General features: G+C 72.2%; 105 protein-coding genes and 1 pseudogene (2 of these 106 cut by a window edge). 49 read left to right on the top strand and 57 right to left on the bottom strand.

The window, feature by feature from the left end; genetic code table 11:
• Nucleotides 1-400 carry the 5' portion of a hypothetical protein gene (locus IEX69_RS16225; RefSeq protein WP_085018633.1) on the bottom strand. It extends 71 nt beyond the left edge of the window, so 400 of the gene's 471 nt are visible here — the first part of the coding sequence; the start codon lies at nt 398-400; its stop codon lies beyond the left edge, outside the window.
• 279 nt (nt 401-679) lie between these two features.
• On the opposite strand from IEX69_RS16225, the gene kdpF reads away from it, so the two are divergent.
• The 6 genes from kdpF to IEX69_RS16195 are packed head-to-tail and all read left to right on the top strand — an operon-like array spanning nt 680 to nt 8,497.
• Entirely contained in the window at nt 680-769 is a 90-nt protein-coding gene (gene kdpF, locus IEX69_RS16220; protein ID WP_115364668.1) for a K(+)-transporting ATPase subunit F, read from the top strand.
• Between the two features lie 3 nt (nt 770-772).
• Nucleotides 773-2,446, top strand: a complete 1,674-nt coding sequence (gene kdpA / locus IEX69_RS16215) for a potassium-transporting ATPase subunit KdpA (protein WP_085018631.1) — start codon at nt 773-775, stop codon at nt 2,444-2,446.
• 2 nt (nt 2,447-2,448) lie between these two features.
• Complete coding sequence (gene kdpB / locus IEX69_RS16210; protein ID WP_085018630.1) at nt 2,449-4,590, top strand: potassium-transporting ATPase subunit KdpB; 2,142 nt, start codon at nt 2,449-2,451, stop codon at nt 4,588-4,590.
• 23 nt (nt 4,591-4,613) lie between these two features.
• A complete protein-coding gene (gene kdpC, locus IEX69_RS16205; RefSeq protein ID WP_085018629.1) occupies nt 4,614-5,219 on the top strand; it encodes a potassium-transporting ATPase subunit KdpC in 606 nt (201 codons plus the stop codon).
• A 42-nt stretch (nt 5,220-5,261) separates the two neighbouring features.
• Nucleotides 5,262-7,814, top strand: a complete 2,553-nt coding sequence (locus IEX69_RS16200; protein ID WP_085018628.1) for a DUF4118 domain-containing protein — start codon at nt 5,262-5,264, stop codon at nt 7,812-7,814.
• A complete protein-coding gene (locus tag IEX69_RS16195) occupies nt 7,811-8,497 on the top strand; it encodes a response regulator (protein ID WP_085018627.1) in 687 nt (228 codons plus the stop codon). Before IEX69_RS16200 ends, IEX69_RS16195 begins: the two co-directional genes overlap by 4 nt.
• A gap of 70 nt (nt 8,498-8,567) precedes the next feature.
• Here the strand turns inward: IEX69_RS16195 and IEX69_RS16190 are convergent, their stop codons facing one another.
• Nucleotides 8,568-8,933 (bottom strand): hypothetical protein, encoded by a 366-nt coding sequence (locus tag IEX69_RS16190; RefSeq protein WP_085018626.1) that lies wholly within the window; start codon nt 8,931-8,933, stop codon nt 8,568-8,570.
• A 128-nt stretch (nt 8,934-9,061) separates the two neighbouring features.
• Between IEX69_RS16190 and IEX69_RS16185 the strand changes: the two genes are divergently transcribed.
• The 4 genes from IEX69_RS16185 (at nt 9,062) to IEX69_RS16170 (ending at nt 13,175) form a co-directional block, all read left to right on the top strand.
• Nucleotides 9,062-9,589 carry a hypothetical protein gene (locus tag IEX69_RS16185; protein WP_085018625.1) on the top strand — a complete coding sequence of 176 codons (528 nt, stop codon included), beginning with the start codon at nt 9,062-9,064 and terminating at the stop codon, nt 9,587-9,589.
• Between the two features lie 50 nt (nt 9,590-9,639).
• Complete coding sequence (locus IEX69_RS16180; RefSeq protein ID WP_085018624.1) at nt 9,640-10,482, top strand: TspO-related membrane protein; 843 nt, start codon at nt 9,640-9,642, stop codon at nt 10,480-10,482.
• A 127-nt stretch (nt 10,483-10,609) separates the two neighbouring features.
• Nucleotides 10,610-12,523 carry an alkaline phosphatase gene (gene phoA / locus IEX69_RS16175; RefSeq protein WP_085018623.1) on the top strand — a complete coding sequence of 638 codons (1,914 nt, stop codon included), beginning with the start codon at nt 10,610-10,612 and terminating at the stop codon, nt 12,521-12,523.
• 124 nt (nt 12,524-12,647) lie between these two features.
• On the top strand, nt 12,648-13,175 hold the full coding sequence (locus IEX69_RS16170) for a DUF1697 domain-containing protein (protein WP_085018622.1): 528 nt from the start codon (nt 12,648-12,650) through the stop codon (nt 13,173-13,175).
• A gap of 19 nt (nt 13,176-13,194) precedes the next feature.
• Here IEX69_RS16170 and IEX69_RS16165 read toward each other — a convergent pair whose 3' ends face one another.
• On the bottom strand, nt 13,195-13,743 hold the full coding sequence (locus IEX69_RS16165) for a CGNR zinc finger domain-containing protein (RefSeq protein WP_174604395.1): 549 nt from the start codon (nt 13,741-13,743) through the stop codon (nt 13,195-13,197).
• An 87-nt stretch (nt 13,744-13,830) separates the two neighbouring features.
• On the opposite strand from IEX69_RS16165, the gene IEX69_RS16160 reads away from it, so the two are divergent.
• The 3 genes from IEX69_RS16160 to IEX69_RS16150 all read left to right on the top strand — a co-directional run bounded on the left by IEX69_RS16160 (nt 13,831) and on the right by IEX69_RS16150 (nt 15,948).
• Entirely contained in the window at nt 13,831-14,979 is a 1,149-nt protein-coding gene (locus IEX69_RS16160; RefSeq protein WP_085018621.1) for an EamA family transporter, read from the top strand.
• A gap of 152 nt (nt 14,980-15,131) precedes the next feature.
• Entirely contained in the window at nt 15,132-15,356 is a 225-nt protein-coding gene (locus IEX69_RS16155) for a hypervirulence associated TUDOR domain-containing protein (protein WP_085018620.1), read from the top strand.
• A gap of 1 nt (nt 15,357) precedes the next feature.
• Nucleotides 15,358-15,948: a hypothetical protein gene (locus IEX69_RS16150; RefSeq protein WP_085018619.1), complete on the top strand. Its 591-nt coding sequence runs from the start codon at nt 15,358-15,360 to the stop codon at nt 15,946-15,948.
• On the opposite strand, the gene IEX69_RS16145 is transcribed toward IEX69_RS16150, so the two are convergent.
• Both IEX69_RS16145 and IEX69_RS16140 read right to left on the bottom strand, forming a co-directional pair.
• Nucleotides 15,926-16,549, bottom strand: a complete 624-nt coding sequence (locus tag IEX69_RS16145; RefSeq protein ID WP_085018618.1) for a hypothetical protein — start codon at nt 16,547-16,549, stop codon at nt 15,926-15,928. The two genes, IEX69_RS16150 and IEX69_RS16145, sit on opposite strands and share 23 nt — an antisense overlap.
• 29 nt (nt 16,550-16,578) lie before the next feature.
• The gene (locus IEX69_RS16140) at nt 16,579-17,427 is read right to left on the bottom strand and encodes an SDR family oxidoreductase (RefSeq protein ID WP_085018617.1); all 849 of its coding nucleotides are present in this window, start codon (nt 17,425-17,427) and stop codon (nt 16,579-16,581) included.
• Between the two features lie 146 nt (nt 17,428-17,573).
• On the opposite strand from IEX69_RS16140, the gene IEX69_RS16135 reads away from it, so the two are divergent.
• On the top strand, nt 17,574-18,788 hold the full coding sequence (locus IEX69_RS16135; protein ID WP_085018616.1) for a multidrug effflux MFS transporter: 1,215 nt from the start codon (nt 17,574-17,576) through the stop codon (nt 18,786-18,788).
• A 48-nt stretch (nt 18,789-18,836) separates the two neighbouring features.
• Complete coding sequence (locus tag IEX69_RS16130) at nt 18,837-19,301, top strand: MarR family winged helix-turn-helix transcriptional regulator (RefSeq protein WP_085018614.1); 465 nt, start codon at nt 18,837-18,839, stop codon at nt 19,299-19,301.
• Between the two features lie 3 nt (nt 19,302-19,304).
• On the opposite strand, the gene IEX69_RS16125 is transcribed toward IEX69_RS16130, so the two are convergent.
• Nucleotides 19,305-20,528, bottom strand: coding sequence for a pyridoxal phosphate-dependent aminotransferase (locus IEX69_RS16125; protein ID WP_085018612.1), 1,224 nt, complete (start codon nt 20,526-20,528; stop codon nt 19,305-19,307).
• A 146-nt stretch (nt 20,529-20,674) separates the two neighbouring features.
• On the opposite strand from IEX69_RS16125, the gene IEX69_RS16120 reads away from it, so the two are divergent.
• A complete protein-coding gene (locus IEX69_RS16120; protein ID WP_085018610.1) occupies nt 20,675-20,932 on the top strand; it encodes a hypothetical protein in 258 nt (85 codons plus the stop codon).
• A gap of 60 nt (nt 20,933-20,992) precedes the next feature.
• Entirely contained in the window at nt 20,993-21,505 is a 513-nt protein-coding gene (locus IEX69_RS16115; RefSeq protein ID WP_085018608.1) for a MarR family winged helix-turn-helix transcriptional regulator, read from the top strand.
• 29 nt (nt 21,506-21,534) lie between these two features.
• On the opposite strand, the gene IEX69_RS16110 is transcribed toward IEX69_RS16115, so the two are convergent.
• From IEX69_RS16110 to IEX69_RS16095, 4 genes are all read right to left on the bottom strand, one after another.
• Nucleotides 21,535-22,365 (bottom strand): PPK2 family polyphosphate kinase, encoded by an 831-nt coding sequence (locus tag IEX69_RS16110; protein WP_085018607.1) that lies wholly within the window; start codon nt 22,363-22,365, stop codon nt 21,535-21,537.
• Nucleotides 22,362-22,844, bottom strand: a complete 483-nt coding sequence (locus IEX69_RS16105) for a GNAT family N-acetyltransferase (protein ID WP_085018604.1) — start codon at nt 22,842-22,844, stop codon at nt 22,362-22,364. Before IEX69_RS16105 ends, IEX69_RS16110 begins: the two co-directional genes overlap by 4 nt.
• Nucleotides 22,845-22,887: 43 nt before the next feature.
• A complete protein-coding gene (locus IEX69_RS16100; protein ID WP_085018603.1) occupies nt 22,888-24,297 on the bottom strand; it encodes an amidohydrolase family protein in 1,410 nt (469 codons plus the stop codon).
• Between the two features lie 124 nt (nt 24,298-24,421).
• Nucleotides 24,422-25,954: a helix-turn-helix transcriptional regulator gene (locus IEX69_RS16095; RefSeq protein ID WP_085018601.1), complete on the bottom strand. Its 1,533-nt coding sequence runs from the start codon at nt 25,952-25,954 to the stop codon at nt 24,422-24,424.
• Between the two features lie 119 nt (nt 25,955-26,073).
• Between IEX69_RS16095 and IEX69_RS16090 the strand changes: the two genes are divergently transcribed.
• Complete coding sequence (locus IEX69_RS16090) at nt 26,074-26,478, top strand: hypothetical protein (RefSeq protein WP_085018599.1); 405 nt, start codon at nt 26,074-26,076, stop codon at nt 26,476-26,478.
• Nucleotides 26,479-26,587: 109 nt separating this feature from the next.
• Nucleotides 26,588-28,456, top strand: coding sequence for a sigma-70 family RNA polymerase sigma factor (locus IEX69_RS21120; protein WP_085018597.1), 1,869 nt, complete (start codon nt 26,588-26,590; stop codon nt 28,454-28,456).
• A gap of 54 nt (nt 28,457-28,510) precedes the next feature.
• Here the strand turns inward: IEX69_RS21120 and IEX69_RS16080 are convergent, their stop codons facing one another.
• Entirely contained in the window at nt 28,511-28,726 is a 216-nt protein-coding gene (locus IEX69_RS16080; RefSeq protein WP_085018595.1) for a hypothetical protein, read from the bottom strand.
• A gap of 47 nt (nt 28,727-28,773) precedes the next feature.
• Nucleotides 28,774-29,145 carry a hypothetical protein gene (locus IEX69_RS16075; RefSeq protein WP_157127086.1) on the bottom strand — a complete coding sequence of 124 codons (372 nt, stop codon included), beginning with the start codon at nt 29,143-29,145 and terminating at the stop codon, nt 28,774-28,776.
• A gap of 110 nt (nt 29,146-29,255) precedes the next feature.
• Here IEX69_RS16075 and IEX69_RS16070 point away from each other — a divergent pair, with 110 nt between their 5' ends.
• From IEX69_RS16070 to IEX69_RS16035, 8 genes are all read left to right on the top strand, one after another.
• The gene (locus tag IEX69_RS16070) at nt 29,256-29,849 is read left to right on the top strand and encodes a helix-turn-helix domain-containing protein (RefSeq protein WP_085018591.1); all 594 of its coding nucleotides are present in this window, start codon (nt 29,256-29,258) and stop codon (nt 29,847-29,849) included.
• Nucleotides 29,846-30,361 carry a GNAT family N-acetyltransferase gene (locus tag IEX69_RS16065; RefSeq protein WP_085018589.1) on the top strand — a complete coding sequence of 172 codons (516 nt, stop codon included), beginning with the start codon at nt 29,846-29,848 and terminating at the stop codon, nt 30,359-30,361. Before IEX69_RS16070 ends, IEX69_RS16065 begins: the two co-directional genes overlap by 4 nt.
• A 210-nt stretch (nt 30,362-30,571) precedes the next feature.
• Nucleotides 30,572-31,573, top strand: a complete 1,002-nt coding sequence (locus IEX69_RS16060; RefSeq protein WP_085018587.1) for a TerC family protein — start codon at nt 30,572-30,574, stop codon at nt 31,571-31,573.
• A complete protein-coding gene (locus IEX69_RS16055) occupies nt 31,570-32,505 on the top strand; it encodes a hypothetical protein (RefSeq protein WP_085018585.1) in 936 nt (311 codons plus the stop codon). Before IEX69_RS16060 ends, IEX69_RS16055 begins: the two co-directional genes overlap by 4 nt.
• Nucleotides 32,506-33,307: 802 nt before the next feature.
• Nucleotides 33,308-33,943, top strand: a complete 636-nt coding sequence (locus IEX69_RS16050) for a histidine phosphatase family protein (RefSeq protein WP_229756391.1) — start codon at nt 33,308-33,310, stop codon at nt 33,941-33,943.
• A 5-nt stretch (nt 33,944-33,948) separates the two neighbouring features.
• Entirely contained in the window at nt 33,949-34,989 is a 1,041-nt protein-coding gene (locus tag IEX69_RS16045) for a PHP domain-containing protein (RefSeq protein WP_085018583.1), read from the top strand.
• Nucleotides 34,990-35,311: 322 nt separating this feature from the next.
• Nucleotides 35,312-36,520, top strand: a complete 1,209-nt coding sequence (locus tag IEX69_RS16040) for an acyl-CoA dehydrogenase family protein (protein WP_174604394.1) — start codon at nt 35,312-35,314, stop codon at nt 36,518-36,520.
• 85 nt (nt 36,521-36,605) lie between these two features.
• On the top strand, nt 36,606-36,935 hold the full coding sequence (locus IEX69_RS16035; RefSeq protein WP_157127084.1) for a hypothetical protein: 330 nt from the start codon (nt 36,606-36,608) through the stop codon (nt 36,933-36,935).
• Between the two features lie 186 nt (nt 36,936-37,121).
• Here the strand turns inward: IEX69_RS16035 and IEX69_RS16030 are convergent, their stop codons facing one another.
• Nucleotides 37,122-38,258: a VIT1/CCC1 transporter family protein gene (locus IEX69_RS16030; RefSeq protein ID WP_229756390.1), complete on the bottom strand. Its 1,137-nt coding sequence runs from the start codon at nt 38,256-38,258 to the stop codon at nt 37,122-37,124.
• A 197-nt stretch (nt 38,259-38,455) separates the two neighbouring features.
• Between IEX69_RS16030 and IEX69_RS16025 the strand changes: the two genes are divergently transcribed.
• Entirely contained in the window at nt 38,456-40,513 is a 2,058-nt protein-coding gene (locus IEX69_RS16025; RefSeq protein WP_085018580.1) for an FUSC family protein, read from the top strand.
• 81 nt (nt 40,514-40,594) lie between these two features.
• Here IEX69_RS16025 and IEX69_RS16020 read toward each other — a convergent pair whose 3' ends face one another.
• Nucleotides 40,595-41,170: a 1,2-dihydroxy-3-keto-5-methylthiopentene dioxygenase gene (locus tag IEX69_RS16020; protein WP_085018578.1), complete on the bottom strand. Its 576-nt coding sequence runs from the start codon at nt 41,168-41,170 to the stop codon at nt 40,595-40,597.
• Nucleotides 41,171-41,340: 170 nt separating this feature from the next.
• Here IEX69_RS16020 and IEX69_RS16015 point away from each other — a divergent pair, with 170 nt between their 5' ends.
• The 5 genes from IEX69_RS16015 to IEX69_RS15995 all read left to right on the top strand — a co-directional run bounded on the left by IEX69_RS16015 (nt 41,341) and on the right by IEX69_RS15995 (nt 47,418).
• A complete protein-coding gene (locus IEX69_RS16015; protein ID WP_085018576.1) occupies nt 41,341-42,456 on the top strand; it encodes a substrate-binding domain-containing protein in 1,116 nt (371 codons plus the stop codon).
• Nucleotides 42,453-44,177: a sugar ABC transporter ATP-binding protein gene (locus IEX69_RS16010; RefSeq protein WP_085018573.1), complete on the top strand. Its 1,725-nt coding sequence runs from the start codon at nt 42,453-42,455 to the stop codon at nt 44,175-44,177. Before IEX69_RS16015 ends, IEX69_RS16010 begins: the two co-directional genes overlap by 4 nt.
• Nucleotides 44,174-45,223 (top strand): ABC transporter permease, encoded by a 1,050-nt coding sequence (locus tag IEX69_RS16005; RefSeq protein WP_085018571.1) that lies wholly within the window; start codon nt 44,174-44,176, stop codon nt 45,221-45,223. The genes IEX69_RS16010 and IEX69_RS16005 overlap by 4 nt, the downstream gene beginning before the upstream one ends.
• 128 nt (nt 45,224-45,351) lie before the next feature.
• Nucleotides 45,352-46,755, top strand: coding sequence for an Nramp family divalent metal transporter (locus tag IEX69_RS16000; RefSeq protein ID WP_085018569.1), 1,404 nt, complete (start codon nt 45,352-45,354; stop codon nt 46,753-46,755).
• 153 nt (nt 46,756-46,908) lie between these two features.
• Entirely contained in the window at nt 46,909-47,418 is a 510-nt protein-coding gene (locus IEX69_RS15995; protein ID WP_085018567.1) for a hypothetical protein, read from the top strand.
• A 384-nt stretch (nt 47,419-47,802) separates the two neighbouring features.
• On the opposite strand, the gene IEX69_RS15990 is transcribed toward IEX69_RS15995, so the two are convergent.
• A complete protein-coding gene (locus IEX69_RS15990) occupies nt 47,803-48,912 on the bottom strand; it encodes a hypothetical protein (protein ID WP_085018565.1) in 1,110 nt (369 codons plus the stop codon).
• Between the two features lie 154 nt (nt 48,913-49,066).
• On the opposite strand from IEX69_RS15990, the gene IEX69_RS15985 reads away from it, so the two are divergent.
• The 4 genes from IEX69_RS15985 to IEX69_RS15970 all read left to right on the top strand — a co-directional run bounded on the left by IEX69_RS15985 (nt 49,067) and on the right by IEX69_RS15970 (nt 53,764).
• On the top strand, nt 49,067-49,651 hold the full coding sequence (locus IEX69_RS15985; RefSeq protein ID WP_085018563.1) for a PadR family transcriptional regulator: 585 nt from the start codon (nt 49,067-49,069) through the stop codon (nt 49,649-49,651).
• Nucleotides 49,652-49,709: 58 nt separating this feature from the next.
• Complete coding sequence (locus IEX69_RS15980) at nt 49,710-51,419, top strand: ABC1 kinase family protein (RefSeq protein ID WP_229756389.1); 1,710 nt, start codon at nt 49,710-49,712, stop codon at nt 51,417-51,419.
• Nucleotides 51,420-51,566: 147 nt separating this feature from the next.
• A complete protein-coding gene (locus tag IEX69_RS15975; protein WP_085018559.1) occupies nt 51,567-52,349 on the top strand; it encodes a FadR/GntR family transcriptional regulator in 783 nt (260 codons plus the stop codon).
• A 29-nt stretch (nt 52,350-52,378) separates the two neighbouring features.
• Entirely contained in the window at nt 52,379-53,764 is a 1,386-nt protein-coding gene (locus IEX69_RS15970) for an alpha-hydroxy acid oxidase (RefSeq protein WP_085018557.1), read from the top strand.
• Nucleotides 53,765-53,884: 120 nt separating this feature from the next.
• Here the strand turns inward: IEX69_RS15970 and mtnB are convergent, their stop codons facing one another.
• Genes mtnB through IEX69_RS15955 form a run of 4 tightly spaced genes read right to left on the bottom strand, consistent with a single transcriptional unit; the run spans nt 53,885 to nt 57,594 of the window.
• Entirely contained in the window at nt 53,885-54,526 is a 642-nt protein-coding gene (gene mtnB / locus IEX69_RS15965; protein WP_229756388.1) for a methylthioribulose 1-phosphate dehydratase, read from the bottom strand.
• Complete coding sequence (mtnC, locus tag IEX69_RS15960; protein ID WP_229756387.1) at nt 54,523-55,254, bottom strand: acireductone synthase; 732 nt, start codon at nt 55,252-55,254, stop codon at nt 54,523-54,525. Before mtnC ends, mtnB begins: the two co-directional genes overlap by 4 nt.
• A gap of 31 nt (nt 55,255-55,285) precedes the next feature.
• Entirely contained in the window at nt 55,286-56,527 is a 1,242-nt protein-coding gene (locus IEX69_RS20975) for a phosphotransferase (RefSeq protein WP_229756386.1), read from the bottom strand.
• Nucleotides 56,524-57,594, bottom strand: a complete 1,071-nt coding sequence (locus IEX69_RS15955; RefSeq protein ID WP_217348668.1) for a translation initiation factor eIF-2B alpha/beta/delta subunit family protein — start codon at nt 57,592-57,594, stop codon at nt 56,524-56,526. The genes IEX69_RS20975 and IEX69_RS15955 overlap by 4 nt, the downstream gene beginning before the upstream one ends.
• Nucleotides 57,595-57,731: 137 nt before the next feature.
• On the opposite strand from IEX69_RS15955, the gene IEX69_RS15950 reads away from it, so the two are divergent.
• Together IEX69_RS15950 and IEX69_RS15945 are read left to right on the top strand one after the other, a co-directional pair.
• Nucleotides 57,732-58,472 carry a DUF2510 domain-containing protein gene (locus IEX69_RS15950; RefSeq protein ID WP_085018554.1) on the top strand — a complete coding sequence of 247 codons (741 nt, stop codon included), beginning with the start codon at nt 57,732-57,734 and terminating at the stop codon, nt 58,470-58,472.
• Between the two features lie 65 nt (nt 58,473-58,537).
• A complete protein-coding gene (locus IEX69_RS15945) occupies nt 58,538-59,209 on the top strand; it encodes a DUF2510 domain-containing protein (RefSeq protein WP_085018552.1) in 672 nt (223 codons plus the stop codon).
• Between the two features lie 13 nt (nt 59,210-59,222).
• On the opposite strand, the gene IEX69_RS15940 is transcribed toward IEX69_RS15945, so the two are convergent.
• The 14 genes from IEX69_RS15940 to IEX69_RS15875 all read right to left on the bottom strand — a co-directional run bounded on the left by IEX69_RS15940 (nt 59,223) and on the right by IEX69_RS15875 (nt 73,949).
• The gene (locus IEX69_RS15940) at nt 59,223-60,401 is read right to left on the bottom strand and encodes an acyl-CoA dehydrogenase family protein (RefSeq protein WP_085018549.1); all 1,179 of its coding nucleotides are present in this window, start codon (nt 60,399-60,401) and stop codon (nt 59,223-59,225) included.
• Nucleotides 60,398-61,525: a CaiB/BaiF CoA transferase family protein gene (locus tag IEX69_RS15935; RefSeq protein ID WP_085018547.1), complete on the bottom strand. Its 1,128-nt coding sequence runs from the start codon at nt 61,523-61,525 to the stop codon at nt 60,398-60,400. The genes IEX69_RS15940 and IEX69_RS15935 overlap by 4 nt, the downstream gene beginning before the upstream one ends.
• The gene (locus IEX69_RS15930) at nt 61,522-62,976 is read right to left on the bottom strand and encodes an aldehyde dehydrogenase family protein (RefSeq protein ID WP_085018545.1); all 1,455 of its coding nucleotides are present in this window, start codon (nt 62,974-62,976) and stop codon (nt 61,522-61,524) included. The genes IEX69_RS15935 and IEX69_RS15930 overlap by 4 nt, the downstream gene beginning before the upstream one ends.
• A gap of 85 nt (nt 62,977-63,061) precedes the next feature.
• Nucleotides 63,062-64,513: an aldehyde dehydrogenase family protein gene (locus IEX69_RS15925; RefSeq protein ID WP_085018543.1), complete on the bottom strand. Its 1,452-nt coding sequence runs from the start codon at nt 64,511-64,513 to the stop codon at nt 63,062-63,064.
• Nucleotides 64,510-65,298 carry a sugar isomerase domain-containing protein gene (locus IEX69_RS15920; protein WP_085018541.1) on the bottom strand — a complete coding sequence of 263 codons (789 nt, stop codon included), beginning with the start codon at nt 65,296-65,298 and terminating at the stop codon, nt 64,510-64,512. The genes IEX69_RS15925 and IEX69_RS15920 overlap by 4 nt, the downstream gene beginning before the upstream one ends.
• Nucleotides 65,299-65,320: 22 nt before the next feature.
• Nucleotides 65,321-66,073 (bottom strand): nucleoside phosphorylase, encoded by a 753-nt coding sequence (locus tag IEX69_RS15915; protein WP_085018539.1) that lies wholly within the window; start codon nt 66,071-66,073, stop codon nt 65,321-65,323.
• Nucleotides 66,060-67,019: a carbohydrate kinase family protein gene (locus IEX69_RS15910; protein WP_085018537.1), complete on the bottom strand. Its 960-nt coding sequence runs from the start codon at nt 67,017-67,019 to the stop codon at nt 66,060-66,062. Before IEX69_RS15910 ends, IEX69_RS15915 begins: the two co-directional genes overlap by 14 nt.
• Entirely contained in the window at nt 67,016-67,612 is a 597-nt protein-coding gene (locus IEX69_RS15905) for a cysteine hydrolase family protein (protein ID WP_085018535.1), read from the bottom strand. The genes IEX69_RS15910 and IEX69_RS15905 overlap by 4 nt, the downstream gene beginning before the upstream one ends.
• A gap of 5 nt (nt 67,613-67,617) precedes the next feature.
• Complete coding sequence (locus IEX69_RS15900) at nt 67,618-68,520, bottom strand: ABC transporter permease (RefSeq protein WP_085018533.1); 903 nt, start codon at nt 68,518-68,520, stop codon at nt 67,618-67,620.
• The gene (locus IEX69_RS15895; RefSeq protein WP_229756385.1) at nt 68,517-69,644 is read right to left on the bottom strand and encodes an ABC transporter permease; all 1,128 of its coding nucleotides are present in this window, start codon (nt 69,642-69,644) and stop codon (nt 68,517-68,519) included. Before IEX69_RS15895 ends, IEX69_RS15900 begins: the two co-directional genes overlap by 4 nt.
• Nucleotides 69,641-71,218 (bottom strand): ABC transporter ATP-binding protein, encoded by a 1,578-nt coding sequence (locus IEX69_RS15890; RefSeq protein ID WP_085018531.1) that lies wholly within the window; start codon nt 71,216-71,218, stop codon nt 69,641-69,643. Before IEX69_RS15890 ends, IEX69_RS15895 begins: the two co-directional genes overlap by 4 nt.
• A 21-nt stretch (nt 71,219-71,239) precedes the next feature.
• Complete coding sequence (locus IEX69_RS15885; RefSeq protein ID WP_085018529.1) at nt 71,240-72,307, bottom strand: BMP family lipoprotein; 1,068 nt, start codon at nt 72,305-72,307, stop codon at nt 71,240-71,242.
• On the bottom strand, nt 72,237-73,091 hold the full coding sequence (locus IEX69_RS15880; protein WP_229756384.1) for a GntR family transcriptional regulator: 855 nt from the start codon (nt 73,089-73,091) through the stop codon (nt 72,237-72,239). Before IEX69_RS15880 ends, IEX69_RS15885 begins: the two co-directional genes overlap by 71 nt.
• 171 nt (nt 73,092-73,262) lie before the next feature.
• The gene (locus IEX69_RS15875) at nt 73,263-73,949 is read right to left on the bottom strand and encodes a TetR/AcrR family transcriptional regulator (RefSeq protein ID WP_085018526.1); all 687 of its coding nucleotides are present in this window, start codon (nt 73,947-73,949) and stop codon (nt 73,263-73,265) included.
• A gap of 95 nt (nt 73,950-74,044) precedes the next feature.
• Here IEX69_RS15875 and IEX69_RS15870 point away from each other — a divergent pair, with 95 nt between their 5' ends.
• Complete coding sequence (locus IEX69_RS15870; protein WP_085018523.1) at nt 74,045-74,851, top strand: SDR family oxidoreductase; 807 nt, start codon at nt 74,045-74,047, stop codon at nt 74,849-74,851.
• A 115-nt stretch (nt 74,852-74,966) separates the two neighbouring features.
• On the opposite strand, the gene IEX69_RS15865 is transcribed toward IEX69_RS15870, so the two are convergent.
• From IEX69_RS15865 to IEX69_RS15840, 6 genes are all read right to left on the bottom strand, one after another.
• Nucleotides 74,967-75,620 (bottom strand): HAD family hydrolase, encoded by a 654-nt coding sequence (locus IEX69_RS15865; RefSeq protein WP_085018521.1) that lies wholly within the window; start codon nt 75,618-75,620, stop codon nt 74,967-74,969.
• A gap of 91 nt (nt 75,621-75,711) precedes the next feature.
• On the bottom strand, nt 75,712-76,008 hold the full coding sequence (locus IEX69_RS15860; RefSeq protein ID WP_085018519.1) for a putative quinol monooxygenase: 297 nt from the start codon (nt 76,006-76,008) through the stop codon (nt 75,712-75,714).
• A 55-nt stretch (nt 76,009-76,063) separates the two neighbouring features.
• A complete protein-coding gene (locus IEX69_RS15855) occupies nt 76,064-76,579 on the bottom strand; it encodes a flavin reductase family protein (RefSeq protein ID WP_085018517.1) in 516 nt (171 codons plus the stop codon).
• A 19-nt stretch (nt 76,580-76,598) separates the two neighbouring features.
• Nucleotides 76,599-77,150: an NADPH-dependent FMN reductase gene (locus tag IEX69_RS15850; RefSeq protein ID WP_157127083.1), complete on the bottom strand. Its 552-nt coding sequence runs from the start codon at nt 77,148-77,150 to the stop codon at nt 76,599-76,601.
• Nucleotides 77,151-77,406: 256 nt separating this feature from the next.
• Nucleotides 77,407-77,814 carry a hypothetical protein gene (locus IEX69_RS15845; RefSeq protein ID WP_085018516.1) on the bottom strand — a complete coding sequence of 136 codons (408 nt, stop codon included), beginning with the start codon at nt 77,812-77,814 and terminating at the stop codon, nt 77,407-77,409.
• Between the two features lie 117 nt (nt 77,815-77,931).
• Complete coding sequence (locus IEX69_RS15840) at nt 77,932-78,297, bottom strand: DUF952 domain-containing protein (protein WP_085018514.1); 366 nt, start codon at nt 78,295-78,297, stop codon at nt 77,932-77,934.
• A gap of 115 nt (nt 78,298-78,412) precedes the next feature.
• On the opposite strand from IEX69_RS15840, the gene IEX69_RS15835 reads away from it, so the two are divergent.
• Complete coding sequence (locus IEX69_RS15835) at nt 78,413-79,564, top strand: AAA family ATPase (protein ID WP_085018512.1); 1,152 nt, start codon at nt 78,413-78,415, stop codon at nt 79,562-79,564.
• 45 nt (nt 79,565-79,609) lie between these two features.
• On the opposite strand, the gene ypfJ is transcribed toward IEX69_RS15835, so the two are convergent.
• A complete protein-coding gene (ypfJ, locus tag IEX69_RS15830) occupies nt 79,610-80,500 on the bottom strand; it encodes a KPN_02809 family neutral zinc metallopeptidase (RefSeq protein WP_085018510.1) in 891 nt (296 codons plus the stop codon).
• Nucleotides 80,501-80,564: 64 nt separating this feature from the next.
• Between ypfJ and IEX69_RS15825 the strand changes: the two genes are divergently transcribed.
• The gene (locus tag IEX69_RS15825; protein WP_085018508.1) at nt 80,565-81,008 is read left to right on the top strand and encodes a YdeI/OmpD-associated family protein; all 444 of its coding nucleotides are present in this window, start codon (nt 80,565-80,567) and stop codon (nt 81,006-81,008) included.
• A 57-nt stretch (nt 81,009-81,065) separates the two neighbouring features.
• Here IEX69_RS15825 and pip read toward each other — a convergent pair whose 3' ends face one another.
• Nucleotides 81,066-82,043: a prolyl aminopeptidase gene (gene pip, locus IEX69_RS15820; protein ID WP_085018507.1), complete on the bottom strand. Its 978-nt coding sequence runs from the start codon at nt 82,041-82,043 to the stop codon at nt 81,066-81,068.
• A gap of 83 nt (nt 82,044-82,126) precedes the next feature.
• On the opposite strand from pip, the gene IEX69_RS15815 reads away from it, so the two are divergent.
• The gene (locus tag IEX69_RS15815) at nt 82,127-83,005 is read left to right on the top strand and encodes a zinc-binding metallopeptidase (protein WP_085018505.1); all 879 of its coding nucleotides are present in this window, start codon (nt 82,127-82,129) and stop codon (nt 83,003-83,005) included.
• Nucleotides 83,006-83,071: 66 nt separating this feature from the next.
• Here the strand turns inward: IEX69_RS15815 and IEX69_RS15810 are convergent, their stop codons facing one another.
• A complete protein-coding gene (locus IEX69_RS15810; protein WP_157127082.1) occupies nt 83,072-83,575 on the bottom strand; it encodes a MarR family winged helix-turn-helix transcriptional regulator in 504 nt (167 codons plus the stop codon).
• 39 nt (nt 83,576-83,614) lie between these two features.
• On the opposite strand from IEX69_RS15810, the gene IEX69_RS15805 reads away from it, so the two are divergent.
• The 5 genes and pseudogenes from IEX69_RS15805 (at nt 83,615) to IEX69_RS15785 (ending at nt 91,516) form a co-directional block, all read left to right on the top strand.
• Nucleotides 83,615-84,538, top strand: coding sequence for an EamA family transporter (locus IEX69_RS15805; protein WP_157127081.1), 924 nt, complete (start codon nt 83,615-83,617; stop codon nt 84,536-84,538).
• A 198-nt stretch (nt 84,539-84,736) separates the two neighbouring features.
• Nucleotides 84,737-88,051 carry a S8 family serine peptidase gene (locus IEX69_RS15800; protein WP_174604393.1) on the top strand — a complete coding sequence of 1,105 codons (3,315 nt, stop codon included), beginning with the start codon at nt 84,737-84,739 and terminating at the stop codon, nt 88,049-88,051.
• A gap of 261 nt (nt 88,052-88,312) precedes the next feature.
• On the top strand, nt 88,313-88,738 hold the full coding sequence (locus IEX69_RS15795) for a helix-turn-helix transcriptional regulator (RefSeq protein ID WP_085018500.1): 426 nt from the start codon (nt 88,313-88,315) through the stop codon (nt 88,736-88,738).
• A 5-nt stretch (nt 88,739-88,743) separates the two neighbouring features.
• Entirely contained in the window at nt 88,744-89,157 is a 414-nt protein-coding gene (locus tag IEX69_RS15790) for a VOC family protein (RefSeq protein WP_085021323.1), read from the top strand.
• 2 nt (nt 89,158-89,159) lie between these two features.
• Nucleotides 89,160-91,516, top strand: a pseudogene (locus IEX69_RS15785) (ATP-binding cassette domain-containing protein).
• Between the two features lie 27 nt (nt 91,517-91,543).
• Here IEX69_RS15785 and IEX69_RS15780 read toward each other — a convergent pair.
• From IEX69_RS15780 to IEX69_RS15745, 8 genes are all read right to left on the bottom strand, one after another.
• Complete coding sequence (locus IEX69_RS15780) at nt 91,544-91,960, bottom strand: type II toxin-antitoxin system VapC family toxin (protein ID WP_085018498.1); 417 nt, start codon at nt 91,958-91,960, stop codon at nt 91,544-91,546.
• A complete protein-coding gene (locus tag IEX69_RS15775; RefSeq protein WP_085018496.1) occupies nt 91,957-92,244 on the bottom strand; it encodes a FitA-like ribbon-helix-helix domain-containing protein in 288 nt (95 codons plus the stop codon). Before IEX69_RS15775 ends, IEX69_RS15780 begins: the two co-directional genes overlap by 4 nt.
• A gap of 60 nt (nt 92,245-92,304) precedes the next feature.
• Nucleotides 92,305-93,021 carry a response regulator gene (locus tag IEX69_RS15770; protein ID WP_085018494.1) on the bottom strand — a complete coding sequence of 239 codons (717 nt, stop codon included), beginning with the start codon at nt 93,019-93,021 and terminating at the stop codon, nt 92,305-92,307.
• Nucleotides 93,018-94,325 carry a sensor histidine kinase gene (locus IEX69_RS15765; protein WP_115364744.1) on the bottom strand — a complete coding sequence of 436 codons (1,308 nt, stop codon included), beginning with the start codon at nt 94,323-94,325 and terminating at the stop codon, nt 93,018-93,020. Before IEX69_RS15765 ends, IEX69_RS15770 begins: the two co-directional genes overlap by 4 nt.
• Entirely contained in the window at nt 94,268-95,098 is an 831-nt protein-coding gene (locus IEX69_RS15760) for an ABC-2 transporter permease (protein ID WP_085018492.1), read from the bottom strand. The genes IEX69_RS15765 and IEX69_RS15760 overlap by 58 nt, the downstream gene beginning before the upstream one ends.
• The gene (locus tag IEX69_RS15755) at nt 95,095-96,075 is read right to left on the bottom strand and encodes an ABC transporter ATP-binding protein (RefSeq protein ID WP_085018490.1); all 981 of its coding nucleotides are present in this window, start codon (nt 96,073-96,075) and stop codon (nt 95,095-95,097) included. Before IEX69_RS15755 ends, IEX69_RS15760 begins: the two co-directional genes overlap by 4 nt.
• 150 nt (nt 96,076-96,225) lie before the next feature.
• A complete protein-coding gene (locus IEX69_RS15750) occupies nt 96,226-98,391 on the bottom strand; it encodes an acyl-CoA dehydrogenase family protein (protein ID WP_085018488.1) in 2,166 nt (721 codons plus the stop codon).
• 146 nt (nt 98,392-98,537) lie between these two features.
• A complete protein-coding gene (locus IEX69_RS15745) occupies nt 98,538-99,764 on the bottom strand; it encodes an MFS transporter (protein WP_085018486.1) in 1,227 nt (408 codons plus the stop codon).
• A 53-nt stretch (nt 99,765-99,817) separates the two neighbouring features.
• Between IEX69_RS15745 and IEX69_RS15740 the strand changes: the two genes are divergently transcribed.
• On the top strand, nt 99,818-100,267 hold the full coding sequence (locus IEX69_RS15740) for a winged helix-turn-helix transcriptional regulator (RefSeq protein WP_085018484.1): 450 nt from the start codon (nt 99,818-99,820) through the stop codon (nt 100,265-100,267).
• Between the two features lie 44 nt (nt 100,268-100,311).
• On the opposite strand, the gene IEX69_RS15735 is transcribed toward IEX69_RS15740, so the two are convergent.
• From IEX69_RS15735 to IEX69_RS15705, 7 genes are all read right to left on the bottom strand, one after another.
• Nucleotides 100,312-101,034 (bottom strand): lysophospholipid acyltransferase family protein, encoded by a 723-nt coding sequence (locus tag IEX69_RS15735; protein ID WP_085021321.1) that lies wholly within the window; start codon nt 101,032-101,034, stop codon nt 100,312-100,314.
• 77 nt (nt 101,035-101,111) lie between these two features.
• The gene (locus IEX69_RS15730; RefSeq protein ID WP_085018482.1) at nt 101,112-103,073 is read right to left on the bottom strand and encodes a S9 family peptidase; all 1,962 of its coding nucleotides are present in this window, start codon (nt 103,071-103,073) and stop codon (nt 101,112-101,114) included.
• Entirely contained in the window at nt 103,070-104,860 is a 1,791-nt protein-coding gene (locus tag IEX69_RS15725; protein ID WP_085018480.1) for an N-acetylglutaminylglutamine amidotransferase, read from the bottom strand. Before IEX69_RS15725 ends, IEX69_RS15730 begins: the two co-directional genes overlap by 4 nt.
• Nucleotides 104,860-107,433 (bottom strand): carboxylate--amine ligase/circularly permuted type 2 ATP-grasp protein, encoded by a 2,574-nt coding sequence (locus IEX69_RS15720; RefSeq protein ID WP_085021320.1) that lies wholly within the window; start codon nt 107,431-107,433, stop codon nt 104,860-104,862. The genes IEX69_RS15725 and IEX69_RS15720 overlap by 1 nt, the downstream gene beginning before the upstream one ends.
• A gap of 612 nt (nt 107,434-108,045) precedes the next feature.
• The gene (gene recQ / locus IEX69_RS15715; RefSeq protein WP_085018478.1) at nt 108,046-110,139 is read right to left on the bottom strand and encodes a DNA helicase RecQ; all 2,094 of its coding nucleotides are present in this window, start codon (nt 110,137-110,139) and stop codon (nt 108,046-108,048) included.
• Between the two features lie 378 nt (nt 110,140-110,517).
• Nucleotides 110,518-112,263: a 2-succinyl-5-enolpyruvyl-6-hydroxy-3-cyclohexene-1-carboxylic-acid synthase gene (menD, locus tag IEX69_RS15710; RefSeq protein ID WP_085018476.1), complete on the bottom strand. Its 1,746-nt coding sequence runs from the start codon at nt 112,261-112,263 to the stop codon at nt 110,518-110,520.
• Nucleotides 112,260-112,335 carry the end of a PLD nuclease N-terminal domain-containing protein gene (locus IEX69_RS15705; RefSeq protein ID WP_085018474.1) on the bottom strand. The gene runs 281 nt beyond the window's last position, so only the last 76 of its 357 coding nucleotides appear in the window; its start codon lies beyond the right edge, outside the window — the gene reads right to left on this strand; its stop codon occupies nt 112,260-112,262. Before IEX69_RS15705 ends, menD begins: the two co-directional genes overlap by 4 nt.

Below are 112,335 nucleotides of genomic sequence, written 5' to 3'. Positions count from 1 at the left end.
CCTCGGCAGGCGGTCGCGGAGCGACGACCTCGGGCTCGACAGCGGGTTCGTCCATCGTCACCGCCTCGGAGAGGGCAGCGGCCGAGACGGCCGCGGCCGGCATCGCGGGCGCGGTCATGGTGAACTGCGCGAACGTGGCGTCGAGCATGGCCGTCAGCATCTCGACGGCGTCGGTGAAGTCGGGCTCGACGCCCTCGTGCTCGGAGGGCAGCGAGAGCACGTCGTTGCCGAGCCCCACCACGAGCTCCGCGGTGTCGCGGCCGCCGCCCGTGGTGACGATCGGGATCTCCACGGCCTCCGCCCGACCGGCCTTGGCGAGCTCGGCGGAGAGCTCCACGAGGAGCGCCGCCACCTCGTCGCTGGTCTGCACTGCTTCCCCGGCGTACGTGATCGACCTCATCCCTCCAGCTTCCCCCGATCGGTCCCGATCCGCCCCGGTCCCTGGGGTCTCGCAGCGCTGTGAGGGACGCGTGAGGATCGGCGGGGCACCGGGAGCACCGCCGTCAGGAAAGCGTTAGGACGGACGGACGCGGACGGGCCGGACGACAGGATCGGACACCGGATGCACACCAGAGCGGTGTGCGGATGGAGTCGTAGACGTGTTGGACCTGGTGTCTGTGCTGGCGATCGCCGGCCTCTTCGCCGTCGTCGCCCTGGTGGCCTGGGGGGTCGAGAAGCTGTGATCGTCCTCGAGACAATCGCCGCCGTGCTCGGCGTCGCCGCAGTGGCCTATCTCGTGGTGGCCCTCGTGAAGCCCGAGAGGTTCTAGCCCGTGGAGATCTGGCTCGCCGTCGCGCAGTTCGCGACGCTCGCACTCGTCCTGGCCGTGCTGTACCGCCCCCTCGGCGACTACATGGCCCACACCTTCACCTCGCCCAAGCACCTCCGTGCCGAACGCGGCCTCTACCGGGTCATCGGCGTCGCCGGCGACTCCGAGCAGACCTGGGGCGCCTACCTCCGCGGTGTGCTCGCGTTCTCCTTCGTCGGGGTGATCCTCGTCTACGGGCTCCAGCGCCTGCAGGCGGTGCTGCCCTACTCGCTGGGGATGCCCGCCATCCCCGAGGGTCTGTCGTTCAACACGGCCATCTCGTTCGTGACCAACACGAACTGGCAGTCGTACTCGCCCGACGTGACGATGGGCTACGCCGTGCAGATGGCCGGCCTCGCCGTGCAGAACTTCGTCTCGGCGGCGGTCGGCATCGCCGTGGCGGTCGCCCTCATCCGCGGCCTCGCCCGGCGCTCGACCGGGACCATCGGGAACTTCTGGGTCGACCTCACCCGGGCCGTCGTCCGCATCCTGCTCCCGCTCTCGATCATCGCGGCGATCGCCCTCGTCATCGGCGGCGTCGTGCAGAACCTCAACGGCTTCACCGACGTGACGACCCTCACCGGGGGCACGCAGGCCATCCCCGGCGGACCGGTCGCCAGCCAGGAGGCCATCAAGGAGCTGGGCACGAACGGCGGCGGGTTCTTCAACGCCAACTCGTCGCATCCGTTCGAGAACCCGAGCGGGTGGACGAACCTCTTCGAGATCGTGCTCATGCTCGCGATCCCGTTCGCCCTGCCCCGCACGTTCGGCACCATGGTGGGCGACAAGCGCCAGGGATACGCCATCCTCGCCGCGATGGGGGCGATCTTCGTGATCTCGTTCGCCGCCCTCACGACGTTCGAGCTCGTCGGGGCCGGTTCCGCGCCGATGGCCGCCGGAGGTGCGATGGAGGGCAAGGAGCAGCGCTTCGGGATCGTCGGGTCGACGCTCTTCGCCACCACCTCGACGATCACGTCGACCGGCGCCGTGAACTCGATGCACGACAGCTTCACCTCGCTCGGCGGCATGATGACGATGTTCAACATGATGCTCGGCGAGATCGCGCCGGGAGGCGTGGGATCGGGTCTGTACGGGATGCTGATCCTCGCGATCATCACGGTGTTCATCGCCGGACTCCTCGTGGGCCGCACGCCCGAGTACCTCGGGAAGAAGATCGGCCCGCGCGAGATCAAGCTCGCGAGCCTCTATATCCTCACCACGCCCACGCTCGTGCTGGTGGGCACCGCCCTCAGCTTCGCCATCCCGGCGATCCGCGAGGACGTGGAGAGCACGTCGATCTGGAACCCCGGCCTCCACGGGTTCTCCGAGGTGCTCTACGCCTTCACCTCCGCGTCGAACAACAACGGATCGGCGTTCGCCGGCCTCACCGCGAACACCCCGTGGCTGAACGCCGCACTGGGCTGCTGCATGCTGCTCGGCCGGTTCATCCCGATCGTGTTCGTGCTCGCCCTCGCCGGATCGTTCGCGGCACAGGGCAAGGTCCCGGCCACCGCGGGAACGCTGCCGACCCACCGCCCGCAGTTCGTGGGCCTCCTCGTGGGCGTCGTCGTCATCGTCGTCGCCCTCACCTACTTCCCCGTGCTCGCGCTCGGGCCGCTCGCCGAAGGGCTCTCCTGATCATGACCGCCGTCACCTCCCCCGCCGCCGTGCGCGGCGACTCCCCCCGCGCCGGATCGCGGGCGTTCAGCCCCGCGCAGCTCTGGAAGGGGCTGCCCGGCGCGTTCCGCAAGCTCGATCCCCGCGAGATGTGGCACAACCCCGTCATGTTCCTCGTCGAGGTGGGGGCCGCCCTCACCACGGTGATCGCGATCGCGCAGCCGTTCCTGCCCGCCGAGACCGGGGCGGGATCCGTGTCCCTCGCGTTCACCTGGGCCATCGCGGTCTGGCTGTGGCTCACCGTCCTGTTCGCCAACCTCGCCGAGTCGGTGGCCGAGGGCCGCGGCAAGGCGCAGGCGGCCACGCTCCGCGCCACCCGGACCAGCACGATGGCGAACCGCGTGGACGCCTACGACGGGACCGCGGATGCGGCGGCCGAGCACGTCACGACCTCTCCGGTCGCGAGCGCCGACCTCCGCCTGGGCGACGTCGTCGTGGTCACCGCCGGCGAGCTGATCCCGGGCGACGGCGACATCGTGTGGGGCATCGCGAGCGTCGACGAGTCGGCCATCACGGGCGAGTCCGCCCCCGTGGTGCGAGAGTCGGGCGGGGACCGCAGCGCGGTCACCGGCGGCACCCGGGTGCTCAGCGACCGGATCGTGGTGCGCATCACCTCGAAGCCCGGCGAGACCTTCGTCGACCGGATGATCCGGCTGGTCGAAGGCGCCTCGCGGCAGCGCACCCCCAACGAGATCGCGCTCAACATCCTGCTGGCGAGCCTGTCGATCGTGTTCGTGATCGTCGTGCTCACGCTCGGCCCGATCGCCGGTTACTCGGAGGCGACCCCCTCCATCGCGGTCCTCGTCGCCCTCCTGGTCTGCCTCATCCCGACCACCATCGGCGCCCTGCTCTCCGCCATCGGGATCGCCGGCATGGACCGGCTCGTGCAGCGGAACGTCCTGGCGATGTCGGGCCGCGCCGTCGAGGCGGCGGGCGACGTGACCACCCTCCTCATGGACAAGACGGGGACGATCACCTACGGCAACCGCCGCGCGTCGGAGTTCCTCGCGGTCGACGGATCCGCGATCACCGACCTCCGCCGCGCGGCCGCGCTCTCGTCGCTCAGCGATCCGACACCCGAGGGCAAGTCGATCGTCGACCTGGCCGCGGACCAGGGGTTCGCCTCCCCGGCGACGCTCGACGCCGTCGTGGTGCCGTTCACCGCGCAGACCCGCATGAGCGGGGTCGACTTCCCCGACGGCACGATGATCCGCAAGGGCGCCGGCTCCGCCGTGCTGGCGTGGATCGAGGAGGAGGGGCCACTGCCCTCGACGCTTCTCGCCGAGGTGGAGGCCGAGACCGAGCGCATCGGCTCGCTCGGCGGCACCCCGCTCGTCGTCGCGGAACGCGGCCCGGGACGCACCCCCTCGATCCTCGGCGTCGTCTACCTCAAGGACGTCGTGAAGCCCGGCATCGCCGAGCGCTTCGCCGAGATGCGGGCCATGGGCATCCGCACCGTCATGATCACGGGTGACAACCCGCTCACGGCGGCGGCCATCGCGAAGGAGGCCGGCGTCGACGACTACCTCGCCGAGGCGACCCCCGAGGACAAGCTCGCGCTCATCACCAAGGAGCAAGAGGGCGGACGGCTGGTCGCGATGACGGGCGACGGGACGAACGACGCCCCCGCGCTGGCGCAGGCGGACGTCGGCGTGGCGATGAACACGGGCACGTCGGCGGCGAAGGAGGCCGGCAACATGGTCGACCTCGACTCCGACCCGACCAAGCTCATCGACATCGTGGCGATCGGCAAGCAGCTGCTCATCACCCGCGGCGCGCTCACCACCTTCTCGATCGCGAACGACGTGGCGAAGTACTTCGCGATCATCCCCGCGATGTTCGCGGCGGTGTTCCCGGGGCTGGGGCTCCTCAACATCATGCAGCTGCACTCCCCCGCGTCCGCGATCCTCTCGGCCGTGATCTTCAACGCGCTCGTCATCGTCGCACTGATCCCGCTCGCGCTCCGCGGCGTGAGGTACCGGCCGATGTCGGCGTCGCGCATCCTCAACCGCAACATCCTGATCTACGGCCTCGGCGGGGTGATCGTGCCGTTCCTCGGCATCAAGGTCATCGACCTCGTCGTCAGCCTCATCCCGGGCTTCTGACGCCCCACGAAAGGACTCGATCCATGGCTTCCACACGCGGCATCGCCCGGCCCTACTGGGTGGCGCTCCGCTTCATGATCGCCGCCACCGTCGTGCTCGGCGTGGCCTATCCGCTCGCCGTGCTGGGCATCGGCCAGCTCGTCGCGCCCGCGCAGGCGAACGGCAGCATGGTCTCCGTCGACGGCGAGCCCGTGGGCTCGGCGCTCCTCGGCCAGTCGTTCACCGACGCCGACGGCAACGCCCTCCCCGAGTGGTTCCAGTCGCGACCCTCCGCCGCCGGCGACGGATACGACGCCGCCGCCTCCTCCGGCAGCAACTACGGGCCGGAGAACCCCGACCTGATCGCGGCGATCGAGGAGCGCAAGGCGGCCATCGCCGCCGAGGACGGCGTCGATCCGGCGGACATCCCCGCCGATGCGCTCACCGCCTCCGCGTCGGGTCTCGATCCGCACATCAGCCCCGATTACGCTCTTCTCCAGGTCTCTCGCGTCGCCGAGGCGCGCGGCCTCGAGGAGTCCCGTGTGCGCGATCTGGTCGATCGGTTCACCCAGCAGCCCGACCTGGGCTACCTGGGCGAGCCCACCGTCGACGTCCTCCAGCTCAACATCGCGCTCTCCCAGCTGTCCTGAGGTGAGCGTCCTGGACGGCACAGGACCCCGGGCGGGGCGCCGATGAAGCAGGGCAAGCTCCGGGTGCTGCTGGGAGCGGCACCCGGGGTGGGCAAGACGTACACGATGCTCGAGGAGGGCCGGAGGCTGAAGGCCGCCGGCCGCGACGTCGTCATCGCCGTCGTCGAGACCCACGGCCGCGCCGCCACCCGGGCCATGACCCTCGGGATCGAGACGGTCCCCCGTCGGGTCGTGGAGCATCGTGGGGTCGAGCTCACCGAGATGGACCTCGACGCCGTGCTCGCCCGATCGCCGGCGGTCGCCCTCGTCGACGAGCTGGCGCACACCAACGCGCCGGGCGGCCGGCACGAGAAGCGCTGGCGCGACGTCGACACGCTCCTGGATGCGGGCATCGACGTGATCACGACCGTCAACATCCAGCACATCGAGTCGCTGAACGACGTCGTGCAGCAGATCACCGGCGCACCGCAGCGCGAGACGGTGCCGGATGCGGTGCTGCGTTCCGCTGATCAGATCGAGGTCGTCGACCTCGCCCCCCAGGCCCTCCGCGATCGGCTCTCGGAGGGGCTGGTCTACCCGGCGGCGCGCATCGACGCCGCGCTGTCGAACTACTTCCGGCTCGGCAACCTCACCGCGCTGCGCGAGCTCGCCCTGCTCTGGCTGGCCGACGAGGTCGACTCCGCGCTCCAGCGCTACCGCGCCGAGCACGGCATCGGCGCGAAGTGGGAGGCGCGCGAGAGGGTGGTGGTCGCCCTCACCGGCGGCCGCGAGGGCGAGACCCTCCTCCGCCGCGGCGCACGCATCGCAGCTCGCTCCGCGGGCGGCGCGCTCATGGCGGTGCACGTCGTGAGCCAGGACGGACTGCGCGGCCCCGACCCCGGCGCGCTCGCCGAGCAGCGCGCGCTGGTCGAGACGCTGGGCGGCAGCTACCACCAGATCGTCGGCGACGACATCCCCCGGGCGCTCGTGGAGTTCGCGCGCAGCGCGAACGCGACCCAGCTCGTGATCGGGGTGAGCCGGCGCAGCCGGTTGGCCGCGCTCCTGACGGGTCCCGGCATCGGCGCCACCGTCATCCGCGAGTCCGGCGACATCGACGTCCACATCGTCAACCACGCCGCCGCGGGTGGTCGGCTCGCCCTCCCCAAGGCGCGGGGCTCGCTCACCCTGCGGCGACGCATCCTGGGGTTCGCGCTCGCCCTGGCCGGCGGGCCGCTCCTGACCTGGCTGCTCGCGTCGTTCCGGTCCGACGACTCGATCACCTCGGACGTCCTCAGCTACCAGCTGCTCACCGTCGTCGTCGCTCTGGTCGGCGGCATCTGGCCCGCCCTCTTCGCCGCCGTGCTCAGCGGGCTCACCCTCGACTACTTCTTCGTCGACCCGCTCTACACGATCACGGTGTCCGAGCCGCTCCACCTGCTCGCCCTCGGTCTCTACGTCGTCATCGCCGTGCTGGTGTCGATCGTGGTCGACCAGGCGGCCAGGCGCACCCGCGCGGCGAGGCGCTCGGCGGCGGAGTCGGAGCTCGTCGCGTCGATCGCCGGCGAGGTGCTGCGTGGCGACGATCCGATCGACGCGCTCGTGAGCAGGACGCGCGAGGCCTTCTCCCTGGACGCGGTGCAGCTCACCGTCGACGGGCGCGTCGTGGCGAGCGCCGGAGAGGTGCCCGCCGGCGGAGAGGCGTCCGCCGACGGAGAGGCGCCCGCCGACCGAGGCCGGGAGGGCGCACGCAGCGACCTCGTGCCGGTCGACGACGACTCGGTGCTGGCGCTCCACGGTCCGCCGCTGCCCTCGAGCGACCGACGCCTGCTCGGCGTGATCGTCAGCCAGCTCGCGACGGCCCTCGAGCAGGCCGACCTCGAGGAGCGAGCGAGCGAGGTCGCCCCGCTCGCCGCCGCCGACCGGGTCCGCAGCGCCCTGCTCGCCGCCGTCGGCCACGACCTCCGCCGACCGCTCGCGGCGGCCTCCGCGGCCGTCTCCGGGCTGCGCCTGCAGGGCGCTTCACTGTCGCAGGAGGACCGCGACGAGCTCCTCGACACGGCCGAGACGGGACTGGCCTCGCTGGCCTCGCTGCTCACCGACCTCCTCGACGTCAGTCGCGTCCAAGCCGGTGCCCTCGCGGTCCGCGCCGAGGACATCGACGTCGAGGACGTGGTGCCCGGCGTCCTCGACGAGCTCGACCTCGGCCCGGAGGGGGTCGACCTCGACCTCCCGGCCTCGCTGCCCGCGGTCCGCGCCGATCCGGTCCTTCTGGGTCGTGTGCTGGTGAACCTGCTGCTGAACGCCCTGCGCTACTCCCCGTCCGGCCAGCGGGTCGTCATCGCCGCCTCGGCGTTCGGCGACACGGTGCAGCTGCGTGTCGTCGATCGGGGTCCGGGCATCGACCCCGATCGTCGCGAGGACGTCTTCCTGCCCTTCCAGCGCCTCGGCGACACCGACAACCTCACCGGTCTCGGGCTGGGCCTGGCGCTGTCGAAGGGCTTCGTGGAGGGCATGGACGGCACGCTCGAGGTCGAGGAGACCCCTGGCGGGGGGACGACGATGGTGGTGACGCTCCCGGTCGCGGAGCACGCCGAGATGAACGAGGGACAGCGATGAGGATCCTGATCGCCGATGACGACCCGCAGATCCTCCGCGCCCTCCGGGTGACCCTGGGTGCGCAGGGGCACGAGATCATCACCGCGGCGGACGGCCGTGCGGCCGTGGCCGCGGCGTCCACGCAGCCCCCGGACCTGATCATGCTCGACCTGGGCATGCCGCATCTGGACGGCATCGAGGTGATCACCGCGGTGCGCGGCTGGTCGCAGGTCCCCATCCTCGTCGTCTCGGGCCGCACCGACTCGGCCTCTACCGTCGACGCTCTCGACGCCGGGGCGGACGACTACGTGACGAAGCCGTTCGCCATCGACGAGCTGCTCGCGCGGGTGCGCGCCCTCACCCGACGCTCCACCCCGGTCGCCGACAAGCCGGTCGTCGAGTTCGGCGGGGTGACGGTCGACCTGGCCGCCCGCCTGGTCACCCGGGAGGACCAGCGTGGAGCGGTGCGTCTGACCCCGACGGAGTGGAAGATCCTCGAGCTCCTGCTGCGGCACCCCCAGCGGCTCGTGACGCACGGCCAGCTGTTCACCGAGATCTGGGGAACGGCCGACGTCCACGAGACGGGCTACCTGCGGCTCTACATCCGCCAGCTGCGGAAGAAGCTCGAGCCCGACCCGTCGCATCCGCGGTACCTGCTCACCGAGCCCGGCATGGGCTACCGCTTCGACCCCGACGGCGCGTGAGACCTGCGGCGCCAGGAGGGCGGCTCGACGTGACCGATCTCAGCCCTGGTCGGCCCGACCGAGGGGAGCCTCAGAGGCTGACGAGGCTGAGGCTCATGAGGGCCACGGCCGAGGCGATGACGCCGGCGACCACCGCCGCCTGAGCGAGCACCGGACGCATGACCCGCGGCGGCTCGGCCACGCGCTGCTTCGCCACGTCGAGCGTCGGATGCGCACCGAGCGAGGCGCCGACCCGATCGGTGGCGAGGAAGTGCCCGTTGCTGAACTCCACCATCCCGGCGAACTCCCCACCACGCGAACCGACCCAGAGCTTCGGCTCGGGAGACAGCCACTCGACCTGCTCCAGCGTCGGGACGACAGGCGCAGGGGCAGCGGCGTGGGCTGAGGCGAGGGCCGCATCCGCAGCCACCGTGTCGGGGCGTTCGAGGATGCTCATGGGGTGTCCTTTCGGGGCGCCTTTTTCTCGAGGGGCGACTTGCTAGAAAGACTAGCTAGTTTTCCTTCGGTTCGCTGGGGCTTGCGCGAGAATCCTCTTTCGGTGTATCGCGATGGGAGGATCGAAGGGTGAGCAGACCCGCGTCCGAGACGATCACCGAGTACGCGGCCCGGCGCATCCTCCTCGAGACCCCGACCCCCTATCGCGACCTGCAGAGCCGTCTCGACGAGGGAGTCACGCCCCTCGACGACACCGACCTCGCCGAGCTGGACTCGGGCAGGACGACCTGGGCCGACTTCCTCCGCGGGCTGACCTGGACCGCGCCCTCGGGCTTCGTGCGCCTCTGGCGCCACGAGGCCGGCTCCCTGCTGCGCCACTCGGGGAGCGGGATCGAGACCACGAGCTACCTCCTCGCCGACCTGGCCGTCACGGCGCGAGCCCTCCGACAGGACGGCGGGGCATTGCTGTACCTGCCGGTGAGGCTCGAGCTGCAGTCGCGGCCCGACGGCAGCGCCCTCCTCATGGACCAGCCGAGCTCAGCCCTCGGCTCCTTCGGCCGCAACAAGCTGACGCAGGCCGGCGCCGAGCTCGACCGCCGCCTCGGCGACCTCATCGAGTCGCTCGAGCTCCCGAGGCCCGACAGCCTCCGCCGCTGAAGGAGCGCCTGCCCTTGCGGCCGGCCTCGAAGTAGCTAAGCTGCTTGATAATGAGGTACTCGAACGACTCAGTCACCCGCGCGGATCGGGTCCGCCAGGTCGGCGTAGTGATCTGCGCTGCCCTCGCCCTCGTCGGCGCCTTCGTCGGATCCGGCGCGGCGGGCGGCACCCCCATCGCCGAGGCGGCCGGTGGGGCGCTGAGCGCCGACTCGACGATGGTGGCTCCCGCCGGTCCCGCCTTCTCGATCTGGTCGGTGATCTACGTCGGCCTGATCGCCTACGCCGTCTACCAGGCCCTCCCCGGCCGCGCCGCCGACCCGCTGCTGCGCCCGCTCGGGATCCCGGTCATCGCGTCCCTGCTGCTCAACGCCGCCTGGATCCTCAGCGTCCAGTTCGACGCGCTCTGGCTGAGCGTGCCGCTCATCGTGCTCCTCCTGATCTCGCTGCTCTGGATCCTCGGCGTGCTGCGTCGACGTCGTCCGGGGGTCGAGCCGAGCCGCTCTCCCGCCCAGGCGCTGCTCGTCGACGGCGTCTTCGGCCTCTACCTCGGCTGGGTGACGATCGCGACGGTGGCGAACATCGCCGCCGCGCTGACCGCGGCCGGGTTCGCCGGAGGGGGCCTCAGCCCCGAGGCCTGGGGAATCGCGCTGCTGGTCGTCGCCGGGCTGCTCGGCGTGGGCCTCCTGTTGTGGTCGAGGGGCAGGATGGCGGCGCTGCTGTCGCTCGGCTGGGGTGTGGCCTGGATCGGGGTGTCACGGACGACCGGCTCGCTCGTGGCTCCCCCGGTGGCGACGACCGCGTTCGTCGTGGCGGGCGCGCTCCTCGTGGTCGCGATCGGCGCGGCCGTGCTCACGGGGCTGCGCTTCGCCCGCTCCCGCCGCAGGGCGGCCTAGCGAGCCAATCGTCAGGTCGCATTCACAGCGGGGATGCGTGGCATTCACCCAGCGGATGCTGAGGACGACTGACCTGGACGAGTCCCCCATCCGGGAGACATCTCCTCGATCATCGGAGTCCTCCACCATGGCGTTCCCCCAGCACCCGCGCGCGGCCACTCGCCGCCGTGGTCTCCTGCTCGCCTCCGCGGCCCTGCTCACCGCCGCCAGCCTCAGCATCCCGACGTTGGCCTCCGCGGCGCCCGGGGACGGCGATCTCGGCGCGAACGGCGGCGCCACCCGCAACGACGGCGACAAGTCCGCCGCACTCCGCGCCTCGATCGTCGACGGCCCGGCGAAGAACGTCATCCTCCTCATCGGCGACGGGATGGGCGACTCGGAGATCACCTCCGCCCGCAACTACGCCTACGGCGCCGAGGGCGAGCTCCCCGGCATCGACGCCCTCCCGCTCACCGGCCAGTACACGACCTACTCCCTCTACCGCGACGGCGAGAACAAGGGCAAGCCCGACTTCGTCCCCGACTCCGCCGCCACCGGCTCGGCGTGGGCCACCGGCACCAAGACGTACGACAACGCGGTCTCGGTCGACATCGACGGGATCCCGCAGCAGACTCTCCTCGAGATCGCCAAGGCGAACGGACTCGCGACCGGCAACGTCTCGACGGCCGAGATCGAGGATGCGACCCCGGCCGTCCAGATCGCCCACGTGGATGCGCGCAGCTGCTACGGACCGGACAGCCCGAGCTGCGGCGACGACGCGCTCGCTGCGGGCGGCCTCGGTTCCATCGCGGAGCAGCTGCTCGGCGCACGCGCCGACGTCACCCTCGGTGGCGGCGCCGCGACCTTCAATCAGACGGCGAAGGCCGGCCAGTGGGAGGGCAGCACGCTCTTCCAGCAGGCCGCGGACCGCGGTTACCAGGTGGTCCGCGACGGCGACGCGCTCGCCGGAGTGACCGCGGCCGACCAGTCCGCACCCGTCCTCGGCCTGTTCACCGACGGGAACTTCCCCACCCGCTACGCCGCCACGACGGCGACCGTCGGCGGCGGGAACGGCGACCCGATCACCTGCCAGCCGAACCCGGACCGTCTCCCCGAGTCGCTCAGCCTGAAGTCGATGACCACGAAGGCGATCGATCTGCTCGACCGCCCCGACAGCGACAAGGGCTTCTTCCTCCAGGTCGAGGGCGCCTCGATCGACAAGCGCGACCACTCGGCGGACGCCTGCGGCCAGATCGGCGAGACCCTCGACCTCGATGAGGCGGTGCAGGCCGCCCTCGACTTCGCGAAGGCCGACGGCAACACGCTCGTCATCGTGACCGCCGACCACGCCCACACCAGCCAGATCGTCGACTCCACGCCGCCCACCTCGCTCAGCACCAGGCTGATGACCGCGGACGGCACCCCGATGATCCTGTCCTACGGCACCGCTGCGGCCGGCGGTTCGCAGCAGCACACCGGCAGCCAGCTCCGCATCGCCGGCTACGGCCCCGGCGCCGCGCAGGTCGTCGGCCTCACCGACCAGTCCGACAACTTCTTCACGATGGCGAACGCGCTCACCCTGAACCGCGACACGTCGACCTTCTCGGCCGGCGCCACGGTGACGCTCTCCGCCTCCGAGGTCGCCCCGGGCGCGGAGGTGACCGCCGACGGTCGGGGCTTCGGCGGCGACCGTCAGCTGTCGGCCACCGTCGCCTCCGACCCGGTCGACCTCGGCACCCACGACGTCATCGACGGCACCACGTCGTACACGTTCACCGCACCGACCGAGCCGGGCGTGCACACCGTCACGCTGACCGGCACGCAGAGCGCCCGGTCGGTGAGCGCGACCTTCGTGGTCTCCGCCGACGCTCCCCCGGCACCGCCCGTGCAGGGTGGCGGCGCAGGAGCGGTGGGGACGGGCTCGCAGGGCTCGACCGGCGCGGGCGCGTCTGCGCTCGGCTCCACGGGTGCGGTCGTCGCGCCCTTCGTCGTCGTCGCGCTGCTGCTCCTCGCGGGCGGTGCGGTGATGATCCTCCAGCGTCGTCGGCGTCACGCCGCCTGACCCGGAGCGCCCCTGGCGGGCGCGGAGATGACAGTCGTGGTGGCCTCGCTCGTCGGGAGGCCACCACGACTGTCAGATCGGACGCCTCACGACGAGCGTCGGGGGCGTGGGGCAGGATGTGGGCATGACCAGGTGGGCGGCGCTGCTGCGGGGCGTCAACGTGAACGGCATCACCATCCGGAGCGCCGAGCTCAAGGAGCTGTTCGTCTCGCTCGGGCACGGCGACGTCCGCACGGTGCTCGCGTCGGGCAACGTGGTCTTCGACTCCGACGATCCGGCCGGCACGCTGAAGGCCGACATCGAGAGAGCCCTGGGTGAGCGCTTCGGGTACGACGCGTGGATCGTCCTCGTCCCCCACGGATCGCTGGAGACCATCGTCGAACGCTATCCCTGGCCCGAGACGGAGGAGACGCATCCGTATGTCGTCTTCGGATCCGACGAGAGCGCGCTCGCGGAGATCGCCCAGGCCGCGGGAGAGCTGGATGCGGGCGATTCGGCCCTCGAGCGGGCGAAACGGGACGGCGACGTCGTGTACTGGGAGTGCCCGAAGGGGTCGAGCACCGACACCCCGTTCGCGAAGCTGCTGGCGAAGGCACGCTTCAGGTCCGTGACGACCACCCGCAACCTCCGCACCCTGCGCAAGCTGCTCTAGCGCTCGCGCTGTCGCGGGATCAGCCGCGGCGGGCGCGGTAGGCGACCACGTTCATCCGGTTGCCGCAGTTGCCCACGTCGCAGTACCGCTTCGAGCGGTTGCGGGTGAGGTCCACGAGGACGGCGTCGCAGTCGTCGGCCGCACAGACGCGCAGCCGGTCGTACTCCCCCGAGCGGATCACGTCGACGAACGCCATCGCCACCTCGACCCGGATCCGCGTCACGAGCGGTGCATCCGACTCCGTGGCGTGCAGGTGCCAGTCCCACGAGTCGTGGCGCACGAGCTGCGGCAGCGCCCGGGCGTCGCGGAGGAAGGCGTTGACGATCTCGACGGCCTCGTCGCGGTCGACCTCCCAGAACCGTCGGAACTCGTGACGGGCGGCGCGGACCTCGTCGAGCTCGACCCGGTCGCCGTCGCGCCGGCCCGAGTACTCGTTGTCGTCGAGGATCGTCACCAGCGCCTGCGGCTCAGTGAGCTCGTCGTCGCGCGAGTGCGACGCGCCCGGCAGCGTGTTGATGAGCGCCGCGGTGAACGCGAGGGTCGCCTCGGTGTCATAGGCAAAGACCACGTTGACTCCTGACAGTTCTCGGGTCTACTGTCACTAGCGTAGCGCCGTTAGCCCCTGACACGGCGCCGAGTGACGATCGGACGATCGATGACCACCACCGCCACCCGCACCGCCGCCGCCGGACTCGTGATCGCGCTGATCTCCGCCGCCGCCTTCGGCACCAGCGGGGCGTTCGTGAAGCCGCTGCTCGACGCCGGCTGGTCGCCGGTCGCCGCGGTCACGGTGCGCGCCGCCGGCGGCGGGCTCGTGCTGCTGATCCCCGCGCTCGTCGCGCTGCGCGGTCGGTGGCGGATGCTGTGGCTGGCCTGGAAGCAGGTCGTCGCCTATGCGCTCATCGCCGTCGTGGGCTGCCAGGTGTTCTACTTCGCGGCGCTCGAGTCCCTCGACGTCGGCACCGCGCTCCTCATCGAGTACTCGGCTCCGGTGCTGCTCGTGCTGTTCGCCTGGGCGCGCTCCCGGGTGCGCCCGCAGACCCTGACGATCCTCGGTGCGATCGTGAGCATCCTCGGCCTCGCCCTCGTGGTGGGCCCCGGCGGTTCACAGGGCTTCGACCTGCTCGGCGTCGCGTTCGCCTCTCTCGCGGCGCTGTGCCTGGCTGGCTACTACCTCATCATCGCGGCGCCCGGCGGCGATCTCCCGCCGGTGACGCTCGTCTCGGCCGGGCTCCTGCTGTCGGCGGTCGTCCTGGGCGCCCTCGGCACGACCGGACTGGTGCCGTTCACCTTCTCGTCCACCGATCCCGTGGTGCTCGGCGCGAGCGTGCCGTGGTGGATCCCGATGGCCGTCGTCGTGCTGGTCGCGACGGCGCTGGCCTACCTCACCGGACTCCTCGCCGCCCAGCGGCTCGGGTCGAGGGTGGCGTCGTTCGTCGGGTTGGCCGAGGTGCTGTTCGCCATCCTGCTCGCGTGGCTGCTCCTCGGGCAGGTGCCCACCCTGCTCCAGGCGGCGGGCGGGGCGCTCATCGTGCTCGGCGTCGTCCTCGTGAAGCTCGAGCGGGGCCCGGTCGCGACCGAGGACGAGCCGTCCCTCGGCCTCACCTCCCCGCATCACGAGACCCCGGAACTCGACCGCGTCGGGCTCGACCCGCTGCCGCGCCCGGCCGACGTCCCTCAGGCCGACCAGCCGCCGGCGGCCTCGTCGTCGTCGCGGTCCGCCATCCGGATCCCGAGCTCCGACGCGATCCCCTCCACCTCGAGCGCATCCGCCGGCAGCACCGCCGCCCACCCCGACCGGTAGAACGCGACCGTCCCTCCCGCCGGTTTCGCTGCCTCTGTGACCTTTCGCGTGCCCACTGACCGCGCGAAAGATCACAGAGGCAGCGAAAGCGAAAGCGGGAGGGGCGCGAAGCGGGAGGGGCCGCGCAGGAGGCTTCGCAGTACGGTGAGGGCATGGCGGAGGAGAAGCTGTCCCGAGGGGACGAGGTCTCGTGGAAGACGCACGGCACCGAGACGCAGGGCAAGGTCGAGAAGAGGATCACGTCCGACACGGAGGAGGCCGGCCGGACCGTCCGCGCCTCCGAGGACGATCCCCAGTACCTCGTGAAGAGCGACAAGTCCGGGCGCGAAGCGGTCCACAAGCCGGAGTCGCTCCACAAGACGACGAAGAAGGACTGACATGAGCGACGAGCCGCGCCACCCCGGATACGGCCCCACTCCCCCCGGCGGCCAGGCCCCCCAGCCCGGCCAGCCCTGGCCCCCGCAGCAGCAGGCCCCGCAGCCTCCGCAGGGGCAGCAGCCGGGTCAGCCGAGCTATCAGCAACCGCCGCGACACCCCGGCTACGGGCAGCAGCCCGGCCCGGGACACGACCAGCAGTCCCGCCATCCGGGCTACGGTCCGACCGTGTCCGGCCCGGGCGGGTCATACGGGCCAGGGAGCGGCAAGCCCCGCAACACCCTGGGCCTGGTCGCGGTGATCCTCGCAGGAGTCGCGGTCCTGACCGGATTCCTCTTCAGCCTCATCCAGGCGTCGTTCGTCTACTCGATCGGATCGGGCTTCTACGGCGTGCTCGCCGGGCTCACCGCGGTGATCCACGGACTGCTCGGCGTCGGTGCCGTGGTGTTCGGCATCCTGGGTCTGCGACGCCGCGAGGGCGGCGTCGTGCTCGCGGCATTGGGACTCGGAGCGGGTGCCGTGATCGTCGTCGAGACCCTCTCGTCGCTCCTCTACCCGCTGCTGGCGCAGATCACCTACGACTACGGCTACTGACCCCGTCGCTCGGTGAGGTGATCGTCGTCGTGACGCGGACGATCGTGGGCGCGGACGGCGTCGACGCGAACCCGAACCGTGGCGGGGGCGACAGGGGGACGAGGCGGCCCCACGAGCCCGTCGCATCGCCGGCCTCCAGCGAGCGGATGCTCCGCGCATCCGTCACGCCGTAGTACTCGCGGCGCCCTCCGCCCGCGGTGCCCGCGGTCGCGGCCCCTCGCACGAGCAGTCTCGCCACGGGGTCGAGGAGGGCGAGCCACCGCGTCGACGTCGCCAGCCGGCGGGGCTGCAGCCGCAGGAGCCGGCCTAGAGCGCTCCGCGGCCCGAGCTCGAGCCGGAGCCGCAGGTCGCCGGCCTGCACCTCTGCCCGCTCGGCCGTCACCCGCCAGCGGACGGGCACGATCCGCACCTCGTCGAAGCGGTACGTCGCCGACACGAGCTCGGCCACCTCATCGCCGGGAGCGAGCAGGATGCGGTGACCGGACGCATCCTCGACCATCACGTCCCCGAACCGGCCGAGCGGGGACCGCGTCCACAGGCCCGCCACGACCCGCCTCCCGCTGGACGTGCCGACGCCGGCGATGAGGCCCTCGAACCTCATCGCCGGCGTCGCGTCGGCACGCTGCCCGATCAGCCCCGCTCCCCGCTTCCGGGCTCGCCCTGGGCGAGGGCCGAGACGTCCTGCCACCGCTCCCACTCGGCGATGCGACTGTCGTAGTCGGCCTTCATGATCCCGAACGGCGCGGTGCCGAAGAACACGCGCAGCGGCGGCTCCTCCGCGTCGACGATGCGCAGCAGCGCCGCGGCCGAGGCAGCGGGGTCGCCGGGCGTGCTCACCCGCGACCGGCGGGACTCGGCGATGCGCTCCCGCAGGTGCTCGTACTCGGGCAGCGGAGTGGCGTGCTTCGCCGAGGCTCCGCCCCAGTCGGTGTCGAACCCGCCGGGCTCGACGAGCGTGACCTTCACGCCGAAGGGCGCGATCTCCTGCGCCAGCGACTGCGAGTAGCCCTCCAGGGCCCACTTCGAGGCGTTGTAGATGCCGATGTTCTGGAACGCCGAGATCCCGCCGATCGACGAGACCTGGATGATGTGGCCGCTGCCCTGTTCGCGCAGGAACGGCAGCGCCGCCTGCGTGATCCACAGCGCGCCGAACGTATTGGTCTCGAACTGGTCGCGGACCTCCTTCTCGCTGAGCTCCTCGATCAGTCCGAACTGGCCGTATCCCGCGTTGTTCACGACGACGTCGAGCCGGCCGAACGTGTTCACGGCCTCGGTGACGGCGCCGAAGTCCGCCTCCCGGTCGGTGACGTCGAGCTGCAGCGGGAGCACCCGGTCGCCGAACCTGTCGACCAGGTCGGCCAGGGTCGAGGTGTCACGAGCGGTCGCGGCCACCCGGTCTCCGCGCTCGAGGGCGGCGATGGCCCACTCGCGGCCGAAGCCGCGCGACGCGCCGGTGATGAACCAGACCTTCTCTGCCATGGGTATCCTTCCTCGGGCCGCGGCGACCACCGCCGTCGACCCGTCTCCAGCTAACTCCTTCGAGCGTGCTCCAACGCAAGCCCGCGGCGACGGTTCCCCCGCACGGGGCATCGCCGGGGCGGGCCGCGCCTCCCTACACTGGCGCCATGCCATCGCCCCGCAGCCGCACGGTGGTCGCGATCCTGCTCCTCGTCATCCCGCTGAGCCAGCTGCCGATCGACATCTACACGCCGGCCATCCCCCGGATGATCACCGAGCTGGGCGCCTCGTCGACCCTGGTGCAGAACTCCGTGTCCGCCTACGTCCTGGGCATGGCGCTCGGGCTGGTGCCGGTGGGCGTGCTGGCGGATGCGCTGGGCCGACGCCCCGTGCTGCTGTCGTGCCTGGGCCTGCTCTGCGCCTCGAGCGTGGCGATCGCCTTCTGCGGCGACGCGTGGCTGCTGCTCGGCCTGCGCTTCGTGCAGGGACTCGGCGGATGCGCGTGCATGGTCGTCGTGTACGCCATCGCCGCCGACGTGGCGAGGGGCCGCGAGCTCACCTCGCTGTCGGGCTGGCTCGGCGCCGCGTGGGGACTCGCCCCTGTCATCGCGCCCGCCGTCGGCGGCATCATCGTCCAGTTCGTGTCGTGGCGCGTGCTCTTCGCGGTGATCGCGGTGCTCGCCGCGGGCGTGGCCGTGCTCGTCTGGCGGCTGCTGCCCGAGACCCTGCCGGCGTCGAGTCGCGTCCCGATCGAGCCGCGCTCGCTCGCCCGCGCCCTCGGCGGAGCGCTGCGGCGACCGCTGTTCCTCGGCCTGACCCTGGTGTTCGCCCTGTTCGCGAGCGCCCAGCTGCTGTTCGGCGTGGTGGCGCCGCTGCTGTACGAGGAGCGCCTCGGCATCCCGGCGGGCGTCTACGGCCTCCTGGCGCTCGCCATCGGCGCCGCCAACCTCGCAGGCGAGCTCGCCACCGGAGCGCTCGCGAAGCGCGTCCGCCCGGCCGCCCTCGGCTTCGGCGCCTTCGCCTTCTTCGCGGCCGGCACCGTCGTCCTCCTGGTCACCGGCCTGACGGCCGGAGCGGACGTGGTCTGGCTCACCGTCGGCGGGATGCTCGTGATGCTCGGCTGCGGGGCGCTCTGCCCGTTCGCCTACGGGCAGGCGCTGGGGCTCTTCGACCGCAACCTCGGTCTGATCGGCGGGCTCACCAGCGCGGTCTGCTACCTGGTCGTGTCCGTCACCATGGCGGCGGCGTCGGGTCTTCCCGACGACACGGCGCTCCCCCTGGCCGCCGTCTACGTGGGATGCGGTGCGCTGGGGGCGATCCTCCTCGCCCTCTGCCTGCGCACGGTGAGGGCGCCCGCGGCGACGCCCGCCGCGTCGCTCTGACGTCGGCCGTCCAGCGGGACGCCGACGACCGGGGTACTCTGACGGATCGTGAGCACGGACTACCCGGACACGGTCCGCCCGACGCCTGAGTCGCTCCTCATGCGGGCGATGCGCGAGTATCGGCAGGCCGAGCAGCGTCTCGTCGCCCGCACCGGGGCCGCGCTCGGGGTGAGCGAGAACGACCTCATCGCGCTCCGCTACCTGCTCTGGGAGGAGCGTCGTGGCAGCGCGATCCGGCCGAAGGCGCTCGGCCGGTACCTCGGACTCTCGAGCGCCTCGATCACCGCGCTCATCGACCGGCTCGTCGCCCGCGGCTACGTGTCGAGGAGCCCGGACCCCGACGACCGCCGCGCCGTCATCATCGCGCTCGAGCTGAGCCAGGAGGTGCGCGACCGGATCGAGCGGATCAACCACGAGCTGCTCGCCGGTCTCTCCCGCCTCGACCCGGAGTCGTCCGCCGTCTTCACCCGATTCCTGCAGGACGCGCGCCTCGAGATCGATCGCCTCGACTGAGCGCTACTGCCGGTACGAGGCCAGGAAGTTGCCGAACCGCTCGATGGCCTCGGTGATCACCCGCTCCTCGGGGAGCGTGACGACCCGCACGTGGTCGGGATCCGGCCAGTTGAAGCCGGTCCCCTGGACGAGGAGGATGTGCTCGGCCACGAGCAGGTCGTACACGAGCTGCTCGTCGTCGCGGATCTCGTGCACCTCGGGATCGAGCCTGGGAAAGGCGTAGAGCGCCCCACGCGGCTTGACGCAGGAGACGCCCGGGATCGCGTTCAGACCCTCCCAGGAGGCGTCGCGCTGGGCGAGGAGCCGACCCCCGGGCCGGATGAGGGCGTCGATGGACTGCACCCCGGAGAGCGCGGCCTGCACCGCGTGCTGAGCGGGGACGTTCGGACACAGCCGCGTCGAGGCGAGCAGCGTGATCCCCTGGAGGAAGCCGGTCGCGTGCTCGCGGGGACCGGTCACGACCATCCACCCAGACCGGTACCCCGCCACGCGGTAGGTCTTCGAGAGCCCGTTGAACGTGAGGCAGAGGAGGTCGGGCGCGACCGTGGCCAGGGGGATGTGCACGGCTCCGTCGAAGAGGATCCGGTCGTAGATCTCGTCGGCGAGAAGCAGCAGGGAGTGCTCGCGCGCGATCTCGACGATCCCCTCCAGCACCTCCCGCGAGTAGACCGCTCCGGTGGGGTTGTTCGGGTTGATGACGACGATCGCCTTCGTGCGCGGGGTGACCTTGGATCGGATGTCGTCGAGGTCGGGCTGCCACTCGGTCGCCTCGTCGCAGAGGTAGTGGACCGGGGTGCCGCCGCCGAGGCTCGTCATCGCCGTCCACAGCGGGTAGTCCGGAGCCGGGATGAGCACCTCGTCGCCGTCGTCGAGCAGCGCCTGCATGGTCATGGTGATGAGCTCCGACACCCCGTTGCCGAGGAACACCCACTCCGGGTCGACCTCGGGGAACCCGGGCACCTGCTCGTACCGGTACGAGACGGCCTGGCGCGCGGGCAGGATGCCGCGGCTGTCGCTGTACCCGTGCGCGGTGGGCAGGGACGCGATCATGTCGCGCACGATCTGGTGGGGCGCCTCGAAGTCGAACGACGCCGGGTTCCCCGTGTTGAGCTTCAGGATGCGGTGACCGTCGGCCTCCAGCCGAGAGGCCTCGTCGAGGGCCTTCCCGCGGATCTCGTACAGGACGTTCCGGAGCTTGGACGACTGGTCGAGCGTGCGGTAGGACATCTGGTCAGGCTATCGCTGTCGCACTCCGTGATGCGCTGTAGCAGAGCTGACAAGATCCTGTCCACCCCTTTCTCATCGATGGAGAACTAGTTAGGCTGTCTAACGTCTTCACCGAGACCATAAACCCACAGAGGAAAGGACCGATCATGGCCGCGATGACCCTCGTCTCCGAGACGGGAAGCTACACCGTCGAGCGGTTCGCGAACGGCGTCTACTGCGTCTCCCTCGGCGCCTCCTTCCTCGGCTTCGTCGAGCGCGCCGGCGGCATCTACGTCGCCCTCGCGGGCGAGCGCTACGACATCGCGGTCGAGGTCGGCCAGGCGCACTCCCTCGCCTCCGCGGCCTCCGCCCTCTACGACGGCCGGCGCACCGCCACGCAGATCGGACTGTCCACGGTCGCCTGAGCCGCGGCCGGGGCGAATGTTGCTCGAGCATCGAGCTGCACGGCGTCCTAGACTGATCGGATGACCACCGAGGCCGTCGGTTCGTCCGACCACTACTGGTACGGCGAAGCCACCCAGCGCGAGCGCAGCGTCGCCGTGCTCGAGGCGATGCGCACGTACCGCGCCGCCGAGACCGCCATGCGTCGTCGCACCCAGGCCTCCATGAACATGGGTGAGACCGACCTCCTCGCCCTGCGCTACCTCATCCGCGCGAACTCGGCCAGCCGGACGGTGGGGCCCAAGGAGCTCGCCGCCTACCTCGGCATCTCGAGCGCCTCGACCACGGCGCTCCTGGATCGACTCGAGAAGAGCGGTCACGTCGAGCGGCAGCCCAGCCCGTTCGATCGCCGTGCGCTGATCATCCTGCCCACGGTCGCCACCGACGACGAGGTGCGATCGACCCTCGGGCAGATGCACACGCGCATGATGGAGGTCGCGGAGAGGCTGAGCCCGGAGGAGTCGCGCGTCGTCGTCGCCTTCCTCGACGGCATGCGCGATGCGGTCGACGAGATCGACGCCCACATCCAGCCCTAGGGCCCGGATCCGACCGGTCGGATCGGCTCTCAGGTCGCCAGCAGGAGCCTCCGCTGCTCGTCGACGTCGTAGTCGGCCGGCGGCCAGGTGAGGTCGAGGGGGCGCATCCGCTCGAGCAGCAGCTGTTGGACCGCGAGGCTCGAGTACCACTTCCGGTCCGCCGGCACGACGAACCAGGGCGCGGCGTCCGTGTTGGTCGCGGTGAGCGCATCCGAGTACGCCCTCTGCAGTGCCGCCCAGTCGCCCCGGCTGCGGACGTCCGCCTCGGTGAACTTCCAGTGCTTCTCGGGGCGGTCGAGCCGCGAGAGCAGACGGGCGAGCTGCTCCTCCTTGCCGAGGTGGAGGAACACCTTCACCAGCGTCACACCGCTGTCGACCAGCTCCTGCTCGAAGGCGTTGATCTCCTCGTAGCGCGCCTCGAGCGCGCTCTGGTCGAGGGTGTGCTGCACGGCGGGGACGAGCACGTCCTCGTAGTGGGAGCGGTCGAAGATCCCGATCTGCCCGGGCGCGGGCACGCGGGGGCGGATGCGCCAGAGGAAGTCGTGTTCGAGCTCCTCCGGCGTGGGCTTCTTGAACGCGGCGTAGACGATGCCCTGCGGGTTCATCTGTGCCATGACCCGCTTGACCGTGCCGCCCTTCCCCGCGGTGTCCATCCCCTGCAGCACGAGGAGCACCGACTCCCGGCCACCGCCCGTGCTGTGGGCGAAGAGCTTCTCCTGGAGCAGCTCGAGCTCGCCGACGCTCGCGTCGAAGAGCTTCTGGCCCGCCGCCTTCGCGTCGACGTTCGGGGTCAGCGCCGTGCCCGCCTCCGAGACCACACCCAGCGGCGCCAGTCGCAGCGCCTCGCTCCACGTCGTCATCGCAGCTCCTTCGTCATGTTCGTCGCCGTCACCCGGTAGCCCAGGGAGTCGTAGAGGGAGCGGGCGACGGTGTTCGGCCCGAACACGTTCAGCCCGATCCGATCGCCGCCCCGGGCGCGGGCCTCCTCCTCGGCGAGGCGCATCGCCGCCCGCCCGTAGCCCTTCCCGCGGTGCTCCTCGTCGATCTCGACGTCCAGCACCCACCACGCGGTGGGCTGCTCGGGCTCGAGCAGCCCGATCCACAGCGCGCCGACGACCGTCTCACGCCCGCTGCCCTCGTCGCGCTCGACCACCTGGAACACGAGCTGCCCTTCGGCGGGGCGGCCGTCGGGGAAGTACTCCCGCGACTGCGACACCCGCTTCGCCGCGTACTCGGGGGTGTCGCCGGCGGCGATCCGCTCGGCGAGGTAGTGCGCCTCCGCGTTCGCCCGCCACTCCGCGAGCGCGTCCTCGGGCATCGGCCGCAGTGCAGTCCCCATCCGCCCACCGTACCCCGGGCCGCACGCGGGAGGCGGGCCGGCGCTACCAGGCGAGGTCGGCGGCGAGACCGGCGCGGGCGGCGGCGACGGGCACGCGGGCGTGGAGCTCGAGCGAGGCGCGCTCGGCGTCGGGATGCGTGCTCACGCCGTCGAGCGCCGCCAGCCGGCCGCCGACGTAGACCCGGGTGAGGTTCCTGAGGCCGCACGCCATCGCGTAGTGGGCGTACGGGTCCCACACCGGACCGGTGTCGGGCCGCGTGGGGTCGACGACGACCAGGTCCGCGAGCTTCCCGACCTCGAGCGAGCCGACCCGGTCGGCCACCCGGAGCGCCTCGGCGCTGCCGAGGGTGTGCATCCGGATCATCTCGCGGGGCATGACGATGCCCGCGTCGCGATGCAGAGCCCGCTGCGAGTACATCCCGAACCTCATGTTGGAGAACGGGTCGGACACGTCGGTGCAGGACTGGTCGTCGAGGCCGACACCGATCGGCATCCCCAGGTCGCGGTAGCGGGGGATGTCGGCGAAGCCCGACGCGAGCCGCCCGTTCGAGGTCGGCTGCCACACCATGCCCGCCCCGGCGGCCGCCGTCGCGGTCGCCATGTGCTCGTCGGGGTGCACGAAGTGCCCGAAGAGGAAGCCGGGTCGGAGCGCGCCGGAGCGCTCGTACCAGTCGAACTTCTCCCGCTGCTGCTCCAGCTCCTCGCTGGTCTCCAGGAAGTGGGCCTGGTTCGTCACCCCGTGGACGTCCATCATGTGGGCCTCGTGCACCGCGGTGTCGGGCGAGTCGCTCCACTGCTGGGCTCCGAACACGCTCGCCCCCAGGTCGAGGTCGGCCGGGACCGTGTCGCGCACGTACTGCACGGTCTCGCCGAACACCCGGTACGCCGTGTCGAGGTCCTGCAGCTCGGAGTCGAGGCGGATCGAGTTGACCATGCGCAGGCCCGCTACTCGTCCCGCGTCGACCTGCCGGTGCACGTACTCCGGCCCGAGGGCGTCGAGCACGATCCGGCTGTCGGTCGCGGCGTCGTAGCGGGTGTGGATGCGCGACGACGTGAAGTTGTAGGCCGACGTGATGCCGTTCGCGAGGAAGTCGAGGCAGCCGTGCAGCGTCATCCAGTAGACGTCCTCGGCGTCGGTGCCCGACATGAACTGCGCCTGCACCCCGACCCAGCCGTAGAGCGGCTCCCCCGGCGTCATGCCCCGCATGCCGGAGGTGAAGATGTGGCTGTGCGCCGACACGAACCCGGGGGCGACGAACGCACCGTCCACGTCGACGACCTCGTCCGCCGCGAGCGCCTCCGGCGGAGCCGCACCGGGGCCGAGCGCGGCGATGCGTCCGTCCTGGCCCACGCTGAGCCATCCGCGGAACCAGTCCTCGCCGTCCTTCATGGACAGCACCACCGCATCCGTGAGGGTGAGGAGGAGGGACGGCGCGGGCTCAGCGGTGCTCATCGCGTCATCCTGCCGACACCGTGTTGCGGCGGTGTTGCGCCCGCGTTTCAGGGGCTTTGCGGTCGTGCTCGCGGCGCGAGCGGGTCGATCGACCCGCTCGGCCCGCTCGGCCCGCTCGGCCCGCTCAGGTCTCGAGATGGAGGTCGCGCGCGATCTCCACGGCCTCGTCGCGACGGGTCACGCCGAGCTTGCGGTAGATGCTGCGCAGCTGCGTCTTCACCGTGTTCGGGCTCACGAACAGAGCGCTCGCGATCCCCTCGGTCGTCTCTCCGCGGACGAGGTGCGCGAGCACCGTGCGCTCGCGCGGGGTCAGCGCACCCGTGGGGCTGGGCTCCCGGCTCCCCGCGAGGGCCAGCAACGCCTGCAGCTCGCGGGCGGGCAGCCCGAGCGTCGCCAGGATGCGCGTGGGCAGCACCTGGAGTGCGAGCAGCTGGCGATCGGCGACGGCGGGCATCGCCGCCTCCCTCATCCGGTCGTCGGGCTCCTCGCGCAGCACGGCGAGCAGCAGGTCGGCCATCGCGCACCAGCGCGGCCGGGCCGACGCTCGACGTGCGACGGACCGGGCCCTCCGGAGGGCGGACGCCGCATCGCCCTGCGCGGCCTCGGCGAAGGCCGTGGCCAGCTCCAGCATCACGCTCGAGCGCGTGCCGCCGCCGCTGGCGGACGGGCCGAGGTCCGTGAGATCGGCCAGCGCCCGGAGGGGCCGCCGCTCGAGGACCCGCACCCGCACGAGCGAGAGGGCCAGGTAGCCGACGTCCATCCCGCGGGAGGACAGCGCCGTCGGCTTCGACACCGCGTGCTGCTGGGACTCCCGGAGGACGTCGTGGACCTCGCTCGGCCGTGCGACGAGGGAGCGGACGAACAGCTGCTCGGCCCAGCTGTCCGGATGCGCCTGCTGGCCGAGCGAGTCGAGGTGGCGTCGAGCCGCGGCGAAGTCGACGACGTCGGCCGCGAGGAGGGCTCGCGCGAGGATCTCCCCGGTGCGGTACCGCAGGGGTACGGGGGCGGTCTCGTCGATCCGGTCGAGCCACTGCTCGGCGGGGAGCCGCCGCCCGGCGACGGCGTGCACCCAGGCGATCCGACCGGCGGCGTGGCTCGTGATCACAGCGTCGCCCGTGATCACGCCGAGGTCGTGGGCCTCGGTGTACTCGACGAGAGCCGACCGCTCGTCGCCGACGAGCTCGTGGCTGCGCCCCCACTGCACCATCAGGTGCGGGAGGGAGTACTGCACCGCGACGCGCTCGGCATCGGGTGCGCCGTCCAGCGCCTCCCGAGCGAGCCTGGCCGCCTGCGTCGCCTCGTCGAGTCGGCCCGCGGACCTCCTCCCGGCCGTCCGGCTCGTCAGCTCCGTGAGGACGTCGAGGAGTCCGCCCTCGGCGCCGGTGCGCGGTGCGACGTCCCGATAGGCGACGGCCGAGCCGGACGAGGACATCAGGTGGGCGACGTACGCGCCCGCGGCCTCCCAGCGCGGCTGCGCGCGACGCACCTCGTCGGGGAGCGAGGCGATCGTGTCGCGCAGGAGCGGCAGGTCCTCGGCGATCAGCACCGACCAGTTGTGCTCCAGCAGCAGGACGACCGCATCCCACCGTCGTGCGCTGACGGCCTCCCTCACGGCGTCCGTGATCGCCGTCCGTCTCTCCCCCATGGTCCCGTCCACGACCCTTCCTCTCCCGACGCTGTCCTGGACTCAGATCGGCCGGAGGGGATTTCGTGACGCGATCCGCGTCACGAAACCCCTCATCCGGACTCTGGATCGACGAGGACAGGAGGTGGGCCATGGACTTCCGGCGATACCCGGTGGGCCGGTTCGAGTTCCGATCGAGCCCGTTCAGGCCGTCGTCGGCATGGCGGGTGCGGAGGGTGGTCGTGTCGCGCAGGGAGGTGACGGCCTGGGCGGGACTGCGCAGGTGGACCTGGACCCGGGGCGGAGTGGTGTTCGTCTTCCCCTCGAGCCACAGGCACCGCCGCCGCCGTCCGTCTCGGCGCATCCTGGTGGTGAGCGGAGGATCGGTCGTCACGCTCGACGCCTCGAGCTTCCGTCGGGCCCGCTATCGGCTCCTGCGACGCCACCTCGAGAACTTCATGGCGACGGCCGGGGCGACCCCTCCCGCGCCGCGCTTCGTCCATCCGGGACAGTCCGCGGAGGCGGCCCACCGCATCGAGCCGTCGGCGCGATCGTGATGCCGCCCGTGTTTGCGTCCCGCCCCGATCACCGCTACCGTTCCCAGCATCCGCGAGGAGCCAGGTGGGGGCATGGATCGCGTGATCTTCGGACCGAACGAGTTCCTTCATGAGAAGACAGGCGTCCCACCTGCTCGCCGACGACGTCCTCCTCGCGCGCACCCGCGACGGCGATCGAGATGCGTACGGGGAGCTGTGGCTCCGTCACTCCACCGCCGCCTACGCGGTGGCGCGCGCCTATCCGCGTCTGGACGCCGACGACGTCGTGGCCGAGGCGTTCTCGCGGATCCTCGCCGCCCTCAGCGCCGGTCGCGGCCCCGACCAGGCCTTCCGTCCGTACCTGCTCACCACCGTCCGCAACGTCATCCGCGACTGGGGCACGCGTCCCGTCGCCGAGACCGTCGACGACCTCGACCAGACGATCGACCCGGCCGCGATCGACGCCGAGGACGCGACCATCGCCGCGCTCGAGCGCACAGCGGCCTCGACCGCCTTCCGCGGTCTTCCCACCCGCTGGCAGGAAGCACTCTGGTACAGCGAGGTCGACGGGCTCAAGCCCCGCCAGTTCGCGCCGCTGCTGGGCCTCGCGCCCAACGCCGCGTCGGCCCTCGTCGTGCGCGCGCGGCGGGCGTTCCGCGACGCGTGGATCACGACCCAGCTCAGCCGAGCCGACTCGCCAGAGTGCGCACTCGTCCTCGGCCAGCTCGGCGCCCACACGCGGGGAGCCGTCTCCGCCCGGCAGCGACGGGTGGTCGACGAGCACCTGGCCGAGTGCACGTCCTGCGCGATCGCCTGGACGGAGGCCCGCGACGTCGCCTCACGGCTGGTCCTCGTCCTCCTCCCCCTGTGCGCGGGTGCGGCCGGAGCCACGGGCTACCTCGCGTGGGCCCACGAGGGCGGCGCTGCGGTCGCTGCCGCGGTCAGCCCACTCGGATCGACGCCCCCGCGGGCCGGACGAGACGGGAGCGCCGCCACCAGGACCGGCCTCGTCGCCGCCGCGGTGGCGGGGGTCGCGGCGGTGGCCGTGGCCGCGACGCTCATCGTGAACGCGCTCCCGAGCGGGGAGGCGCCCTCGAGCGATGCTCTCTCCTCCGGGGCGGTGACCCAGCAGGACCCGGCGCCGCCGCCCGCGCCCGAGGCGCCGCCCGCTCCGCAGCCGAGCCCCACACCCACGCCGGCGCCCGATCCGTCCCCCTCGGCGGAGCCGAACCCCGGTCCGCCTCCCTCGCGTCCGAGCACGCCGAAGGAGCCCGGATCCCCGCTCCCGGGAACCGGGTCCCCCTCCGGCAGCACTCCAACGACGGAGCCGCCTGCCGGTGAGCCCTCGACCGGAGCACCGCCGTCGGGCGGCACCGACGGGACCGACCCGACCACACCGACCACACCGGTGGAGCCCGACCCGCTCCCCGCGCCCACGATGGCCGTGGACACGTCCGCCGGGCCGCTCGTCTACCCTCTCGTGTCAGGCGCCGACGCCGTGCCCGGCAGCGTGATCGACCTGATCGACGAGGACGACGTGGTCCTGGCGTCCACCACGGCCGGCGACGACGGCGCCTGGAGCATCGGCGACTTCTCCGGCGCGGAGTGCTCCACCGATCCGGCGAGCTACCTGCAGGCGGGCGAGCACACTCTCCGCGCCCGGCAGACCAGCGAGAGCGTGCAGTCGCCCGCGGGCGAGCCCGCCACCTTCACCCTCGCCGATCCCCCGGTCTTCCTGGCCCCGACCGCGGGTGCGGCCGTCTCGCACAGCGGCTTCGAGCTCGCCTTCACGGGAGAGCCCGACACCACCGTGCAGCGGATCCGCGTCCCGGACGAGAGCCCGTGCCGTCCCGTCCCGATGGTGACGGATGCGTCGGGTTCCTACTCCGCCACCTACAGCGTCCCGGCGCCGGAGACGTTCACGCTCGGTCTCCGCTACATCGACGTCGCGACCGGGCGTCACGGCGCGGCCGTCTTCGTCACCGTCACCGCGGAGTGAGGCCGGTCACCCCCGCTCAGGTCTGTCGCCCTCGCTCAGGTCTGTCGCCCCCGCTCAGGTCTGGGGGTGGGTGAAGTCGCTGCTGCCCGGGTTGACGTAGCTCGAGCGCTTCGGCTCCTCCGCGTCGTCATCCACGGAGTCCGTACCGCGCTTGTCGTAGAAGGCCGCGTCGGCCTCGGCGAGGCGGTCGCGACCGGCGTCCTTCTGCTCGTCGGTGGCCTCGTCGGCCCCGCTCATCAGCGGCTCGTCCTGCGTTCGCTCATCGCTCATACCCGCGACCGTAATCCCGGACGGCCGGACCCGCATCCAGCCTGATGTCAGGTGGCGGGTCCGGCGGCCACCGCGAACAGCGCCAGGGCGCCGCCGATGATGAAGAGCGCGGTGCCGAACTGCATCGTCCGCGTCTTGTTCTTGTCGGCGATCGGCACGCTCACCTCGAGGATCGGGCACCCCGACCATCCGATCAGCCCGACGCTGAGCGCGACCAGCACGGATCCCACCCACCAGATGGCGTCGAGCAGAGGAGGCAGGACCCCCGGGCGCCACCCCGACGCGAACAGCGTCGAGGCCACGAGGCCTGCGGACCCGGCGGCGACGGCGAACCACGCCGTCCCGGTCCACATGATGCGCTGGACGTTCTTCTCGGGAGACATCAGCTCGTGAGTCTCGGTGTGAATCTCCTGGGTCATGCTCCGAGTCTGCACCCAAAGAAGTGGACCCGCGTCAACAACAAGCCACACGATCCCTCTGCGCTACGATAGTAGCCATTGCGTTCACCATAGTGACGAGGAGGATCGGGATGGACGACGAGTTGACCCCCGCTCTCGCCGGGGCGCTCCGCTCCGCCCGCGAGGAGGGCGGCCTGTCCGCCGGGGCCCTCGCCGAGGCGTCGGGCGTCTCGCGGGCGATGATCTCCAAGATCGAGCGCGGCGACTCGCAGCCGACCGCGGCGCTCCTCGCCCGCCTCTGCGCCGCGCTGGGGCTGACCCTGTCGGAGCTCGTCGCCCGCGCCGAGGGCTCCCGCAGCCGCCTCGCGCGTCGCCACGACCAGCCCGTCTGGACCGATCCCGCCTCCGGGTACTCCCGGCGCGCGGTGTCGCCCGCCGCGAGCGCGACGCTCGAGCTCGTCGAGGTCGAGCTGCCGGCCGGGGCGCGCGTGATGTACCCGGCCGAGTCGTACCGCTTCATCGACCAGCAGATCTGGGGCCTCGGGGGCACGCTCCACTTCACGGAGGGTGACGAGACGCACGTGCTCCACGCCGGCGACTGCCTCCAGCTCGGGGCCCCGTCGGAGTGCGTGTTCGAGAACCCCGGGCCGGGGCCGTGCAGGTACCTCGTGGTCATCGCGAAGAACCCGTCCCGCGGGACCGTGTCGAGAGGAGAGCAGCGGTGAGGATCGAGACCGCCACGCTCGAGCACGTCGCGGAGATCACCACGATCTACAACGACGCCGTGCTGACCACCACCGCCGTCTGGATCGACTCGCCCGTCGGCATCGCCGACCGCCGGGCCTGGTTCGAGGATCGGCAGCGACTCGCGTTCCCCGTGCTCGTGGCGCTCGACGAGCACGACGCCGTCGTGGGCTACGCCACGTTCGGGCCCTGGCGTCCGCACGAGGGCTACCGCCACACGGTCGAGCACTCAGTCTACGTGAGGGGCGACCAGCGCGGACGAGGGGTGGGGCGGATGCTCATGGTCGCCCTCATCGACCTCGCCAGAGGGGCGGGCATCCATGCCATGATCGGCGCGATCACGAGCGACAACGTCGCCTCCCTCCGCCTCCACGAGTCGCTCGGCTTCGAGCACGGCGGCACGCTGCGCCAGGTGGGGGCGAAGTTCGGCCAGTGGCTCGACCTCGCCCTCCTCCAGCTGATCCTCGACGAGGCACCGGCGCCTCTGCGCTGACCATCGACGAGGCGCCGGGGCCGGCGCCTCTCAGCTGATCCTGAGGCGGTGCGGGCCGCATCCGGGTACGATGGGTTTCAACAAGGGGAGTACTCCCGCTGGCAGTGAGCCCGTCACTACGGATGCGTCGTCGCACTCCCGGGCCATTGGTTCCGACGAAGGTCGGAGCGGAGGAGACCTTGGCGCCATCGCCTACCCCTTGGAGCCTTCATGCAGGTCACCCCGCTGGTCTGGATCATCACCATCGCCGTGACGATCGCCTTCTTCGTCTACGAGTTCTTCGCTCACGTCCGCAAGCCGCACGAGCCGACGATCGGCGAGTCCGCTCGCTGGTCGGCCTTCTACATCGGCCTCGCGCTGCTGTTCGGAGTGGGCATCGGCGTCGTCTCAGGGTGGACGTACGGCGGCGAGTACTTCGCCGGCTACCTGACGGAGAAGGCCCTGTCTATCGACAACCTCTTCGTGTTCCTCCTGGTCATGAGCGCGTTCGCCGTGCCGAAGGCCTACCAGCAGAAGGTGCTGATGATCGGCATCATCATCGCGCTCATCCTGCGCGGCGCCTTCATCGCGGTGGGGGCGACCCTGATCGAGAACCTGTCCTGGATCTTCTACCTGTTCGGCGCGCTCCTGCTGTTCCTGGCGTGGCGCCAGGCGTTCTCGAACCACGAGTCGGACCCCGCGAACGGGCGCTTCATGCGGTTCGCCCGTCGGCACCTGCCCGTCACCGACGAGTACCACAAGGACCGCCTCACCACGAGGATCGACGGCAAGCGCTTCGTCACCCCGATGTTCCTGACGATCATCGCGATCGGGTTCATCGACCTCATCTTCGCCGTCGACTCCATCCCGGCGATCTACGGTCTGACCAGCGAGGCCTACATCGTCTTCACGGCCAACGCCTTCGCGCTGATGGGCCTCCGCCAGCTGTTCTTCCTCATCGGCGGACTGCTCGAGCGCCTGGTGTACCTCTCGCAGGGCCTCGCCGTCATCCTCGCCTTCATCGGGGTGAAGCTCGTCTTCCACGCGCTGCACGTGAACGAGCTGCCCTTCATCAACGGCGGCCACCCGGTCGAGTGGGTGCCCGAGATCCCGATCTGGTTCTCACTGCTGTTCATCGGCGCGACGATCACCGTCGCCACCATCGCCAGCCTCGCGAAGACCCGAGGCTCGCGAGCCGATGCGGCGTCCGACAAGAAGGAGGTCCACTCATGAGCAGGTTCTCGAAGCTGATCGGCCTGGCCCAGAAGGCTCTGGGCGACGATCGCGCTCCGTCCCCCGGGCAGGGCATGCGGGGCGGCTCCGGTGCGGGTGCCGGGTCCAGGGCAGGTTCCGGCGATTGGCGTTCGATCGTGCGGCAGGCTGCTGACCGCCTGACGGGCGACGAGCAGCACCGCGGCCCCGCGACCCCCTCTGCGCCTGTGTCGCAGGCGTCTCGGGCGCCTCGGTCGCCTCGACCCGCGAGCTCGGCCGACGCCGCGGACCGCGCGGCGATCGCCCGGTACGACTACCTGCTGCAGACGGCCGACCCGCACCAGATCGAGCAGGTGCACCGGGAGGCGTTCGCGCGGCTCACGCCGGCCCAGCGCGAGCAGGTCCAGGCGCGGATGCGGTCGGAGCTGCCACCGCACGAGCAGCCCGGCACCGCCGGTCCGGACGACCTCGCCCGCGCGGCCGCCCGGACCGAGGCGAGCCGACCCGGCCTGCTGCGCGGGCTCCTCGCCCGAGCCGGCGCCGGCTCGGCCCGCGGGTCGTCGCGCGGCGCGGGCGCGGGTCTCGGCCTGGCCGCCGCCGGCGCGGGCGTCGGCGCGGTCGGCGGCGTCCTCGCCGCGGTGGCGGGCGGCGCGATCGTGAGCTCGGTCGCGGGTCCCCTGCTCGATCAGGCGATGAACCTCGGCGTCGACTTCGACGCCCTCGCAAGCGGCATCGACCTCGAGGCCCTCGCGAGCGGTGCCGACGTCGAGGGCCTCACCAGCGGCGTCGAGGGCCTCGCCGGCGGCGTGGAGGGCCTCACGGGCGACCTCGCCGCCGGAGCGGGCGACGTCACCGCCGGCGCCGGCGACGCGGTCTCGGGCCTCGGCGACCACCTCAGCGGCCTCGGCGACCAGCTCGGCTCCTTCAGCCTGGACGACCTCTTCGGCCGCTGACCCACCCCCGCCGTTTCCTCCCGTCCCCCTCGTGCCACCCGAGTGGTGCGGGTTGCGCCCCCTCCGGGAGCCGTCGGCGCCCCAGCAGCGCCACCGGCACGCAGGGCGGGCGCAACCCGCACCACTCGCCCCTCCCACCCGCGACCAGCCGCCCCCAGCGGCCCACCCCGCCACCGAGGGTTGCGCCCCCTCCCCGCACCGTCGACGCCCCAGCGGCGACAGCAGCACGCAGGGCGGGTACAACCCGCACCACTCGCCCCTCCCGCCCGCGCGACCAGCCGCACCCACCAGCCCACCCCGCCACCGCGGGTTGCGCCCCCTCCCCGCGCGGACGGAGCCCCAGCAGCGACAGCAGCACGCAGGGCGGGCGCAACCCGCACCGCTCACCCCTCCCGCCAGCGCGACCAGCGGCACGCACCAGCACGCCCCGTCACCGCGGGTTGCGCCCCCTCCCCGCGCGGAAGGCGCCCCAGCAGCGACAGCAGCGCGCAGGGCGGACGCAACCCGCACAACTCGACCCTCCCGCCCGCGCGACCAGCCGCACCCACCAGCCCAACCCCGCCACTGAGGGTTGCGCCCCCTCCGGGAGCCGTCGGCGCCCCAGCGGCGGCAGCAGCACGCAGGGCGGGCGCAACCCGCACCACTCGCCCCTCCCACCCGCGACCAGCCGCACCCACCAGCCCACCCCGCCAACGCGGGTTGCGCCCCCTCCCCGCGCCGTCGGCGCCCCAGCGGCGGCAGCTGCACGCAGGGCGGGCGCAACCCGCACCGCCTGCGGGCGGGCGCACGTAGGATCGGGTGCGTGAGCGACGAACCGGCCGATCCCCCTGTGACCCGCAGCCACATCTACCTCGTCCGTCACGGGGAGACGGAGTGGAGCCTGTCGGGGCGGCACACCGGCCGCACCGACATCCCCCTCACCGCGACGGGCGAGGCGCAGGCCCGCGCCGCGGGCCGCGTGCTCGCCGGGCACGACTTCGGCGTGGTCTACACCTCCCCGCGGCAGCGAGCCCGGCGGACGGCCGAGCTCGCCGGCTTCGGTGACCGCGCCCACGTGCTCGAGGACCTCGCCGAGTGGGACTACGGCGCCTACGAGGGCCTGCTGAAGCCCGAGATCGAGCGGCTCCACGGCGGCCCGTGGTCGATCTGGGCCGACGGCGCGATGAAGGACGACGAGGGCCGCGGCGAGGACGCCGCGGACGTCCAGGCGCGTGCCCGCGCCGTCATCGAGCGCGTCCGCCCCGCGCTCGTGGCGGGCAAGGACGCACTCGTGTTCTCCCATGGGCACTTCCTCCGCTCCCTCGCCGTAACCTGGCTCGGCGTCCCGATCTCCTCCGGAGAGCGCATCGCGCTCGACACCGCGAGCCTGTCCATCCTCGGCTTCGAGCACGGGAAGCACGTGCTGCGGCTCTGGAACCGCACGCCCTACACGGAGTGACACGCATGCCGCCCGCCGCACCGCTGACGCCGCTCGACGCCCTCACCGAGATCGCCTTCCGGCTCGAGCTCGAGCGGGCGCCGTCGTTCAAGGTGCAGGCGTTCCGCCGCGCCGCCGGCGTCGTCGCGGGCCTCGGCGACGAGCAGGTGGCCGCGCGGGCCGCATCCGGAAGGCTCTCGAGCCTCAAGGGCATCGGCTCGAGCACCCTGTCGGTGATCACGCAGGCACTCGCGGGCGAGGTCCCCGAGTATCTCGCGAAGCTGCGCGACCGCGAGCCCGACATCCTCGGCGGCGTCGACGCCGCCCTCGAGCTGCGTGCTCAGGTGCGGGGCGATCTGCACTCGCACAGCGAGTGGTCCGACGGCACCGTCCCGGTCGAGCTCATGGCCTCCACGGCCCGGATGCTCGGACGCGAGTACCTGGCCCTCACCGACCACTCCCCTCATCTCACCATCGCTCACGGCCTCACCGCGGAGAGGCTGCTCGAGCAGCTCGACCTGGTGGCGGAGATCGACGAGGCCGCGGACGGGTTCCGGCTGCTCACCGGCATCGAGACCGACATCCTCGAGGACGGCACGCTCGACCAGGCGCCCGAGCTGCTCGACCGCCTCGACGTCGTCGTGGCGAGCGTGCACTCCGATCTGCGCGCCGACCGGGCGACCATGACGACGCGGATGCTCGGGGCCGTCGACGATCCGCGCACCAACGTGCTCGGGCACTGCACGGGCAGGCTCGTCGAGGGCTCGCGCGGCACGCGTCCACCGTCCCAGTTCGATGCGGAGCGCGTCTTCGCCGCCTGCGCGGCGAACGACGTGGCGGTCGAGATCAACTCGCGTCCGGAGCGGCAGGATCCGCCCGACGACCTCATCCGGATCGCCCTCGACGCCGGCTGCCTCTTCAGCATCGACTCGGACGCGCACGCGCCCGGTCAGCTCGCGTTCATCGACTACGGGGTCGCCCGAGCCGCCGCGGCGGGAGTGCCCGCCGACCGCATCATCACCACCTGGCCGGTCGACCGCCTGCTCGCCTGGACCACCGCGTTCTGAGCGGCCGACGAGGTCGTTGAGCCCGCATCCTCACCGGTGAAAGTGAGGAAATAGTAGACATAAAGTCTCGTGTCCAATCGTGCTACAGTCATCAGCATCGTCCCCCAGGACGCGCACTCTCTGTGCGGTGCGGGTTCGACCGTTTCGGGTCCGGTCGAACCCGCACATTTCTGTGCGGCGCGGTTCTCAGAGCAGCCAAGGCCCTCGGCGCGGCCGCGGTTCTGCGCGCGACACCGGTCCTCGGCCGCGCGACGCGGACCGCCCATCGTCATCCGCGGTCACGCGTCTCTCACGATGCGGCAGCGCTGGCATAGTGGAGATCGTGCCCGAAGACCAGGTCCTCCCTCCCGTCGTGACCAGCAGGGCGGACGCCCTCGCCCTCGGACGCGAGCTGGCCGACGAGTTCACGTCGGTCGCCGTGTCTCGAGACGCCGAGGGCACCGCGCCGTTCGACGAGGTGCGACGACTGCGCGCCACCGGTCTCCTCCCCGCCGCGATCCCCGCCTCGCTCGGCGGGGGCGGACTCGACTGGCCGACGATCTTCGAGACGATCCGGCCGCTCGCTCGGGTCGATGCGGGACTGGGCCACGTCGTCGCCTATCACTTCCTCCAGTCGTGGCGCATCCGGCTCAACGAGGAGACCGCGCGCATCGAGGCGCTGCAGCGCCGATCCGCCGAGCGGCACTGGTTCTGGGGCGGAGCCGGCAACCCCCGCGACGCCACCCTCGAGCTCACCCCGGTCGACGGCGGGTTCACCGTGCGCGGGAGGAAGTTCTTCGCGACCGGAGCGCAGGTGTCCGATCGCATCGTGGCGAGCGCCACGCGGACGGACGACGACGAGAAGTACGCGATCGTGATCGACGCGCACCTGCCCGAGGTGGTGCACCACGACGACTGGGACAACATCGGGCAGCGGCTGTCCGCCTCCGGGTCGGTGTCGTTCGAGGACGCGTTCGTCCCCGACGAGCACGTCCTCGGACCGAGCGAGCAGGCGGGAGCCCGCTACCGGCCGTACGCCTCGCTCTCGGGCTTGTCGTTCCAGCTCGCCCTCGCGCATCTCCAGGTCGCGATCGCGGAGGGCGCTCTCGCGGTCGCCGCCGACTACGTGCGGAACGGGACCCGCCCCTGGGGCACGAGCGGGGTCGATCGCGCGGTCGACGACCCGTACACCCGGGAGCTCACGGGCCGGCTGGCCTCGGCGACCAGGGCTTCGGATGCGCTGGTCTGGCGCGCCACCGACCTCTTCGCCGCGGCGGAGGAGAAGGGCTGGGAGCTCGGGGACGACGAGCGCGGGGAGCTGTCGATCGAGCTGTCCGCGGCCAAGGTCGAGACGTCACGGCTGGCCCTCGACGTCTCGTCGCGCGTCTTTGACCTCACCGGCGCGCGGGCGACGGCCTCCCGGTACGGGTTCGACCGGTTCTGGCGGAACGCCCGCACGCTGACCCTCCACGACCCCGCCGTGTACAAGGCGCGCGAGGTGGGCGACAGGCTGCTCACCGGAGAGTTCCCCGAGCCCTCGGGGTATAGCTGATCGTGGGTCGACCGGCGGTGGCGCGCCCGCGCATCCGGTGGTCGACTCGAAGGAGCGGATGCGCAGCATCCCGGAAGGAGACACCGTGAGCGACACCAGCACCCCCGGCGACGAGCCGTTCTTCGACCGCGAGGAGGCCTTCGAGGAGGCCAACGACCTCGAGACCAACGACGCCGTGGCCGGAGAGACCGTGTGGGAGGGACCGGGCGACGGCAACGACGGCCCCACGGGCGGATCTCCCCGCGAGGGCGCTCCGGACTGGAGCCAGCAGGGCGACACCCAGTACCGCGCCCCCGAGGCGCCCGAGGAGGAGGCGCCGGGCGAGTTCCCGTCCGACGAGCGCCTCGATCCCGACCTCGGTCCGGGCGTCGGCGACGGCCCCGAGCAGTCCGATCCCGACGAGGAGACCGTCTGACCCGGGTCTGCCGCCTCGGCGCGGCGCTCCGCGTCGCGTGCAGCACACCACCCGTTCCGCCACTCTCTTGACCTTTCGCCACGCGCATGCGGATGGCGAAAGGTCAGGAGGGTGGCGAACGCGTCTGGGGGGCGGGAGGGCGGCGCGGGAGGCGCCGTCGCTCCGCGGCGCGGGAGGGTGCCTGGGTCAGCCCAGGGTGGCACCGAAGACGAGGCCGAGGAGATACGTGGCGGCGGCCGCGCCGAAGCCGATCGCGAGCTGCCGCACCGCGCGCTTCAGGGGCGAGGCCCCGGAGAGCAGGCCGACCACGGCACCCGTGCCGAGCAGGGCGATGCCGACGAGCCCGGCCGCGACCGCGACGGCCACGAGACCCGTGAGCCCGAAGAGGTAGGGGATCACCGGGACGACCGCGCCGGAGGCGAAGAACAGGAAGCTCGAGATCGACGCCTGCCACGCCGTGCCGATCTCCTCGTGCTCGTCGAGGTTGGCGTCCACGCCGCCGGCCGCTCCCACCCCGTCGGACGAGTCGCCCTCGGTGTCGCCGGGCCGCGCCGACGGGACCACGCGGATCGCGGACGTCGACGACGAGAGTCCCGAAAACACGTCGCGTGCCCTCGCCTCGGCCTCCTCCTCGCTCATGCCTCGGGCGCGGTAGACGAGGGCGAGCTCGTTGGCGTCGACGTCCAGCTTCGGCACGGCGGTCGACGCCTGAGGGTCGGGGGTGGAGGCCGCGAGCAGCTCCCGCTGCGAGCGCACGGAGACGTACTCCCCCGCTCCCATCGACAGGGCCCCGGCCAGCAGGCCCGCGACACCGCTGGCGAGCACGACCGTGTTCGAGACCCCGGTGGCGCTCATCCCGAGCACGAGCGCGAGGTTCGACACCAGGCCGTCGTTCGCCCCGAACACCGCCGCCCGGAACGTGCCGGACAGACGGCTGCGGCCCCGGGCCGCGAGCGCCCGGACGACCTCGCCGTGGATCCGCTCGTCGGCCGCCATGGCCTCGGTCGCGTCGTCGTCGGTCTCGTAGGGCGACCTCGCCTCGGCGCGCTGCATGAGGGCCAGCACGAAGACGGAGCCGAAGCGCTTGGCCAGCACCCCGAGCATCCGGGTGCGGAAGTCGGCGCGCACGGGCTTGCCGACGTCGTCGCCGAGGAGCTCGACCCAGTGCGCCTGGTGGCGCCGCTCGGCCGCGGCCAGCGAGAGGAGGATCTCGCGCTCGGAGCCGCTGCGTCGCTCGGCCAGCTCGTCGTACACCTTGGCCTCGGCCACCTCGTCGGCGAGGTACCGGCGCCAGCGGCGCAGGTCGGCGGGGGTCGCGGTCACCCCTCCATCCTCCCATCCTCCGACAGCACGCCCGCCCCGCCGGCCGCCCCCTCGCCGAGGGCGAGGTGACCGTCGAAAGGGACGCTGAGATGCGTCACGGCGCCGTATTCGGGGCGTGCGAGCTGTGAGCGTACCTTTCTGCGGCCGCCCCGCCGCGGCCCACTCCGCGGGAACCCCGGGCCGATAGCATTTCGGTCATGGCGGATGGGGAACGCGAGGACGGGTGGCTCCGCGAGCTGGCCCGCCTGAAGCCCGCGAGGTTCCCGGTCGCGCTGGCCGTGCGCACGTTCCTCGCCGCGGCCGTGCCGCTCTTCCTCGGCCTCGCCACGGGACAGTTCCTGCTCGGGCTCTACGTCACACTCGGCGCCCTGATGACCACCACCGCCGACCGCGGCGGCGCCTACCGCACCCGGTTCCGGCAGCTGCTCGTGACCGCCCCGCTCGGCGCACTCGGCTTCACGCTGGGCCACGTGGTCGCCGGCCACGGCTGGCTCACCGTCGTCCTGCTCGCCGCCGTCGGCCTGCTCTCGGGCCTCCTCAGCGGGTACGGCGCGGCGTTCTCCCTCGGCTCGATGCAGATGCTCGTGTTCACCATCGTCACGGTCGGCGTCACCAGTCCGCTGCCCTGGTGGGTGCCGTCGGTGCTGTACCTCGCGGGAGGGCTCTTCACCGCGGTGATGCTCGCCCTCGAGTCCCTCGTCGACCGCCGGCGACCCGAGCGGGCGGCTTTGCGCAGCTCGATCGTGGCCCTCGCCGAGCTGAGCGCAGCGAGCGACGACGGCGACGACGCCGCCTTCGAGCGCGCACGCCAGAAGCTCACCGACGTGACCGCGGCGGCCTACCGCACCCTCCTCGACACCCGCGCCCGCAGCGAGGGACGCACGCTGCAGGCGGATCGCGACGCCGTTCGGCTGGCCGGCATCAGCGAGGTCTCTTCCGCGCTCATCGCCGCCCATGCCGCGGGACAGCGCACGGCGGATGCGACGGCCTGGCTCAGCGCGATGGCCGACGCGCTCGCGAAGCGCGGCTCGCGGCCCCCGTCGCCGCCCGAAGTCGATCTCGAGAGCACGCAGACGCTCCGCCGCACCCTCGAGCTGGCCGAGGCGATCTGGCCGCGCGACCGTGCCCTCAGCGCGGCCACCCGGTCGATCCCCGTCGTCACGTCGAGCTCACCCGCCGTCGCCCGCGCCGCATCCGAGACCCGGGTTCCCGGCGCCGTCGGCCGCGCGACGCCGCTGCCGGTGGGCCCCACCGCCCAGCCCGCCGGCGCGTCCGTCCTCTCTCAGCTGCTGGTCGGCCGCGCGGTGGTCACGAGCGCCGTCCGCCTGGCGCTCTGCATCGGGATCGCCGCGATCGCCCAGCACTGGGTGCCGGGTGACCGCTCCTACTGGATCGGGCTGACCGTCGCCCTCGTGCTGAAGCCCGACTTCGGCTCGGTGTTCGCCCGCGCGGTGCAGCGCAGCATCGGGACGGTGATCGGCGTCGCGATCGGAGTGGGCATCCTGGCGCTCGTGCCCAAGAGCGAGCTGGCGATCCTCATCCTCATCATCGCCCTGCTCGCCGCCGTCCTGCCCTGGAGCGGGCAACGGGGCTACGGGCTGCAGAGCATCTTCCTCGCTCCGTTCGTCCTGCTCATCTTCGACCTCATCTCCCCCGGACCTCAGACGGTCGACTACGGCGCGCAGCGCCTGCTCGACACCGTGGTCGGATGCGTGATCGTCCTGGTCTTCGGCTACCTCATCTGGCCGAGGTCGCTGCGCTCGAGCCTGCCCGTCGCCGTCGCCGACGCGGTGGATGCGGTCGCCGCCTACGTCCGCGGCGCGACGGTCTCCGAGGCGCCCGATCCCGCCGCGGGCGCGGAGCTGCGCCGGCGGATGACGGGGCTGCGCCGCACCGCCTACCGCACGCTGTCGGATCTGCGCATCCAGCTGCAGCGCTCGCTCGCCGAGCCGCCGCCGGCGAGCAGGGAGGCGAAGGCCTGGTTCCCCGCCGTGGCCGCCGCGGAGCGCCTCTGCGACCGCGTCACCGTGTACGCGCAGAACCGCCGCCGTGGCGGCCCGCAGCCCGACCACGAGGCGTCGGAGGCCGTCGCCGCGGAGCTGGAGGCGCTCAGCAGGCTCGCCCGGTCCACCGCACCCCGCCCGGGGCGGTGGCGCGCCGACTCCGCCGACGAGGCCGCGGGCCCCGAGGCCATGCTCGACGCCCTCGAGCGCTCGGCGACCCGCTTCAGCGCCGCGGTCGACACCCCGGCGTGAGCCGCCGCCGATCGGCGTCGTCCCCGCACACGAAGACCCCCGTCGCCCTGGGGGCGCGGGGGTCTGTCGAGGACGACCGGATCAGGCCGGGACGGACGCCAGCTCGTCGTGCGTGGCGAACTTCGCCGAGATCTCGCTGCCGGTGAAGTTGCCCACCCAGCCGTCGTCGTCGTGGAAGAAGCGCACCGACACGTAGTCGGGGCGCAGACCCATGTCGAACCAGTGGGTCGTGTTCACCGGCACCGAGATGACGTCACCCTGCTCGCAGTAGACGGCGTAGACCTTGCCGCCGACGTGGAGGTAGAAGACGCCGGTGCCGCGGGCGAAGAAGCGGTCCTCGTCGTCGTCGTGCTGGTGCTCGTTGAGGAACTTCGCGCGGCTGGCCACGGCCTTCTCGCGGTACTCGTCGGTGTCGGCCGGCGTCATCGTCATGACGTCGACGTAGGTGTAGCCGTGCTCGGCGTTGACCGCCGCGATCTCGTCCGCGTACGCCGCGAGCACCTCGTCCTGGGTGGGATCGGCGGAGAGCTCCTTGACCTCCCAGCGGCTGAAGCGCGCGCCGAGTCCGTTGAGCTGCTCGGTGATGACGTCGACGTCTCGGGTCTGGAGGACGGGCGTCTCGGGATCGGTGTCGTTCCACACGGTGAGAAGGGTCATATACCCATGCTATTCCGCTCGCCCGCGGCGAGTCGCGCACGGTAACACTGCGCAACATCGATTTCCTGCGCACCACGCCGAGCGCTTTGATGGTCGAGCACCACAATCCTCGCCGCCGATGAGGTCGGTGAGCACCCACGCCCTCGCTCACAGCACCCGAAGGACCCACCATGGCACTCTCCCGCCGAGCACTGAGGCTCCGCTCCGTCGCGGTCACCGCCGTCGCCGCCGCCTCCCTCCTCGCGCTCAGCGCCTGCTCCCAGTCGAACGGCTCCCCCGCGAGCACGTCCGGCGGACAGGCCGCGCCGGCCACCGCATCCGCCCCGTTGCCCGCCCCGTTCGACGGCGACCCGGTCAAGGTCGCCCTGGTGCGCCAGAGCGGTGCCGGCGACTACTTCGAGGCGTGGGGCGCCGGCGCCCAGGCGCAGGCCAAGGCGGCGAACATCGACCTGACGGTGACGGATGCGCGCAACGACAACGCGAAGCAGGCCAGCGACCTCGAGCAGGCCATCGCCTCCAAGCCCGACGCGATCATCATCGACCACGGCCAGACCGACACCCTCCAGCCCCTGGTCACCGAGGCGGTCACCGCGGGCATCCCGGTCGTCGTCTACGACCTCGCACTCAACGACACGACGGGCGTGATCAGCACCAGCCAGTCCGACGAGTCGATGGCCAGCGGCGTGCTCGACCAGCTCGTGAAGGACGTCGGCGACGGCGCCAAGGTCGGCTACGTCTCGGCGACCGGCTACGCCGCGCTCGACCGTCGAGCGGCCGTCTGGGACGAGTACGTGAAGGACCACGACCTCGACGTCGTGTTCTCCACCGGAAAGGTGACGGAGTCGACCGCGACCGACAACATCCCGCTCGTCGACGCCGCCCTGAAGCAGAACCCCGACGTACAGGCGATCTTCGCGCCCTACGACGAGATCACGAAGGGCACGGTCCAGGCCGTGATCCAGAACAACCTGCAGAGCAAGGTGAAGGTGTACGGGATCGACATCTCGAACGCCGACATCGAGGTCCTCACGCAGGACGGCAGCCCCTGGGTCGCCACCTCGGCGACCGACCCGGCCGCCGTCGGCGCGGGCGTCGTGCGCTCGCTCGCCCTGAGCCTGGCCGGACAGCTCGACGAGACCGAGGTCACGTTCCCGGCGATCACCGTGACGCAGCAGTTCCTGCTCGACAACGGCATCACCAACGTGCAGCAGCTGCGCGACCAGGAGCCGACGCTCCTGCTCGACGACACCGTCACGGCGGATTGGCTGCCCGCGGTCTCCGGATGACGATCGGATCCTCCGCGCCCGCAGGGCGCACCCCGGCTGAGGGGCACGACGTTCCCGTCGTGTCCCTCACGGGCGTCTCCGTCGCCTACGGCTCGAACCTCGTGCTGCAGGACGTGACCCTCGACTTCCACCCGGGCGAGATCACCGCGCTCCTCGGGGCGAACGGGGCCGGGAAGTCGACCCTCATCAAGGCGCTGTCCGGGGCCAACTCGCGCTACGAGGGCACGGTGAGGCTGAACGGCGAGACCGTGCACCTCTCCTCCCCCACGCAGGCCCGGCAGCTCGGCATCTCGACGGTGCATCAGAAGGTCGCCGACGGCATCGTCCCCGGGCTCAGCGTCGCTGAGAACCTCACGCTCGACGACCTCGCCGAGGCCACGCGGCATCCGCTTCGCTCGCGTGGCCGCCAGCGCGAGGACGCCCGGCGGGCCCTGGCCACGCTGGGCCTGGACTGGCCCCACTCCGTCCTGGGTCAGGATGCGGCCCTGCTGCCCATCTCGGACGCCCAGCTGCTCGTGCTGGCCAGGGCGTTGCGCACCACGCCACGGCTCCTCATCCTCGACGAGCCCACCTCCGCCCTGACGGCGGCCGAGGCGGACCGGCTGTTCGGCGTCCTGACGTCCCTGCGCGCATCCGGACTCTCGATCCTGTACGTCTCGCACCGGTTCGGCGAGATCGAGACGCTGGCCGACCGCGTCGTGGTCCTCCGCGACGGACGGGTGCAGAGCGACTCCGCGCGTCCCTTCGCGTGGCACGAGATCCTCCACGACATGCTCGGCCGGGCCACCGCGGTGCAGCACGACCGCGGGACGACCCTGCGCGGCACGGAGACGGTGGCGAGCGTCGACGGGGTCCGGCTCCTCCCCGAGTCGGCGCCGCTGTCGCTCGAGATCCGCTCGGGCGAGGTCCTGGGCGTGCTCGGGCTCATCGGCGCCGGCAAGACCGAGATCGCCGAGCTGCTCGCCGGGCTCGCCCGCCCCGCCACGGGCGGCCTCACGCTCGCCGGTCACCCGTACTCGCCGAAGCGCCCCGGCGACGCGCTCCGCGCCGGCGTGGTGCTCGTGCCCGAGGACCGTCAGCGCCAGGGCATCCTGCCGGGGTGGTCGGTGCTGCGGAACATCACCCTCCCCTTCCTCGCGGAGTCGAGCGCGGTGGGCGTGCTGCGACGTCGTGCGGAGCGCTCGCGCGCCGAACGGGTGATCGCGTCGCTCGACGTCGTCACGACGGGCCCGGAGGCGTTCATCGACGACCTCTCGGGCGGCAACCAGCAGAAGGTGGTCGTCGGACGCTGGCTCTCGGCGTCGCCCCGCGTGGCTCTCCTCGACGAGCCCTTCCGCGGCGTCGACATCGCCGCCCGCCGGGAGATCGGGGCGCGGCTCGCCACGCTCGCGGGCGACGGCGGTGCGGCCGTGGTGCTCTCCAGCGACGTCGACGAGATCCTTGAGGTGGCCGACCGGATCGTCGTGCTGGTCGGCGGCGAGATCGCCCTCGATGCCTACGCCGACGAGGTCGGCCGCGCCGAGGTGATCGGCGCGTTCCTGGGCGCCGACCACGCGGTCGAGGATCCGGGGTCGCGGCTCGCGGGGCCCAGCGCCACCGCCGACCCGCCGCCCGCAGAGCCCGATCACGGCGCCCCCTCGCCCGATCCTGCACCCGACGGCTCCCCCTCAGACCCCTTCCGCGACGACCGCGGCCCCTCCCCCGAAAGGACCGAAGCATGAGCGGCCCCACCCTGGCCCGCCCCGCAGCCTCCGCCGGCGAGCGCGTGTCCGCGTTCGTCGTGAAGTGGGGGTTCATCGCGGTCACCGTGGCGCTCATCCTCTACTTCGTGATCACGGAGCCCAACTTCCGCACCGTCGACAACGTCTTCGGCATGCTCAAGTTCATCGCGCCCACGGCCATCGCGGGGCTCGGCGTGATGCTGGCGATGACGGTGGGCGGCATCGACCTCTCCGTCGGCGCCAACGCGGGCTTCGCGGTCTCGATCGCGGCGTGGACGATGGTGATCGGCAACCAGGTCGGCGGCATCGCGGTGTCGGTCGTGCTGGTCTGCGGCCTGCTGATCGGCGCGGTCAACGCGTTCCTCGTCGTGGTCGCGCGCATCCCCGACCTGCTCGCCACCCTGACCACGATGTTCGTGATCGTCGGCCTCAAGCTCATCATCGTCGACGGCAAGTCGATCTCGTCCCAGATGACCCTCGCCGACGGCACCACCGCGCCCGGTCGGTTCACGGCGGACTTCCTCTGGCTCGATCGCGGATCGATCGGTCCGGTCCCGGTGCCCGTGATCCTCTTCTTCCTCGTGACGCTCATCCTGTGGTTCGTGCTCGAGCGCACGCGCTGGGGACGCGCGCTGTTCGCCGTGGGCACGAACGCGGAGGCGGCGAGGCTCGCCGGCGTCCGGGTGCAGTGGTACCGCACCGCCGCGTACATGGCCTGTGGTCTGCTGGCGTCGATCGCCGGTCTGCTCCTGGCGGCGCGGATCGGGCAGGGCGACGTCAGCGCGGGCAACTCCCTCCTGCTGGATGCCGTCGCCGTCGCCCTGGTCGGCGTCTCGGTGCTGGGGATCGGACGCCCGAACGCGTGGGGCACCGCCCTCGGCGCGGTGCTCATCGCCGTGATGGTGACGGGGTTCTCCATGCTCGGACTGCCGTACTACGCCCAGGACTTCGGCAAGGGCGTGGTGCTCCTCATCGCGCTGCTGTTCAGCTTCACGTTCTCGCGCCGACGCACGGTCGTCACCGCGGGATCCACGACGAGCTCCTGAGCGCTCGCGCTCGAGTGCTCACTTCTGGCGCCGCCGTCGCGCGGATGCCGCCAGAAGCGAGCACTCGCTGACGAAGCGGATCCGGCACAGGTCTTTAGGTGCACCTAAAACTGCTGTACGTTTTAGGCGTGCCTAAAGATGTCGCCGCCGTCGTCGACTCCTCCGCGCCCCACGGGCGTCCCGACGGGCTCACACCGCGCTGGTGGCACTCGATCGCCCTGTTCGGTCCCGCGTTCGTGGCGGCCATCGCGTACGTCGACCCCGGCAACGTCGCCGCCAACCTGACCAGCGGGGCGCAGTTCGGGTACCTCCTGGTGTGGGTGCTGGTGCTGGCGAACGCGTTCGCCGTGCTCATCCAGTACCAGTCCGCCAAGCTCGGGGTGGTCACCGGGCGCACCCTGCCCGAGCTCGTGGGCTCTCGCGCCCGCCCGTGGACCCGCCGCGCGTACTGGCTGCAGGCCGAGGTGGTCGCGGCCGCGACCGACGTCGCGGAGGTGATCGGCGGGGCGATCGCCCTCAACCTGCTGTTCGGTCTGCCGCTCGTCGTCGGCGGCCTGATCGTCGGGGTCGTCTCCCTCGGGCTGCTGCTCGTGCAGGCCGCGCGGCGGCAGCGCACGTTCGAGTTCGTGATCGTCGGGCTCCTCGCGGTGATCGCGATCGGCTTCCTCGCGGGCACGTTCGTGGCGCCGATCGACTGGCCCGCTGCCGCCGAGGGGCTCGTGCCGCGGTTCGACGGCACGCAGTCGGTGCTCCTCGCCGCGAGCATGCTCGGCGCGACGGTGATGCCGCACGCGATCTACCTCCACTCCGGACTCGCCCGCGACCGTCACCACGCCGAGCTCGCCCACGCGGCGGAGTCGGGGACGGTGGTCCACACCGGTGCCGCTGAGCCCGCTGCCGGGCCCGCTGCGCCGTCGGTCGCCGGCGTCGGCACCGGCGTCGGCGCTCCCGGTCCGCGGTTCGCCGCCGAGCCGTCGCGGCTGCGCACGCTGCTGCGGGCGACGAAGGGCGACGTGGTGGGGGCGCTCGTCGTGGCGGGGGCCGTGAACATCGCGATGCTGCTGCTCGCGGCGGCCGCACTGCGGGGCGTCGAGGGCACCGACTCGATCCCCGGCGCGTACCAGGCCATCCAGGCCGCCCTGGGTCCGGTGGTCGCGACGGTCTTCGCGATCGGCCTCCTCGCCTCCGGTCTCGCCTCCACCTCGGTCGGCGCGTACGCCGGGAGCGTCATCATGGCGGGGCTGCTGCGCGTGCGCGTGCCGCTCCTCGCGCGCCGCGCGGTCACGCTCATCCCGGCGCTCGTGATCCTCGCGCTCGGGGTCGACCCCACCTACGCCCTCGTCCTCAGCCAGGTGCTGCTGAGCATCGGGATCCCGTTCGCGCTCGTCCCGCTGTTCCGCCTCACCGGCGACCGCGCCCTCATGGGCGAGTTCGCGGACGGCACGGTCAAGCGCGTCGTCGCCTGGACGGTGGTCGCCCTCATCGTCGCGCTCAACCTCGTCCTCATCGTCCTCGCCCTCACCGGCGCCTGACCCGCCGCGCGCGCCGGCCCGCCGGCCCGCCCGCCTCGGCGCGGCACCGCAGGTTTCGCGCCCTCTCTGACCTTCCGCGTGCCCAGTGGGCAGGCGATTCTCCAGAAGGGCCGCGAAACCCGACGGCGGGGCGGGTCACGGCAGGATGGAGGGATGAGCGAGAGCGCGTTCGCCGTCGGGTCCATGTCCCGCTTCCACGAGATCGTGTCCGCGCGATCCGTCCTCGAGGCGCAGGACACGATGCTCGCCGAGCTCCACGCCGAGGGCTTCGCGGTGGCGGCACCGTCGTACGCGGACGGGATCTGGTCGGTGCGCTACGCCGAGATCGGCGACGACCGCAAGTCGAACTGGTCCGAGTGGGGGCTCGAGGTGTTCCCGCTCCTGTCGCTCGTCGGCGTGCGACGCCACATCGCCCGCTGCGCGGCCCCGGTCGCCGTCACGCCGACCGCGACCGGCTCGCGCCTCATCACCCACGTGGTCTGGGGCTTCCGCGGCGATGGCGGCAGCGTCCGCTACGCCGCTCGCCGCCTCCGCGACGCCGCCGAGCGCGCCTCGGACCGCCTGGGCGGCGTCCACCGCGAGCAGCTGAGCCCGTTCGACGGCGACGCCCCCGTCCACGCGAAGGCCTTCGACCGCCTCACCGGCTGGCGCCACCTCCGCTGACCTACCTCCTGCCCCTTCGTGCGTCCCGGGTCACCGCCGAAAGGTCGCCCGAGAGCGGACTCACCGCGTCCATCCCGTCACCTCCGCGCTGACGGTACGTTTCGACGCCCGCTCGCACCGTTGCACTCCCCGCGTCTCGACCGCGAGCGCACGCCTCCCGCGCTCCAGCATCCCGGCGAAGCGCCTCCGCGAGTACCCCCGGAAAGAGCGCTTTCCCGAGTCCGGCACCCGCGCGTTCTGGGTGTGCTCGGGTTAGGACGGGCGAGTGCACCCGGAAAGAGCGCTTTCCGAGTGACGACAGCCGCGGGTTCTGGGGGTGCTCGCGATGACGCGGGGCGCGGGGCGGGTGGCGCCGCAGGCGCCGACCGGGCGGCCCGGGCGGGGCTAGGCGAGGGAGCGGATGCGGGCGAGGGCGGCGCGCTGCTGCTGCTCGGAGAGCTGCGGGGTTCCGGCGGGGCGGAGGACGTAGCCGGTGCGCGGGTCGACCTGGTCGAGCGAGGCGGGGCCGAGGCGGCTCACGGTGTAGCCCGCGCGCGTCTCCATCCCGGCGACCACCCGGCGGACGATCAGCGCCACGATCGCCGCGGCGACGAGGACGACGCTCACCCAGAGGAGCTGATCGAGCATCCGCCCGCCGACCCAGCGCCAGCGCAGGGAGAAGGATCCGACGTTGAAGACCACGGTCACCACCACCGCGAGCGCGGCCAGGCCGCCCAGGATGCGCGACACGAGCGTCCAGATCGCGGACGAGGGCCGGGCGACGATCCGACGCCGGGTCGGGGTCGCGTAGGCGGCGCTCTGGCCCCACGGAGCGGACGGGGTCGCCGCCGCGGACGACCCCGCGGGCGACCCGCCGTAGCGCGCTCGCATCTCCTCGAGCACCGACCGCAGGGCGGCGATGCCGCGCGTCCCGGCGGGGAAGCCCGGCGCTCCGGCGACCGCGAAGGGCAGCACGACGGGCACGGTGCTGGTCGCGAAGCGCACCGCGAGGCCCGGCCGCCGCGCCTGGTCGTTGATCGCGAGCGACTCCTCCGTGAAGCCGAGCACGTACGGCCACGCCACGTCGAGGATCGACTGCGCGTCGCTGCCGCCGTCGTACACGTGCATGCCCGCGTCGTCGAAGGCGACCGCGTACCCGGCCGACGCCTGCGTGCGGATGACCTGGCTGAAGACGCCGGCGTCCTCGCGCACGCGCACGGCGTCGACCACCACCGCACCCGGATGCCGTGCCGCGATCGCCTGCTGGCGGACGTGCCGCTGCCAGCGGTTCGCGATCGAGGTGCCGGCGACCACCACGCCGAGGCCGGCGCCGATGAGGGCGGCCAGCCACAGGGGCACATCGCGGGAGCGGGCGAGGAGGATGATCCAGAACAGGACGCCGACCCCGGCTCCGGCGGGGATCGCGAGCAGCCAGAGGAACGCCCGTCCGAATCCCGAGGACGGCGCGCGCCCCGTCGTGGTCCGGTCCCAGCCCTGCGTTCCCTGTGCACTCACTGTCATGTACCCCTTTCAGGGACCATTATGTCGGCGGCCACGCGGGCCCGCTGGCCGGACCCGGCCCGAAGATGGGAGTTCGCCCCCGAGAGGTCGCCGGCGGCGACGGACTGCATATCGTTGAGTATCGTTCGCAGGTGTCCAGGAGGGTGTCATGAGCAGGTCGTTCACGAGCAACGGTTTCAGCGGCAGCGGCTTCGGCGGTTCGCGAGGCGGCGGCATCGAGGGCATCTGGGAGGCGATGGAGGAGTTCCGCTCCCGCTTCGAGAAGAAGGTCGGCACCAGGGTCGGTCGAGGTGACGTCCGCGCGGCCGTGCTCACCCTGCTGTCGGAGCGTCCGATGCACGGGTACCAGATCATCCAGGAGATCGAGGAGCGCAGCGGCGGCAGCTGGAAGCCCAGCGCGGGCTCCGTGTACCCGACGCTCCAGCTCCTCGCCGACGAGGGCCTGGTGAGCGCCGACGAGTCGAACGGCCGGAAGACCTACGCCCTCACCGAGGCCGGCCTCGTCGTGGCGGCGAGCTCCGCATCCGGCTCCCCGTTCGCGACCGCGGCGGAGTCCGACTCCGACTCCGACGGCGGTCGTCGCGGGCGCGGCGCCCTCCCCAAGGCGGGGTTCGAGCTGGCGCAGATCGCCGCGCAGGTGGGCCGGACCGGGACTCCCGAGCAGGTGGAGCAGGCCGTGGCCGAGCTCGAGGGCGCGCGCCGTCGGCTCTACGCGATCCTCGCCCAGGACTGACCGGGTGACAGCACCGGCACCGGCGGGGGCGGCGCCACGCCCAGATCGGGGCGACTCCGTGCCCGACGCCCGGATCTCGCGCGCCAGGTACCGGCGCATCCTCCGCTTCGCGGGCTGGAACCTCGCCGTCACGTGGTTCTTCGAGCTGCTCCTGCCCAGGATCGGGCTGACGCGCGTGGCCGAGCGCACGCGCGCGAAGCGGATGCAGCGGTTCGCGCGGCGGTTCCACGTGCTCGCCGTCGACCTGGGCGGGCTGATGATCAAGGTCGGCCAGTTCATGTCGTCGCGCCTGGACGTGCTGCCGCCCGAGATCACCAAGGAGCTCGAGGGGCTGCAGGACGAGGTGGCCCCGGTGCCGTTCGACGCCATCCGGGCCCTGGCCGAGGCGGAGCTCGGGATGCCGCTTCCCGCCGCGTTCGCGTACGTCGATCCGGTCCCGGTGGCGGCGGCATCGCTCGGCCAGGCGCACCGCGCCCGTCTCGTGCCCCGCGACGCGGCCGAGACCGGGCTGGATGCGGTGGTACTCAAGGTGCAGCGGCCCGGCATCGACACGATCGTCGAGGTCGATCTCGCCGCACTCCGCCGCGTCGGGCGGTGGCTCAGCCACGTCCGCCTCGTGTACTCCAGGGTCGACGCCCCCGCCCTCGTCGAGGAGTTCGCGCAGACGTCGCTCGAGGAGATCGACTACCTGCACGAGGCCGCCAACTCGGTGCGCTTCGCCGAGGAGTTCGCCGGCGATCCGCGGGTGGGCGTGCCCGAGGTGGTCTGGGAGCGGTCGACGCGCAAGGTCCTCACCCTGCAGGACGTGACGGCGATCAAGATCACGGATGCGGCGGGGCTGGCCGCGGCGGGCATCGATCCCGCCGAGGTGGCGCCCGTGTTCGCGGCGGTCATGTTCGACCAGCTGTTCACGAACGGGTTCTTCCACGCCGACCCGCACCCGGGCAACGTGTTCGTGACGCCGATGCCCCCGGGCTCGACGGACGCCGCGGTGCAGGCATCCGGGGAGCCCGTACCCGCGTGGCGCCTCACCTTCATCGACTTCGGGATGATGGGGACCGTCCCGCCGAACACCCGCAGCGGACTGCGCAAGATGCTCATCGCCGCCGCCTCCCGCGATGGGAAGGGGCTCGTCGCCGCGGCCCAGGACCTCGGCGTCCTGCTCGCCACCGCCGACACCCGCGAGCTCGAGCGCGCTCTCACGCAGCTCTTCGCCCGCTTCGGCGGGATGGGCTTCGCCGAGCTGCGCGAGGTCGACCCGCGCGAGTTCCGGGAGTTCGGGCTCGAGTTCGGGCACGTCGTGCGGTCGCTGCCGTTCCAGCTGCCGGAGAACTTCCTGCTCATCATCCGCGCCATGTCGCTGACCTCGGGGGTGTGCAGCGCGTTGAACCCGGCGTTCAACCTCTGGGAGTCGGTCGAGCCCTACGCCCAGCAGCTCATCCGCGAGGAGCGCGGCAACGTCGCCTCCGACATCGGACGCCAGGCGCTCGACAACCTCGCCCTCGCCTGGAGACTGCCCGCGCGCCTGGACGCGCTCGTCACCCGGGTCGAGGAGGGCTCGCTCGCGGTGACGAACCCGGCGCTCGAGCGGAGGATCGCACGCCTCGAGCGCACGATGACCCGCGCGGTGTCCGCTCTCCTCTTCGGAGCGCTGCTCGTGGCCGGCGCCGTGGTCCGCACCGAGGATGCGGTCTTCGGCACCGTGCTCATGGTCGTCTCGCTCCTGCCGCTCCTCCACTCGCTGTTCGGCGGCCGCCGCGGCGGCTGAGCCGGAGCTCGGCGCCCAGCCGGCGTCGGGCGTCGGCGCTCAGCCGGCGTCGGGCGTCGCTGTCGGGGTCCGCCGCGTCTCAGCCACGGAGGCGGGGTCTGGTACTGTGGTCGGACCACATGGTCTGACCACACGCGAGGAGGCGGGATGAGCGACCACGCCGAAGCACGCGCCTGGCAGACGGTGCTCGACCGCATCGAGGGCGACCTCCTCACGGGCGCACTCTCCCCCGGCGACCACCTCCCCTCGGAGCGCACGCTCGCCGCCGACCTCGGGGTCGGGCGCTCGTCGGTGCGCGAGGCCCTGCGCGTGCTCGAGGTGATGGGGCTCATCCGCACGCAGACCGGGTCGGGTCCGCAGTCGGGGGCGATCATCATCGCGCGCCCCTCCGGGGCCATGTCGGCGCTGCTGCGCCTGCAGGTCGCCGCCCAGGGGTTCGCCGTGGAGGACATCGTCGCGACCCGTCTGGTGCTCGAGTCGGCGGTGGCCGCTCAGCTGGCCACGCGCATCCGCGCCGCTGCCGTCAGCGGGTCGGCAGCCGGTGCCGCTCCCGCGCCGGATCTCGTCGAGGTGCACGAGCTGCTCGCCGCCATGGACGAGCCCGACATCGCCGACGCCCCAGCCGAGTTCCTCCCCCTCGACCAGGCGTTCCACCTCGCGCTCGCCGCCGCCTCGGGCAACCAGGTGATCGCGGCCACCATGGCCGGGCTCCGCGCCTCCATCGAGGCCTACGTGCTGGAGGGCGCGAGCCACCTCCCCGACTGGACCACGACGTCCCGTCGCCTCCGCGCCGAGCACCGCGCCGTGGTCGAGTCGATCACCGCCGGAGACCCCGCCTCGGCGGAGAGGCGGATGCGCGACCACATCGAGACCTACCACTCCGAGACCAGCCGGGCGCGGGCGGCCCACACCGCCAGCGCCGGCGGCTGACTCCCGTCCGTCCCCGAAAGGAAGCACCCATGGTCCAGCGCCGCATCCCCAAGGTGCGCGATCTCGCGCCGCTGATGCAGTTCAAGAAGCCGCAGCTGAACGCGAAGAAGCGCCGCCTCGACTCCGCGCTCACGGTCTACGACCTGCAGAGGATCGCCCGCCGCCGCACCCCGAAGGCGGCGTTCGACTACACGGAGGGCGCCGCCGAGGCCGAGCTCTCGCTGGCCCGCGCGCGCCAGGCGTTCGAGGACATCCAGTTCACCCCCTCGATCCTCCGCGACGTCTCGACGGTGACCACCGGATGGGACGTGCTGGGCGCACCCGTCTCCCTCCCGTTCGGCATCGCCCCCACGGGGTTCACGCGCATGATGCAGACCGAGGGCGAGATCGCCGGCGCCGGCGCCGCGGGTGCGGCCGGCATCCCGTTCTCGCTGTCCACGATGGGGACCACCGCCATCGAGGACGTCAAGGCGGCGAACCCGAACGGCCGCAACTGGTTCCAGCTCTACATGTGGAAGGATCGCGACCGCTCGATGGCCCTGGTCGAGCGTGCGGCCAAGGCGGGCTTCGACACCCTCCTCGTCACCGTCGATGTGCCCGTCGCCGGTGCCCGGCTGCGCGACAAGCGGAACGGCTTCTCCATCCCGCCGCAGCTGTCGGTCGGCACGGTCGTCAACGCGATCCCGCGACCCGAGTGGTGGATCAACTTCCTCACCACCGAGCCGCTCTCCTTCGCCTCGCTCGACCGCTGGTCCGGCACCGTGGGCGAGCTGCTCGACTCGATGTTCGACCCGACGGTCACCTTCGAGGACCTCGAGTGGATCCGCGACCAGTGGCCGGGCAAGGTCGTCGTCAAGGGCGTGCAGAGCATGGACGACGCGCGGCGCCTGGCCGAGGTCGGCGTCGACGGCATCACGCTCTCCAACCACGGCGGCCGTCAGCTCGACCGAGCCCCGATCCCGTTCCACCTGCTGCCCGACGTGGCCCGCGAGTACGGGAAGGACATGGAGATCCACCTCGACACCGGAATCATGTCGGGTGCCGACATCGTCGCCTCGGTCGCACTGGGCGCCCGCTTCACCCTGGTCGGCCGCGCGTACCTCTACGGCCTCATGGCGGGCGGCCGCGAGGGCGTCGACCGGATGATCGCCATCCTCGGCGAGCAGATCACCCGCACCATGCGCCTGCTGGGCGTGAACGCCCTCGAGGAGCTGAACCCGGGCCACGTCACCCAGCTCGAGCGCCTCATCCCCCGCGCCGTCGCCCCCGCGGCGGCGCAGGCCGCGGAGGCCGCCCCCGCCGCGCGCAAGGCCGCCCGCTCGGCGGCGCCTTCGGCGCCCAAGCCCGCGGCGAAGGCGCCGGCGAAGCCCGTCTCGAAGGACGAGGCCGCCACCCCCGCCACCCTCGACGCGTAGCACCCATCCCACGTGGTTTCGCGGCCTGTTTGGCGTTTCGCGGGGTCAGTGACCTAGCGAGACGCCAAACGGGCCGCGAAACCAGGACTACGGCGGGCGTGCGCGGGTGCGCGGGCGGGGTCAGGCGCGGGAGAGGGCGATCTGCAGGAGGGCCTCGGTGAGCTCGAGGTGCCAGCGCGCCTGGCGCAGGTCGGCGCCCCAGGCGTAGATGCCGTGGTCGGCGACGATGAGCGCCGGCACCTCCGCCACGGACGCCGTCGGACGGACGTACTGGCGCTCGAACGCGTCGCCCAGGACCCGCATGTCCTGTCCGTTGGGCACGACGGGGATGACGACCCGCTCGCCGTGCGCGCGGTGGCCGAGGCCCTTCAGCATCTCGAGGTCGTGCAGCACCACCCCGCCGGGCCACTGGTGTCCGGCACGCACCGCGGCGAGCGCGTGCACGTGGATGGCGGCGCCCGCACCGGTGACCGCGGCGATGCGCGCGTGGAGTCCCGCCTCGGCGGAGGGACGCTGCTCCGAGCCGCCTTCGCCGACCACACCCTCCCCCGCGTCGTCGACGATGACGATGTCGGATGCGGTGAGCTCACCCTTGTCGAGACCCGACGCCGTCACGGCCAGCCGCAGCGGATCGCGGCCGAGGGTCACCGACAGGTTGCCCGCGGTGCCCGGCATCCATCCCCGGGCGGCGAAGCGAGCCGACTCCGCGGCGAGCGCGGTGCCGACCGAGTCGAGGACGGACGGCGAGAACGGGAGCGTCACGGAGCGACCACCTCGACGTCGTCGAACGACGCGACGACGGAGGCGGTGCCGAAGTCGGCCTCGAAGAAGGGCTCGCCCTCGCGGGAGAACGCGACGACCTGCCAGCCGGCCTCCTGCGCGGCCGAGACCTCGCCGGGGTTGTCGGTGAAGAACACGAGGTCGCCGGCGTCGACGCCGAGCGCCGACGCGATCGTCTCGTACGACGCGGCCTCCTTCTTCGGCCCCGCCTTCACCGTGTCGAAGAAGTCGGTGACGAGCGGGGTGAGGTCGCCCGACGGCGAGTGCTTGAACCACGGCACCTGCGAGGCGACCGAGCCCGACGAGAACACGGCGAGCCCGACGCCGGCGTCGTGCCAGCGGCGCAGACGCGGGACGACGTCGTCGAAGAAGTGCGACGTGACCTCTCCGCGGTCGAAGCCCTCGGCCCAGATCTGCCCCTGGATGGTCTTGAGCGGCGTGGCCTTGACGTCGCGCTCCATCCACTCGTGCAGCACCGCGACGATCTCGTCGGTCGAGGCGTCGGAGGCGAGGTGGGCGTCCGCGATCACCTGGCGGCGCGCCTCGGCGATGGCCGGGTCGTCGGCGTGGCCGTCGATCCAGGCGGCCAGGCGCGGGCGGGCGTAGTCGTAGAGGTCGCCGAGGATGAAGCCGGCGGCGCTCGTGGTGCCCTCGAGGTCGACCACGAGGACCTTGGCGTGGACCAGCAGGGGGTCGGGGGTGTCGTTCACGGGTTCCTCCGGAGGGATCGCGGGGCGGTGGTCAGGCGGATGCGGCGCCGTCGCCGACAGCGCCGCCGGGCGCCGCAGGCGACGGCACGGACAGCGGGGAAGAGGGGTCGACGGGACGGAGCGACTCGGCCGAGGCAAGGCCCCGGCCGGTGACGATGTGCGCCGCCGCCGCATCGAGGACGGCCGCCGAGGCCGCCGCGCGCGGACCTTCGGGGAGCACGCCGTCGAGGTCGGACGCGTGCGAGAAGCCGGCGATCCGCCGCACCATCTCGATGCCCGCGAAGCGCCAGGCGTCGTCGAGGATGGCGTCGACGCGCGCGGGGTCGAGTCCGGCTGAGGCAGTGAACGCGGCCAGGCTCGCCGGGATCGCCTCCCAGCGGCGCAGGGCCAGCGCGTCGTCGCCCGCGGCGAAGGCGGCGGCGACCGCCACCTCGACCCCGGCCCAGAACAGGCCGAGGTCCATGCCGATCGGACCGACGAACGCGAACTCGGGGTCGAACACCTTCACGACCTGGCCGCCGTCGCGGAACCCGACCATCACCGATCCGGTGTGGAGGTCGCCGTGGATGAGCGCCTCCGACGCGGTCTCGAACCGCCCTCGGACGCCTTCCACCGCGTCGGCGACGGCGGTCGAGGCGCGCAGCGCGCGCACGCGCTCGTCGAGGGCCGGCTCCCAGCGGTTGGTCTCGTGCTCGCGCAGGGGGTAGCCGAGCAAGAAGTCGCGCGTGATCTGCATGAGACCCTCGTCGCCCGTCTGCGCGGACAGCTCGGCGAACGCCTCCTCGCCCAGCGCCTCCCGCGTGGTGGCGGCGGCGAGCGCGCCGACGAACCCGCCCACCACCGCGCCGACATCGGCGTGGTCGAGGGCGCGGCCGTCGGGCTCGTGCTCGGCCGCGAGCGCATCGCGCAGCACGGCGAGGTCGCTGAGGTCCTCCATCAGCAGCACGTGCAGCTCGTCGTCGAACCCGACGATCTCCGGGATCGAGTCGGGCACCCGCTCCGCGAGCAGCGCGTACGTCGCGGCCTCGGCGGCGATCCGCGAGGGATCGATCGGCCACTCCGGCCCGATCGACTGCACGAACGGCGGCGCCTGCTTGAGCGCGATGCTGCCGAGGGGTCCCCGCGCGAGGAAGACGCGGTTCATGTTGCCCGCCGTCACGTCGACGACCTCGACCTGGCCGGGCTCGTCGGCCACGCGCGAGAGGCCGCCCGTCCGGACGAGGTACTCCACCACGTCGTCGCGGTCGTCGAGGAGGGGGTAGTCGGCGCTCATGCCTGCTGCTTCCTGTGGTAGTCGGCCACCCGGTCGGCGGGGAAGGCCCCGCGGTCGGTCACGATCCTCGTGACGAACCGCGCGGGGGTGACGTCGAAGGCGGGATACCACCCGCGGGTGACGAGGTCGGATGCGGTGCGCACGCCGCCCACGGCGAGCACCTCGTCGCCGTCCCGCTCCTCGACGACGATGTCGTCGGCGGTGGGTGCACCGGCATCCGGGGCCTGCACGAGGGCGTAGAACGGGACCCCGAAGGCGGAGGCGGCGACCGCGAGACCGAGCGTCCCGACCTTGTTCACGACGCTCCCGTCGAGGCTGACGCGGTCGGCGGCGGTCACGAGCGCGTCGATCGGCCCCAGGCCGGATCCCGGCGCCATGGCCGCGGCGCCCATCCCGTCCGTGATGAGGGTGACGGGCTGCCCCATCTCGGCGAGCGTGTGCGAGGTGAGCCGGGCGCCCTGCAGGTAGGGCCGCGTCTCGGTGGCGACCCACTCGAACGACTTCCCGACGGCCTCGGCAGCACGCACGGTCTCGACGAGGTAGGTGTCCATCCAGCAGTGCGTGAGGATGCGTGCACCGTCGTCGAGCAGCGCGACCGTCGCGTCGCCGAGCAGCCGGCTGCGGCGGCGGTAGAGGTCGGAGCCGTCGCGTGCCGCCTCGACCGCGGCCTCCACGAGCTGCGGGGTGGACGCGGCCTCGTCGATCGCGGCGAGGACGTGCTCGACGGCCTCGCGCGGATGCCCGTTGGTCGGCCGCGCGGTGGCGACCACCTCGGCGGCCCGCCGCATCCGCCGGCCCGCCGCGTCGAGGTCGAGGTCGGCGACCTGCAGCGCGGTGAGCTCCATCGCGGCGTAGGCCGCGTACAGCGGCCCCGAGCTCTGCGTGACCATGCCCGCGATGGCGGCGGCCACCTCCTCCGCGTCGACCGCGGCGACCCACTCGACCGAACGCGGGAAGACCCGGCGGTCGAGGATCAGCACCGCGCCGTCGACCACTCTCACGGAGTCGTCGAGGAGGGGTGCTCGTCGGGCGGAGGCCGGGGTCTGGAGGCGGTGTGTCATGGTCATGCGGGTCTCGTCTCCAGGCTACCGGGTGCACCCTCGCCTCCTCCCCCGTGTGACTCCCCGCGACATCGGGACGTGCGCGACGGCTCTGCGGCCGGGCAGCCGTAGAGTGGGCGGGCGAGCACTCGTGGGGGGAGCGGATGATCGACGAGAGCAGGCAGGATCCGGGAGCGGGCGGCGGCACGCCTCCGCCGACCGAGGCGCCGCGGGCGGACGGCGAGGCGCCGCCCGCCCGCCGCACGGCGACGGGCAGCTACACCGCGACGGGCAGCTACACGGGCACCGGCGGCGTGGTCCCGGCGGGATGGTACGTCGACCCGGAGGCGCCGGATCCCGCGACCGATCGACAGCGCTGGTGGGACGGCTCGAGGTGGACGTCGCACGTCCGATCGTCGGCGGCGCCCCCTGGGCCCGCCGGCCCGGGCGCCGGCCCCGGGGAGGTGTCCCTGCCGAGTGTTCCCGCGGGCACGCCGGTCTACACCCCGTACATCTGGATCGTGACCCTCCTCCCCCTGCTGTCGTTGGCGCTCAGGCCCTGGGTTCCGGGCGGGCCCTACTCGACCGTCCCGCTGCCCGCCGAGACCGGCCTGAGGCTCGTGCTGCCCGCCGATCCCCTCGGTCTCACCGCGGCGGTCTCGGGGACCGTGGCCTGGCTCGCAGGCATCGTGCTGGCCTGGCTCGACCACCGCGTGCTCCTGTCCCGCGGGTTCGTTCGTCCGTTCGGATGGGGGTGGGCGATCATCCCGGCCCCCGTCTACGCGATCGGGCGCTCGGTCGTCGCACGCCGGCCCTCCGGTCGCGGGATCGCCCCGATGTGGGTGAGCATCGGGATCCTCGTGGTGGGTTCGATCGTGTCGACCGTGCTCTCCCAGATCCGGTGACGGCGCCGGGTCGGTAGTCTCGTGTCGGCGCGGGTGCGCTGCACGAGGACACGAGGGGGATCCGGATGAGCGACAGCGGCTACGGCGCGCAGAACGACGGGGCACAGGGCAGCGGGGCGACGCCTCCCGCGGGGTGGTACCCCGACCCGGCGGGGTCTGGCATGCAGCGCTGGTGGGACGGCGCGCGGTGGACCGACAACCGGCAGTGGCCGAGCGCCCCGGCGTTCCAGGGCGGCGCCGGCCTCGACCCGAACGCGAAGATCGCTCCCGGCACGCCCGTCTACACGCCGTGGATCTGGCTGATCGTCCTGCTCCCGCTGCTGTCGTACGCCCTCCTGCCGTGGGTGTTCCGGGAGACGATGGGGCAGATGGAGAGCATCATGACCTCCACGCAGTACGGCACCACGACCCGGTTCGGGATGTCGACACTCGGCCCGGCGAACGTGGTCTCGCAGCTGCTCGGCTGGGTGATCTGGGGCCTCACGGTGCTGTTCGCCTGGCTCGACTACCGCATGCTGAGGATGCGGGGCTTCGTCCGCCCGTTCCACTGGGCGTTCGCCTTCATCCCGGCGCCGGTCTACGCCATCGGGCGCTCCGTGGTGGCCCGCCGCCGCTCCGGCAGGGGCATCGCACCGATGTGGGTCGCCATCGGGATGCTCGCGCTCGGCCTCATCGTCACGATCGTGTTCGTCGTCGCGACCGTGATCGCGGTCCCCCTGCCCAGCACCTACCGCTGACCCGGGACGGCGCTCACGCGAAGGCGGAGACGCCGGTGAGCGCGCGCCCGAGGATGAGGGTGTGGATCTCGTCCGTGCCCTCGTAGGTGCGCACCGCCTCGAGGTTGGCCATGTGCCGCATCACGGGGAACTCGTTCGTCACGCCGTCGCCCCCCAGGATGCTGCGGGTAGTGCGGGCGATCTCGATCGCCTCGCGGACGTTGTTGAGCTTCCCGACGCTGATCTGCGTCGGGGACAGCGTGCCCGCATCCTTCGAGCGGCCGATCGCGAGCGCGAGGAGCATGCCCTTCTCGTACTCCAGGAGCATGGTCGCGAGCTTCTCCTGGGTCAGCTGGAACGCTCCGATCGACTTGCCGAACACCGTGCGAGCACGTGCACGCTCGAGCGCGATCTCGAGGCAGCTGCGCGCGGCTCCCATCGCGCCCCAGATGATCCCGTAGCGGGCCTCGTTGAGGCAGGAGAACGGCCCGCGCAGGGTGGTGGCCCCGGGCAGGCGCGCCGAGTCGGGCACGCGGACGCCGTCGAGCGCGATGTCGCACTGGATGGAGGCGCGCATGGCGAGCTTGCCGTCGATGGGCGTCGCGGTGAACCCGGCGGTGTCGGTGGGGACGAGGAAGCCGCCGATCCCGTCCTCCGTGCGGGCCCAGACGACGGCGACGTCGGCGACGCTGGCGAGCCCGATCCAGCGCTTCGCGCCGTCGATGACCCACTCGTCGCCCTCACGACGGGCCGTCGTCGTCATCGCACCGGGGTCGCTGCCGCCGTCGGGCTCGGTGAGGGCGAAGCAGCCCACCGTCTCGCCGGCGGCCATGCCCGGCAGCCACCTGTCCTTCTGCTCCTCGGAACCGAACTTCGCGATGGCGCTCATCGCCAGGGATCCCTGCACCGAGACGAAGGTGCGCCATCCGCTGTCGACGGCCTCGAACTCGGCGCAGACGGCGCCATAGCTCACCGCGCTCGCCCCCGCGCATCCGTAGCCGCGGATGTGCATGCCGAGGAACCCGGCGGCGCCGAGCTCGGGGATCAGCTCGGCCCGGAACCGCTTGGCCTCGAAGTCCTCCTCGATCGTGGGCGCGATGCGGGTGCGGGCGAACTCGCGGGCGCGGTCCTGCCACCCGCGCTCCTCCTCGGACAGCAGGGCGTCGAAGTCGAACACGTCTCGGAGGGCGTCGCGCCCGGTCTCGTGGGTCATGTGAGGTCTCTCCAGGTGGTGGCAGAACGGTCGGGAAGGGTCGGCGGCGGCGAGACGTACTCGACGGGGGTGGCGCTGAAGCGGATGGGGTTGGCGACGCTGCGGCTCCCCGCCAGCTCCACGACGGGGTCGAGGCCCAGCCTCTCGGCCAGGGCGAAGGCGTCGGGCACCGAGTTGATGGGGCCGGCGGGCACGCCACGCGCGCCGAGGCGCTCCGTCCACTCGTCCGCCGTCCGCGCCGCGAAGGCGGGGGCGAGCCGCGCGTTCAGCTCGGCGCGGTGGGCCACCCGGGCGGAGTTGGTCGCGAAGCGCTCGTCCCCGGCGAGCTGCGGGAGGCCCAGGTCGGCGGCGAGCTGCGCGAACTGCGCGTCGGTCCCGACCGCGATCGCGATGTCGCGGTCGGCGGCCGAGTAGGTCTCGTACGGCGCGATGCTCGGGTGCTGGTTCCCGAGGGCCTGGGGCACCCGGCCCGCCTCGAGGTGGGCGCCGGCCTGGTTCGTGAGGGAGGACAGCAGGCTCGACAGCAGATCGACCTCGATCCGCTGGCCGCGCCCCGTGGTCTCGCGCACGTGCAGCGCGGCCAGGATGCCGGACAGCGCGTGGAGTCCGGTCACCACGTCGACGAGCGCGACGCCGACCTTGGTCGGATGCTGCGCATCCGCACCGGTGATGCTCATGAGCCCGCCCATCGCCTGGACGAGCAGGTCGAAGCCGGGGAGCTCCGCGCCCGGACCGGAGCCGAAGCCGCTGATCGAGCAGTAGACGGCGCGGGGGTTGAGGGTCTCGACGTCGGCGGGCCCTAGCCCGTGCCGGTCCATCGTGCCCGGACGGAAGTTCTCGATCACGACGTCGGCGTGCGCGACGAGGTCGGTCACCACGGCCCGGTCCGCCGGGTCGGCGAGATCGACCGCGATGCTCCGCTTGTTGCGGTTGACCGAGCCGAAGTACGTCGAGAGGCCGGTGGGGCCGACGGGCGGCGTCCAGGCGCGGGTCTCATCGCCGACGCCGAGCCTCTCCACCTTGACCACCTCGGCTCCCATGTCGGCGAGCATCATCGTGGCGTACGGTCCGGCGAGCACCCGGGTGAAGTCGGCGACGACGAGGCCCGCCAGCGGACCGCTCACGACCCGCCCCGCAGGTAGACCGTGGTGGTGTGCGTGAAGAAGTCCTGGGCCGCCTCGCCCTGCTCCTTCGGGCCCAGCCCGCTGCCCTTGGCGCCGCCGAACGGCACGTGCGGATCGGCGCCGGCCGACTCCGAGTTGACGTGCAGGATGCCGGTGTCGATGGCCTCGATCGCCTCGAGGGCGGTGCCGAGGTCACGGGTGAACACGGCGGCGGTCAGGCCGAACTCGCCCCGGTTCGCCTCGGCGAACGCCTCCGCCGCTCCGCTCACGCGCTTCACGCCGACGATGGGACCGAACAGCTCGTCGTCCCAGACCGCCGCGTCGGTGCCGGTGCAGTCCAGCACGGTCGGGGCGACGAAGTGCCCGTCGCCCGCCGCGCCGAGTGCGGGCTCGCGGGAGGTGAGCCGGGTGACCCCGGATGCGCTCGCCGCGGCGACGGCACCGAGCATCGACTCGCGCGCGCGGCCCGAGATGACCGGGCCGACCTGGGTCGCGGGATCGAGCGGATCCCCGACGACCAGGGCGTCCGCGCGCGCGACCAGACGAGCGAGGAACTCGTCGGCGACCGACTCGTCCACGATGATCCGCGAGGTCGCGGTGCACTTCTGCCCGCTGGAGTTGAAGGCGCCCGCGGCGACCTGGTCCACCGCGAGGTCGAGGTCGACGTCGGCCAGCACCACGGCGGCGTTCTTGCCCCCGAGCTCCGCCTGCACCGGCACGCCGCGCGCAGCCGCGGCGGAGGCGATGCTCCGGCCGACCGCGGTCGATCCCGTGAACGTGATGCCGTCGATCCCCGGATGCGCGACCATCGCCCTCCCGAGGTCGGGACCGCCGATCAGCAGGTTGAGGACCCCGTCGGGCAGGCCCGCCTCGACGAGCGCCTCCGCCAGCCGCAGCGCGAGGAGCGGCACCGGATCCGCGGGCTTCCACACCACGGTGTTGCCGTGGGCGAGCGCGGGCGCGATCTTCCAGGCGGGGATGGCGATCGGGAAGTTGAACGGCGTGATCGCCGCGATGACGCCGAGCGGTCGCCGCGTCACGAGGATCCGCTCGCCCGGGCGCGGCGAGTGATGCACGGTGCCGGCCACGCGGTCGCCGACGCCGGAGACGTAGTCGAGGATCTGCGCCGCGCGACGGACCTCGCCGATGCCCTCCGCGAGGGTCTTCCCCTCCTCCTCGGCCAGTTCGGCGCCGAGCCCGTCCGCGCGTGCGGACAGCAGGCGGCCGGCCTCGCGCAGGAACGCGCCGCGACTCGCCGCGGGCGTCCTCGCCCAGCCCGACGCCGCCTGACGCGCCGCCTCGACCGCCGCGTCCAGTTCGTCATCGCCCGCCGCGCGCCCGGCGGCGACGAGCCGATCGGGGTGCGCGGGGCTCCAGCTCTCCACCGGCTCGCCTGAGCCGTCGGTCCAGCGGCCGCCGATGCGGTGGTGGAGGTCGACCGTCGCGGTCATCGATCCTCGTCCTTCCTGGTTCTCGTCCCTCGCGGGCCCATCCTGTCGCCGTGCCGTGCCGTCACGCTGACGCGACAGCGCACGCTCAGTAGCGGCGCAGCATCCGGATGTGGCGCTGCTGCATGAAGGCGGTGAGCCCCTCCGGTCCGAGCTCGCGCCCGAAGCCCGACATCTTCCATCCGCCGAACGGCGCCTGCAGCTCGGTGATGTCGTTGATGTTGACCCCGACGCCGCCCACCTCGAGCCGCTCCGCCAGGCCCCAGGCGCGATCGAGGTCGCCACCGAAGACGTAGGCGGCCAGCCCCGCCGCGTTGTCGTTGGCCAGGTCGGCCAGCCCGTCGACGTCGAGGTCGGCGGCGTAGCGGTGCACGGCGACGACCGGGCCGAAGGTCTCCTCGGTCATGGCGAGCGCGTCCAGCGGCACGCGGTCGACGACGGCGGGCGCGAAGTAGTGGCCTCGCGCGAGGTCGCCGTCGCGGAGACGGTGACCTCCCGTGGTGACCACCGCGCCGCGATCCACCGCATCCGCGATGTGGCGTTCGGCCTTGCCGAGCACCGCCTCCGTCGTGGCCGGGCCGCCGGTGGTCGCGGGGTCGAGGCCGTGACCGATCCGGATGCGCTCCGCCTCCGCCGACACCGCCGCCACGAACTCGTCGGCGATCGGGTCGGCGACGAGGATGCGGTTCACGGCGATGCAGATCTGCCCGGCGTTGGAGAAGGACCGACGGGCGGCCGCAGCGGCCGCGGCGGGCACGTCGGCGTCGTCGAGCACGATGAACGGGCTCTGACCGCCGAGCTCCAGCGAGAGCCGCTTCATGGTGCCCGCGGCGGAGCGCATGATCGCCTGCCCGGTCGCGGTCGACGCGGTCGCGGTGACCATCGCGATCCGCGGGTGCGACGAGATCCGCTCCCCCGCCTCGAGTCCGCCGGGCAGGTCGGACAGCAGGCCCGCCGGGAGCCCGGCGTCGTGGAAGCACTCCACGACGACGCCGATCGCCAGCGGCGACTCGAGCGGCGGCTTCACGATGATCGCGTCGCCGGCGGCGAGCGCCGGACCCACCTTCCAGGCGTAGAGGTCGACCGGGTAGTTCCACGGCACGACCGCGCCGACGACGCCGACGGGCGCCCACTGCACGATCGAGCGGATGTCGCGTCGCTGCGTCGGGCGCAGCGCGCCGGGCACCCGCTTGCCCTCCTCGGCGTAGTAGTGGAAGACCTCGATCGCGAACCCGATCTCCTTGCGGCTGTCGGGGAGCGGCTTGCCCTGCTCGAGCGTGAGCAGTCGCGCGATCTCCTCGATCCGCGCCTCGATGCGATCGGCCGCGGCGTGGAGGATCGCCGCGCGCTCCCCGGCCGGGGTGTCGGCCCAGAGACGCTGCGCCGCGAGCGCGGCGTCGACCGCACGGTCGACGTCGGCGGCTCCTGCGGCCGCGGTGCTGCCGACGATCTCGCCGGTGCCGGGGTCGGTGACGTCGAGCCGCTCGCCGGAGAGGGCGTCCGTCCATCCGCCGGCGAGGTAGAGGCCGCGGCTGGTCATCGCACCACCGGAGCCGAGAAGTCGCGGTCGCGGAGTCGTCGCCACAGCTCCTCGTAGTTGCGGTCGTTCTGCTGGTGGGCGAGCTTCGTCCGGTTCGAGTTGGTGTTCACCATGATCATCGGCTCGTAGCCGCGCGACACCAGCTCGGCCGCCGTCGACGCGTTGATCGCGTGCGACACGGCCACGGCGATGGACGTCGACGTGGGGCCGACCGGGAACTCCAGGCCGTCGATGAACTGCGACGCGTCCTCCAGCGGGATGCCCGTGTCGATCGTCACGTCGGCGATCTCGTAGAGGCGCTTGCCCGACGAGTGACGGCTCGCGACCTGGGACGAGTGCGGCACGCTCGTGACGCCGATCACCTTGAGCCCGCGCTCCTTGAACTCCACAGCCATGTCGAGGATGACGGCGTTGATCCCGGAGTGGCTGAACAGGATGAGGGAGTCGCCCTCCTTGATCTGGTGCGACCGCAGGATCGCCTTGCCGTAGCCCTCCTGGGTGTGCATGAAGCGGTACTGGGCGGTGCCCTGGTCGCCCAGCACGTGGTGCATGAGCGCGATCGACGACTCCACGATCGGTCGGAAGCCGGTCACGCCGCCGGTGCGGGGGAACGACTCGAGCGCCGCGAACCCGCCGTGGCCCGTGCCGAACGTGAAGACGAGGCCGTCACCCTGGATGCTGTCGGCGCAGATGCGCGCGGCCTCCTCGATCCGGTCGGCCTGGGTGTCGCGGACGGCGCCGATCTTGGCGATCACGTCGTCGAAGTAGTCCTGTGCGATGGTCATGGTGGTCCTTTCGGGAGGAAGGTCAGGCGGCGATCGGCGCGTGGGCGGAGAGCGCGCCGAAGCCGGTCTCGAGGAGCGCGCGCTCGGCGGCGACGCGCTCGTCGTGCGGCATCTTGTCGTTGGTGAGGCCCGAGACGCTGGCCAGGCACAGCGACGCGGCGGACACCCCGAGAGCACGGGCGGCCACGAAGATGGCGCTGGTCTCCATGTCGGTCGCGATGACGCCCGCGCGGGCGAGGGAGGCGTAGCGGTCCTGGACCGGCTCGGTGCCGGATCCGGTCTCGAACATCTCGGTGTAGAAGCCGTCGAAGGTGGCGAACAGCCCCGAGCGGTGCGGGACGCCGGAGGCGGAGACGGCCGCCTCGACGTCGACGGTGAGCGGCAGGTCGGGTACCGCCGGGAACGCGAGCGGGAGGTACGACGCCGACGTCGACTCGTTGCGGACGGCGCCGTGGGCCACGACGAACTCGCCGAGCTCCGTGTCGCCCACGGTCATCGCAGTACCCAGACGGAGGAAGCGCTTCACGCCGAGCATCGCGAGCTCGTGCAGCACGACCGCGGCGATGGGGGCTCCCATGCCGAAGGCCGACACGGTGATGCGGTGGCCGGCGTGGGTGCCGGTGGCGGTGGTGAGCCCGCGGTCCTCGTTGAGGATCGTGGCGTCCTCGAGCATGTCGGCCGCGAGCAGCACACGCCCCCGGTCGCCGACGAGGACCGCCGACTCGCCGACCTCGTCGGCGCCGCAGCGCAGGTACCAGGCGTTAGCGCTCGGCATGGGTGACTCCTTCGTTCTGTGGTGCACCGTCGTGCGGTGCGGGTTCGTGGGGGCGCGTCGTGGCGCGTGAGAGGAGGAGGTCGCGGGCGGCGGCCGACGCTCGCGCGACCAGCTCGTCGAGCGTCTCGTCGGTGAGCGCGGAGTCGCTCGGCAGCCGGGCGAGGTCGGCGGCGGCGGTGCCGATGAAGGTGTCGCCCGCCCCCGTGGTGTCGGCGGCGCTCACCCGTTCCACGGTGAGGGAACCGGATCGGCCCTCCCCGGCGACCTCCCATCGCACGCCCTCCGCACCCAGGGTCTCCAGCAGCACCGTGCCGGGACGCACGGACGACGACAGCGGGCCCTGCGCCTCGAGGAACGGGCGCTCACCCCGGGCGAAGCTGACCGCGTCCGCTCGGGCGAGCAGGCGCCGCACGAGCGCGCCGTCGTAGGCATCGGCGTCGTGCTTGACCGCCCAGACGAGCCGGACGTCCGGCGGCAGCTCGTCGAGGACGTGCTCGGTGAGGGAGCGGGGCGCGACGGTGAGGAGCACGGTGCCTGCGGCGCGCAGCACGGCGACCTGCCCGTCGTCGAGCCTCTCGGGATGGCACGTGCCCGGATCGAAGAAGCAGATCGTGCCGCCCGACTCGATCTCGAGCATGGTGGCGCTCGGACTGCGCTCGCCGTGCACGGCGAGCCCCGCATCCGAGGCGCCGGTCTCGAGGAGAGCGGAGCGCCAGAGCCCGCCGTTCCGGTCGTGGCCGATCCAGGACACGGCCATCACCTCGGCGCCGTTCGCCGCGGCCGCGGCCACCAGGTGGGCGATGCCGCCGATCGACGGGGTGTCGGAGCGCAGCGGCCGCCGGAGGATGCTCGTGGCGTCGACACCCCGGAAGTGGGTCGTCGACGTCGCGGAGTCGAGGCTGGCGTAGCCGACGACCGCGAGGGCGGAGGACGTGGTGGGGCTCACAGCGAGGCGATCGCTTCCTCGAGCGTGGGGACCGCGCCGAAGTAGCGCTCGATGTCCTCCAGGCTCGCCGCCCCGAGGTGCGGTCGGTTCGAGTTCGTGGTCTCCGCGGGCACCCACACCTCGAAGCCCCCGGCGAACGCATCCTGGGCGGTGGCGCGGATGCACACGTTCGTCTTGACGCCGACGATGATCAGCCGGCGGATGCCCTGCTCGCGCAGGAGCAGGTCGAGGTCGGTGGCGTAGAAGGCCGAGTAGCGGCGCTTGAACACCTCGACCTCACGGCCCGAGGCGACGGGCTCGAACCCGGGTACGTAGGCCGCATCGCTCGCGCCGGCCTCGTGATGACGGGGCAGCTTCGCGAACTCGAAGTCCTCGAGGCCCGGGTGGTGGCGCTCGACGGCGTGCACGACCAGCGTTCCGCGGCTCCGTGCCTCCTCGAGCAGCGTCCGGATGGGGTCCAGCACCTCGGGGGCGGCGGGGTAGAAGTTCGCCTCGGCCGGGTCGAAGAACGACGCGATGAGGTCCACGAGCACGAGGGCGGTGGGGACGCGCGGCTCGGATCCCGGGTCGGCGGTGACGGATTCGTCGGACATGGTGCTCAGGCGATCTTTCGTGAGGAGCGGGCGTACTGACGGATGCCCGTGATGGCCAGGACGACCACGACGGCGACGTACGGGAGGGTGGAGACGATGTCGGCGGAGAAGCCGCCGGAGGTCTGGATGCGGATCTGCAGGGCGTCGAAGAACCCGAACAGGAGACAGGCCAGGGCGGTGGGCAGCGGACGCGAGCGGCCGAAGTAGAACGCGGCGAGCGCGACGTAGCCGCGTCCGGCGGTCATGTTCTCGTTGAACAGCCCGACCGTCCCGAGGCTGAGCGCCACGCCGCCGAGCGCCGCGAGGGCGCCGGCGATGATGCCCGCGCCGTCCCGGATGCCCGCGGTCCGGAGCCCCAGCGACGCGCTGGCGGGCTCGGACGCGCCGGTCGCCCGCAGGCGGAGCCCCCAGCGGGTGTGCGCGAACAGCCAGACGAGCACGGGCACCGCGAGGATCGCGAGCCAGAACAAGGGGTCCTTGCCCGAGACGATGGCCCCGAGCACGGGGACGTCGGCGACGCCGGGGATGACGAGGGAGGGCAGCCGCTCGAGCCCCTCCGGCTGCAGCGTGCCGGAGACCCCGAACACCGAACGGAGGAGGTATCCGATCACACCGAAGGTCACGATGTTGAACCCGAGACCGACGATGATCTCGTTCCCGTGCAGGCGGGTGATCAGCAGGCTCATGATGCCGCCCGTGATGGCGCCCGCGACCACGCCGGCGATCGTGCCGACGATCCAGCTGCCGGTCCAGCCGCTCAGCAGCGCCCCGATGAAGGCGCCGGTGATCATGTGCGCCTCGAGGCCGATGTTCACCACGCCGGCCTGACGGTGGATGGCGCCGCCGAGTGCGGCGAACACCAGGGGGACGGACAGCGTCAGCGCGGACGCGAGGATGGCGTCGATCATGCCGCACCGCCTCTCTGCAGTCGGCGGCGTCTGGTGAGGAACCGCGGCAGGACGAAGGTGGCGACCGCGAAGATCATGACCGTCCCCTCGAGGATGTCGATGAGCTGCACGGGCAGGTTGATGAACAGCTGCACGGTCGCGCCCGCGGCGTTGAGGGCGCCGAACAGGATGGCGCCGACGAGGATGCCGATCGGGTTGAAGCGCGCCAGCAGCGCGATGGCGATGCCGGTGAAGCCGAAGCTCGCGGAGAAGCCCTCCGAGTAGCGGTGGACGACGCCGAGTGCGTGGGCTCCGCCGCCGAGTCCGCCGATGAGTCCGGCGCCGATGAGCCCCGTCGCGATGACGGTGCGCACCCGGAGACCCTGGGCGGTGGAGAAGCGCGGCGCGCTGCCGACGGCACGGAACTCGTAGCCGATCGTCGTGTACCGCATCCAGAGGAAGTAGCCGACGAGCACGAGGAGGGCCACGATGAGGCCGACGTTGGTCTGACCGGGCGGCGCGAGGGGCGGCAGCTCGGCGCTCTCGGCGACGTACTCGGTGGACGAGTTCGCCTGGCCGGGAGCGAGGAAGAACGACTGCACCAGCCATCCGGCGAGCCCCGCGACGATGAAGTTGAACATCAGCGTCGTCACGACCTCGTCGACGTTCCAGAGGGACCGGAGCAGCGCCGGCACGAGGGCGACCAGGCCGCCCGCGAGCACGGCGGCCGCGAGGGTGACGACGATCGCGATCGGGCCGGGGACGCCGCCCATCTGACTGCCGATGACGGAGGCGGTGAGGCCGCCGAGCACGAAGCTGCCCTCGACGCCGACGGTGAACGCGCCGGCGCGGTAGGCGAAGGCGGCCGCGATGCCGGTGAACAGGATGGGGGTCGTCGCCGCGAGCGTGGCGTTGATCCGGCTCGGGCTGCCGAAGGCCTCGGTCGCGAGCCGCCCGTAGACGGCGAACGGGTTGGCACCGGTGGCCGCGAGGACGATGCCGCCGATGACGAGTGCGAGCAGGACGGGCACGCCGGCGTGGACGGCGACGTTGCGCACCGCCTCGAGGAGGCGCGTCATGCGGCCGGCGCCCGGGTCGGTCGGCTCCGGCTCGACGGGCGCGGTGTGGGTCGCGGTGACGCTCATGCCCGCACCTCCCCCGACTCCGGGGCTCCGCCGTGGCCGAGCATGAGGTCGCCGATCTCGGCACGGCCGGCGCCGCGCGGCAGCGTGCCCGACGACTCGCCCCGGTGGAGCACCAGGATGCGGTCGGAGAGCTCGCGGAGCTCGTCGATCTCCTCGCTGAACAGCACGACGGCGGCGCCGTCGGCGCGGGCGCGCAGGAGCAGCTCATGGATGTAGGCGATGCCGCGCAGGTCGACGCCGCGGGTCGGCTGGCTGGCGACGAGCACGCGGGGCCGGCCGATGGTCTCCCGGCCGAGCACGACGCGCTGCTGGTTCCCGCCCGAGAGCGAGCTGGCGGGATCACCCGATCCGCCGTACTTCACGGCGGCCAGGCCGAGCACCTGCTGCACGCGCTCGCGCACGCGGCGCGGCGAGAAGAATCCGAAGCGGGCGAGTCCGCTGATCCCGGGACCGGCGATCGCGTTGTCGGCGAGCGAGAGCGAGAGGGCGAGGCCCTCGTGCTTGCGGTCCGCGCTCACGTAGGCCATGCCCGCCTGTCGGCGCCGGCGGAGCGACAGCCTGTCGACGCGCCGATCCCCGACCCGGATCGAGCCGCCCTCGATCGTGCGGATGCCGATCAGGGCCTCCGCGAGCTCCTCCTGGCCGTTCCCGGCCACCGCCGCGACCCCGAGGATCTCACCGGCGCGCACGGTGAACGACAGTCCGGCGAGCTTCTGGACGCCCTTGTCGTCGCGGGCGGTGAGGTCGGCGACGGTCAGGACGTCGTCGCCGGCCTGCTGCTCGCGGACGGTCGTGGTCGGCAGCGCTCCCTCACCGATGATGAGGCCGGCCAGCACAGGGCGATCGACCTCGGCGCGAGGCAGCTGAGCCACCGTACGGCCGGCGCGGAGCACGGTCACGTCGTCGGCGATGGCGACGACCTCGTCGAGCTTGTGGCTGATGAAGAGGAGGGTCCGGCCGGCGTCGCGCAGGCGCGCCATGAGACGCAGGAGCTCGTCGGCCTGGGCGGGCGCCAGCACAGCGGTGGGCTCGTCGAGGATGAGCACGTCGGCTCCCCGGTAGACCAGGCGCAGGATCTCGATCTGCTGCTGGATCGCGATCGACGTCTCCGACGCCCGGGCGCTCCAGTCGACGTCGACCCCCGCCTCGCCGGCCAGCTGGTCCGCGGACGCACGGGCGGCCTTCCAGTCGATCCGACCGGCCCGTCGGGGCTCGGCGCCCAGCACGAGGTTCTCGAGCAGGGTGAGGTCGGGGATGATCGCGAGCTCCTGCTGCACGAGTCCGATGCCGCGGTCGATCGCCGCGCGCGGGCTCGACAGCTCGACCTCCGCGTCGTCGATCACGATGCTGCCCGAGTCGGGCCGATCGAGGCCGTAGAGCATCCGCATGAGCGTGCTCTTGCCCGCCCCGTTCTCGCCGACGACCGCGTGGACCGTGCCCGGCCTGACGGTCAGGTCGACGTCGACGTTCGCCCGGACCGCTCCGAAGCTCCTGCACACCATCCGGGCTCCGATGCGGCAGCGCGCGGCCGCCGCATCGGACCCCGAGAGGGTGCTTCCCGTGGTGGGATTCATGGAATGGGTTCTCCCTGAGGGTCAGTTCCCCGAGTAGAAGTCGGGGTATCCCTGGTCGACGACGTTCCAGACCTGGATCTTCCCGTCGATGATCTGCTGCTTCAGATCCGCGATCTTGTCGATGGTCGCCTGACCGATCGCATCCTTCGTGTACTGGAAGTCGGTGAGACCGACGCCGTCCTCCTTGAGACCGAGCTGGAGCGTCTGTCCGCCGGGGAAGGAGCCGTCCGCGAAGTCCTTGAGCACGGTCTCCATCGCGACGTCGGTGTGCTTCAGCATGCTCGTGAGCACGTTGCCCTGGGCGAGCCCGTCCTGGTCGGTGTCGACGCCGATCGCGTAGCGGTTCGCGTCCTTCGCGGCCTGGATGACACCGGTGCCGGTGCCTCCGGCGACCGCGTAGACGATGTCGGCGCCCTGCTCGTACATCGACTGGGCGAGCTGCTGGCCCTTGGTGGGGTCGCCGAAGTCGTTCGAGTAGGCGGTGAGCACCTTCACGTCCGGGTCGACGTCGTGCGCACCCTGGATGTAGCCGACCGCGAACTTGTCGATGCCGGCGCTCTGCGCACCGCCGATGAAGCCGATCACCTTGTCGGCGTTGATCTTCGGGTCGGAGGTGTTGACCGTCTGCATCGCGGCGAGCGCGCCGGCGAGGTACGACCCCTCCTGCTCCTGGAAGAGCACCGAGGCGACGTTGTCGCCCTTCGCCTCCGCGTTGACGAGCACCCAGTCAGTGTCGGGGTAGTCCGCCGCCACCTTCGGCAGGATCTCGGCGTGCGAGTACTCGAGGTCGATCACGACCCCGACGCCCTCGTCGCCCGCGCGACGCAGCACCTGCTCGCCCTGGCCGACGACGTCATCCGACTCGATCGGAGAGCCCTGCATCCCGTTGTCGGCGAGGCCCTGCTGGAAGCCCTTGTAGGCGAGGTCGTTGTACGACTCGTCGCCGAGACCGCCCTGCGCGATGATCAGGGCTGCGCTCCCGCCGCCGGCCGAGTCGGTGCTTCCTGAGGAGCCGCCGTCACCGGCGCAGGCGCTCAGCGTCAGCAAGGCCGCCACCGGTACGAGTGCCAGTGCGATTCGTCGTTTCATGATCTTCTCCGGGTGTCGTGGGTGCGAATGCGATGTGGTACAGGTACTGCGTCCCGAGGTACCGGGCACGGACGACCTCGACGAGGCGTCCCTCCGTGTCACGCGAGGCGCGCACGATCTCGATGAGAGCGGTCCCCGCCTCCACTCCCAGCAGCTCCGCGTCGGTCGCGCTCGCGTTGATCGCGCGCAGCGTCTCGTCGCCGGAGCTGAGGTAGATGCCGTTCTGACGGAGCGCGCCGTAGAACGAGAAGTCCGGACGCGCCGCGTTCGGCTCGGTGAGCCCGATCCGCTCGGCCACGTCGGCGGGCACGAGCGTCCGGTGGAGGCCGACGGGGTCGGACCCCACCGTCCTCAACCGCTCGACCAGGACCAGCGGCTGGCCGTCGCCGTCGTCCGGGCCGAGGGGCTCCCGATCGAAGGCGGACACGGGGCGGTCGGGATCGCCGGGAGCCAGGTGCTCGAACGACAGGAGCGTGCTCCCGGGGGTGAGGCCCAGGCCGTGCACGTGCTCGGAGAAGCTGTTGAGCTGCGGGAGCTGGCGCTCCATGGGGAGGGCGCTGACGAAGGTCCCCTTGCCCTGACGGCGGGTGACGACGCCCCGGTCGATCAGCGTGTCGAACGCCTTGATCACCGTCGCCCGGCTGAGCCGGTTGTCGGAGGCGAGGACGGTCTCGCTGGGGAGCAGGTCGCCCGGCTTCAAGCGCTCCGAGCCGATGAAGGCCTCGATCGCGTCGGCGAGCTGCACATAGAGCGGCTGCGCTCCGCGCCCGTGGTTCAGTTCCACTCGCATGATGAGATCTCCGTCGTCTGCTCAACCGCTTGTCCGGTCAAGTGAACTGTAACGACCGCGGCCGTGTCAAGGGCTGCCGGAAATCGAGCTTTTACAGGCGGAAACATGCTCGTAACGCGGGCGGAGCCGCGACGAAGCCCGGTCGGGAGCGGTGACGAGGGTCGGTCAGGGGCGGCGAGTGCCCTGGATCCCCGTGATGATCGCCTGGAGAGCGAAGTCGCGCCGGGACCGGTCGTCGGGGCCCGTGAGCAGCGCCGCCGCCCGGGCGACCCGGGGGAAGAGGTCGGCGTCGGCCGCCTCGTAGGCGGTGCGGACCCGGCGCCGTTCGACGTCGTCGTGCGGGCGATCCCGCCGCACGCCGCGCTCGACCGCCGACGACGCGGCGAACTGGGCGAGGAGGTCGACCGCGAGCGCGGCGCGCTCTTCGGGCACGCCGCCCGCCTCCATGAGGGAGAGCTCGTGCTCGGCGAGCCTGAGCGCGCCGGGCAGCGTGGGGATGGAGCCCAGCGCGACCGCCCCGAGTCCGGGATAGCGCCCGAGGGTCTCGATCGTGTTGCCGACCGTTCCGGCGAGCGCCTCGCGCCATCCGCGCTCGCCACCTCCGGCGTCGACCAGCTCGACCTCGGCATAGACGGCACCGAGCACGTGTTCGAGCAGGATGTCGCGGCTGCCGAAGTAGGCGTACAGGGAGGCCGGACCGGTCTCGACCCGCTCGGCGACGTGGCGGAGCGCGACCGCGTCGACACCGCGTTCGCGGATCAGCGACTGCGCCGCACCGACGATCGCCTGCCGCGACAGCGGGTCCTTCGACGGTCGGCTGCGCCGCGACACGGGCTCTGCGGGCTGGGCCATGCGGTCAGGCTAGCACTTGACACGAAGGACGTTCGTGACGAACACTGTTCGCGAACAATGTTCGTTCCGAGTGAGTCGAGTCAGTGGAGGAAGAGATGTCGGTCCTGGTCATGGGTGCGAGCGGAGCGATCGGGGGCGCAGTCCTCCGGGGGCTGCAGGGCCGCGGCATGGAGGTGCGGGCCACCAGCCGCACCCCCGAGAGGCTGTCGTTGCCCGGGTCGGTGCGCACGTTCGCCGCCGACGCCGCCGAACCGGCCTCCTTCTCCGATGCGCTGGACTCGGTCGACCGCGTGTTCCTCTACGCCGACCTCCCCGAGCCGGAGGCGCTGCTCGCCACGGTCGCCGCGGCGGGGGTGCAGCACGTCGTCCTCCTCTCCTCGGCGGCGGTGACGTCGCCCCGAGCGGCGGACGACTTCAACGGATCCCGCATCCTCCGTGCCGAGCGGGCCGTCCTGGAGGCGGGCGTGGCGCACACCTTCCTGCGTCCCTGCGAGTTCGCGAGCAACGCGGCGCGCTGGAGCTGGAGCATCAAGGCCGAGGGGGCGGTGCCTCTGCCCTATCCGGATGCGCTGCAGACGCCGATCCACGACCAGGACATCGCCGACGTGGCCGTCATCGCCCTGACCGGCGACTCGCTCCTCGGAGCCGCGCCGATCCTCACCGGTCCGGAACGGCTCACCCTGCGGGAGCAGGTCGCCACGATCGGCGAGGTCCTCGGCCGGCCCCTCTCGGTCATCGAACAGACGGAGGCCGAGTCGGCGGCGACGCTGGCCGCGCACCTGCCTGACGTCTGGGTGCAGCAGATCCTCAAGGGCTGGCGCGAGGCGGTCGGCGGGAATCCGACCCTCTCCGACGAGTACGCCCGCATCACGGGTCGGTCACCCCGCACCTTCCGCACCTGAGTCGCCGACCACGCCGACCTCTTCCGCTGAGCGGACGAGCGCACGGGCGCGTGCGGGCGCGTGCGGGCGCTCCCGTGCGAGCGCTCGCTTGAGCAAGCGGGCGACCGCGTCCGCCTCAGGCGACGGCGAGACGCTCCACCAGCGGGACCAGCTCATCCAGGTCACGGATGACCGCGGCCGCCCCGGCGCAGCGCAGCGCGTCGGAGGCGCCCCGATCGGAGGCGAGGCCGAGGGCGACGAACCCCGCGGCCGACGCGCTGCGCATCTCCTGGGTGGTGTCGCCCACGAAGAGCGCCTCGGCGCGGTGCGGGCGGAGTCCCATCAGCGTGGCGTATCGGTCGGAGACCGAGGGGACGATCGAGTGGAACACCGACGGGACCTGGAGGGTGCGATGGTCGTACCGGATGGCCGCCGCGGACGCCGACGACACCACGCCGAGCCAGCATCCCGCCGATGCGAGATCGTCGAGGACCGCGGCCGCCCCCTCTCGCAGGTGCGCGTGCGCGCGACCCAGTTCGACGCCCCATTCCGCCTCCGCGTCCGCGGCCTCGTCCTCGAGCACCCCCAGATCGGAGAACACGGTCGCCATCGGCAGCTTGAAGCGCGCGCCGAACTCCGCCTCGCCGAGGGCGGGCAGCCCCCGCGTCGCGAGCACCACGTTGAGCGCCGCGCGCATCCGATCGGCGTCGACGACCAGGGTGCCGGTCCAGCCGAACACCACCATGGTGCCGGACAGCCGGCGCGGCGGAGGGAGGGCGGGGGCGACCATCCCCGAAGGGTACGAATCGGCGGTGAACGATCCGGTGAACGACCCTCGACCGGGGGGTGAACGGTCGAAGGGATCGCCGGATCCGCGGAGGTCAGATGGAGTCGTCGACCACCGAGCGGGTGAGCGTCGGCGCTCCGGCGAGCAGCTCGCCCAGGGCGGAGGCACCCTCCGGAGTGGCGCGCCAGGCGCGGTACGCGTCGTCGTGCTCGATCGACGCCCAGTGCTCGACGATGACCCAGTGCGCCTCGTCGGTCGCATCACGGGCGACCTGCACACCCGTGTTGCCGTCGAAGGCCCGCGTCGCCGCGAGCACGTCGTGCACGACGGCGGGCGCGTCGGCCAGCCGGTCTTCTCGGATGCGGACGTCGAGGAGGGAGATGACGCTCATGCGCTCACCCTACGACCCGCCGCGGCGGCCGTCGAGCACAGGAGCACCCACCGCCTCAGCTGGCGAGGTCGTCGGCGTCGCGCAGGTGGCGGTACCGCCCCTTGAAGAACAGCAGCGGCTCGTGGCGGTGCCACTCGGCCGGGCTGATCTCGTTCACGCGCCCGATGACGATCTGGTGGTCGCCGGCCTCGTGCTCGGCCCAGATCTCGCAGTCCAGCCACATCAGGGTGTCCGCGATCACCGGATTGCCGGCCTGGGTGGGCTGCCAGTCGATGCCGGCCCACTTGTCGGTGCCCTTCTTCGCGAACTGGTTCGACACCGTGTGCTGATCGTGCGACAGCACGTTCACGGCGAAACGTCCGGTCTCTCGGATGCGCGGATACGTGGTCGAGTTCGTCATCACGCTGAACGACACCAGCGGCGGGTCCATCGAGACGCTGTAGAAGGACTGGCAGGTGAACCCGATGGGCCCCTCCTCGTCGGTCCCGGTGATGATGGTGATCCCGGAGGCGTAGTGGCCGAGCGTGTCGCGGAAGACGCGCGGGTCGAAGTCGGTGCCGAGGACGGTCATGATCGTTCTCCTCTCGTGCCTACGCCACCGGGATGGCGGTGACGGTGGGGATGCTGACGTGGGCGGCGACGGCCGCGAGGCGCCGCAGGTTGGCCGCGTACTCGGCGGCGGCGGTCTCGACGATCTCGTCGAGGTGGTCCATCTGGCTCGCGACGAAGTAGAAGCCGCGGCCGGGCACGGTCGCACCGAGCTCGACGAGCAGCGGGGCGAGGTTGACCGTCGGGCCCATCGAGTGGGTCAGGTCGCCGCCCGTGTGGACGGGGATCGCCGTCACGCCCGCCAGCCCGTTCGCCGGGTAGCGGTCGAGGAACGCCTTCAGCAGGCCCGTGTAGGTGGCCTTGTACGTCGGTGACGCGAACACGGCGAGGTCGCTCTCCGCGACCCGCGCGTTCAGGGCCGACATCCTCTCGGACGGCCAGGCGAAGATCTCGTCCGTGTGCTCGGCGAGGTCGATCACCTCCCACTCGTAGGAGCCGGGAACGAGCAGCTTCTCCACGAGCGTCTCGGCGACCTTCAGCGTGCGCGACTGCGGCTTCGGGTTGCCGACGACGACTGTGACCTTCAGCGTCATCTTCTTCTCACATCTCACCGGTTGACAGGACAGGCGAGACGGCTCCGCTGCGACGCGGGACAGGACCAAGGGGATGGAGCGAGCCTCGCGTGCAGACGTCGACGTCTCTCACACTCCACCGAGATCTTGTGGCCCGGTGGGCCCGCAACGGCTTACGTTGCCCCACCAGTATGCGCCGCGATTGTTTCGCCGTTGTGAACTCCCCCGAGTGTGACGGCGGATGACGCGAGCCGCCCTCCGCCGTCACGGCTCCGGGTCAGCGACCGGTCGCCACGGCGGGTCCGTCGGCGGCGGTGCGCGGCTCCGTCGCGGCGGGGAGGAACGCGCCCACGAGGGCCACCAGCCCGGCGACGATGTGGAACGCGATGTCGAACCCCGTGAACCCGGTCGGCAGGAGCCCGAACATCTCGGCGTCGAAGAGGGCGACGATCCCCATCAGCACGTAGACGACGCCGACGACGGCGAGCACGGTGCTGAGCGCCGTCCGGGTGACCCGTCCGAAGCCCACCCAGAGCAGGGCGACGGCGATGACGATCCGGGCGATGTCGAGCGTGAGGTCGACGTTGGCGAATCCGCCGAGGTGGTCCCCCTCGACGAACAGTCCTGCGATCGCGAGCAACGCGACGACGATCCCCAGTATCCGGGCGATCCACTTGGCGGCCATGAGCTGTCTCCATCCGATCCACGGGGGAACTCCCCCTGACCGTGACCGTAGGGAGGCGTCCGGATGGGGGCACGCGGGTTGACAGATCGACGCCGCCGCCTCACGCGGGCGCGCGGATCAGGGCAGCACGGGCGGCTCCCACCCCTGCGGCCCGCGGGTGAGCGGGCGGACGGCGACGACCACGTCGTCATCCCAGGGGATCGGGGCGAGGATGTGCGGGAACCGGCGTCCGCCCTGCTCCTCCCAGTCGAGCCCGATGCCGCGGGCCGCCAGCCCGTCCGGGTCGATCTCGAGCAGGACCAACGGCAGCGTGAGGTCGGCGTAGAAGGTGTCGAGCACGAACGCGACGTCCGCGGCAGTCGCCGCGTGGACGAAGCCCGCCTCGTCGAAGGAGACGCCCCGCGTCGACGCGGCGTACTCCCCCATCGCCTCGCTCATCGTCCAGTCGTCCGCGATCGCCACGTGATAGATCCGCTCGCCCATGCCTCCATCCTCTCCCCTCGTCACCCCACTCCCCGCCACCGGGGGTGACCGACACCGTCAGAGGTCCGCCGGAGTGCGCTGGTGCGGTGTCGGGGGGCCGCGGGAGGATCGAGGGGTGCTCACCACCGTCGCCGTGTCCGGCTACCGCTCGCTCGTCGACCTCGTCGCGCCGCTCGGGCCCCTCACCGTGGTGCACGGCGCGAACGGCACCGGCAAGTCGAGCCTGTACCGCGCGCTGCGACTCGTCGCCGGGCTCGCCGACGACACGGCGATCGCGTCGCTCGCCCGCGAGGGCGGGCTCGACGACGTGCTCTGGGCCGGGCCCGAGACGCCCGCGGGGCCCGGGTCATCGGCGCAGGGGACCGTGAGGAAGGGCCGGATCAGCCTCCGGCTGGGGTTCGCCTCCGACGACCTGGGGTACGTCGTCGACCTGGGTCTCGCCGGAGGCGACCCGCGCTCCCTCTTCCAGCGCGATCCCGAGATCAAGATCGAGCAGGTCTTCGCGGGCCCGGTCGCTCGCCCGGCGGCCCTCCTCGTCGATCGCCGCCGCACCCACGTCCGGGTGCGCGACGGCTCCTGGTCCGACCTGTCCCGGCCCGTGGGCGTGCACCGCAGCATCCTCAGCGAGGTCGCGGATGCGGATGCCGTCCCCGAGGCGGCCTCGCTCCGCATCCGGATGCGCGGCTGGCGCTTCTACGACAACCTCCGGACCGACGCCGCGTCTCCGGCGCGGCTGCCGCAGATCGGCACCCGCACGGTCGCTGTGGCCGGCGATGGGAGCGACGTCGCCGCCGCGGTCCAGACCATCCTCGAGCAGGGCGACGCCGGGCGTCTTGAGGAGGCGATCGACTCCGCGTTCCCGGGATCACGGCTCTCGGTCAGGTCCAGCGACGGTGTGTTCACGCTGGAGCTGCACCAGCGCGGCCTCCTTCGGCCGCTCACGGCCGCGGAGCTGTCCGACGGCACACTGCGGTTCGTCCTCCTCGCCACGGCGCTGCTCAGCCCCGATCCACCCGGCCTCATGGTCCTCAACGAGCCCGAGACCGGGCTGCACGTCGACCTGCTGCCCGCCCTCGCACACCTCATCGCGGGCGCGGTGGGATCCAGCCAGGTGATCGTCATCACGCACTCCGCGGCGCTCGCCGACCTCCTCGCCGCCGACGTCCCCGACGCGATGTCGCTCACCCTGCAGAAGGTGCAGGGCGCGACCCGCCTCGAGGGGTTCGGGGTCCTCGACGTGCCGCCCTGGGACTGGCCGCGGCGCTGACGCCAGGGTTCCGAGCGGCGGCCCGGGCAGCCGGGTCGCGTCGGGTCAGAGGGCCGTCTCGGGCACCGAGAAGGTGTCGCAGGCGGAGGGGCCCGAGTCGAAGCCCGTCTGGAACCACTTCTGACGCGAGGCGGAGGAGCCGTGGGTCCAGGTGTCGGGGTCGATTCCGCCTCCCGACTGCTGCTGGATGCGGTCGTCGCCGATCACTGAGGCCGCGTCGAGCGCGTCGGCGATCTGCTCCTTCGTCAGCGGCTCGAGGAACGCCACGCCGTTCTGGTCGGTCGTGGACGAGGCCGCGGCAGCCCAGGCGCCGGCGTAGCAGTCGGCCTGCAGCTCCGTGCGCACCGATTCGGACCCCGCGCCCGTGCCGCGATCGGTGCCGTCCACGCCACCGGCGAGGCGCTGGATGTGGTGCCCCCACTCGTGCGCCACCACGTACATCTGGGCCAGCGTCCCGCCGTTCGCCCCGAACCGCGAGCGCAGCTCGTCGAAGAACGACGTGTCGAGGTAGATGGTCTCGTCGGCCGGGCAGTAGAAGGGGCCGACGGCGCTCGTCGCGGACCCGCATCCGGTCGAGGTCTGGCCGGAGAACAGCACGAAGTCGGCGGGAGACCGGTAGGACAGCCCGAGCGCGGGAGCCTCGTCCGCCCAGTACACATCGAGCGAGTTGGCCGCGCCCACCATCAGGCACTCGGTGTCGGCGTTGGCGGCCTCGCCGGTGGTGCAGCGGTCGAGCGACTCCTCCTGCACCGGGCCGGAGCCCGCTCCGCCGCCGCCCGCGACCCCGGCCAGCCCCGTGAGGTCGACGCCGAGGAACTGCGACAGCACGATCAGCCCGATGACGACGAGCGCGCTCCCGCCGCCGACGGCGATCCCGGTGGTGCGCCGCTTCGAGACCTTGCTGGGATCGAGGCGGGAGCGTTCGTCGAAGGTCATGGGCCTGACGCTACTGCGATCCGGCCTCTTGAGCCCGTGTCGCCCCTCGCGCTAGCGTTCGCGCATGAGCGTGACGTTCGAGACGACACTGGTGGGCGCGGGGAAGACCGCGACGGGCATCGACGTGCCCGCCGAGGTGATCGAGGCGCTCGGAGGCGGCCGCCGCATCCCGGTGTCGGTGACGATCAACGACCACACCTACCCGAGCACCGTCGCGTTCATGGGCGACACCGCGAAGATCCCGGTGAGCGCCGAGATCCGCGCCAAGGCGGGTGGCATCGCCGCGGGCGACACGATCACGGTGACGCTCGAGAAGGACGACGCGCCGCGCACCGTGGAGGTGCCCGACGACCTCGCCGCCGCGCTCGCCGCGAACCCCGCTGCCGCCGAGGCGTTCGCGGCGCTCTCGTACAGCAGGCAGCGCGCGTTCGTCGACCCGATCGGGCAGGCGAAGGCCGCCGACACCCGAGCCCGCCGCGTCGAGAAGGTCATCACCGACCTCTCCTGACCTCACGTGCTCCTGCCCCCCGAGAGCGGGCGGGGCGCGACGCGGAGCGCGCCGCGCTCAGCGGGCGTCGGCGAAGCGATCGGTCGCGGTGATGAGGGCGTCGAGGATGCCGGGCTCGTCGAAGGCGTGCCCCGCGTCCTTGATGAGGTGCAGCTCCGCCTCGGGCCACCGGTGGTGGAGGTCCCACGCCGTGAAGGCCGGCGTGCAGAGGTCGTATCGGCCGTGCACGATGACGCCGGGGATGTCGCGCAGCTTGTCGGCGTCGCGGATGAGCAGGCCGTCCTCCATCCACCCCTGGTGGACGAAGTAGTGGTTCTCGATGCGCGCGAACGCGAGCGCCTGTCGTGGCTCGGCGAAGTGCTCGATCACGTCGGGGCGGGGCTCGAGGGTGATGGTCGACGCCTCCCAGGTCGACCAGGCGACCGCCGCCTCGAGCGCGACCTCGGGATCCTCGTCCCAGAGGAGGTTGCGGTAGGTGCCGATGAGGGTGCGCTCCTTCGAGCGCGGATGCGCGTCGATGGGCGCCATGTAGCCCTCCCAGAGGTCGGGCGCGATCGCCTGGGCGCCTCCCTCGTAGAACCAGTCGAGCTCGGTGGCGCGCAGGGTGAAGATGCCCCGCAGGATGAGCTCGGTCACCCGGTCGGTGTGGGTCTCGGCGTAGGCGAGGGCCAGCGTCGACCCCCAGGAGCCGCCGAACACCATCCACCGATCGATGCCGCGGTCCTCCCGCAGCCGCTCGATGTCGGCGACGAGGTGCCACGTGGTGTTCGAGTCGAGATCGGACGGCGCGCTCGCCTCGCTGACGTGCGGTGTGCTGCGCCCGCAGCCCCGCTGGTCGAACAGGACTATGCGGTACCGCGCGGGGTCGAACAGTCGCCGGTGGTTCGGGCTCGTGCCGCCTCCGGGTCCGCCGTGCAGGAACACGACGGGCTTGCCCTCGGGGTTGCCCGACTCCTCCCAGTAGATCCGCTGACCGTCGCCGACGTCGAGCATGCCCGACGCGTACGGCTCGATCTCGGGGTAGAAGCTGCGCATGCGCCGAGCCTAGCCTGGGCCGCTGCGCGCCCGCGGCCCTCGCACCGGGCGTCGTCGCCGGCGCCGGTGGTACTGTGCCGATCATGAGCCGCCGCGCCCTCCTCACGCTGGTCGCCTGCGTGGCCGTCGTGGTGGGCCTCGTGACCTGGAGCGTCTCCGCGGCCGCCATCATCGGCGGGGTACGGCTGGCCTCCACGCTCCTCGACCGCGGACAGCACTCCGACCCCGAGCTCGTCGTCGACGACACCGCCCCGTACGCCGGCCTCTCCTCGGACGACGAGCTCCTGTTCCCGGTCACCGCCGGTCAGCTCGGCGCGAGCGCGGACGGCACCGAACCGGACGCCGTGGTGAACGAGGTGTGGGACCTCTTCGCCCGGATCGCCGGGGACGACGTGTCGCGGATGGACGCGTTCGCCGTCTTCGACGACGACCAGGACACCGTCTTGGCATCCGTCTGGCGAGACACGAGGTCGGGCAAGACCTGGGCGCTCGACGTCAACCTCGCGTTCGCCGAGGATCGCGACGAGCTCGAGCTGACGCTCATCCACGAGTTCGGGCACGTCCTGAGCCTGTCGCTCGACCAGGTCTCCGAGGCGAAGGGCAGCTGCCCGACGATCGACATGCCGGAGGGATGCGCGCACGACGACTCCTACATCGCCGCCTTCCTCGAACGCTTCTGGCCCGCCGAGTCGTCCTGGCCCGACCCCGGCGACGACGACGAGGTCGACGCCTGGTTCCGCGAGAACGGCGGCTTCGATGCGTTCGTCAGCCGGTACGCCGCCACGAGCGGGATCGAGGACTTCGCCGAGAGCTGGGCCGTGTACGTCACGGCCGACGAGCCGGGTCACTCGCCCCGCGACGACGATGGGCGCGCGGTCCGCGCCCAGAAGGTCCTCTTCTTCCAGGACTATCCCGACCTCGTCGCTCAGCGCGACCGCATCCGCGCCGCCCTCGGATACTGACGGCCGCCCTCGCCCGCTGGCCGCGCGCGCGACTCCTGACGACGCGCGGCGACTGCCGACGCCGCCTCAGTCGCCGCCGAGCGAGCGCAGCCATCCGGCGAGGATGCGCTCCAGCGCCGCGCGATCGTCCGGATCGAGCATCGCCACCAGACGGCGCTCGTTGGCCAGGTGATCGGCGAAGGCGGCGTCGATCACCTCTCGTCCGCGCGCCGTGAGGGCGACCACCCTCCCGCGGCCATCCGTCTCGCTCGCCCGGCGCGTGACGAGCCCGGCGGCCTCGAGACGGTCGATGCGCTTCGACATGGCCCCGCTGGTCACCATGGTGTGCTCGGCGAGGTCGCCGGGAGCCCGCTCGAAGGGCTCCCCCGCTCGCCGCAGGGTGGCGAGCACGTCGAAGTCGCCCTCCCCCAGCCCGTGCGCCGAGTACACCTCGACGAGCTCGTCGGTGAGGAGACCCGCTGTCCGGTGCAGTCGCCCGATGACACCCTGGGGCGAAGGATCGAGGTCGGGGCGCTCCCGGCGCCACTCCTCCTGGATGCGCGCCACCCGGTCCGGCGCCTCGTCGCTCACACCTCGACAATACCTTCCGCGGAAGGTAAAGTACCTTCCATGGAAGCTACTTGGCGTTGGGCCGCGATCACGGCCGTGGCGCCCATCGCGTGGGGGGCGACGTACTTCGTCACCCTCCACCTCCTCCCGCACGGCTACCCGTTCTGGGGCGGAGCACTGCGGGCACTCCCCGCCGGGCTGATCCTGCTCGCCGTGACCAGACGACTTCCGCGCGGATCCTGGTGGTGGCGCTCGCTGGTGCTCGGCACCCTCAACATGGGCGCCTTCTTCGCTCTCGTCTACGTCGCGGCTCAGCTGCTCCCGACGAGCATCGCCTCGACGGTGATGGCGCTGTCCCCCGTGCCGCTGATGCTGCTGGGCTGGGCGCTCCTCGCCCAGCGTCCCGCCATCCCGGCGGTGGTCGGAGCGGCGCTGGGGATCGCCGGCGTCGTCGTCATGCTGGCCGGCGGCGGCGGATCGATCGACGGCTGGGGCCTCGCAGCCTCCCTCACCGCGATGCTGATGTCCTCCGTCGGGTTCGTGCTGGCGCGCCGCTGGAGCGACGGCGTCGACGCGCTGTCGCTGTCCGCCTGGCAGCTGATCGCGGGAGGCCTGGTCCTCCTGCCGCCGGCGCTCCTGATCGAGGGCGCTCCACCCGCCATCGACGCGGTCTCCCTCGGCGGGTTCGCCTTCGTGAGCATCGTGGCCGGCGCGATCGCCTTCGCGTGCTGGTTCAGCGGCCTGAAGCACCTCGATGCGGGCGTCGTCGGCCTCATCGGGCTGCTCAACCCCGCCACCGGGGTCGTCCTGGGCACGGTGCTGGCCGGCGAGTCCTTCACCCCGCGTCAGGTGGTGGGCCTCTGCCTCGTGGCCGCGGGCGTGCTCCTCGGTCAGCCCGCGCTCTCGGCGGTCGTCGCCAGGACGGCCCGTCGGCGCCGATCCAGGGCATTGCTCGTTCGTACCCCGAACGGGGGCGAACAGTAACCGAATCCGCGGCAAACAGAAAGACTGCCGTTGGAATGGATTTCTCCGCATAATCGGATGACATTCATACCGAGCTCACAAGTTCGGTGGATTCACCCCCTCTGCAGAAAGCCGGTCTTCGTGCGCCCACCCCACGCGTCACCCCAGCGTCCAGAACGAGTGCAGCGGCTCGGAGGCCGCGCGGCGAGAGGAGCGGGGGTGGCCGTGGCGGTCACCGCGCTCGTCGCCGCCAGCGCTCTCGCCATCGCCCCTGCCTCGGCCGCACCCACCGGCACCGTGACGCGTCCGTCTGCCGGTCCTTCGGACCCCGTCTCCTACGACGACGGCACCTACATCGTCACGCTCGTCGACGACCCCGCCGCCACCTATCAGGGCGACGAGGGGTTCGCAGCGACCGCGCCCGCGCAGGGAGAGCAGCTCCGCGCCGCGGAGCCCGAGGTGGAGGCCTACTCGGAGCACCTCGAGTCGCAGCAGGAGTCGGTGGCGTCCTCCGTCGGCGCCGCCGTCGACTACAGCTACACGCTGACGCTCAACGGCTTCTCGACGAACCTCACGGGTGCGCAGGCCTCCGAGCTCGCCGCGCGCAAGGACGTCGCCGCCGTCACGAAGAGCGAGGTGCAGTACATCGATCGCGCCGCAGCGGCCGCGCCCGCCGCAGCGGCGGCGCCCTCGGCCCCCGTCGCACCCGCGGCACTCACCCCCTTCCCCGACACCGGCCAGGAGTCGTCGATCGACTTCCTCGGGCTCACCGGTGCCGACGGCGTCTGGTCCGAGCTCGGCGGAGCTCAGGCGGCCGGTGCGGGCATCGTGATCGGCGACCTCGACACCGGTGTCGCGCCGGAGAACCCCTCGTTCGCCGGCGACCCGCTCGGCACGACCGCGGGAGCGGCTCCCTACCTCCAGGACGGACGGATCACGTTCGCCAAGTCGGACGGCTCCACGTTCTCCGGCGAGTGCGAGACCGGCGTCGCCGGGCCCGTGCCCGCGAACGCCGACCCGCAGTGGACCGGCGGCGAGTGCAACACGAAGCTCATCGGTGCCCGGTGGTTCCTGCCCACGTCGCTCTACGACCAGGTGGGCTCGGCCGACCGTCCCGAGTACCTCTCGCCGCGCGACAGCGACGGCCACGGATCGCACACCACCTCGACCGCGGGCGGCAACGCCGACGTCGACGCCACCATCGGCGACTACGACTTCGGCAGCATCTCGGGCGTGGCCCCGGCCGCCAAGGTCGCCGAGTACAAGGTGTGCTGGAACGGCAACGGCACCACCACCGACGACGGCTGCTACACGGAGTCGATCCTCGCGGCCATCGAGGCGGCGGTCGCCGACGGCGTCGACGTGATCAACTTCTCGATCGGCGGCGGCAGCGCGACCAGCACCCTCTCGCTCGAGGACCAGGCCTTCTTCAACGCGGCTGCGGCGGGCGTCTTCGTCGCCGCGTCGGCGGGCAACTCCGGCCCGGGAGCCAGCACCCTCGACCACGCCTCGCCGTGGTACACCACGGTCGCGGCCTCGTCCATCCCGACCTACATGGCCACCGCCGAGCTCGGCGACGGCACCTCGTTCGCCGGCTCCTCCATCACGGTGCACGACCCGCTCACCGCGCCGCTGGTGCTGTCGTCCGCCGTGGCCGGAGCCGACGGTGACGCGCAGATCTGCGAGGCGGGCAGCCTCGACCCGACCCTGACCGCGGGCAAGGTCGTCGTCTGCGAGGCGGGGGTCACCGCCCGCGTGTCGAAGTCGGCCGAGGTGGCCCGCGCCGGCGGCGTGGGGATGCTGCTCGTGAACCCGTTCCCGAACGCGATCCACGCCGACGACCACTCGGTGCCGTCGATCCAGATCGACTCGGATGCGTACGACGCGATCTACGCCTACGCCGCGACCCCCGGTGCCACGGTCACGCTGGTGCAGGGCAACACGACGGGCGTGGTCCGTCCGGTTCCCCAGGTGGCGGGCTTCTCGTCGCGGGGCCCGGCCGAGGCCGACGGCGCCGACGTGCTGAAGCCCGACGTCACCGCTCCCGGTGTGTCGATCCTGGCCGATGGAGCCAACCCCCAGGGCGAGGATCCGACGTTCCAGTTCGAGTCGGGCACGTCGATGTCAGCGCCGCACGTCGCCGGTCTCGCCGCGCTCTACCTGACGCAGTATCCGAACGCCTCGATCTCCACCATCCGGTCCGCGATGATGACCTCGTCGTACCCGGCGAAGGAGCTCGACGGCAGCGACTCGACGGACGTCTTCGCCCAGGGCGCCGGCCATGTCGACCCGGCCCGGATGTTCCAGCCCGGCTTCGTCTACGACAGCGGCCCCTCCGACTGGATCGCGTTCCTGGAGGGCGAGGGCTACGTCTTCGCCGAGCCGACCGGTGTCGAGCCGATCGACCCGTCCGACCTGAACCAGGCCTCGATCTCGATCGGGTCGCTCGCCGGCACGCAGAGCGTCACGCGCACCGTCACCTCGACGGCCGCCGGCTCCTACACGGCCGACGTCTCGGTCCCCGGTGTCGACGTGACGGTGTCGCCCTCCACGCTGGACTTCAGCGGCCCGGGCGAGACCCTGTCGTACTCGGTCACGTTCGACGAGGCGGGCGCCCCGCTCGACGAGTTCGCCACCGGATACCTCATCTGGACGGAGACGGGGAGCGGAGACACGGCCCGCAGCCCGATCGCGGTGCGGCCGGTCGCGGTCGCGGCTCCCTACGAGGTGAGCGGCACGGGCAACGCGGGCAGCGTCAGCGTGCCGATCACCCCGGGTGTCGACGGCCCGCTGCCGCTCTCGGTCACGCCGCTCGCACAGGGCACCCAGGTGCTCGACCCGAGCGCATCCGACGGTCACAGCGGAACGCTGCCGCAGGGTGAGCAGTCGATCAGCGAGATGACCGTGCCCGAGGGCACGACCTTCGCGCGGTTCGATCTGGACTCGCTGGTCGACACGGCCGATCTGGACCTCTTCGTCGACCTCCTCGATGAGAACGGCGACGTGGTCACGTCGTACACCTCCGCGACGGGCTCCGCCGACGAACGGGTCGACATCGAGGCTCCCCAGGCGGGCACCTACCGTGTGACCGTGGACGTCTACGCCGTCTCGTCCGGCTCGACGACGGCCACCTGGGACCTCTTCGAGTACCTGCTCGGCGACGCGAGCGCGAGGGCTGCGAGCGGCTCGCTCACCACCGTCCCGACGGTGGTCGAGGGAACGGCCGGTGTGGAGTCCCCCTACGACGCGGTCTGGCAGGGCCTCGACGGTCCGGCGCGCTACCTGGGCGCCGTCTCCTACGGCGACACGGGCCTCTCCACCCTGGTCTCGATCGCGGTGCCGCAGGCCCTCCCGCCGACCCCGCCCACCCCGGGCGACCCCACGACCCCGGGCACCCCGGGCACGGGGAGCGGCTCGACCCAGCTGGCCGCCACCGGCGCCACCCCGGCGTGGCCCCTGGCCCTCGCCACCCTCGCCCTCCTCGCGGGCACCGCGGCCACCCTCTTCACCCTCAGGAGGCGCCGCACCTCGTAACCCACGGACCCTCACCAGAGGCCACGCGGAGGGGCCCACCACTCGGTGGGCCCCTCTCGCGTCTTCCCTGGAGAGCCGGAGGGCCGCACGTCACGTCGACGAGCAACAGAGGCCGGTGGGCAGGGCTGGGATTCGGTCCGAGTCGCAGGCATCGGGTCTGGCGGGGCGCCGAAGGCGCCGGGACTGCGTCTCGGACCGAATCCCAGCCCTGCCCAGCGACCGCTCCCCCATGCACACAGACGAGATGCGACACTAGGACCCATGGACCTCACCGAGCTCGTCATGCTCCGCCGGGTCCGCGACCGCATCGACCGCGAGTACGCCTCCCCCCTCGACGTCGAGGCCCTGGCCCGCGGCGCCCACGTCTCCGCGGGCCACCTGTCCCGCCGCTTCAAGGCCGCCTTCGGCGAGTCCCCGTACTCGTACCTGATGACCAGGCGCATCGAACGCGCCAAGGCCCTGCTGCGCCGCGGCGACAAGACCGTCACCGAGGTCTGCTTCGAGGTCGGCTGCCAGTCCCTCGGCACGTTCAGCACCCGTTTCACGGAGCTGGTCGGCGTGCCGCCGAGCGTGTACCTCCGTCGCCCGACCGAGGAGGTCGCCGGGATCCCCGCCTGCACCGCGAAGCAGGTCACGCGACCGGTCAGGAATCGAGAAGCGCCCGCATCCGCCCCGACGCTAGCGTGATCGGCATGACGACCACCACCATCCACTCCAGCTTCCTGCCCCACACCGACCCGGATGCGTCGCTCGCGTTCTATCGCGACGTCCTCGGCTGGGAGGTCCGCAATGACGTCCGCTGGGACGGCAACGCCTGGATCACCGTCGGCCCCGCCGACCAGCCCGACACGGCGATCGTGCTCCACCCGCCGACAGCGTCGCCCGGTCTCACCGAGGACGAGCAGCGCACGCTGCGCGAGCTCGTGGCGAAGGGCAGCTACTTCGGCGTGAACCTCGCGAGCGACGACCTCGACACGCTGTTCGCGACGCTCGAGTCGAACGGCGCCGAGGTCGTGCAGGAGCCGACCGATCAGCCGTACGGGGTGCGAGACTGCGCGTTCCGGGATCCGGCGGGCAACCTGCTCCGCATCCAGCAGAAGGGCTGAGCATGGCAGAGCACGCCGCCGACGGTCATGACGTCATCCGGGTGCACGGCGCCCGCGAGAACAACCTCAAGGACGTCAGCGTCGTGCTCCCCAAGCGCCGGCTCACGGTGTTCACCGGGGTGTCGGGGTCGGGCAAGAGCAGTCTCGTGTTCGACACGATCGCCGCCGAGTCGCAGCGCATGATCAACGAGACCTACAGCTCGTTCGTGCAGGGCTTCATGCCGACGCTGGCCCGCCCTGACGTCGACGTGCTCGAGGGCCTCACCACCGCGATCATCGTCGACCAGGAGCGGATGGGGTCGGACCCGCGCTCCACCGTGGGCACGGCGACGGATGCGAACGCGATGCTCCGCATCCTGTTCTCGCGGCTCGGCGTGCCCCACATCGGATCGCCGCAGGCGTTCTCGTTCAACGTCGCCTCGGCGAGCGGGAAGGGGGCGATCACCGTCGACCGCGGCGAGCGGACGAAGGCGGTGCGTGCCGACTTCTCGATCGTGGGCGGCATGTGTCCGCGCTGCGAGGGGCGCGGCGCCGTCACCGACATCGACCTCACGCAGCTCTTCGACGACTCGAAGTCTCTGTCGGAGGACCCGTTCACGATCCCGGGGTACACCGGCGACGGCTGGATGGTCCGCATCTACGCGGAGTCGGGGTTCTACCCCGCCGACAAGCCGATCCGCGACTTCACCGCGAAGGAGCGGCACGCCTTCCTCTACGGCGAGACGACGAAGGTCAAGATCCAGGGCGTCAACCTCACCTACATGGGCCTCATCCCGAAGCTGCAGCAGTCGATGCTGTCGAAGGACAAGGAGTCGATGCAGCCGCACATCCGGGCGTTCGTCGACCGCGCGGTGACGTTCATCACGTGTCCGGAGTGCGAGGGGACGCGGTTGAGCGAGGGCGCCCGGTCGTCGCGGATCGACGGGGTGAACATCGCGGAGGCGTGCGCGATGCAGATCACCGACCTCGCGACCTGGGTGCGGGGCCTCGACGAGCCGAGCGTGGCGCCGCTGCTGGCGAACCTGTCGCAGCTGCTCGACTCGTTCGTCGACATCGGGCTCGGCTATCTCAGCCTCGATCGGTCGTCGGGCACGCTGTCCGGTGGTGAGGCGCAGCGGACGAAGATGGTGAAGCACCTGGGCTCGAGCCTCACCGACATCACCTACGTCTTCGACGAGCCGACCGTGGGACTGCATCCGCACGACATCCGCCGCATGAACGAGCTCCTGCTGCAGCTGCGCGACAAGGGCAACACCGTCCTGGTGGTCGAGCACAAGCCGGAGGCGATCGGGATCGCCGACCACGTGGTCGATCTCGGCCCCGGGGCGGGCTCGGGCGGCGGCGAGGTGGTGTTCGAGGGCACGGTCGACGGGCTGAGGGCGAGCGGGACGCTCACCGGACGTCATCTCGACGACCGGGCGCGGCTCAAGCCGTCGGTGCGTCGCCCGTCCGGCGCCATCGAGGTGCGCGGAGCGTCGACGAACAACCTGGCGGATGTCGACGTCGACATCCCGCTCGGCGTGCTCACCGTGCTGACCGGGTCGCCGGGTCGGGGAAGAGCTCGCTCGTCCGTGGATCGGTGGCGGGGCTCGATGGGGTCGTGTCGGTCGACCAGACGCCCATCCGCGGCTCACGTCGAAGCAATCCCGCGACGTACACCGGGTTGCTCGAGCCGGTGCGGAAGGCGTTCGCCAAGGCGAACGGCGTGAAGCCGGCCCTGTTCAGCTCGAACTCCGAGGGCGCCTGTCCGGTGTGCGGCGGCGCGGGCGTGGTCTTCACCGACCTCGGGCCGATGGCCAGCGTGTCGACGGTGTGCGAGGCGTGCGAGGGCCGCCGCTTCGCCGACTCGGTGCTCGAGTACCGGTTGAACGGCAAGGACATCAGCGAGGTGCTGGAGATGCCGGTGACCGGGGCGCTCGAGTTCTTCGGCTCCGGGGAGTCGCGCATCCCCGCGGCCGTCGCGATCCTGGAGAGGCTGGCGCAGGTGGGCCTCGGCTACGTGACGCTCGGCCAGCCGCTGACGACCCTCTCGGGTGGGGAGCGGCAGCGCCTCAAGCTGGCCACGCACCTCGGCGACAAGGGCGGCGTGTTCGTCCTCGACGAGCCGACCACCGGCCTCCACCTCGCCGACGTCGAGAACCTCCTCGGCCTCCTCGACCGCCTGGTCGACGAGGGCCGCACCGTCATCGTGATCGAGCATCACCAGGCGGTGATGGCTCACGCGGACTGGATCATCGACCTCGGCCCCGGCGCCGGCCACGACGGCGGCCGCATCGTCTTCGAGGGCACCCCGGCCGACCTCGTCGCCGCCCGCTCCACCCTCACCGCCGAGCACCTCGCCGCCTACGTCGCCCCCTGATTCCCTCGCGACGAACCGGGGTTGAGGTCACTCCCAGGGGTTCACGACCTCGATCCCGCATCCCTCGAAGTCGCGCACGTTCCGGGTCACCAGAGTCGCACGGTGGCGACGGGCGATCGCCGCGATCTGCGCGTCCATCACATCGATCGGTCGGCCCGCCCGAGCCCGGAGGGCACGCACGGATGCGTACTCGACTGAATCGAGTCTGTCGAATGCGAGGACGCGCCCACCGAGTTCCTGCTCGACCACCCGGGCCGTGATGCCGCTCAGCTCACGCCTTCTCCGACCATCGGGCATCAGGGCGATGCCGTCGAGCAGCTCCGCAGTCGTGATGGAGGTGATCCACACTTCCCGGAGCAGGATCGCCGAGACGAACCGAAGCACTCGGCGGTCGCAATCGCTCCTGGTGTACTCGGAGACGACGTTCGTGTCGAGGATGATCATCGTTCGGCGCCGGAGTCGTCCTCGGAGAAGACCGGACCGCGGGAGCTCGGCCCACGTGGTGGGATCACCAGGTCGTCGGCGTAGCCCACTTCAGCGAAGAGCTCGTGGATGCGCTGGAAGAACTCACCCACCGTGCGGGGCGGATCGGCATCCGCATCCGCGCTGACTGCGGCGTTCAGGATCTCGCGCACCTCGGCCTCCATCGAGCGCCCGTTCCGAGCGGCGCGGATGCGGAGCGCATCGCGCGTCGACTCGTCGAGATCTCGAACGGTGATCGTCGCCATCTCGCCCCCTCGTCGTGCTGTCAATGCTAGCACCGCAGCGACGGAGGTGTCGAGCGATCCTCAGAGGGAGACGAGGCCGGCGCGGAGGGCGAGGATGACCGCCTGGACGCGGTCGCGGGCGTCGAGCTTCATGAGCACCCGGCCGACGTGGGTCTTGACCGTCGACTCCGAGAGGAAGAGGCGGGAGGCGATCTCGGAGTTGGTCAGGCCCTCCGCCATCGCGACGAGGACCTCGCGCTCGCGCTCGGTGAGCTCGCCGAGCCGCGCCGCCGTGTCGGGGTCGACGGCGGGCGGAGCACCGCCCGACGCGGCGGACCCGGCGGCGCCGCCCTGTGCATCCGACAGCCGGCCGCTGACGATGTCGAGGAGGCGCCGCGTGACCCGCGGCGACACCGCGGCGTCGCCGGTTGCGACCGCCTCGATCGCGGCGGCCAGCTCGGTGGGCTGGGCGTCCTTCAGGAGGAACCCGCTCGCGCCGGCGTCGAGCGCGGCGAAGGCGTACTCGTCGAGGTCGAAGGTGGTGAGGATGAGGATGCGCGACCCCGGGCTCGCGTGCACGATCGCGCGGGTCGCCTGGATGCCGTCGAGACCGGGCATCCTCACGTCCATCAGGATGACGTCGGGAGCGAGCGCCGCGGCCTGCGCGATGGCCTCTCCCCCGTCGGAGGCCTCGCCCACGACCGCGAAGCCGCGGGCCTCGAGCACCATGCGCAGCCCCATCCGGATGAGCGGCTGGTCGTCGACGAGCAGCAGTCCGATCCGTCTCACGTCACTCATCTCGCGACCTCTCCGCGGGCGTCGAACTCCGCCGTCACTCGCCAGCCGCGCGTCCCGACCGGCCCGGCCGTCACGGACCCTCCGTGCACGGCCACCCTCTCACGCATCCCGATGAGCCCGCTGCCCGACCCCACCGACGCCGCGCCCCGACCGGCCTCGCGGCCGTCGTCGGTCACGGTGATGCGGATGCGGTCGTCGCCGTAGACGAGGTCGACGTCGACCGCGGTCGGCTCGAGCGCGTAGCGGAGGGCGTTCGTGAGCGCCTCCTGCACGACCCGGAACACCGTCAGCTGCGTGACGGGATCCGCGGGCTCGCGACCGCGCTCCGTGAACCGGACCGGCAGGCCGGCGGAGCGGTAGGACTCGATGAGCTCGGGCAGCTCGGAGAGCCCGGGCTGCGGCGCCAGCTCGCCCGGCGCGGGTGCGTGGTCGGAGGTGAGGACGCCGAGCGAGCGGCGCATGTCGGCCAACGCCCGCCGCGCGGTCGACGCCGACTGGCGCACCGCCTCCTTCGCGACGTCGGGCGAGCGGTCGATGCTCGCCTCCGCGCCGTCCGAGAGCGCCACGATCACCGTGAGGCTGTGCGCGACGATGTCGTGCATCTCGCGGGCGATGCGCGCCCGCTCTGCGGCGGTGGCGATCTGCGCCTGCTGGTCGCGCTCGCGGGCGAGCTGCCAGGCCCTGTCGAGGAGCGCCTGGATGTAGCGCCGCCGGTTGCCGAACGTGATGCCGACGAGGGTAGCGATCACGAGCGACATGCTCCACATGAAGGAGAAGCCGACGATGGTGATCCAGTCGGTCTCCACCACGATCGAGCACAGGACCGCGGCCGCCGAGGCGATGGCCGTCCAGATCCACGCCGCTCGGCTCGAGCGGTACACCGCGAGCGCGTAGAGCGAGGCGATGACGGGGAACCAGGTCAGCCCCGGGGAGAAGTGCGTGCCGAGGGCGTAGCTGGCGATGAACACCGCCACCGACACCCCGGCGGTGACGTGCGGGACGTAGCGGCGGAAGACGAGGGCTCCCGTCACCAGGAGCGTCACGTACCCCGCGACCGCGGTGGGCCAGATCGGCCCGCCGCCGAGCACGTCCCTCGCGGCGACGACGAGCGTGAAGATCGCGGCGGGTGCGGAGTACACCGCCGCGATCATCACGTCGAGGAGCCACGGATGCCGGGCGAAGAACGTCCGGATGAACCCGGGCGGCTTCGGCAGGCGCAGGTCGCGCGACTCGCGCAGGTCGTCGGTCAGGCGTCTCTCCTCGCCAGCAGGGCGGATGCGGTGACGAACGGCACCGCGACCCATCCGAGCATAACGAGCAGCGCCTGCCACGGCTCGAACACGGAGCCCGATCCGAGCAGGGTCTGCCCGGCGGCGGAGGGCAGCCACTCGGTCACGACCGACGCCCACTCCGCCCCGATGAGGCTGAGCACGATCGGCACCACGAGCAGCAGGCCCACGGAGACCGCGATGCCCGCGGCGGTGTTGCGCATGATCGCGCCGATCGAGAACGACAGCAGCCCGACCAGGGCGAGGTAGCCGGCGGCTCCGATCAGCGGCCACCACACGGCGGGGTCGGTGAGGTCGGAGGCGCCGACCCGCGACTCGAGGATCGGCCAGGTGGCGGCGTACGTGATGACCACCGCGACCAGCGACACGACGAACGAGGTCGCCGCGAACACCAGGCCCTTGGCGACGAGCACGGGCTGGCGCGTCGGCACGGCGGTGAGCGTCGAGCGGATCTGTCCGGTGGAGTACTCGCCGCTCACGACGAGGACGCCGAGCACGGCGATCACGAGCTGGTTGAAGAACACCCCGATCGTCGAGATCAGGACGGCGAAGGATCCGGCCGCCTCGGCGGAGCCCGCGCCGGTGGGCGGGACGGGGACGGTGAGGGCGGCCATGACCCCCATCCCGATCTGCACGAGCAGCAGCACGAGCAGCACCCAGACGGTCGAGCGGAGGGTGGTGAGCTTGATCAGCTCCGACCGCAGGATCCCGGTGAAGCGCAGGCGCGCATCCGGCATGGTGACGTGGGAACGGCGGGCGATCTGGGGGTTCTCGACTGCGGCGGTCATCGCGCTGCCTCCTCGGCGACGGTCTGGGCGGGGGTGGTGGGTGCGGCCGGCGCGGTGGGCCCGGCCGGAGTGGTGAGCGACGTGCGGTACTCGACCTCGTCGCGGGTGAGGGCCATGTAGGCCTCCTCGAGCGATCCCTGGACGGGGGTGAGCTCGTGGAGCGCGATGCCGTGGGCGGCGGCCGCGTCGCCGACGGCGGCGGGGGCGAGCCCGCGGATCTCGAGGGCCTCCGCGGCCGTGCTGGTCACGGTCACGTCGGGCTGCGTGAGCACGCGGGCGAGCTCGGCGGCCCGGGGGCTGACGACGCGCACGTAGCTGTGGGTGGCGGAGTCGACCACGGCCGACATCGCCGCGTCGGCGATGACTCTGCCCTTGCCGAGCACGATCAGGTGGTCGGCCGTGAGCGCCATCTCGCTCATCAGATGCGACGAGAGCAGCACCGTCCGGCCTTCGGCGGCGAGCTGCCGCACGAGACCGCGCACCCAGTAGACGCCCTCCGGGTCCAGGCCGTTGACCGGCTCGTCGAGGATGAGGGTCTCCGGGTCACCGAGGAGCGCGGCGGCGATGCCGAGGCGCTGCCCCATGCCGAGTGAGAAGCCGCCCACGCGCTTGCGGGCGACCGAGGTGAGGCCGGTGAGCTCGATCACCTCGTCGACCCGGCGGGTCGGGATGCGGTGGGTCGCCGCGAGCGCGCGCAGGTGGTTGCGGGCGCTGCGGCCGGTGTGGACGGCCTTGGCGTCGAGCAGGACGCCGACCTCGTGGAGCGGTGCGCGGTGCTCGCGGTACGGGCGGCCGTTCACGGTCACTGTGCCGGCCGACGGACGGTCGAGCCCGACGATCATCCGCATCGTCGTCGACTTCCCCGCGCCGTTGGGGCCCAGGAAGCCCGTCACCTGCCCGGGGCGCACGACGAAGTCGATGCCGTCCACCGCCGTCTTCGCGCCGTAGCGCTTGGTCAGGCCTCTCGCCTGGATCATGGGTCCTCCTCGCGTTCGATGCACGGTCTCCACCGCACATCTCCACGCTAGGAATCGGACGACGTCACCCCATCCGCCTCAGGTCCCGTCCTCCTTCCCCACCCTCGTACCCCGGTACCATTCGAGGCTTTGTCCACGGGATGCGGACGGTCAGCGCTTCTTGGAGGGCTTGGGCTCGGGGGCGGGGAGGGTTCCCGCCTCGCGGGCCTCGGCGTAGTAGGCGCGCGCCTCGTCCTGGCGGGCCTTCTCCGCGCCCGAGGAGATCGAGGCGCGGATGTGCTCCGGCCCGTACCCGAAGGCGTCGACCAGGTCCTGGGCATGCGGGCGCAGGCGCGCGGCGAGCCGCTCGGTGTACAGCCGCACCGAGCGAGCGCGCGACGGCGAGAGGCGGCCGTGCATCAGATACCAGGCGAGGTGCTTCTCGACCAGCCCGAGCCCGAAGAGGTCGCGGAGCCAGGTGAGCACCACACGCGTGCCGTCGTCCATGCCCGCCGCGGCCGGGCCCTCGAGGGCCTCCGTGAACGCCTCCCACTGGAGCAGCTCGCCGTGGGCTCGCGCGGCCTCGATGATCTCGGTCTGGTGCTGGTTGAACAGGTCGGCCGCGGCCTTCTGCGAGAGCTTCGACGCCGGCCGGAGCGCACCGGCGACCTCGGCCACCATCGTCGCGACGCGGTCGGTCAGCAGCTGGCGCTGGGCGGCGGTCTCGCGCAGCTGCGACACCGAGCGCGCGGTCGAGCCGAGGTCGGCGACGCGCTGCACGAGGCTGCGGAGGCCCGATCCGCTCGTGGCCTTGTCGGCCGCCTGCTCGACCACGAACCGCGCGAGCACCCCGAAGTCGGCCTTCGCGAAGCGGCGGCTGTAGTCGCTCAGGAGGCGCTTGGCCACCAGCTGCAGCAGCACGTGGTTGTCACCCTCGAAGGTGGCGTACACGTCGAGGTCGGCGCGCAGCCCGACCAGGCGGTTCTCGGCGAGGAAGCCTGCTCCGCCGCAGGCCTCCCGCGCCTCCTGCAGGGTGTCGAGCCCGTGCCAGGTCGAGAGCGGCTTGAGCGCAGCGGCGAGCGTCTCGAGGTCCTGGCGGTCCTCGTCCGTGTCGGAGCGACCGCTGAACACCTCGTCGAACTTCGTCAGCAGCGTCTCGTGGGCGAAGGCGGCCGCGTACGTGGTCGCGAGCTTCGGGATCAGACGCATCTGGTGCATCCGGTAGTCGAGCAGCACCTCCTCGTCGGTGTCGCTGCCCGCGGTGAACTGACGGCGCTGGTTGCCGTAGGTGACGGCGATCTGGAGCGCCACCTTCGCGGCGTTCGTGGAGGCGCCGTCGAGCGAGACGCGTCCCTGCACGAGCGTGCCGAGCATCGTGAAGAAGCGACGGCCCGAGCTGGCGATCGGCGAGCTGTAGGTGCCGTCCTCGGCGACGTCGCCGTACCGGTTGAGGAGGTTCTGCCGCGGGACACGCACGTGATCGAAGTGGAGCCGCCCGTTGTCGATGCCGTTCAGACCGCCCTTGAGGCCGTCGTCCTCTCCGCCCACGCCCGGCAGGAACGCACCGGACTCGTCCCGGATCGGCACGTAGAAGCAGTGCACGCCGTGGTCGACGCCCTTCGTGATGAGCTTCGCGAAGACCGTCGCCGCGGTGCCGTCGGTCGCGGCGTTGCCCAGGTAGTCCTTCCACGCACCGCGGAACGGCGTGTGGATGACGAACTCCTGCGTCGCCTCGTCGTACGTGGCGGTGGTGCCGATGCTGGCGACGTCGGAGCCGTGCCCGGTCTCGGTCATGGCGAAGGCGCCGGGCACCTTCAGCGACATGATGTCGGGGAGGAACGTCCTGTGGTGGTACTCGGTGCCGAGGTGGAGCACGGCGGCGCCGAAGAGCCCCCACTGCACCCCCGACTTGATCTGCAGTGACGGGTCAGCGACGACGAGCTCCTCGAACCCGGCGATGTTCCCGCCGGGATCGTTGGCTCCGCCCAGCTCGACGGGGAAGGCGCGCAGGCCCTGCCCGGTCTCGACGAGGTAGCGGCACTGCTCGAGCACGCGCGCGCGGTGCTCCGCCATGCTCAGACCGTCGATGCGCTGCATCTCGGGCTTGGCGGCGGCGTCGCGCGAGGCGAGCCGGATGTCGGCCCACGTGCCGAGGAGGTAGCGGGTCAGCCACGGCACGTCGGTGCGCGCCACGACCACCTCGCCCTCCTGAGGTGCGCGCCGTCCGGTGACCTTGCCGGGGCGGATGGCCGCGGCCGATTCGTCGAGGTCCCGATCGATGGCCTCGACCTCGCTGTCGTCGGAGCCGGATCCCGTGGTGTCGAGCGTGTCAGTCATGAACGTCCTTGTCGTCGCGGAGCACCGCCACGCTACGATCGCCCGCTCGCCCGCGCCAGCGACCCGTCAGCCCGCTACAAACGGGCGTCGGGACGTCCCCCGCTCGGATTGTAGGGACGCTACAGATCTTGTAGGAAGCACACAGGTCAGCGCCGCGCGGTCGAGAGGGTCCCGCCAACTGCTCGCCGGCCGGCGGCGACGTCCGCCGCCCCCGCGACGAGCGCTCCGAGGGCGAGCACGCCGAGCAGCGGCGCCAGCACGTCGACGGCGGGCTCGAGCCCGATCCCGGTCGCGAGCGCGCCGGCCCCGATCGCCGTGAGCGCCTGGAGCAGATACGAGAACAGGTACATCAGCGACAGCGTGGCCCCTCGGTGCTGCGCGGGCGCCGCCCGGTTCACCACACCGATCCCACCGGTGAAGGCGAACGCGTACGCCACCCCGCCCGTCACACACCAGGCGAGGAAGAGCGGAAGGCTGCCCCAGACGGCGCAGGCCGCCATGATCGCGAGGGAGGCCAGGCTCAGTGCCCCGCCCAGCAGCACCGAGACGTGGGCGGGAACCCGAGCCAGGAGCACCGACACGACGCCGATGACCGCGGCCGAGATCGCCAGGAGGGCGCCGGTGACGGCCAGATCGGACGTCCCCGTGAGATCGCGGGCCATCTGAGCGCCGAGCGAGAGGAACACCGCGCCGATGCTGTAGGCGAGCGACACCGACAGCGTCGCCGCCAGGAACGGCCGGAGGAGCCCCGGCGCGAGGCGGAGCGCGCGCGGGCGCCAGTTCGGCGCCCCCAGTCCCGCCGTGTCGTCGGGCATCCGCCAGACGAGGACGAACGCGGCCGCACCGAGGAGGAAGAGCACCGCGAAGCTCAGCACGAGCGGCAGCGGCGCGAACTCGGCGAGGACCCCCGACACCAGCAGGGCGAGCGTGAGACCGGATGCGGTGGCCGAGCCGGTCACCGAGCTCGGGAACCGCGGGTTGCCCGACACGTTGTGCTCGACCAGGGATGCGCTCGCGGCGCCGAGCGCGAACCCCGTGCCCACACCCTGCAGGATGCGGCCCGCGTACAGCCAGAGGACGTTGGGCGCGAGCGCGAAGGCCACGGCGGCGACGGCGATGAGCGCCACGCCGAGGAGCATCGCCCGGCGCCGGCCGATGCTGTCGGAGACGCCCCCGAACAGCGCGAGGACGATGAGCAGCGCGAGAGGGTAGGCAGCGAAGACCGACGTCGTGACGACGGCGGGCAGACCCCAGTCCGCCGCGTAGACCGGGTAGAGCACGCTGGGGGCGCCGCTGGCCCAGAGGCAGAGGGCGAGGACGAGGGCCGAGGCCCAGAAGGCGCCCCGGCGACCGAGACGCGGAATCGACGACATGGCTGCGACACTAGCGCGTTGACTTGGAAAAACCAACCCAGTATCGTGAGGGCATGCCCGCGATCGATCCGCTCACCTCGCGCTGCCAGGTCGTCCGCACGCTCGACGTCATCGGCGAGAAGTGGTCGCTGCTCCTCGTGCGCGACGCCCTGCGCGGGCGCACCACCTACTCCGAGTTCCGTGAGTCGCTCGGCATCCCCACCGACGTGCTGAGCACCCGGCTCGCCAAGCTCGTCGAGCGCGGCGTGCTCGAGAAGCGCGCCTACCGGGCCGAGGGGTCGCGCGAGCGCTTCTCCTACCACCTCACTGAGGCGGGGCAGGGTCTCGCACTCGTGGTCGGCGCCATGGCGCAGTGGGGCGAGACGTACAACCCCTGCGACGGCGCGTCCTCGTCGCGCTTCGTCGAGGCCGACGACCGGGATGCCGCAGTCGGCATCTCCTTCATCGACGGCTCCGGGCGCGCCCTCACGCCTACCGAGGTCGCGCTGGTCCTCCGCCGCTGAACCGCGTCCGGGCCGCCCTCCCCACCGGACGGGAGGGCTCGACCTCAGGGCGTGGGCGCCTCGGGGTCGTTGCGGTGCATGGCGCGACGGACGCGCTCGACCACGTTGGCGGCGGGCGGCTCGTTGTAGGTGCCGGCGAGCTCCTGGCCCGACATCCGCCCGATCGAGTCCATCACGTCGTCGGTGAGCTTGCGGCGGGCGCGGGCGGACGACGCCTCCCCGTAGGCAGTGGCGTCGATGGGCTCGCCGAACTGGACCGTCACCGGTCGTACGCGGATCTCGGAGGTGTCGGGCGGCATCACGTCGGGTGTGCCCGTGATGGCCACCGGGACCACCGGGCACTGCGCCGTCAACGCGAGGAACGCCACGCCGGTGCGCCCCTTGTAGAGGCGCCCGTCGCGGGAGCGGGTGCCCTCCGGGTAGATCGCGAACGCCCCGCCCGCCTGCAGCACCTCGAGCCCCCGGTCGAGCGAGTCCTTCGCCGCAGTGTTGCTCGCACGGTCGACCGGGATGGCCCCGATGCCCTCGAAGAACGACCTCGACAGGCGCCCCTTCGCGCCGGTGCCGGTGAAGTACTCCGCCTTGGCGAGGAACCGCACGTCGCGCGGGGCGAGGATCGTGATGGCCACGCTGTCGATGAAGCTCAGATGGTTGCTCGCCAGGAGGACCGCGCCCGTCCTCGGCACGTTCTCCCGGCCGATCACCGTCGGATGGAAGACCACCCGCGTGAAGGGACGCGCGAGCCCGCGGAGGACCTGTTTGAACACCACCCGATCCTCACACGGGACGCATTCCGCTGCACGTATGTGCACGGATGCCCAGGCGCTCCGCACATCCGTTCAGTTCAGCGAGGGCGCCGTCGGCTCTCAATCTCCGCCGAGCCCAGCAGGCGCGGGGCGAGGAAGCGCAGCATCGCGTCGACGAGCGTCCGCCGCGACTCCACACGGCGGTACTCGTGCCCCTCGCCGGGCAGCTCGAGGTACTCGACCTCGCGCCCCAGCTGCTCGAGCCGGGCCACGATCCGCCTCGCCTCTCCGATCGGCACGTTCGTGTCGAGCTCGCCGTGCACGACGAGCAGCGGCGAGCGGATGCGGTCGGCGGCGTTCAGCGGCGAGATCGCCTCCAGCAGGGCGCGGTCCGCGACAGGGTCGCCGTACTTCGTGACCGCGGCCTCGGCGATCCACGGCTCGGTCTCCTCGTAGAAGGCGAGCAGGTCGCTCATGCCGCACACGTCGACCCCCGCGACGAACACCTCGGGGGTGAACGCCAGCGCGCACAGCGTGAGGTACCCGCCGTACGACCGGCCGGTGACGGCGAGCCGCCCCTCCTCGGCCACCCCGATCTCGACGAGGTGACGGGCGGAGGCCGTGACGTCGTCGAACGCACCCTGCCTGCCGTGCACGTCGTCCGCGTGACCGAACTCGCGGCCGAATCCCGAGGAGCCCCGGACGTTGGGCGCGAGCACGCTGATGCCCGCCGCCGCCATCGCCTGGTGCTGGGCGCTGAAGACGGGCCTCTCCTGCGACTCCGGTCCGCCGTGGAGGTGCAGCATCGCCGCGCGCCGCCCGCCGGTCGCCGCGCCGCTCCCCGTGGCGCGATAGAGCCATCCGGTGATCTCGAGCCCGTCGAGCCCCTCGTAGCGCTCGAGCGACGGCTCCACCAGGCCGGTGCCGGGCAACTCGGGCACGTCGGTGACGCGCGTCCAGCCGAGGGTCGCTACCTCGAGGTGCCAGAGCTCCCGGGGCCGCTGCGGCCCCTCCACGGCGAGCACCACGCTCTCCCCGTCGCGGCTCAGCACGGGGCTGGTCGCCACCGCGCCGGGAAGGCCCGTGATCGGCGTGAAGACGCGGTCGACGGTGTCGTAGAGCTCGAGCTCGCTGCGTCCCGCGACGTTCCAGACGAGCAGGAGCCGACGGCCGGCGTCGTCGGCGTCGAGCGCCTCGAGCTCGGCGTCCTCGCGCACGGCGAGCACCTCGGGCGCCCGCGACCAGTCGTCGGGATCGATGGCGAGCGAGACCAGCTGCCGTCTCGGCAACCCCACCTCGGTGACGAAGTACGCCATGCCGGGATGCCCCGAACCGGCGGGGGCGGGCCGGATGATGGCGCGGTCGGTGGCGCCTCGGGCCGGATGCGGCATGAGCGGATGCTCCTCGTCGCGTTCCCGGTCGACGACCACGCAGAACTCGTGTCCCCGCGGGCCGTCGCGGAGCACCAGCATCCGCTCGTAGGCGGAGAGGTCGAGCACGTGGATGAGGTCGCCCTCCGCGAGCGCCTCGAGCGATCCGGTCGCGGGGTCGGCGAGGAACGCGCGCGTCGGCTCGCCCGCCGCCTCGGCGGGGAGGGTCACGATGACGCGATGTCCGCTGCGGGTCCACGGCCCCAGCTCCGCGTGCTGCGTCGACGATCCCGCGACGAGCCGAGCGTCCGTGCCGTCGGGCCGCACCACCCACACCTGGGTGCGCACGCCTCCCCCGGTCGCCACGGCGCAGGCGAGCCACGCGCTGTCGGCGGACCAGCTCACCGACACGACGGGGTCGTCGGTGAACCGCAGCGGCACGGCCTCCGGCGGCGGTCCGTCGAGCACGACGTCCTGCACCCACAGCTCCGGCGAGCCCGACCGGTCGCTCACGAACGCGACCCTGCCCGCATCCGGGGTCATCGTCGGGCCCCAGCTCCCCCACGCGGCCGAGAGCTCCACGGCCAGCCTCCGGGCGCGCTCGAGGCGGTCCGCCAGGACCCGGTCGACGAGCGACCTCCTGCCCTCCGGGCCGAGGTCGAAGTAGTGCGGCTCCACGCGCAGGCTCATCGCACGCCGTGCTTCTGCAGCCACATCTCGAGCAGGGCGAGCTGCCAGAGCTCGTTCGAGCCGAGGGTGGTGCGGGTCGTGTTCGGGTCGGCGAGGAGCCGATCGACCGTCTCCGGCCGGAACAGCCCCCGCTCGCGGGCCGCGGGATCGGTGAGCGCCTCGCGCACGCGCTCCAGGTACGGGCCTTCGAGCTGCCGGATCGCGGGGACCGGGAAGTAGCCCTTGGTGCGGTCGATCACCTCGTCCGGCACGACGCCGCGGGCGGCGCGCTTCAGCACGCCCTTGCCGCCGTCGGCGAGCTTGAGCTCGGGCGGGATGCGCCCGACGAGCTCGACGAACTCGTGGTCGAGGAACGGCACCCGCGCCTCCAGCCCCCAGGCCATGGTCATGTTGTCGACGCGCTTCACCGGATCGTCCACCAGCATGACGGTGGTGTCGTTGCGGAGGGCCGCGTCGACCGCGGTCTCGGCGCCCGGTCGACCGAAGCGCTCGTCGATGAAGGCCCGGGGCGCCTCCGCGTCGACCTCGGCCCGCCACCGGTCGTCGAGCAGCTCCCGCAGGGCGGCGCGCGACCGGTCGAAGAACACCCGCTCGTAGGCGTCGGCGGCGCTCTCGCGGGCGACGCCGGCGAGCGGCGGGTACCAGTCGTAGCCGCCGAGCACCTCGTCGGCGCCCTGCCCGGACTGCACCACCTTCACGTGACTCGACACGTCCTCGCTGAGGAGGTAGAACGCCACGCAGTCGTGGCTGACCATCGGCTCGCTCATCGCCTCGAGCGCCCCGTCGATCCCGGGCAGCAGCCTCGATCCGTCGATGCGGATGCGGTGGTGATCGGTCGCGAACCGCCGGGCGACCACATCCGAGTACTCGAACTCGTCGCCCGACTCCCCGCCCGCGGACTCGAAGCCGATGCTGAACGTGGCGAGGTCGGTCTGCCCGGCCTCGGCGAGCAGCGCGACCACCAGCGAGGAGTCGATGCCGCCCGAGAGCAGCACTCCGACGGGCACGTCGGCGACCATGCGGCGCTCGACGGCCGTGCGCAGCGACGCGAGGAGCGCATCCTGCCAGTCGCGCTCGGACCAGTCGGCCCGGCCCGGGTCGCGGCTGAAGTCGGGCTCCCAGTACACGCGCTCGGTGCTCGTGCCGTCGGGCTCGATCACCCGGACCGTCGCCGGCGGGAGCTTGCGCACACCACGGAGGATGGTCCGCGGCGCGGGGACGACGGAGTGGAAGCTGAGGTACATCGCCAGCGCGGTGGTGTCGATGGTCGTGTCGACATCGCCCGCCGCGAGGAGGGCGGGGAGCGTCGAGGCGAAGCGCAGTCGGTCGGCCCGCTCGTCGAGGTACAGGGGCTTGATGCCCAGGCGGTCGCGCGCGAGCACGGCGCGGCCGGATGCCTGCTCCACGACGACGAACGCGAACATCCCCAGCAGGTGGTCCACGCAGTCCGTGCCCCACTCGGCATACGCCTTGCCGATCACCTCGGTGTCGGAGGTGGAGAGGAAGCGGTGGCCCTTCGCCTCGAGCTCGGCCCGGAGCTGCCGGTGGTTGTAGATGCACCCGTTGAACACGATCGAGAGCCCGAGCGCGGTGTCGATCATCGGCTGGGAGCCGGCGGCGCTCAGGTCGATGATCGACAGCCGCCGGTGCCCGAGCGCGACCGGTCCGCGTGCCCAGATCCCGTCGGCGTCGGGCCCGCGGTGACGCAGGCACCCGGTCATCCGATCGACGGCCTCGAGGTCGGCTCGCCGCCCGTCGAAGCGGATCTCGCCCGCCAGTCCGCACATCAGCCCTCCTCCGTTCCGCGCTCTCCGGCGAGGACCCCGGGGGCGGTCGCGGGTCCGACGATCCAGGTGTCCTTCGCGCCGCCGCCCTGCGAGGAGTTCACGACCATGCTCCCCTGGCGCGCCACCCGCGTGAAGGCCGCATCGGCCACCGTGTACTGGTCCGGACCGGTGGCGTAGACGAAGACGCGCAGGTCGACGTGCCGCGGTTCGAGGGCCGGGCCGTCTGCGAAGCGCCCGAAGGTCGGATGCGTCGACAGCGCCACCACCTCCTGCGCCACCCAGTCGCCGGGATCGGCGGCGATCGCCGCTCGCCGCTCGGCCACCTCGGACGCCGTCGCCGCCGGTCCGATCAGCACGCCGTGGCCGCCGTGTCCGTCGACGGGCTTCGTGACGAGCTCGCCCAGCCGCCCGAGCACGGCTCGGCGCTCCGTCTCGTCGGAGGTGCGGTAGGTGGGCACCGACTCGAGGGCGGGACGCTCACCGAGGTAGTACGCGATCAGCTCGGGCACCGAGCAGTACATCGCCTTGTCGTCGGCGATCCCGTTGCCCGGCGCGTTCACGAGATGCACGGCGCCGCGCTCGGCCACGTCCATCACCTCGGCGCCGACCGCCCGCCCCGATCGGTCGACCGCCTCTGGCAGTTCGACGTCGAGACGCAGGTACAGGGTGTCGATGGGGGTGCCCGAGCCGCGCTCGATGACCCGCCCGCCCTCGACCGAGAGGTCGTCGACGGTGAGCAGCAGGAGGTTCGCTCCCGCGGCGAGGGTGCGGTGCTCGAACCACGCGGTGCTCCCCGGGCCCGAGGAGAGGAGAGCGACCACGCCCTCGCCGCCGGCGGGCGCGAGCAGCGCGGACCTGAGGAGACGGAAGGACGACGAGGGGGTGAGGAGCCCGGGAGGCCGCGGCAGGTCGGGCACGACCGCATCCATGAGGCGACGCGCGGCCACGGCATAGGTGATGCCGCTGGGATTGCGCACGTTGTCCTCGAGCACGCGCCATCCGCCGAACTCGTTGCGGACGAGGTCGAAGCCGAGCACGGGGGCGCGCAGGGCTCCCGAGGGAAGCCTCCGTGCCTCGTCGCGCCAGCCCGGCGACTCCTCGACGGCGCTGCGCGGCAGCAGGCCGTCGCGCAGCACACGCTGCTCGCCGTAGACGTCCTGCAGGAAGGCCTCGAGCGCGCGGGCCCGCTGCACCACACCCGCGGTGATCTCGGCCCACTCGTGGGCGTTGATCAGCCGCGGGACGAGATCGACGTCGAAGTCGATCGAGTCGCCGTCGACCCCGAACGTCATCTCGTGGGCACGCACCCACGTCGCGCCGGCCGCCATCCGCTCCTCGATCTCCTCGCGCGAGCGCCCCTCGAAGAAGGCGACGAGGTCGCGGTAGAGCGGCTTCGGCGTCGAGCCCGCGCTCACCGCCTCGTCGCCGGCGCGCACCGGGTAGGAGCGGAGCGCCGGCACCGCAGCGACGCGGCCTGAGGCCGGGCCGTGCGTCTCCTCGACCACGAGCCGCACGACGTCGTCGAGGTCGCCGCGCTCGGCGAACGCCGCTCGCTGGCGGTCGGCGGAGTTGCCGCGGGCCAGCAGCACCTCGGACAGCTCGTGCACCTGCTCCCAGTCGCCCAGCTCCTCGAGCTGCGGGCGCAGGCGCCGGGTGAGACGCCGGACCGCGTGGGCAGCGGCGATCGGGCGCGGATGCTCCTCGTCGTCGAGCAGGTCGGCGGTCAGACCGCTCCGCGCGGCCTGCCACATCGCCGCGCGATGCAGCGGCGCCGCCGCCGGTCGGTAGGGCCTGCCCGCGAGGATGTCGTCCTCGGCCGCCCTCACCGCGGCGCGGAAGAGGCCGGCGATGAGCACGGCGTCGTCGACGATCGGACAGGCGTCGCAGACGCGCAGCTCGAGGGTCGGGGCGTGAGACGACGGCCGGACCTCGAAGTAGGCCATCTTCGAGTCGGCGATCACCCCGGAGTGGATGAGGTCCTCGAGCAGCTGGTCGTACTCCGCCGCCGAGGCCAGCTGACCCGTCGCCCCCGCGCTCGGCCACCGCTGCCAGATGATCGAGCGGATGCTCGAGTAGCCGGTGTCGTGCCCGTTCCAGTAGGGCGAGCTGGCGCTGATCGCGAGCAGGGTCGGCAGGTGGTCGGAGACGCGCTGCGCGATCTCGACGGCGAGATCGCGGTCGGAGACGCCCACGTGGATCTGCGTGCCGCAGATCAGCTGCTCGTCGACCAGGAGCCGGTACTGCTCCTGCATCCGCCCGTAACGGCCCGTCGTGGTGAGCTCGAAGTCGGCGAAGGCGCTGCGCGGCGCGGTGCCGACCGCCGCGATGCCGATCCCCTCGGGCTCCGCGATGTCGATCACGCCCTTGCGCAGGCGGAGGATCTCCTCGCGGAGGCCGTCGAGGGTGCTCACCGGCTCGGTGTTCGTCTCGACGGTGGTGCGTTGGATCTCGGCGGAGTAGCTCTCCGACGGGAGTCTGGAGAGCAGCTGCGGCGCGCGCGCCGAGAGCTTCGAGCTCTCCAGATCGATCAGGTGGAGCTCTTCCTCTGCGCCCAGGGTCAACTCCGCGGCCATGGCCACACCCTACGGGGAGCGCCCGCGTTGCGCCCGGGATCCGCGGATCCTTGCCAGCCGCCGCCCTCGCCCGCCGCCCGCGCGGGCTGCTCTCCCGCGCGCTGCTCGCGTGGCGCGCGCTGCTCGCGTGGCGCGCGCCCGGGTCGCCCGGATGCTGAGTGCTCACTTGTGGCGCCATCTGGCCCGGGGTCGCACACGAAGTGAGCACTCGATCCCGTGGAGCCTCGCCACGCCGACGGAGCCGAGTGCTCACTCTTGGTGCCATCGGCCGCAAAGCTGCGCCGAGATTGAGCACTCGAGCCCGCGAGGGCGCTGCGCGATGAACGGCAGGACCCCGAGTGCTCACTTCTCGCGCCATCGCGCACGGGATCGCGCACAAAGTGAGCTTTCGATCTCGCGGGCCTCGTCACACCGACGGAGGCCGGGTGCTCGCCTTCTGCGCACCCACGAACGGGCGTGCTGTCGCACCCGACGGGACACTGAGTGCGCGGTATTGGCGCCATCTCGCGCGGGGTCGCACACGAAGTGAGCACTCGATCCCGCAGAGGAGCCCCGCGAGGGCCCATGGAGGACGAGGCTCACAGACGCGGTGTCGGGATCAGGGGGACGAGGTCACCAGGGATCGTCGGTCGGCGGCTCGTCGGGCGGGACCCAGCCGTCGTCGGGCGGGTACTCGTCGAAGGGCGGGTCGTCGAAGGGGGGCTCGTCGAACTCGGGCGTGCGCCGCGCACCGCGCGCGCTGCTGCCGCGCCGCGTCGCGGTCTGCGTCGACCGGGCGGGCGCGGTGGAGGCGACCGAACCGGGCACGCCGGCGGCCTCCGCGACATCGGGCCCGGGTCCGTCAGCGGCGCCGCCGAACTCGGCGACGACGGCGACCAGGCCCTCGCCGTACGACTCGCGCTTGCGGTCGCCGATGCCGGAGACGCCGACCAGGTCGTCCACGCTGCGAGGACGCAGCTGAGCGACAGCGGCGAGCGTCGCGTCGTGGAACACGACGTAGGCCGGGACGCCCTGCTCGCGGGCGGTGGCCGCACGCCAGGCCCGTAGCGCCTCGAACAGCTCGGCGTCCGCGCCCGACAGCTCGGGCCTGCCCTTCGCCGCCGAACCGCCGCCGTTCCCCGTCGAGCGGGCCGCGCGCGGGGCCCGCTCGGGCTCCCGCCGCATCTGCACGGTCTGGTCGCCGCGGAGCACGGCCGCGCTCTCGGGGGTGATGGCGAGCGTGCCGTATCCGTCGTCGTTCACCGCAAGGAAGCCCTGAGCGAGGAGCTGACGGATCACCCCGCGCCACTGCTGCTCGGTGAGGTCGTCGCCGATGCCCCAGGTGGAGAGCTGGTCGTGCCCCCACTGCGCCACGCGATCGGTGCGCTTGCCGCGCAGGATGTCGATGAGGTGGCCTGCCCCGAAGCGCTGCCGGCGCTCCCGGTCGAGGCGGACCACCGTCGAGAGCAGCTTCTGCGCGGGGACCGTGCCGTCCCACGACTCGGGCGGCTCGAGGCACGTGTCGCAGTTGCCGCACGGTCCCGACTGCTGGCCGAAGTAGCCGAGCAGGTTGACCCGGCGGCAGTGGACGGTCTCGCAGAGGGCGAGCATCGCATCCAGATGGGAGGAGAGCCGGCGGCGGTGGGCGAGGTCGCCGGGCGACTCCTCGATCATGCGCCGCTGCTGCACGACGTCGCCGAGGCCGTAGGCCATCCACGCCGTCGAGGGTGCGCCGTCGCGCCCCGCGCGGCCTGTCTCCTGGTAGTAGCCCTCGACCGACTTCGGGAGGTCGACGTGGGCGACGAAGCGCACATCCGGCTTGTCGATGCCCATGCCGAACGCGATGGTCGCGACGATCACGACGCCGTCGTCGCGGAGGAAGCGCGCCTGCGTCTGCGCGCGGAGCCGAGCGTCGAGACCGGCGTGGTACGGCATGGCGTCGACGCCGTTCTGCACCAGGAACTCGGCCGTCTTCTCGACGGTGTTGCGGGAGAGCGCGTAGACGATGCCCGAGTTGCCCGCCTGCTCGTTGCGGATGAACGACAGCAGCTGCTTGCGGACCTCGCCCTTGGGGTCGATGCGGTAGCGGATGTTGGGGCGGTCGAAGCTGGCGACGAAGTGCTTGGCCTCGTGCAGGGTGAGGCGCTCGGTGATCTCCTTGTGCGTCGCCTCCGTCGCGGTCGCGGTGAGGGCGATGCGCGGGACGTCGGGCCACCGCTCCGCCAGCTCGGCGAGGGCGAGGTAGTCGGGCCGGAAGTCGTGCCCCCACTGCGACACGCAGTGGGCCTCGTCGATGGCGAACAGTGCGATGCGCCCCGACTCGAGCAGCCGCTTCGTGCTCTCGGACGACAGCCGCTCGGGTGCCACGTAGAGGAGGTCGAGCTCGCCGCGACGGTACGCGGACTCGACCTCCGACCGCTCGACCGGATCCTGCGTGGAGTTGAGGTACGCAGCGCGGACGCCCAGCTCGCGCATGGCCGACACCTGGTCGTGCATGAGGGCGATGAGCGGCGAGACCACGATGCCCGTGCCCTCGCGCACGAGCGACGGGATCTGGTAGCAGAGCGACTTGCCGCCGCCGGTGGGCATGAGGACCACGGCGTCGCCGCCCGCGATCACCTGATCGATCACGTCGGCCTGGAACCCGCGGAACGAGTCGTACCCGAACACGTGCTGCAGCACGTCGAGCGCTGTTCTCGGATGCGCGGTGTCGATGGCGTCGGTCACCCCACGAGCCTAGTTCGCCCCTCCGACCCCCGCCCCGCGCATCCGCTCCCTGTGGACACCGCCCCCGCCCCGCCCTCCGGTGCAGGACTCGCCGCGCCCCGCGTCGGGCGCGGCGCCGCGCACCCCGCCCCCTGGGTCGCACGGCGCCCGATGTCGTGGACCGCGCTTCCCAGGCCTGGGACAACTCCGGAGATTCAGGCGGATACGAGCCAACTCCGGACTTCCGGCGGCGCGGCGGCGCGAAAGTCCGGAGTTGGCACCGGCAGCCGGACCGCGCGAACAGCGTGAGCAGCGCCGACAGCGCGCCGCGGCCCCGCGTCGGAGCCCGCACCGCGCCCCCGCACCGCACCCCCGCGGTGGAGGACAGGGCGGGGCAGGTCAGCGGGAGAGGGGGACCTCGAGGAGGCTCAGGCCAGGAGGAGGGCTCGCGAGGGCCTGGTCGAGGGCGCCGCGGCCGGGGACGCGCTGGTGCTGCCAGCCGTAGGCGGCGGCGAGGGACGCGAGGTCGACGTCGTGCGGGGTGTACATCAGGCGGTCGAAGGCGCCCGGGTCGGCGCTTGCCGCCACCTCGAGCCCGTCGAAGATCGTGCCCCCGCCGTCGTTCCCGACGATGACCTGCACCCGGGGACGCCTCTCGCCCCTCGGCACGAGCAGCCCGCCCGCATCGTGCAGGAGCGCGAGGTCGCCGAGGAGCACCCGGGTCACACCGACGCCGCGCGCATCCGCGGACTGGGAGGCGACGGCGATCCCCATCGCGGTCGACACCGTCCCGTCGATGCCGGCGAGGCCGCGGTTGGCGTGCACGGGGATCCGCTTGCCGGGCGCCGCCGCGTCGAGCTCGCGGATGAGCCGGGACGCGCCGAGCAGCAGGCGGTCGTGCGGCCAGCTCGCCCGCCACACGGCGAGGCCCAGCGTGCGTCGTGTGATCGGGGCGCGGAGGGCGGCGAGCTCCCCCTTCGCGTAGTCCCGGCGGTCGGCGAGGTCCCAGGTGCCGGCCTCCACCTCGCCCACGGACGCGATGTCGTCGTCCGCAGCGTCGACCAGGGCTCGGCTCGCGAAGACCCAGCTGCCCAGCCAGGCGCGTGCCTCTCTGTCGGACCGGTCGAACGGGTCGGCGTCGAGCGCATCGACGACCACCGCATCCGGTCGGGGGACGACGGGCTCGCCCGCGCCCCGGACGACGACGACCTCCACGTCCGGACGCGCCAGCAGGGCGGGCACCTGCCGCGAGAGGGTGGGATGCCCGAACACGACCGCGCGCTCGACCCGACCGCCGAACTCGGCGTCGGAGAGCAGCTCGCGGTAGGCGACGACGAGGTCGGGACCGAAGCGCGATCCGCTCGACACCTCGGCCAGCAGCGGCCACCCGGCGGATGCGGCGAGCGCGGCAGCGCCCTCGCCCGCCCCGTGCCCGGCGATCACCACGGTGCGCGGACCCCGCGCGAGATGCAGCGACGACCGGACCTCCACGGCCGGGCGGGCGGCCGACGCGCGGGGAGAGGATGAGGCGAGGGCGGGCCGCACCGGGAGATCCGAGAGCAGCTCCCCCGAGAGAGGCTCCGAGAATTGCAGGTTGAGATGCACCGGCCCGGGGTCGGTGCCCGTCGCGCCGACGGTGCCGTCCGCGCCGGTCGTGCCGGTCGCGGCCGCGTGCGCTGCGGCGGCGAGGGCGACCGGATCCGGCATCCCGGACGCGTCGGGCGCGGCGACGTCGTGCTCCAGCCGCACGAACCGCCCGAACATCCCCGGTTGCCACGTCGTCTGGTTCGAGCCCGTCCCGCGGAGTGCCGCCGGGCGGTCGGCGCTCAGCACGATCATCGGCACCCCGCTGTGCGAGGCCTCGGCGACGGCGGGCAGCAGGTTCGCCACCGCGGTGCCCGAGGTCGTCACCACGAGGGCCGGCACCCCCGACTCGACCGCGAGCCCCAGGGCGAGGAACCCCGCGTCGCGCTCGTCGATGCGGACGTGGACCGTGATGCCGCCGCGCGCCTCGAGATCGGCGAGGGCGAGGGCGAGGGCCTGCGAACGGGAGCCGGGGGCGACGACGGCGTGCCGCACACCGAGCCGGGAGAGCTCGTCGACCAGCCGAGCCGCGAACGTGGCCGCGGGGCTAGGGACGCTCACCGTTCTTTTCTACCGTTGTCCTGCTCGTCGTCCATGTCGGACAGCTGCTGCTCGAGCTCGCGGAGACGCTCG

It is taken from the genome of Cnuibacter physcomitrellae, from assembly GCF_014640535.1.
GTDB classification, from domain to species: Bacteria; Actinomycetota; Actinomycetes; order Actinomycetales; family Microbacteriaceae; genus Cnuibacter; species Cnuibacter physcomitrellae.
Note: the sequence above shows the minus strand (reverse complement) of the source record. Positions and strands in the feature narration are given on the sequence as shown.

What these genes read in the sequence shown, in the direction of transcription:
- kdpB (WP_085018630.1), top strand. Translation starts at nt 2,449, where the DNA reads ATGACCGCCGTCACCTCCCCCGCCGCCGTGCGCGGCGACTCCCCCCGC.
- kdpC (WP_085018629.1), top strand. Translation starts at nt 4,614, where the DNA reads ATGGCTTCCACACGCGGCATCGCCCGGCCCTACTGGGTGGCGCTCCGC.
- IEX69_RS16200 (WP_085018628.1), top strand. Translation starts at nt 5,262, where the DNA reads ATGAAGCAGGGCAAGCTCCGGGTGCTGCTGGGAGCGGCACCCGGGGTG.
- IEX69_RS16195 (WP_085018627.1), top strand. Translation starts at nt 7,811, where the DNA reads ATGAGGATCCTGATCGCCGATGACGACCCGCAGATCCTCCGCGCCCTC.
- IEX69_RS16190 (WP_085018626.1), bottom strand. Translation starts at nt 8,933, where the DNA reads ATGAGCATCCTCGAACGCCCCGACACGGTGGCTGCGGATGCGGCCCTC.
- IEX69_RS16180 (WP_085018624.1), top strand. Translation starts at nt 9,640, where the DNA reads ATGAGGTACTCGAACGACTCAGTCACCCGCGCGGATCGGGTCCGCCAG.
- phoA (WP_085018623.1), top strand. Translation starts at nt 10,610, where the DNA reads ATGGCGTTCCCCCAGCACCCGCGCGCGGCCACTCGCCGCCGTGGTCTC.
- IEX69_RS16170 (WP_085018622.1), top strand. Translation starts at nt 12,648, where the DNA reads ATGACCAGGTGGGCGGCGCTGCTGCGGGGCGTCAACGTGAACGGCATC.
- IEX69_RS16160 (WP_085018621.1), top strand. Translation starts at nt 13,831, where the DNA reads ATGACCACCACCGCCACCCGCACCGCCGCCGCCGGACTCGTGATCGCG.
- IEX69_RS16155 (WP_085018620.1), top strand. Translation starts at nt 15,132, where the DNA reads ATGGCGGAGGAGAAGCTGTCCCGAGGGGACGAGGTCTCGTGGAAGACG.
- IEX69_RS16150 (WP_085018619.1), top strand. Translation starts at nt 15,358, where the DNA reads ATGAGCGACGAGCCGCGCCACCCCGGATACGGCCCCACTCCCCCCGGC.
- IEX69_RS16145 (WP_085018618.1), bottom strand. Translation starts at nt 16,549, where the DNA reads ATGAGGTTCGAGGGCCTCATCGCCGGCGTCGGCACGTCCAGCGGGAGG.
- IEX69_RS16140 (WP_085018617.1), bottom strand. Translation starts at nt 17,427, where the DNA reads ATGGCAGAGAAGGTCTGGTTCATCACCGGCGCGTCGCGCGGCTTCGGC.
- IEX69_RS16135 (WP_085018616.1), top strand. Translation starts at nt 17,574, where the DNA reads ATGCCATCGCCCCGCAGCCGCACGGTGGTCGCGATCCTGCTCCTCGTC.
- IEX69_RS16125 (WP_085018612.1), bottom strand. Translation starts at nt 20,528, where the DNA reads ATGTCCTACCGCACGCTCGACCAGTCGTCCAAGCTCCGGAACGTCCTG.
- IEX69_RS16120 (WP_085018610.1), top strand. Translation starts at nt 20,675, where the DNA reads ATGGCCGCGATGACCCTCGTCTCCGAGACGGGAAGCTACACCGTCGAG.
- IEX69_RS16115 (WP_085018608.1), top strand. Translation starts at nt 20,993, where the DNA reads ATGACCACCGAGGCCGTCGGTTCGTCCGACCACTACTGGTACGGCGAA.
- IEX69_RS16110 (WP_085018607.1), bottom strand. Translation starts at nt 22,365, where the DNA reads ATGACGACGTGGAGCGAGGCGCTGCGACTGGCGCCGCTGGGTGTGGTC.
- IEX69_RS16105 (WP_085018604.1), bottom strand. Translation starts at nt 22,844, where the DNA reads ATGGGGACTGCACTGCGGCCGATGCCCGAGGACGCGCTCGCGGAGTGG.
- IEX69_RS16100 (WP_085018603.1), bottom strand. Translation starts at nt 24,297, where the DNA reads ATGAGCACCGCTGAGCCCGCGCCGTCCCTCCTCCTCACCCTCACGGAT.
- IEX69_RS16090 (WP_085018599.1), top strand. Translation starts at nt 26,074, where the DNA reads ATGGACTTCCGGCGATACCCGGTGGGCCGGTTCGAGTTCCGATCGAGC.
- IEX69_RS21120 (WP_085018597.1), top strand. Translation starts at nt 26,588, where the DNA reads ATGAGAAGACAGGCGTCCCACCTGCTCGCCGACGACGTCCTCCTCGCG.
- IEX69_RS16080 (WP_085018595.1), bottom strand. Translation starts at nt 28,726, where the DNA reads ATGAGCGATGAGCGAACGCAGGACGAGCCGCTGATGAGCGGGGCCGAC.
- IEX69_RS16075 (WP_157127086.1), bottom strand. Translation starts at nt 29,145, where the DNA reads ATGACCCAGGAGATTCACACCGAGACTCACGAGCTGATGTCTCCCGAG.
- IEX69_RS16070 (WP_085018591.1), top strand. Translation starts at nt 29,256, where the DNA reads ATGGACGACGAGTTGACCCCCGCTCTCGCCGGGGCGCTCCGCTCCGCC.
- IEX69_RS16060 (WP_085018587.1), top strand. Translation starts at nt 30,572, where the DNA reads ATGCAGGTCACCCCGCTGGTCTGGATCATCACCATCGCCGTGACGATC.
- IEX69_RS16055 (WP_085018585.1), top strand. Translation starts at nt 31,570, where the DNA reads ATGAGCAGGTTCTCGAAGCTGATCGGCCTGGCCCAGAAGGCTCTGGGC.
- IEX69_RS16045 (WP_085018583.1), top strand. Translation starts at nt 33,949, where the DNA reads ATGCCGCCCGCCGCACCGCTGACGCCGCTCGACGCCCTCACCGAGATC.
- IEX69_RS16025 (WP_085018580.1), top strand. Translation starts at nt 38,456, where the DNA reads ATGGCGGATGGGGAACGCGAGGACGGGTGGCTCCGCGAGCTGGCCCGC.
- IEX69_RS16020 (WP_085018578.1), bottom strand. Translation starts at nt 41,170, where the DNA reads ATGACCCTTCTCACCGTGTGGAACGACACCGATCCCGAGACGCCCGTC.
- IEX69_RS16015 (WP_085018576.1), top strand. Translation starts at nt 41,341, where the DNA reads ATGGCACTCTCCCGCCGAGCACTGAGGCTCCGCTCCGTCGCGGTCACC.
- IEX69_RS16010 (WP_085018573.1), top strand. Translation starts at nt 42,453, where the DNA reads ATGACGATCGGATCCTCCGCGCCCGCAGGGCGCACCCCGGCTGAGGGG.
- IEX69_RS16005 (WP_085018571.1), top strand. Translation starts at nt 44,174, where the DNA reads ATGAGCGGCCCCACCCTGGCCCGCCCCGCAGCCTCCGCCGGCGAGCGC.
- IEX69_RS15995 (WP_085018567.1), top strand. Translation starts at nt 46,909, where the DNA reads ATGAGCGAGAGCGCGTTCGCCGTCGGGTCCATGTCCCGCTTCCACGAG.
- IEX69_RS15985 (WP_085018563.1), top strand. Translation starts at nt 49,067, where the DNA reads ATGAGCAGGTCGTTCACGAGCAACGGTTTCAGCGGCAGCGGCTTCGGC.
- IEX69_RS15975 (WP_085018559.1), top strand. Translation starts at nt 51,567, where the DNA reads ATGAGCGACCACGCCGAAGCACGCGCCTGGCAGACGGTGCTCGACCGC.
- IEX69_RS15970 (WP_085018557.1), top strand. Translation starts at nt 52,379, where the DNA reads ATGGTCCAGCGCCGCATCCCCAAGGTGCGCGATCTCGCGCCGCTGATG.
- IEX69_RS20975 (WP_229756386.1), bottom strand. Translation starts at nt 56,527, where the DNA reads ATGAGCGCCGACTACCCCCTCCTCGACGACCGCGACGACGTGGTGGAG.
- IEX69_RS15955 (WP_217348668.1), bottom strand. Translation starts at nt 57,594, where the DNA reads ATGACCATGACACACCGCCTCCAGACCCCGGCCTCCGCCCGACGAGCA.
- IEX69_RS15950 (WP_085018554.1), top strand. Translation starts at nt 57,732, where the DNA reads ATGATCGACGAGAGCAGGCAGGATCCGGGAGCGGGCGGCGGCACGCCT.
- IEX69_RS15945 (WP_085018552.1), top strand. Translation starts at nt 58,538, where the DNA reads ATGAGCGACAGCGGCTACGGCGCGCAGAACGACGGGGCACAGGGCAGC.
- IEX69_RS15940 (WP_085018549.1), bottom strand. Translation starts at nt 60,401, where the DNA reads ATGACCCACGAGACCGGGCGCGACGCCCTCCGAGACGTGTTCGACTTC.
- IEX69_RS15930 (WP_085018545.1), bottom strand. Translation starts at nt 62,976, where the DNA reads ATGACCGCGACGGTCGACCTCCACCACCGCATCGGCGGCCGCTGGACC.
- IEX69_RS15925 (WP_085018543.1), bottom strand. Translation starts at nt 64,513, where the DNA reads ATGACCAGCCGCGGCCTCTACCTCGCCGGCGGATGGACGGACGCCCTC.
- IEX69_RS15920 (WP_085018541.1), bottom strand. Translation starts at nt 65,298, where the DNA reads ATGACCATCGCACAGGACTACTTCGACGACGTGATCGCCAAGATCGGC.
- IEX69_RS15915 (WP_085018539.1), bottom strand. Translation starts at nt 66,073, where the DNA reads ATGCCGAGCGCTAACGCCTGGTACCTGCGCTGCGGCGCCGACGAGGTC.
- IEX69_RS15905 (WP_085018535.1), bottom strand. Translation starts at nt 67,612, where the DNA reads ATGTCCGACGAATCCGTCACCGCCGACCCGGGATCCGAGCCGCGCGTC.
- IEX69_RS15900 (WP_085018533.1), bottom strand. Translation starts at nt 68,520, where the DNA reads ATGATCGACGCCATCCTCGCGTCCGCGCTGACGCTGTCCGTCCCCCTG.
- IEX69_RS15895 (WP_229756385.1), bottom strand. Translation starts at nt 69,644, where the DNA reads ATGAGCGTCACCGCGACCCACACCGCGCCCGTCGAGCCGGAGCCGACC.
- IEX69_RS15890 (WP_085018531.1), bottom strand. Translation starts at nt 71,218, where the DNA reads ATGAATCCCACCACGGGAAGCACCCTCTCGGGGTCCGATGCGGCGGCC.
- IEX69_RS15885 (WP_085018529.1), bottom strand. Translation starts at nt 72,307, where the DNA reads ATGAAACGACGAATCGCACTGGCACTCGTACCGGTGGCGGCCTTGCTG.
- IEX69_RS15875 (WP_085018526.1), bottom strand. Translation starts at nt 73,949, where the DNA reads ATGGCCCAGCCCGCAGAGCCCGTGTCGCGGCGCAGCCGACCGTCGAAG.
- IEX69_RS15870 (WP_085018523.1), top strand. Translation starts at nt 74,045, where the DNA reads ATGTCGGTCCTGGTCATGGGTGCGAGCGGAGCGATCGGGGGCGCAGTC.
- IEX69_RS15865 (WP_085018521.1), bottom strand. Translation starts at nt 75,620, where the DNA reads ATGGTCGCCCCCGCCCTCCCTCCGCCGCGCCGGCTGTCCGGCACCATG.
- IEX69_RS15860 (WP_085018519.1), bottom strand. Translation starts at nt 76,008, where the DNA reads ATGAGCGTCATCTCCCTCCTCGACGTCCGCATCCGAGAAGACCGGCTG.
- IEX69_RS15855 (WP_085018517.1), bottom strand. Translation starts at nt 76,579, where the DNA reads ATGACCGTCCTCGGCACCGACTTCGACCCGCGCGTCTTCCGCGACACG.
- IEX69_RS15850 (WP_157127083.1), bottom strand. Translation starts at nt 77,150, where the DNA reads ATGACGCTGAAGGTCACAGTCGTCGTCGGCAACCCGAAGCCGCAGTCG.
- IEX69_RS15845 (WP_085018516.1), bottom strand. Translation starts at nt 77,814, where the DNA reads ATGGCCGCCAAGTGGATCGCCCGGATACTGGGGATCGTCGTCGCGTTG.
- IEX69_RS15840 (WP_085018514.1), bottom strand. Translation starts at nt 78,297, where the DNA reads ATGGGCGAGCGGATCTATCACGTGGCGATCGCGGACGACTGGACGATG.
- ypfJ (WP_085018510.1), bottom strand. Translation starts at nt 80,500, where the DNA reads ATGACCTTCGACGAACGCTCCCGCCTCGATCCCAGCAAGGTCTCGAAG.
- IEX69_RS15825 (WP_085018508.1), top strand. Translation starts at nt 80,565, where the DNA reads ATGAGCGTGACGTTCGAGACGACACTGGTGGGCGCGGGGAAGACCGCG.
- pip (WP_085018507.1), bottom strand. Translation starts at nt 82,043, where the DNA reads ATGCGCAGCTTCTACCCCGAGATCGAGCCGTACGCGTCGGGCATGCTC.
- IEX69_RS15815 (WP_085018505.1), top strand. Translation starts at nt 82,127, where the DNA reads ATGAGCCGCCGCGCCCTCCTCACGCTGGTCGCCTGCGTGGCCGTCGTG.
- IEX69_RS15805 (WP_157127081.1), top strand. Translation starts at nt 83,615, where the DNA reads ATGGAAGCTACTTGGCGTTGGGCCGCGATCACGGCCGTGGCGCCCATC.
- IEX69_RS15795 (WP_085018500.1), top strand. Translation starts at nt 88,313, where the DNA reads ATGGACCTCACCGAGCTCGTCATGCTCCGCCGGGTCCGCGACCGCATC.
- IEX69_RS15790 (WP_085021323.1), top strand. Translation starts at nt 88,744, where the DNA reads ATGACGACCACCACCATCCACTCCAGCTTCCTGCCCCACACCGACCCG.
- IEX69_RS15780 (WP_085018498.1), bottom strand. Translation starts at nt 91,960, where the DNA reads ATGATCATCCTCGACACGAACGTCGTCTCCGAGTACACCAGGAGCGAT.
- IEX69_RS15775 (WP_085018496.1), bottom strand. Translation starts at nt 92,244, where the DNA reads ATGGCGACGATCACCGTTCGAGATCTCGACGAGTCGACGCGCGATGCG.
- IEX69_RS15770 (WP_085018494.1), bottom strand. Translation starts at nt 93,021, where the DNA reads ATGAGTGACGTGAGACGGATCGGACTGCTGCTCGTCGACGACCAGCCG.
- IEX69_RS15765 (WP_115364744.1), bottom strand. Translation starts at nt 94,325, where the DNA reads ATGGGTCGCGGTGCCGTTCGTCACCGCATCCGCCCTGCTGGCGAGGAG.
- IEX69_RS15760 (WP_085018492.1), bottom strand. Translation starts at nt 95,098, where the DNA reads ATGACCGCCGCAGTCGAGAACCCCCAGATCGCCCGCCGTTCCCACGTC.
- IEX69_RS15755 (WP_085018490.1), bottom strand. Translation starts at nt 96,075, where the DNA reads ATGATCCAGGCGAGAGGCCTGACCAAGCGCTACGGCGCGAAGACGGCG.
- IEX69_RS15750 (WP_085018488.1), bottom strand. Translation starts at nt 98,391, where the DNA reads ATGACTGACACGCTCGACACCACGGGATCCGGCTCCGACGACAGCGAG.
- IEX69_RS15745 (WP_085018486.1), bottom strand. Translation starts at nt 99,764, where the DNA reads ATGTCGTCGATTCCGCGTCTCGGTCGCCGGGGCGCCTTCTGGGCCTCG.
- IEX69_RS15740 (WP_085018484.1), top strand. Translation starts at nt 99,818, where the DNA reads ATGCCCGCGATCGATCCGCTCACCTCGCGCTGCCAGGTCGTCCGCACG.
- IEX69_RS15730 (WP_085018482.1), bottom strand. Translation starts at nt 103,073, where the DNA reads ATGAGCCTGCGCGTGGAGCCGCACTACTTCGACCTCGGCCCGGAGGGC.
- IEX69_RS15725 (WP_085018480.1), bottom strand. Translation starts at nt 104,860, where the DNA reads ATGTGCGGACTGGCGGGCGAGATCCGCTTCGACGGGCGGCGAGCCGAC.
- IEX69_RS15720 (WP_085021320.1), bottom strand. Translation starts at nt 107,433, where the DNA reads ATGGCCGCGGAGTTGACCCTGGGCGCAGAGGAAGAGCTCCACCTGATC.